Annotated in this window: 117 protein-coding genes, 1 tRNA gene and 1 riboswitch (2 of these 119 only partly in view); of the genes, 39 read left to right on the top strand and 79 right to left on the bottom strand. The window is 61.0% G+C overall.

All coding sequences use genetic code 11. From position 1 onward, the window contains the following. The 4 genes from ACW9UO_RS07920 to plsY form a co-directional block, all read left to right on the top strand. Nucleotides 1–452: the 3' portion of a hypothetical protein gene (locus tag ACW9UO_RS07920; RefSeq protein WP_457088422.1), read on the top strand. It extends 88 nt beyond the left edge of the window; the window shows 452 of its 540 coding nt (coding positions 89–540); its start codon lies off the left edge, out of view; the stop codon is at nt 450–452. Then, on the top strand, nt 449–1000 hold the full coding sequence (locus ACW9UO_RS07925) for an aspartate carbamoyltransferase catalytic subunit (RefSeq protein WP_457088423.1): 552 nt from the start codon (nt 449–451) through the stop codon (nt 998–1000). The genes ACW9UO_RS07920 and ACW9UO_RS07925 overlap by 4 nt, the downstream gene beginning before the upstream one ends. Nucleotides 1001–1137: 137 nt before the next feature. Beyond that, on the top strand, nt 1138–2454 hold the full coding sequence (gene pyrC / locus ACW9UO_RS07930) for a dihydroorotase (protein WP_457088424.1): 1317 nt from the start codon (nt 1138–1140) through the stop codon (nt 2452–2454). Continuing rightward, the gene (gene plsY / locus ACW9UO_RS07935) at nt 2441–3049 is read left to right on the top strand and encodes a glycerol-3-phosphate 1-O-acyltransferase PlsY (RefSeq protein WP_457088425.1); all 609 of its coding nucleotides are present in this window, start codon (nt 2441–2443) and stop codon (nt 3047–3049) included. Before pyrC ends, plsY begins: the two co-directional genes overlap by 14 nt. A 265-nt stretch (nt 3050–3314) precedes the next feature. Here the strand turns inward: plsY and ACW9UO_RS07940 are convergent, their stop codons facing one another. Continuing rightward, nucleotides 3315–3674, bottom strand: coding sequence for a hypothetical protein (locus tag ACW9UO_RS07940; RefSeq protein ID WP_457088426.1), 360 nt, complete (start codon nt 3672–3674; stop codon nt 3315–3317). Between the two features lie 254 nt (nt 3675–3928). Between ACW9UO_RS07940 and ACW9UO_RS07945 the strand changes: the two genes are divergently transcribed. Beyond that, nucleotides 3929–4606: a GntR family transcriptional regulator gene (locus ACW9UO_RS07945; RefSeq protein ID WP_457088427.1), complete on the top strand. Its 678-nt coding sequence runs from the start codon at nt 3929–3931 to the stop codon at nt 4604–4606. Between the two features lie 9 nt (nt 4607–4615). Here ACW9UO_RS07945 and recR read toward each other — a convergent pair whose 3' ends face one another. The 11 genes from recR to ACW9UO_RS08000 form a co-directional block, all read right to left on the bottom strand. Next, nucleotides 4616–5209, bottom strand: a complete 594-nt coding sequence (recR, locus tag ACW9UO_RS07950; protein ID WP_457088428.1) for a recombination mediator RecR — start codon at nt 5207–5209, stop codon at nt 4616–4618. Continuing rightward, nucleotides 5206–6255 carry a TraB/GumN family protein gene (locus ACW9UO_RS07955; protein ID WP_457088429.1) on the bottom strand — a complete coding sequence of 350 codons (1050 nt, stop codon included), beginning with the start codon at nt 6253–6255 and terminating at the stop codon, nt 5206–5208. The genes recR and ACW9UO_RS07955 overlap by 4 nt, the downstream gene beginning before the upstream one ends. A 4-nt stretch (nt 6256–6259) precedes the next feature. Continuing rightward, nucleotides 6260–6604 carry a YbaB/EbfC family nucleoid-associated protein gene (locus ACW9UO_RS07960; protein ID WP_457088430.1) on the bottom strand — a complete coding sequence of 115 codons (345 nt, stop codon included), beginning with the start codon at nt 6602–6604 and terminating at the stop codon, nt 6260–6262. Nucleotides 6605–6686: 82 nt separating this feature from the next. Further along, a complete protein-coding gene (locus tag ACW9UO_RS07965) occupies nt 6687–8468 on the bottom strand; it encodes a DNA polymerase III subunit gamma/tau (RefSeq protein ID WP_457088431.1) in 1782 nt (593 codons plus the stop codon). A 184-nt stretch (nt 8469–8652) separates the two neighbouring features. Then, the gene (locus ACW9UO_RS07970; protein WP_457088432.1) at nt 8653–9300 is read right to left on the bottom strand and encodes a pseudouridine synthase; all 648 of its coding nucleotides are present in this window, start codon (nt 9298–9300) and stop codon (nt 8653–8655) included. A 38-nt stretch (nt 9301–9338) separates the two neighbouring features. Next, nucleotides 9339–10256: an EamA family transporter RarD gene (gene rarD, locus ACW9UO_RS07975; RefSeq protein ID WP_457088433.1), complete on the bottom strand. Its 918-nt coding sequence runs from the start codon at nt 10254–10256 to the stop codon at nt 9339–9341. Between the two features lie 337 nt (nt 10257–10593). Then, a complete protein-coding gene (gene kdsA, locus ACW9UO_RS07980; RefSeq protein ID WP_457088434.1) occupies nt 10594–11427 on the bottom strand; it encodes a 3-deoxy-8-phosphooctulonate synthase in 834 nt (277 codons plus the stop codon). Further along, entirely contained in the window at nt 11424–12215 is a 792-nt protein-coding gene (locus tag ACW9UO_RS07985) for a 3-deoxy-manno-octulosonate cytidylyltransferase (protein WP_457088435.1), read from the bottom strand. Before ACW9UO_RS07985 ends, kdsA begins: the two co-directional genes overlap by 4 nt. Continuing rightward, nucleotides 12212–13183: a KpsF/GutQ family sugar-phosphate isomerase gene (locus ACW9UO_RS07990; RefSeq protein WP_457088436.1), complete on the bottom strand. Its 972-nt coding sequence runs from the start codon at nt 13181–13183 to the stop codon at nt 12212–12214. Before ACW9UO_RS07990 ends, ACW9UO_RS07985 begins: the two co-directional genes overlap by 4 nt. A 91-nt stretch (nt 13184–13274) precedes the next feature. Beyond that, complete coding sequence (locus tag ACW9UO_RS07995; protein WP_457088437.1) at nt 13275–14429, bottom strand: alpha-D-ribose 1-methylphosphonate 5-triphosphate diphosphatase; 1155 nt, start codon at nt 14427–14429, stop codon at nt 13275–13277. Between the two features lie 177 nt (nt 14430–14606). Next, nucleotides 14607–15059 (bottom strand): c-type cytochrome, encoded by a 453-nt coding sequence (locus ACW9UO_RS08000; protein ID WP_457088438.1) that lies wholly within the window; start codon nt 15057–15059, stop codon nt 14607–14609. Nucleotides 15060–15265: 206 nt separating this feature from the next. Between ACW9UO_RS08000 and idi the strand changes: the two genes are divergently transcribed. Then, nucleotides 15266–15796, top strand: coding sequence for an isopentenyl-diphosphate delta-isomerase (gene idi, locus ACW9UO_RS08005; protein WP_457088439.1), 531 nt, complete (start codon nt 15266–15268; stop codon nt 15794–15796). Nucleotides 15797–15873: 77 nt separating this feature from the next. Here the strand turns inward: idi and ACW9UO_RS08010 are convergent, their stop codons facing one another. The 19 genes from ACW9UO_RS08010 to ACW9UO_RS08100 all read right to left on the bottom strand — a co-directional run bounded on the left by ACW9UO_RS08010 (nt 15874) and on the right by ACW9UO_RS08100 (nt 38876). Beyond that, the gene (locus ACW9UO_RS08010; RefSeq protein WP_457088440.1) at nt 15874–17373 is read right to left on the bottom strand and encodes a calcium-binding protein; all 1500 of its coding nucleotides are present in this window, start codon (nt 17371–17373) and stop codon (nt 15874–15876) included. Nucleotides 17374–17519: 146 nt separating this feature from the next. Continuing rightward, nucleotides 17520–18890 carry an aspartate aminotransferase family protein gene (locus tag ACW9UO_RS08015; protein WP_457088441.1) on the bottom strand — a complete coding sequence of 457 codons (1371 nt, stop codon included), beginning with the start codon at nt 18888–18890 and terminating at the stop codon, nt 17520–17522. A gap of 81 nt (nt 18891–18971) precedes the next feature. After that, complete coding sequence (locus ACW9UO_RS08020) at nt 18972–20447, bottom strand: NAD-dependent succinate-semialdehyde dehydrogenase (protein WP_457088442.1); 1476 nt, start codon at nt 20445–20447, stop codon at nt 18972–18974. 258 nt (nt 20448–20705) lie between these two features. Beyond that, the gene (locus tag ACW9UO_RS08025; RefSeq protein WP_457088443.1) at nt 20706–21182 is read right to left on the bottom strand and encodes an Lrp/AsnC family transcriptional regulator; all 477 of its coding nucleotides are present in this window, start codon (nt 21180–21182) and stop codon (nt 20706–20708) included. Between the two features lie 3 nt (nt 21183–21185). After that, nucleotides 21186–22163: a cyclodeaminase gene (locus ACW9UO_RS08030; protein WP_457088444.1), complete on the bottom strand. Its 978-nt coding sequence runs from the start codon at nt 22161–22163 to the stop codon at nt 21186–21188. Beyond that, nucleotides 22153–23157, bottom strand: a complete 1005-nt coding sequence (gene eutB, locus ACW9UO_RS08035; RefSeq protein WP_457088445.1) for a hydroxyectoine utilization dehydratase EutB — start codon at nt 23155–23157, stop codon at nt 22153–22155. The genes ACW9UO_RS08030 and eutB overlap by 11 nt, the downstream gene beginning before the upstream one ends. Nucleotides 23158–23204: 47 nt before the next feature. After that, nucleotides 23205–24833, bottom strand: coding sequence for a hypothetical protein (locus ACW9UO_RS08040; protein WP_457088446.1), 1629 nt, complete (start codon nt 24831–24833; stop codon nt 23205–23207). A gap of 311 nt (nt 24834–25144) precedes the next feature. Beyond that, nucleotides 25145–27592, bottom strand: coding sequence for a GcvT family protein (locus ACW9UO_RS08045; RefSeq protein WP_457088447.1), 2448 nt, complete (start codon nt 27590–27592; stop codon nt 25145–25147). Between the two features lie 78 nt (nt 27593–27670). Further along, nucleotides 27671–28567: a homocysteine S-methyltransferase family protein gene (locus ACW9UO_RS08050; RefSeq protein ID WP_457088448.1), complete on the bottom strand. Its 897-nt coding sequence runs from the start codon at nt 28565–28567 to the stop codon at nt 27671–27673. Nucleotides 28568–28657: 90 nt separating this feature from the next. Further along, a complete protein-coding gene (locus ACW9UO_RS08055; protein ID WP_457088449.1) occupies nt 28658–31093 on the bottom strand; it encodes a GcvT family protein in 2436 nt (811 codons plus the stop codon). A 61-nt stretch (nt 31094–31154) separates the two neighbouring features. Further along, a complete protein-coding gene (locus ACW9UO_RS08060) occupies nt 31155–31724 on the bottom strand; it encodes a helix-turn-helix domain-containing protein (RefSeq protein WP_457088450.1) in 570 nt (189 codons plus the stop codon). An 88-nt stretch (nt 31725–31812) separates the two neighbouring features. Further along, nucleotides 31813–32271: a GAF domain-containing protein gene (locus ACW9UO_RS08065; RefSeq protein WP_457088451.1), complete on the bottom strand. Its 459-nt coding sequence runs from the start codon at nt 32269–32271 to the stop codon at nt 31813–31815. 149 nt (nt 32272–32420) lie between these two features. Further along, complete coding sequence (metK, locus tag ACW9UO_RS08070; protein ID WP_457088452.1) at nt 32421–33587, bottom strand: methionine adenosyltransferase; 1167 nt, start codon at nt 33585–33587, stop codon at nt 32421–32423. A 6-nt stretch (nt 33588–33593) separates the two neighbouring features. Beyond that, nucleotides 33594–33640: riboswitch (SAM-SAH riboswitch) on the bottom strand. Nucleotides 33641–33676: 36 nt separating this feature from the next. Next, nucleotides 33677–35197, bottom strand: a complete 1521-nt coding sequence (gene lnt / locus ACW9UO_RS08075; protein ID WP_457088453.1) for an apolipoprotein N-acyltransferase — start codon at nt 35195–35197, stop codon at nt 33677–33679. Nucleotides 35198–35200: 3 nt separating this feature from the next. Next, a complete protein-coding gene (locus ACW9UO_RS08080) occupies nt 35201–36124 on the bottom strand; it encodes a hemolysin family protein (protein WP_457088454.1) in 924 nt (307 codons plus the stop codon). A gap of 29 nt (nt 36125–36153) precedes the next feature. Further along, nucleotides 36154–36660 (bottom strand): rRNA maturation RNase YbeY, encoded by a 507-nt coding sequence (gene ybeY / locus ACW9UO_RS08085; RefSeq protein WP_457088455.1) that lies wholly within the window; start codon nt 36658–36660, stop codon nt 36154–36156. A gap of 122 nt (nt 36661–36782) precedes the next feature. Beyond that, on the bottom strand, nt 36783–37805 hold the full coding sequence (locus ACW9UO_RS08090; protein WP_457088456.1) for a PhoH family protein: 1023 nt from the start codon (nt 37803–37805) through the stop codon (nt 36783–36785). Between the two features lie 148 nt (nt 37806–37953). Beyond that, on the bottom strand, nt 37954–38265 hold the full coding sequence (locus ACW9UO_RS08095) for a hypothetical protein (protein ID WP_457088457.1): 312 nt from the start codon (nt 38263–38265) through the stop codon (nt 37954–37956). Between the two features lie 14 nt (nt 38266–38279). Beyond that, entirely contained in the window at nt 38280–38876 is a 597-nt protein-coding gene (locus tag ACW9UO_RS08100) for an OmpA family protein (RefSeq protein ID WP_457088458.1), read from the bottom strand. A gap of 496 nt (nt 38877–39372) precedes the next feature. On the opposite strand from ACW9UO_RS08100, the gene ACW9UO_RS08105 reads away from it, so the two are divergent. Continuing rightward, nucleotides 39373–39720: a hypothetical protein gene (locus ACW9UO_RS08105; protein WP_457088459.1), complete on the top strand. Its 348-nt coding sequence runs from the start codon at nt 39373–39375 to the stop codon at nt 39718–39720. 111 nt (nt 39721–39831) lie between these two features. Here ACW9UO_RS08105 and miaB read toward each other — a convergent pair whose 3' ends face one another. After that, entirely contained in the window at nt 39832–41157 is a 1326-nt protein-coding gene (gene miaB, locus ACW9UO_RS08110) for a tRNA (N6-isopentenyl adenosine(37)-C2)-methylthiotransferase MiaB (protein ID WP_457088460.1), read from the bottom strand. A gap of 118 nt (nt 41158–41275) precedes the next feature. Between miaB and ACW9UO_RS08115 the strand changes: the two genes are divergently transcribed. After that, nucleotides 41276–42145, top strand: a complete 870-nt coding sequence (locus tag ACW9UO_RS08115) for a hypothetical protein (protein WP_457088461.1) — start codon at nt 41276–41278, stop codon at nt 42143–42145. 178 nt (nt 42146–42323) lie between these two features. On the opposite strand, the gene ACW9UO_RS08120 is transcribed toward ACW9UO_RS08115, so the two are convergent. The 5 genes from ACW9UO_RS08120 to fabA form a co-directional block, all read right to left on the bottom strand. After that, on the bottom strand, nt 42324–42980 hold the full coding sequence (locus ACW9UO_RS08120) for a hypothetical protein (RefSeq protein WP_457088462.1): 657 nt from the start codon (nt 42978–42980) through the stop codon (nt 42324–42326). A gap of 64 nt (nt 42981–43044) precedes the next feature. Further along, complete coding sequence (locus tag ACW9UO_RS08125) at nt 43045–43836, bottom strand: enoyl-ACP reductase FabI (protein WP_457088463.1); 792 nt, start codon at nt 43834–43836, stop codon at nt 43045–43047. Nucleotides 43837–43842: 6 nt separating this feature from the next. Further along, nucleotides 43843–45072: a beta-ketoacyl-ACP synthase I gene (fabB, locus tag ACW9UO_RS08130; protein WP_457088464.1), complete on the bottom strand. Its 1230-nt coding sequence runs from the start codon at nt 45070–45072 to the stop codon at nt 43843–43845. 142 nt (nt 45073–45214) lie between these two features. Continuing rightward, on the bottom strand, nt 45215–47101 hold the full coding sequence (locus ACW9UO_RS08135; RefSeq protein WP_457088465.1) for a PhoX family protein: 1887 nt from the start codon (nt 47099–47101) through the stop codon (nt 45215–45217). 268 nt (nt 47102–47369) lie between these two features. Continuing rightward, the gene (gene fabA / locus ACW9UO_RS08140; protein ID WP_457088466.1) at nt 47370–47879 is read right to left on the bottom strand and encodes a bifunctional 3-hydroxydecanoyl-ACP dehydratase/trans-2-decenoyl-ACP isomerase; all 510 of its coding nucleotides are present in this window, start codon (nt 47877–47879) and stop codon (nt 47370–47372) included. Between the two features lie 188 nt (nt 47880–48067). Here fabA and irrA point away from each other — a divergent pair, with 188 nt between their 5' ends. The 9 genes from irrA to ACW9UO_RS08185 all read left to right on the top strand — a co-directional run bounded on the left by irrA (nt 48068) and on the right by ACW9UO_RS08185 (nt 57583). Then, entirely contained in the window at nt 48068–48490 is a 423-nt protein-coding gene (gene irrA / locus ACW9UO_RS08145) for an iron response transcriptional regulator IrrA (protein ID WP_457088467.1), read from the top strand. 162 nt (nt 48491–48652) lie between these two features. Beyond that, nucleotides 48653–48910 carry a hypothetical protein gene (locus ACW9UO_RS08150; protein ID WP_457088468.1) on the top strand — a complete coding sequence of 86 codons (258 nt, stop codon included), beginning with the start codon at nt 48653–48655 and terminating at the stop codon, nt 48908–48910. 232 nt (nt 48911–49142) lie between these two features. Continuing rightward, nucleotides 49143–49562 carry a hypothetical protein gene (locus tag ACW9UO_RS08155; RefSeq protein WP_457088469.1) on the top strand — a complete coding sequence of 140 codons (420 nt, stop codon included), beginning with the start codon at nt 49143–49145 and terminating at the stop codon, nt 49560–49562. A 374-nt stretch (nt 49563–49936) separates the two neighbouring features. Then, complete coding sequence (locus ACW9UO_RS08160) at nt 49937–51244, top strand: tyrosine-type recombinase/integrase (RefSeq protein WP_457088470.1); 1308 nt, start codon at nt 49937–49939, stop codon at nt 51242–51244. Then, complete coding sequence (locus tag ACW9UO_RS08165; protein WP_457088471.1) at nt 51241–51810, top strand: hypothetical protein; 570 nt, start codon at nt 51241–51243, stop codon at nt 51808–51810. Before ACW9UO_RS08160 ends, ACW9UO_RS08165 begins: the two co-directional genes overlap by 4 nt. A gap of 57 nt (nt 51811–51867) precedes the next feature. Then, nucleotides 51868–52637 (top strand): IS5 family transposase gene (locus tag ACW9UO_RS08170; RefSeq protein WP_457088577.1). Its coding sequence is split into 2 segments (ribosomal slippage): nt 51868–52204 and nt 52204–52637, totalling 771 coding nucleotides; the frame shifts between segments, so codons are not numbered across the junction. A gap of 590 nt (nt 52638–53227) precedes the next feature. Beyond that, nucleotides 53228–56704: a class I SAM-dependent DNA methyltransferase gene (locus ACW9UO_RS08175; RefSeq protein ID WP_457088472.1), complete on the top strand. Its 3477-nt coding sequence runs from the start codon at nt 53228–53230 to the stop codon at nt 56702–56704. 68 nt (nt 56705–56772) lie between these two features. Next, a complete protein-coding gene (locus tag ACW9UO_RS08180) occupies nt 56773–57318 on the top strand; it encodes a hypothetical protein (protein WP_457088473.1) in 546 nt (181 codons plus the stop codon). Continuing rightward, nucleotides 57305–57583, top strand: a complete 279-nt coding sequence (locus tag ACW9UO_RS08185) for a hypothetical protein (protein ID WP_457088474.1) — start codon at nt 57305–57307, stop codon at nt 57581–57583. Before ACW9UO_RS08180 ends, ACW9UO_RS08185 begins: the two co-directional genes overlap by 14 nt. A gap of 101 nt (nt 57584–57684) precedes the next feature. Here the strand turns inward: ACW9UO_RS08185 and ACW9UO_RS08190 are convergent. The 4 genes from ACW9UO_RS08190 to ACW9UO_RS08205 all read right to left on the bottom strand — a co-directional run bounded on the left by ACW9UO_RS08190 (nt 57685) and on the right by ACW9UO_RS08205 (nt 61372). Beyond that, a tRNA-Arg gene (locus ACW9UO_RS08190) sits at nt 57685–57761 on the bottom strand. Nucleotides 57762–57819: 58 nt separating this feature from the next. Continuing rightward, entirely contained in the window at nt 57820–59199 is a 1380-nt protein-coding gene (locus tag ACW9UO_RS08195) for a sensor histidine kinase (RefSeq protein ID WP_457088475.1), read from the bottom strand. A 14-nt stretch (nt 59200–59213) separates the two neighbouring features. After that, nucleotides 59214–60632, bottom strand: coding sequence for a dihydrolipoyl dehydrogenase family protein (locus ACW9UO_RS08200; RefSeq protein WP_457088476.1), 1419 nt, complete (start codon nt 60630–60632; stop codon nt 59214–59216). A 2-nt stretch (nt 60633–60634) separates the two neighbouring features. Next, nucleotides 60635–61372 carry a TVP38/TMEM64 family protein gene (locus ACW9UO_RS08205; RefSeq protein ID WP_457088624.1) on the bottom strand — a complete coding sequence of 246 codons (738 nt, stop codon included), beginning with the start codon at nt 61370–61372 and terminating at the stop codon, nt 60635–60637. 339 nt (nt 61373–61711) lie between these two features. Between ACW9UO_RS08205 and rpmH the strand changes: the two genes are divergently transcribed. The 12 genes from rpmH (at nt 61712) to ACW9UO_RS08265 (ending at nt 71404) form a co-directional block, all read left to right on the top strand. Continuing rightward, a complete protein-coding gene (gene rpmH / locus ACW9UO_RS08210; RefSeq protein WP_244685751.1) occupies nt 61712–61846 on the top strand; it encodes a 50S ribosomal protein L34 in 135 nt (44 codons plus the stop codon). A gap of 20 nt (nt 61847–61866) precedes the next feature. Then, nucleotides 61867–62301, top strand: a complete 435-nt coding sequence (rnpA, locus tag ACW9UO_RS08215) for a ribonuclease P protein component (RefSeq protein ID WP_457088477.1) — start codon at nt 61867–61869, stop codon at nt 62299–62301. After that, nucleotides 62301–62522 (top strand): membrane protein insertion efficiency factor YidD, encoded by a 222-nt coding sequence (yidD, locus tag ACW9UO_RS08220; protein ID WP_457088478.1) that lies wholly within the window; start codon nt 62301–62303, stop codon nt 62520–62522. The genes rnpA and yidD overlap by 1 nt, the downstream gene beginning before the upstream one ends. A gap of 114 nt (nt 62523–62636) precedes the next feature. Further along, nucleotides 62637–63515: a tRNA 2-thiocytidine(32) synthetase TtcA gene (gene ttcA, locus ACW9UO_RS08225; protein WP_457088479.1), complete on the top strand. Its 879-nt coding sequence runs from the start codon at nt 62637–62639 to the stop codon at nt 63513–63515. A 66-nt stretch (nt 63516–63581) separates the two neighbouring features. Further along, a complete protein-coding gene (locus ACW9UO_RS08230; protein ID WP_457088480.1) occupies nt 63582–65129 on the top strand; it encodes a putative bifunctional diguanylate cyclase/phosphodiesterase in 1548 nt (515 codons plus the stop codon). A 177-nt stretch (nt 65130–65306) separates the two neighbouring features. After that, the gene (yidC, locus tag ACW9UO_RS08235) at nt 65307–67118 is read left to right on the top strand and encodes a membrane protein insertase YidC (protein WP_457088481.1); all 1812 of its coding nucleotides are present in this window, start codon (nt 65307–65309) and stop codon (nt 67116–67118) included. Continuing rightward, nucleotides 67115–67858 carry an MOSC domain-containing protein gene (locus tag ACW9UO_RS08240; protein ID WP_457088482.1) on the top strand — a complete coding sequence of 248 codons (744 nt, stop codon included), beginning with the start codon at nt 67115–67117 and terminating at the stop codon, nt 67856–67858. The genes yidC and ACW9UO_RS08240 overlap by 4 nt, the downstream gene beginning before the upstream one ends. Continuing rightward, the gene (gene yihA, locus ACW9UO_RS08245) at nt 67858–68508 is read left to right on the top strand and encodes a ribosome biogenesis GTP-binding protein YihA/YsxC (protein WP_457088625.1); all 651 of its coding nucleotides are present in this window, start codon (nt 67858–67860) and stop codon (nt 68506–68508) included. Before ACW9UO_RS08240 ends, yihA begins: the two co-directional genes overlap by 1 nt. 72 nt (nt 68509–68580) lie before the next feature. Then, nucleotides 68581–69453 (top strand): acetylglutamate kinase, encoded by an 873-nt coding sequence (gene argB / locus ACW9UO_RS08250; protein WP_457088483.1) that lies wholly within the window; start codon nt 68581–68583, stop codon nt 69451–69453. Nucleotides 69454–69489: 36 nt separating this feature from the next. Further along, nucleotides 69490–70284 (top strand): sterol desaturase family protein, encoded by a 795-nt coding sequence (locus ACW9UO_RS08255; RefSeq protein ID WP_457088484.1) that lies wholly within the window; start codon nt 69490–69492, stop codon nt 70282–70284. Further along, entirely contained in the window at nt 70221–70931 is a 711-nt protein-coding gene (locus tag ACW9UO_RS08260) for a ferredoxin (protein ID WP_457088485.1), read from the top strand. Before ACW9UO_RS08255 ends, ACW9UO_RS08260 begins: the two co-directional genes overlap by 64 nt. After that, the gene (locus ACW9UO_RS08265; protein ID WP_457088486.1) at nt 70916–71404 is read left to right on the top strand and encodes a SixA phosphatase family protein; all 489 of its coding nucleotides are present in this window, start codon (nt 70916–70918) and stop codon (nt 71402–71404) included. The genes ACW9UO_RS08260 and ACW9UO_RS08265 overlap by 16 nt, the downstream gene beginning before the upstream one ends. 239 nt (nt 71405–71643) lie before the next feature. Here ACW9UO_RS08265 and ACW9UO_RS08270 read toward each other — a convergent pair whose 3' ends face one another. The 10 genes from ACW9UO_RS08270 to ACW9UO_RS08315 form a co-directional block, all read right to left on the bottom strand. Next, on the bottom strand, nt 71644–72393 hold the full coding sequence (locus ACW9UO_RS08270) for an amino acid ABC transporter ATP-binding protein (RefSeq protein ID WP_457088487.1): 750 nt from the start codon (nt 72391–72393) through the stop codon (nt 71644–71646). A 38-nt stretch (nt 72394–72431) separates the two neighbouring features. Then, a complete protein-coding gene (locus ACW9UO_RS08275) occupies nt 72432–73727 on the bottom strand; it encodes an amino acid ABC transporter permease (RefSeq protein WP_457088488.1) in 1296 nt (431 codons plus the stop codon). 29 nt (nt 73728–73756) lie between these two features. Further along, nucleotides 73757–74971 (bottom strand): amino acid ABC transporter permease, encoded by a 1215-nt coding sequence (locus tag ACW9UO_RS08280; RefSeq protein ID WP_457088489.1) that lies wholly within the window; start codon nt 74969–74971, stop codon nt 73757–73759. Between the two features lie 133 nt (nt 74972–75104). Then, a complete protein-coding gene (locus ACW9UO_RS08285) occupies nt 75105–76121 on the bottom strand; it encodes an amino acid ABC transporter substrate-binding protein (protein WP_457088490.1) in 1017 nt (338 codons plus the stop codon). A gap of 191 nt (nt 76122–76312) precedes the next feature. Continuing rightward, nucleotides 76313–77026: an ATP12 family chaperone protein gene (locus ACW9UO_RS08290; protein ID WP_457088491.1), complete on the bottom strand. Its 714-nt coding sequence runs from the start codon at nt 77024–77026 to the stop codon at nt 76313–76315. Further along, a complete protein-coding gene (locus ACW9UO_RS08295) occupies nt 77023–77697 on the bottom strand; it encodes an HAD-IA family hydrolase (RefSeq protein ID WP_457088492.1) in 675 nt (224 codons plus the stop codon). The genes ACW9UO_RS08290 and ACW9UO_RS08295 overlap by 4 nt, the downstream gene beginning before the upstream one ends. Continuing rightward, nucleotides 77694–78740 carry an RluA family pseudouridine synthase gene (locus tag ACW9UO_RS08300; protein WP_457088493.1) on the bottom strand — a complete coding sequence of 349 codons (1047 nt, stop codon included), beginning with the start codon at nt 78738–78740 and terminating at the stop codon, nt 77694–77696. The genes ACW9UO_RS08295 and ACW9UO_RS08300 overlap by 4 nt, the downstream gene beginning before the upstream one ends. Beyond that, the gene (crcB, locus tag ACW9UO_RS08305; RefSeq protein WP_457088494.1) at nt 78737–79114 is read right to left on the bottom strand and encodes a fluoride efflux transporter CrcB; all 378 of its coding nucleotides are present in this window, start codon (nt 79112–79114) and stop codon (nt 78737–78739) included. The genes ACW9UO_RS08300 and crcB overlap by 4 nt, the downstream gene beginning before the upstream one ends. 339 nt (nt 79115–79453) lie before the next feature. Continuing rightward, nucleotides 79454–80764: a replication-associated recombination protein A gene (locus ACW9UO_RS08310; RefSeq protein ID WP_457088495.1), complete on the bottom strand. Its 1311-nt coding sequence runs from the start codon at nt 80762–80764 to the stop codon at nt 79454–79456. 4 nt (nt 80765–80768) lie between these two features. Continuing rightward, nucleotides 80769–82172, bottom strand: a complete 1404-nt coding sequence (locus ACW9UO_RS08315; protein WP_457088496.1) for a trypsin-like peptidase domain-containing protein — start codon at nt 82170–82172, stop codon at nt 80769–80771. A 128-nt stretch (nt 82173–82300) separates the two neighbouring features. Here ACW9UO_RS08315 and ACW9UO_RS08320 point away from each other — a divergent pair, with 128 nt between their 5' ends. Both ACW9UO_RS08320 and ACW9UO_RS08325 read left to right on the top strand, forming a co-directional pair. Beyond that, entirely contained in the window at nt 82301–82513 is a 213-nt protein-coding gene (locus ACW9UO_RS08320) for a hypothetical protein (RefSeq protein WP_457088497.1), read from the top strand. A gap of 3 nt (nt 82514–82516) precedes the next feature. After that, entirely contained in the window at nt 82517–82972 is a 456-nt protein-coding gene (locus ACW9UO_RS08325) for a host attachment family protein (RefSeq protein ID WP_457088498.1), read from the top strand. Between the two features lie 84 nt (nt 82973–83056). Here ACW9UO_RS08325 and rplQ read toward each other — a convergent pair whose 3' ends face one another. The 22 genes from rplQ to ACW9UO_RS08435 form a co-directional block, all read right to left on the bottom strand. Beyond that, the gene (gene rplQ / locus ACW9UO_RS08330) at nt 83057–83476 is read right to left on the bottom strand and encodes a 50S ribosomal protein L17 (protein ID WP_457088499.1); all 420 of its coding nucleotides are present in this window, start codon (nt 83474–83476) and stop codon (nt 83057–83059) included. A 133-nt stretch (nt 83477–83609) separates the two neighbouring features. Continuing rightward, complete coding sequence (locus tag ACW9UO_RS08335; protein WP_457088500.1) at nt 83610–84626, bottom strand: DNA-directed RNA polymerase subunit alpha; 1017 nt, start codon at nt 84624–84626, stop codon at nt 83610–83612. 111 nt (nt 84627–84737) lie between these two features. After that, the gene (gene rpsK / locus ACW9UO_RS08340; protein WP_457088501.1) at nt 84738–85130 is read right to left on the bottom strand and encodes a 30S ribosomal protein S11; all 393 of its coding nucleotides are present in this window, start codon (nt 85128–85130) and stop codon (nt 84738–84740) included. A 15-nt stretch (nt 85131–85145) separates the two neighbouring features. Further along, nucleotides 85146–85514, bottom strand: a complete 369-nt coding sequence (gene rpsM, locus ACW9UO_RS08345; RefSeq protein WP_457088502.1) for a 30S ribosomal protein S13 — start codon at nt 85512–85514, stop codon at nt 85146–85148. 316 nt (nt 85515–85830) lie between these two features. Next, the gene (locus ACW9UO_RS08350; protein WP_457088503.1) at nt 85831–86472 is read right to left on the bottom strand and encodes an adenylate kinase; all 642 of its coding nucleotides are present in this window, start codon (nt 86470–86472) and stop codon (nt 85831–85833) included. A 6-nt stretch (nt 86473–86478) separates the two neighbouring features. Continuing rightward, a complete protein-coding gene (gene secY, locus ACW9UO_RS08355) occupies nt 86479–87846 on the bottom strand; it encodes a preprotein translocase subunit SecY (RefSeq protein ID WP_457088504.1) in 1368 nt (455 codons plus the stop codon). Nucleotides 87847–87955: 109 nt separating this feature from the next. Continuing rightward, entirely contained in the window at nt 87956–88426 is a 471-nt protein-coding gene (rplO, locus tag ACW9UO_RS08360) for a 50S ribosomal protein L15 (RefSeq protein ID WP_457088505.1), read from the bottom strand. A 479-nt stretch (nt 88427–88905) separates the two neighbouring features. Continuing rightward, entirely contained in the window at nt 88906–89124 is a 219-nt protein-coding gene (locus ACW9UO_RS08365; protein ID WP_457088506.1) for a DUF1127 domain-containing protein, read from the bottom strand. Nucleotides 89125–89255: 131 nt separating this feature from the next. Next, nucleotides 89256–89474: a DUF1127 domain-containing protein gene (locus ACW9UO_RS08370; RefSeq protein WP_457088507.1), complete on the bottom strand. Its 219-nt coding sequence runs from the start codon at nt 89472–89474 to the stop codon at nt 89256–89258. Between the two features lie 361 nt (nt 89475–89835). Continuing rightward, complete coding sequence (gene rpmD / locus ACW9UO_RS08375; protein ID WP_457088508.1) at nt 89836–90024, bottom strand: 50S ribosomal protein L30; 189 nt, start codon at nt 90022–90024, stop codon at nt 89836–89838. Nucleotides 90025–90029: 5 nt separating this feature from the next. Next, the gene (gene rpsE, locus ACW9UO_RS08380) at nt 90030–90608 is read right to left on the bottom strand and encodes a 30S ribosomal protein S5 (RefSeq protein ID WP_457088509.1); all 579 of its coding nucleotides are present in this window, start codon (nt 90606–90608) and stop codon (nt 90030–90032) included. Nucleotides 90609–90718: 110 nt separating this feature from the next. Next, nucleotides 90719–91078: a 50S ribosomal protein L18 gene (gene rplR, locus ACW9UO_RS08385; protein WP_457088510.1), complete on the bottom strand. Its 360-nt coding sequence runs from the start codon at nt 91076–91078 to the stop codon at nt 90719–90721. Between the two features lie 11 nt (nt 91079–91089). Further along, nucleotides 91090–91623 carry a 50S ribosomal protein L6 gene (gene rplF / locus ACW9UO_RS08390; RefSeq protein WP_457088511.1) on the bottom strand — a complete coding sequence of 178 codons (534 nt, stop codon included), beginning with the start codon at nt 91621–91623 and terminating at the stop codon, nt 91090–91092. Nucleotides 91624–91636: 13 nt separating this feature from the next. After that, nucleotides 91637–92029 carry a 30S ribosomal protein S8 gene (rpsH, locus tag ACW9UO_RS08395; RefSeq protein WP_457088512.1) on the bottom strand — a complete coding sequence of 131 codons (393 nt, stop codon included), beginning with the start codon at nt 92027–92029 and terminating at the stop codon, nt 91637–91639. Between the two features lie 14 nt (nt 92030–92043). Next, nucleotides 92044–92349: a 30S ribosomal protein S14 gene (gene rpsN / locus ACW9UO_RS08400; protein WP_457088513.1), complete on the bottom strand. Its 306-nt coding sequence runs from the start codon at nt 92347–92349 to the stop codon at nt 92044–92046. Between the two features lie 21 nt (nt 92350–92370). Further along, nucleotides 92371–92934, bottom strand: a complete 564-nt coding sequence (gene rplE / locus ACW9UO_RS08405; protein ID WP_457088514.1) for a 50S ribosomal protein L5 — start codon at nt 92932–92934, stop codon at nt 92371–92373. Then, a complete protein-coding gene (gene rplX, locus ACW9UO_RS08410; protein WP_457088515.1) occupies nt 92927–93238 on the bottom strand; it encodes a 50S ribosomal protein L24 in 312 nt (103 codons plus the stop codon). The genes rplE and rplX overlap by 8 nt, the downstream gene beginning before the upstream one ends. Beyond that, a complete protein-coding gene (gene rplN / locus ACW9UO_RS08415; RefSeq protein WP_035248467.1) occupies nt 93238–93606 on the bottom strand; it encodes a 50S ribosomal protein L14 in 369 nt (122 codons plus the stop codon). The genes rplX and rplN overlap by 1 nt, the downstream gene beginning before the upstream one ends. Before the next feature lie 75 nt (nt 93607–93681). Then, entirely contained in the window at nt 93682–93912 is a 231-nt protein-coding gene (rpsQ, locus tag ACW9UO_RS08420) for a 30S ribosomal protein S17 (RefSeq protein WP_457088516.1), read from the bottom strand. Between the two features lie 12 nt (nt 93913–93924). Continuing rightward, nucleotides 93925–94125, bottom strand: a complete 201-nt coding sequence (rpmC, locus tag ACW9UO_RS08425; protein ID WP_457088517.1) for a 50S ribosomal protein L29 — start codon at nt 94123–94125, stop codon at nt 93925–93927. Between the two features lie 154 nt (nt 94126–94279). Next, a complete protein-coding gene (locus tag ACW9UO_RS08430) occupies nt 94280–94621 on the bottom strand; it encodes a type II toxin-antitoxin system death-on-curing family toxin (RefSeq protein ID WP_457088518.1) in 342 nt (113 codons plus the stop codon). Nucleotides 94622–94652: 31 nt separating this feature from the next. Beyond that, a complete protein-coding gene (locus ACW9UO_RS08435) occupies nt 94653–94838 on the bottom strand; it encodes a hypothetical protein (protein ID WP_457088519.1) in 186 nt (61 codons plus the stop codon). A gap of 142 nt (nt 94839–94980) precedes the next feature. Between ACW9UO_RS08435 and ACW9UO_RS08440 the strand changes: the two genes are divergently transcribed. From ACW9UO_RS08440 to ACW9UO_RS08460, 5 genes are all read left to right on the top strand, one after another. Next, entirely contained in the window at nt 94981–95601 is a 621-nt protein-coding gene (locus ACW9UO_RS08440; protein WP_457088520.1) for a 2OG-Fe(II) oxygenase family protein, read from the top strand. Between the two features lie 76 nt (nt 95602–95677). Next, entirely contained in the window at nt 95678–95860 is a 183-nt protein-coding gene (locus ACW9UO_RS08445) for a hypothetical protein (protein ID WP_457088521.1), read from the top strand. An 81-nt stretch (nt 95861–95941) separates the two neighbouring features. After that, nucleotides 95942–96868, top strand: coding sequence for a bifunctional riboflavin kinase/FAD synthetase (locus tag ACW9UO_RS08450; protein ID WP_457088522.1), 927 nt, complete (start codon nt 95942–95944; stop codon nt 96866–96868). Beyond that, nucleotides 96865–97335: a YcgN family cysteine cluster protein gene (locus tag ACW9UO_RS08455; RefSeq protein ID WP_457088523.1), complete on the top strand. Its 471-nt coding sequence runs from the start codon at nt 96865–96867 to the stop codon at nt 97333–97335. The genes ACW9UO_RS08450 and ACW9UO_RS08455 overlap by 4 nt, the downstream gene beginning before the upstream one ends. Next, entirely contained in the window at nt 97335–98375 is a 1041-nt protein-coding gene (locus ACW9UO_RS08460; RefSeq protein ID WP_457088524.1) for a threonine aldolase family protein, read from the top strand. The genes ACW9UO_RS08455 and ACW9UO_RS08460 overlap by 1 nt, the downstream gene beginning before the upstream one ends. Nucleotides 98376–98502: 127 nt before the next feature. On the opposite strand, the gene ACW9UO_RS08465 is transcribed toward ACW9UO_RS08460, so the two are convergent. From ACW9UO_RS08465 to ACW9UO_RS08475, 3 genes are read right to left on the bottom strand one after another with little or no spacing between them, the layout of a single operon-like run. Further along, complete coding sequence (locus ACW9UO_RS08465; protein ID WP_457088525.1) at nt 98503–99873, bottom strand: glutamate--cysteine ligase; 1371 nt, start codon at nt 99871–99873, stop codon at nt 98503–98505. A 60-nt stretch (nt 99874–99933) separates the two neighbouring features. After that, nucleotides 99934–100455 carry a hypothetical protein gene (locus ACW9UO_RS08470; protein WP_457088526.1) on the bottom strand — a complete coding sequence of 174 codons (522 nt, stop codon included), beginning with the start codon at nt 100453–100455 and terminating at the stop codon, nt 99934–99936. Then, nucleotides 100452–101198, bottom strand: a complete 747-nt coding sequence (locus ACW9UO_RS08475) for a 16S rRNA (uracil(1498)-N(3))-methyltransferase (protein WP_457088527.1) — start codon at nt 101196–101198, stop codon at nt 100452–100454. The genes ACW9UO_RS08470 and ACW9UO_RS08475 overlap by 4 nt, the downstream gene beginning before the upstream one ends. 12 nt (nt 101199–101210) lie before the next feature. Between ACW9UO_RS08475 and ubiA the strand changes: the two genes are divergently transcribed. The 3 genes from ubiA to ACW9UO_RS08490 all read left to right on the top strand — a co-directional run bounded on the left by ubiA (nt 101211) and on the right by ACW9UO_RS08490 (nt 104465). Beyond that, nucleotides 101211–102176, top strand: a complete 966-nt coding sequence (ubiA, locus tag ACW9UO_RS08480; protein ID WP_457088528.1) for a 4-hydroxybenzoate octaprenyltransferase — start codon at nt 101211–101213, stop codon at nt 102174–102176. A gap of 61 nt (nt 102177–102237) precedes the next feature. Then, complete coding sequence (locus ACW9UO_RS08485; RefSeq protein ID WP_457088529.1) at nt 102238–104136, top strand: OmpA family protein; 1899 nt, start codon at nt 102238–102240, stop codon at nt 104134–104136. Continuing rightward, nucleotides 104133–104465: a hypothetical protein gene (locus ACW9UO_RS08490; protein WP_457088530.1), complete on the top strand. Its 333-nt coding sequence runs from the start codon at nt 104133–104135 to the stop codon at nt 104463–104465. Before ACW9UO_RS08485 ends, ACW9UO_RS08490 begins: the two co-directional genes overlap by 4 nt. A gap of 271 nt (nt 104466–104736) precedes the next feature. On the opposite strand, the gene ACW9UO_RS08495 is transcribed toward ACW9UO_RS08490, so the two are convergent. From ACW9UO_RS08495 to rpoB, 3 genes are all read right to left on the bottom strand, one after another. Next, nucleotides 104737–104898: a hypothetical protein gene (locus tag ACW9UO_RS08495; protein ID WP_457088531.1), complete on the bottom strand. Its 162-nt coding sequence runs from the start codon at nt 104896–104898 to the stop codon at nt 104737–104739. Between the two features lie 128 nt (nt 104899–105026). After that, complete coding sequence (rpoC, locus tag ACW9UO_RS08500) at nt 105027–109265, bottom strand: DNA-directed RNA polymerase subunit beta' (RefSeq protein WP_457088532.1); 4239 nt, start codon at nt 109263–109265, stop codon at nt 105027–105029. A 97-nt stretch (nt 109266–109362) separates the two neighbouring features. After that, nucleotides 109363–112802 carry the 3' portion of a DNA-directed RNA polymerase subunit beta gene (rpoB, locus tag ACW9UO_RS08505; protein ID WP_457088533.1) on the bottom strand. 697 nt of this gene lie beyond the right edge of the window, so 3440 of the gene's 4137 nt are visible here — the last part of the coding sequence; its start codon lies beyond the right edge, outside the window; it ends in the stop codon at nt 109363–109365.

Genomic DNA, 112802 nt, shown 5'->3' on the forward strand with positions numbered 1-112802 from the left:
TTCTCGAAGACGAAGCCCGCGCAATGACCAAGATGACCGGGGCCACCTCGCTTGACCCCGATCACATTGATCTGTTTGATATGAATGACCTTTCCGGGATGCCGCTGACGGATTACCTCGCCGAGGGCCACGGCATCGCCGAAGATGAACTGGCCCCGCTGCGCGCCCAGCTTGACCGGGTCAAAGGCCGGGTTATCGTGATGCGTTCTGCCGCGTTCGAGGGGCTTGGGCAAAAGATGCGCGTCACCAAACCCCTGCGTTGGATCGCCACGTTTGGCGAGGCCCGAGACCCGGTGCCGCTGGAAAAACTCCATTCCGATTCCGCCACCGGCCCGATCCCCGATACGCCCACTCCGGCCCCCGAGCCCAGCCGCCAGCCCAAGCCGGGCGTGATCATCGCCGGCATAGTCGCGGTGGCCCTGCTCGGCTTGCTGATGTGGGCCTTATCATGACCCAAAGCGCCTCGTCGGACCCGACTTCCGGCTGGGACGGCCTGCTCAACCCCGGCGAAACCATCACGTGGCAGGGCCGCCCCGACCCGGCTTTCGCGCTCACTGGCGGGATGATTGTTCAGGGCGTGTTCGGGCTGTTTTTCGCCGGATTTGCCGTGGTCTGGATGGTGCTCGCGGCGGGTGGCCCCAGCGGTTTCTGGATGTTCGGGCTGCTGCATTTCTCGGTTGGTCTTGGCATCGGAGCACATGGGCTTGTGTGGCCCACCTATCGGCGCCGCCACACCTGGTACACGCTCACCACCGAGCGCGCCTTTATCGCCACCGACCTGCCGATCAAGGGGCGCACGTTGAAAAGCCATCCAATCACCGCCGACACCGTGCTGCGGCTAGAGGATGGCACGCCCGGCTCGATCTGGTTTGCCAAGGAACACCGCCGCACCAAAAACGGCAGTCGCAGCGTCGATATCGGTTTTGAACGGATCGACAACCCGCGCAGCGTATTGCGCCAGATGACAGAGATACAAAGGGGCCACGATGCAAGAGCCTAAAGATCCCAGAATGTCCGGCAAAGTCGCCACTGTGGCGCTGCTGGTGATGTTCGCCCTGGTCGCGGTCATGGTCTGGATCGCCGGATGAAGTTTGCCACGCCCATCACTGCCCGAATGGAAGATCAAGGACCCCGCCAATGACCGCACTCTTCCTGCAAAACGCCCGTCTGATCGACCCAGAGGCGGGCACCGACGGCCCCGGCCACGTCTTGATCGAAGACGGAAAGATTACCAAAATATTAACGCAAGACGTTGATTATGCTGAATTGTTTCGCGCGCGAAACATTTCTCCTCAAATCATCGACTGCCACGGAAAATGCCTCGCGCCCGGCATCGTCGACATTGGCGTCAAGGTCTGCGAACCCGGTGAGCGTCATAAGGAAAGCTATGCTAGCGCCGGTCGCGCGGCGGCGGCGGGCGGCGTCACCACGATGGTCACCCGCCCCGACACGACCCCCGCGACCGACAGCCCCGAATCGCTCGAGTTCGTCGCCCGCCGCGCGCAATCCGACGCAGCGGTGAATGTCCGCCACATGGCCGCCCTGACCAAAGGTCGCGCGGGCCGGGAAATGTCTGAAATCGGCTTTCTGCTCGACGCGGGTGCCGTGGCGTTTTCCGATTGCGACGCAGTCATCCCCAACACCAAGGTTCTGTCGCGCGCCCTCACCTATGCCCGCTCGCTTGGCGCGCTGGTGATGCTGCACCCGCAAGAACCGGTGCTGTCCGACGGCGCAGTCGCCACCTCGGGCAAATTCGCCTCTCTGCGCGGGCTTCCGGCGGTGTCATCGATGGCCGAACGCATGGGCCTGGATCGCGATATCGCGCTGATCGAAATGACAGGCGCGCGGGTGCATTTTGACCAGATCACCACCGCCCGCGCCCTGCCCGCGCTGATCCGTGCGAAACAAAACGGGCTGGACGTGACGGCGGGGATCTCGATCCACCACCTGACGCTGAACGAAATGGACGTGGCCGACTATCGCACCTTCTTCAAGGTCAAGCCGCCGCTGCGCGCCGAAGAGGACCGGGTCGCGATGGTCGAGGCCCTGCGCGACGGGGTGATTGACGTGATCAGCTCGATGCACACGCCGCAGGATGAAGAGAGCAAACGCCTGCCGTTTGAAGAGGCCGCATCGGGCGCGGTGGCGCTGGAAACACTGCTTCCGGCGGCGCTTCGGCTCTATCATTCCGAGCAACTGACCCTGCCGCAATTGTTTCGCGCGCTGAGCCTTAATCCCGCCCGCCGCTTGGGCCTTGAAGCCGGGCGTTTGGCCCCCGGAGCACCGGCGGATCTGGTGCTGTTTGACCCGGACGTGCCGTTCCGGCTGGACCGGTCGAAACTGCATTCGAAATCGAAGAACACCCCCTTTGACGGCGCGTTGATGCAAGGCCGTGTGCTGACCACCTTTGTCGCCGGAACCCCAGTTTTCGGAGGCCCCGATGCCCGCCATTGAAACCGCCCTAAGCGGCCTGATCATCTGGAGCCTGTTCGGCTATCTTTTGGGGTCGATCCCCTTTGGCATCGTGATTGCACGCATGCTGGGATTGGGCGATTTGCGCAAGATCGGATCGGGCAATATCGGCGCGACCAACGTGTTGAGAACAGGGAACAAACCGGCGGCATTGGCGACGCTTATCCTTGATTCGTTCAAGGGGGCGGCGGCGGTGTTAATCGCCCGCGCGGTGGCGGCAGAAGACGCGGCGCAACTGGCGGGACTGTTTGCCTTTCTCGGCCATTGTTTCCCGGTTTGGCTGGGGTTCAAGGGCGGCAAGGGCGTTGCCACCTTCCTCGGGCTTTTGCTTGGGTTGGCGTTTCCACTCGGGCTGGCGGCCTGCGCCACATGGGGTGTGGGCGCGGTACTGACGCGGATTTCTTCGGCCTCGGCCCTGCTCGCGGCGGCACTGTCGCCGGTCATGGCCTGGCTGCTGGGCTATCCGTCGATGGTGGTGTTGTGCGCGGTGCTGGCAGTGATCGTCTGGGGGCGCCACCATGCGAATATCTCGCGGATCCTGTCAGGTGAAGAGCCGCGGATCGGCAAAAAGGGGTGATAAAAGGCAAGACACCGTCTTGAACGGTTTGCCTGCTCACGACCGAATTGCCCGACGGCCACTTTGATTTGAAAACTCTCGATAGATCCAATTCGGCGCTGAAGCGGCGGTTTTTGGCGGGAGATTAGCTGTATTTTAAGATTGGCTTAGCAGTCACGCGCAATTAGCTGCGCAAACTTTCGTCAACAATCGAGCAGACAGGCTATGATAGACATAGAAAATGCGCCCCAAAAGGAGCGCACATCATTTGGCAATTCTGGCAAGGTTAACTTGCTTTGGAACGCACCTCTATTTCAGTGCGCGGCATCAATACAGCGAGCTTGACCGCCAGACGCGTCAGACGCTTGCGAAGGTCACCGGGGCCGGCATTCGGGACAGTGTCCACTCCGACAAGCAATGTTTGAACGATGGGCGCGAGAGCGCCGTCGTGCTGCATGACAACCGTGACCTGGGCTTCGACTCTCCCGAAATCGCGATCCCGCTGGACGCGCTCAATAGAGCTCCACAAAACCTTGGTCCCGCCACGCACGGCTCTTGGAAACACTGCAACTTTGGGGCTGCGCACAAATGACTGGGGCGAGAGCGTGATTTTATCGGCGAATGTGTGGGCGATTTCGGATGTCATAGTCTTAGTTTCCTTCTTCGTTTTTGTGCGCTGGCGCCTGCTCAACTCTCACTTGTAGTTTCAATCTGAACCACCTGTATACCGGGATATCGGTAGGGAATGTGTCTTGAATGCGGCTGAATTGTGGCAGAAATAAGGTTATTCACAGTTTTTGATTAATGATGTAACGTCAAAACAATGACTTAGCCTCGGCACCCCTACTTGACGTGACGTACGCACCTGTGTACAGGTGTCCTAGAAACAGAGGTTTTTTGATGTTTGGTACCGATTTTCGGGCTTATGAAGAGGCGCTTGACCTTATTCTTGCCAAAATCTTTCTCGCGAAACCGGGGACAAAAACAGTTCTTCACGAAACCACGCTGGCGCGGGAAATGGGCCTGTCGCGCACCCCGATCCGGCAGATGCTTCAGGAACTGGCTCTGGCAGGATTGGTTGAAACCCGATCCGGCGTGGGAACCGTTCCGGTGGAACTGCTGCCGTCAGAGCGGACTATGGCTTTTAAGGTGTTTCAAGAAATCGCGACTGCGGCCGCGAATTGCTCGGAATCTCGGCCAATCAAAGATGCGGCCAAGATTGAAATGGCCGGACAAACAGCGCTTATTCAAAGTACGCGCGTACATGATGAAAATCTATATGTCCGGTATACAATTAAAGTCTCTCATGCGATGGCGGATATTGTCGACGACCACATATTGTCACAGGCCATGATGGCCGCGCATTGGCGCATAATCAGATGGCGTCTGTCCGATTATATTGCGTCCCCCGAAGAGTCTTGGATCGCGTTGCAAAACCATACGCAAATGGTGACCGTTGCAATGATGGAAAACAATGCGGCTGATGTTTTGCGCGTCGCAGCGGGAATAAGCAAAAAGCTTCAAACGACGATTGAGAGCGACGCAGATCGCACAGCCGCGGACAGAAAAGCCGGGTAAGACCGCAATCTACAGCGTTTTGCGCGCATTCAGCGCTGCTGTGATCGTTCCATCATCGAGGTAGTCCAACTCGCCGCCGATCGGCACGCCTTGGGCCAAGGTTGTCATCACCACCCGGCCCTCAAGCTGATCCGCGATGTAATGCGCGGTGGTCAGCCCGTCGATGGTGGCGTTGAGGGCGAGGATGACTTCGGTCACGTCTTCGGCTGCGATGCGGTCGATCAGGCGCGGGATCGAGAGGTCATTCGGGCCGACGCCATCCAGCGCCGAGAGCGTGCCGCCGAGCACATGGTAGCGACCTTTGAAGACGCCCGACCGCTCCATCGCCCAAAGATCGGCCACGTCTTCGACCACGCAGATCAAGCCATTGGCGCGGCCATTGTTTTCGCAGATGTCGCAGATGTCGGAGGTGCCGATATTGCCACAGTTCAGGCATTCGCGGGCCGAGGCGGCGACCTCGGTCATCAGGTCGGCGAGCGGGGCCATCAAGAGGGCGCGCTTGCGGATCAGTTGCAGCACGGCGCGCCGGGCCGAACGGGGGCCGAGGCCGGGCAGCTTGGCCATCATTTCGATCAATGCGTCGATGTCGCGGGTGGCGCTCATGGGCGGGCCTCGCCTTGGATGGGGATGCGGGTGACGGTGTGGCCTTGGGCACGCAAAAGCGCGATCAGGCCGGATTGGCCCGGCAGGTGAAAGGCCCCAACGGCGAGCAAGACGCCGCCCTGCGCCATTTCCGAGCGGATATTGGAGGTAAAGGCGTGGTTGCGGGCGTCAAGCAGGTAGGCGTTGACGCGGTCGATGATGGCACCGTCGTCGGCGAGGGTGTCGCTGACATAGGCGCGGTCCCAGGCCATCATCACGCCGAGTTCGCCGCGCAGGTAAAGCGCCATTTGGGTGGCGCGGTCCTGCCATGTGGTTTCGGGGTCGAGGTAGCTGCCGTAGACCGAGAGGAAATCCACCGCGAAACCCGCGTTGCCGGGGTGATCAAGGTGGCGGCGGATGCGGTCGGGGCGTTCGAAGGCATGGATTTTGGCCCCGGCGATCAGGGCGAGCATCTGGATGCGCCCGTCTTGCACCGGCAGCACACCGGCGGTGAAATCGCTGCACGGGTCGGACAGCAGGAGTTCGGCCAAGCCGCCGGGGGTGAGCCGTTCGGGGGCGTCGTGGCCCCAGCCAATGGCTTGGGTGCGCAGGCGAATCCACGCCAGCACATGCGGCGGCAGGGCGGTGTCGGTCAGGGCGCTGTCCTGGCGGCCATTGCGCAGCCAGTCGCTGGTGTCGAACTGGGCGTCAAAGGCAGCGCGGTCGGGGAAGGTCGGGTCAATCTCAATCGCGACAACGCGGGCGTCGGCAATGCGTTGCTGCACCATGTCGGGCAGGTCGAGGATGCGGGGATCGGCGGAATGCATCGTGCCCCAGACATGCGACACCGCGCCACTGGGGGCGGTGACGCGCCAGAACCGGCCTTTGGCGTTGGGGATTTTGGCCGCCGCCTGTTCAAGCGCGGCCAAGGTGGTGGGGGCAAAGACAGCGTCATGCACCCCAACCTCGGGCACGTCACAAACCGCGCGGCTGGCCCAGCTTTGGGCGCTGGCACCCCCACCAAGGAGCGCCAGTGCTGCGGTCAGAAAGACGGCCCGGACCCGCATGGCCCTAGAACGGCATCTTCATGTCTTTAGGCAGACCCATTTCTTCGGTCAGCTTCGACATCTCTTCCTCGGCCTTTTGCGAGGCGCGCTGTTGCGCGTCTTTGATCGCGGCCAGGATCAGGTCTTCGACCACTTCCTTGTCATCGCCGTTGAAAATCGAGGGGTCGATATCAAGCCCCTTGAGCTCGCCCTTGGCCGACGCGGTGGCCTTGACGAGGCCCGCGCCGCTTTCGCCGGTGACGGTCAGGTTGTGCAGACTTTCCTGCAGCTCCGTCATCTTGGATTGCATCTGCTGGGCTTTTTTCATCATCCCGGCCATATCGCCAAGATTGCCTAGTCCTTTGAACATCGAAGTCTCCTCGTGTGTCGCTTGCTGTGTAGATACGAGCGGCAGGCCATCGCGACAAGGGCGGTGTGGCAGATCGCGCGGGTTAACCGTCTTCGAACGGGTCCCATTCGTCTTCGACCTCTTGCAGCGCATCCACCTGAGCCGCGGCCTGCGCCTCTTCGGGGGTGTGGATCGCGGTGATCCGCGCCTTTGGGAAGGTCGCCAGCGCCGATTTCACCAGCGGGTGTTCGGCGGCCTTGGCCTCGAGCGCGAGCCGGTCGGCATCGCGGTTTTCGACGATGGTGGGGGTGGTGCAATCGTTGACGAGGATCACCGCCCAGCGGTTGCCGGTCCAACGTTGCAGCGCGGTGCCGAGCCGTTGGGCAAGGTCGGGGGCGGCATCCTCGGAGGGGGTGAATTCGATCCGGCCGGGTTGATAGGCGGCAAGGCGCACGCCGCCTTCGATTTCGACCAGCAGCTTGACGTCGCGGTTGGCGCGGATCAGCTCGATCACATGGTCAAAGCTGGGGAAGCGCGCCAGTGTTTGATCGGTGGCGAGGGCCACAACGGTGTTGCCGCCGCCCGAGGCGCTGGGGCCGGAGGGCGCATTGTGGGTGGGGCGCGGTGTGCCTTGGGCGTTGGTGCTGCCACCCCCGCCGCCCTGCCCGCCGCTGGCATATCCACCGCCGCCGCCGCCCGAGGGGGGCGTGGGCACCGGCGCGTCACCAAGCTTGCGCACCAGCTCTTCGGGGCTGGGCAGTTCGGCCACATGGGTCAGGCGGATGATCGCCATTTCGGCGGCCATCATCGCGTTGGGGGCAAGGGCGACCTCGTCAATCGCCTTGAGCAGCATTTGCCACATCCGGCTGAGGGCGCGCATCGGCAGATCAGCGGCCATTTGCAGACCCCGCGCGCGTTCATCCGGGGCGATGGTCGGGTCTTCGGCGGCGTCGGGGGTGATTTTCACGACCGAGATCCAGTGGGTGACTTCGGCAAGATCGCGCAGCACCGCCATCGGATCGGCCCCATCGGCATATTGCGCCGAAAGCTCGGTGAGCGCGGCGGCCGCGTCGCCCTTCATCACCAGATGGAACAGGTCCATCACCCGGCCCCGGTCGGCCAGTCCAAGCATGGCGCGGACTTGTTCAGCGGTGGTTTCGCCGGCGCCGTGGCTGATGGCTTGATCAAGCAGCGAGGTGGCATCGCGGGCCGAGCCTTCGGCGGCGCGGGTGATCAGCGCGAGCGCGTCTTCGGCAATCTCGGCGGATTCCGAGGTGGCGATTTTGCGCAACAGGGCAATCATGTCCTCGGGTTCGATCCGCCGCAGATCGAAGCGCTGGCAGCGCGACAGGACGGTGACAGGCACTTTGCGGATTTCGGTGGTGGCGAAGATGAATTTGACGTGCGCGGGCGGTTCTTCGAGCGTTTTCAGCAGCGCGTTGAAGGCCGATTTCGACAGCATGTGCACTTCGTCGATGATGTAGACTTTGTAGCGCGCGGCGGAGGGCGCATAGGCGACAGAGTCGATCACCGTGGTGCGGATGTCATCGACGCCAGTGTTGGAGGCGGCGTCCATTTCCAACACATCGACGTGGCGGCCCTCGGAAATCGCAACGCAATGCTCGCACTGGCCGCAGGGTTCGGTGGTGGGTTTGCCCTGCCCGTCGGGGCCGATGCAGTTCATGCCCTTGGCGATGATCCGGGCGGTGGTGGTTTTGCCGGTGCCGCGAATGCCGGTCATCATGAAGGCCTGCGCGATGCGGCCGGTTTCAAAGGCGTTGCGCAATGTGCGGACCATCGCCCCCTGCCCGACAAGATCGGCAAAGGTTTCGGGCCGGTATTTCCGGGCCAGAACCTGATAGGCGGGCTGTTGGGGATCGCTCATGTGTCGGCCTTTCGATGTCGAGGCGCAGCGTATGGGTTTGGGGGGGTAAGGTCCAGCGTTTGGCTCTCGTGGCTTGGGGCGTTGTTTGGGGGCTCTGCCCCGTCGCCATTGTCTCTCGGACCAATGGCGCAACACTGGCGACCCCCCGGGATATTTTCGAGCCAGAGAAGCACTGGACTGGGTTTTAGAACGGGGCCTTGGCGCGGAATTTCATGCCTTCGCCGCCGTCGGGATGGCGCAGGCGGAGCTCCTCGGAGTGTAGCATCAGGCGGGGAAAGTCGCGCGCCGGGCCAGTGGCATAAAGCGGATCGCCGAGAATCACATGGCCGAGCGAGAGGGCATGCACGCGGAGTTGATGGCTGCGGCCGGTCTTGGGCATGAAGCGCACGCGGGTTTCGTTGGCTGTGTAGGATTGCACCCGCCAGTCGGTTTGCGCCGCTTTGCCGGTGTCGTGGCAGACCTTTTGCAGCGGGCGGTTGGGCCAGTCGACGATCAGCGGCAGATCGACAGTGCCGGTTTTCGGCTCGAGCCGGCCCCAGAGGCGGGCGAGGTAGGTTTTCTTGACGCCACGCTTTTCGAATTGCAGGCCGAGGTGGCGTTGGGCGTGTGGGGTGAGGCCAAAGACCATCACGCCAGAGGTGTCGCGATCAAGCCGGTGGACGAGGAGCGCCATCGGGAAGGCATCCTGGATGCGGGCGATCAGGCAATCGGTGAGGTCGGGGCCTTTGCCGGGGACAGAGAGCAGGCCTGCGGGTTTGTTGACCACGAGCAGTTCGTGGTCTTCGTGGATCACATCGAGGGGCGTGTCGGGCGGCTGATAGCTGTCTGTCATCGGGTCCGTTTGGCGTATGCTTTGGCAGTCTGCAAGGGTTAGGGCGCGGTTTTGCGGCGGGCGCGCAGCATCGAGATCGAATAGATCACCAGCGCCGCCCAGATCATCGGGAAGGCAATCATGCGGGCGCGGCCGAAGGGTTCGCCAAAGACGAGGACCGCGCAGAGGAAGATCATCGTGGGGGCGATGTATTGTAGGATGCCGATGGTGGACAGGCGCAGGCGTTTGGCGCCGTTGGCGTAGAACAGCAGCGGCACAGCGGTGACGACGCCGCAGCCCAGCAGCAGCCATGTGTCGGAGGGAATGGCGGCGGCGAAGTGGCTTTGGCCGGTTGCCGTGAGCCAGATCAGGTAGATGAGGGCTGGCGGGGTGAGGATGAGGACTTCGAGCAGGAAGCCCTGGTTGGGGCCGATGGGGAGCTGTTTCTTGGCCAGCGCGTAGAAGCCCCAGGACAGCATCAGCCCGATGGCGGGCCACGGCAGGCCGCCGGCGTCGAGGGCGAGAACAAGGACGGCGCCGGCAGCAAGGGCGATGGCCACGAGTTGCGCGCGGTTGAGGCGTTCGCCGAGGAGGACCGCGCCGAGGAAGATCGAGAACAGCGGGTTGATGTAGTAACCCAAGGCGGCGTCAAGCGCGCGGTCGGTGGCGATGGCCCAGACGTAGATGCCCCAGTTGATCGAGACCAGCGCTGCGGTGACGCAACCCATCGCCAACATGCGCGGCTGGCGAAAGGCGTCGCGCAGGGTGCGGGTGCGGCCGAGGGCGATGAGGACGATGGCGGCGATGGGCACGGACCAGATCACCCGGTGCGCGACGATTTCCACCGGCGGAATATGCGACAGCAGCTTCATGTAGAGTGGCAGGAAGCCCCAGAGCACATAGGCGGTGATGGCAAAGGCGAGGCCCTGCGGGGTGTCTTCGTTGGCTTTCGGAGCGAGCGCTTCTGCGGGGCGCATGGGGGTATCCTTTCGAGGCGCTGGCGAGGTGGGCGGATCAGAGACGATCCGGGGTCTGGGGGCAAGGCCGATCCATTGATGGATCGGTGACAATCTGTTGACAGATTGCGGGGGCGGCGGGGGCGGACAGCAGCGCGACCCGATCCATTGATGGATCGGTCGCAATCTGTTGACAGATTGCGGCAGGCCGCAGCGCAACCCGATCCATTGATGGATCGGTGGCAATCTGTTGACAGATTGCGGGGGCGGCAGGGGCGGACCGCAGCGCAGCCCGATCCATTGATGGATCGGTCGCAATCTGTTGACAGATTGCCCGGCGGGTGCCGGGGCTTGGGTGTCAGTCGAGGTTTTTGGACAGGCGGTCGAAGGCCGCGAGGCGGCCGATCAGCGCCTGCATTTGCTCGATCGGGATCATGTTGGGGCCGTCCGAGGGCGCATTGTCGGGGTCTTCGTGGGTTTCGATGAACAGCCCGGCGACGCCGACCGCCACCGCTGCCCGCGCCAGTACCGGGGCGAATTCGCGCTGGCCGCCGGAGGTGGTGCCCTGCCCGCCCGGCTGCTGAACCGAGTGGGTGGCGTCAAAAACCACCGGATAGCCGGTGCGCGCCATTGTCGGCAAGCCACGGAAATCGCTGACCAAAGTGTTGTAGCCGAAAGAGGTGCCCCGGTCGCAGAGCATGATGCGCGCATTGCCGGTCGAGGCGATTTTCTCGGCCACGTTGCCCATGTCCCACGGCGCGAGGAACTGGCCTTTTTTGACGTTGATCGCAGCGCCGGTTTCGCCCGCGGCCAGCAGCAGATCGGTCTGGCGGCAGAGGAAGGCGGGGATTTGCAGCACGTCCACGGCCTCGGCTGCCGGGGCACAATGGGCCTCGGAATGCACGTCGGTCAGCACCGGACAGCCAAATTCTTCGCGGATTTTCGACAGGATTGTCAGGCCTTCGTCCATGCCCAAGCCGCGCTGGGTCGAGATCGAAGAGCGGTTGGCCTTGTCATAGCTGGCCTTGAAAATGAACCGCGTGCCGGTGGGGGCGCAGGCCTCGGCGATCTTTTCCGCCATCATCCGGGCGTGATCGTGGCTTTCCAACTGGCAGGGGCCAGTGATCAGGGCAAACGGGTCATTGGCGCTGATGGCGATGTCGCCGATGGTGACGGTTTTGGCTTCGGTCATTGCTCTTTCAACACCTTTTCGATCCGCGCCACATCGGCGGGGTTGTTCAGTTCCCAAAACAGGCGGCCACGCGCCTCGACTTCGACGCAGCGCACCGGGGTGCCGTGCACCAGAAAGCGCAGCTGTTCCAGCCCTTCGAGCGTCTCCAACCGGCTGACGCCCCACGCCGTATAGGCCTTGAGCGCCGCAGGGCGATAGGCATAGACGCCGACGTGGTGATAGACCGGAATGTCGGTATCGGGCACTTTTCCGGGGTCAATATAGGGCACGATTTCCTTGGAGAAATAGAGCGCGCGGTTGTCAGCGCCAAAGACCGCGGTGGTGCCGCCGACGCGGCCATTCTGCCGGTCTTCGACAAACATCGCATAGGTTTGCGCGTCGCATTGCAGCACCGGGGTGGCCATTTGCGCGTCCGGATCGGCCTTCATCGCGGCGATCAGGTCTTCGACAAACCACGGCGGGGTGAGCGGCGCATCACCTTGGAAATTGATCACCAGATCGGCCTCGACCGCGCCACTCGCCAGCGCTTCTGCGCAGCGGGCAGTGCCGTTTTCGGCCTCAGGCGTGGTCATGATGACGGACGCGCCAAAGGCCTCAGACGCCGCGCGGATGCGGTCATCGTCGGTCACGACATGCACTTCGTCGACGCCCGCGATCTGGCGCGCGGCGTCCCATGACATCTGGATCAGGGTCTTGGTGCTGCCGTCTTTCTGGGTGAGTTCCGCCAGCGGCTTGCCGGGATAGCGCGACGAGGCATAGCGAGCGGGAATAAGTATGACTGTTTTCATGCAACACCTGCGCGAAGGACATCGTGGATATGTAGGATACCCACAGGTTTCATTGCGTCGTCAACCACCATCAACGCGCCAATCTTGCGTTCGTTCAAAAGCGCGAGGGCCTCAACGGCGAGCACATCCTTGGTGACGGTCACCGGGTTGGGCGAGGCCAATTCGCCTGCGGTCATCTCCATCAGGCGGGTGATATTGCGGCGCAAATCGCCGTCGGAAATCACCCCGACCAGCTTGCCCTGATCGACCACGGCGGCGATGCCAAAGCTTTTCGAGGTCATGGTGATCAACACCTCGTTCATCGCGGTGTCGGCGGGCACCTGCGGCACCATTTCGGGGCCGTGCATCAGGTCGGCCACGCGGCTGAGTTGCGCGCCCAGCTTGCCGCCGGGATGGAACACCTGAAAATCCTCCGAGCCAAAACCGCGCAGCTCCATCACCGCAACAGCCACCGCATCGCCCAACGCCAATGTCAGCGTGGTCGAGGTGGTGGGGGCAAGGCCCATCGGGCAGGCCTCGGGCAGTTTCGGCAGGGTCAGCTTGTAATCGGCAGCCTTCATCAGGGTGCTGTCGGGGTTCGACGAAATGCCAATCAGCGGGATCGAGAAGCGGCGGGTGTGCAGCAGAATATCGCGCAGCTCCTGCGTCTCGCCGGAGTTGGAAATCAGCAGACAGACATCGTGTTTGGTGATCATGCCAAGGTCGCCGTGGCTCGCCTCGGCCCCGTGCACAAAATACGACGGTGTGCCGGTCGAGGCCATGGTGGCGGAAATCTTGCGGCCAATGTGGCCGGATTTGCCGATACCCGAGACAATCACCCGGCCCTCAAGCCCGGCAAGCAGCCGCGCGACGGCCTCAAAATCCGCTGGCAGCGCCTCGGACAGGGTTAACAGCGCCTGCGCCTCGGTCTGCAACACGCGGCGGCCGGTTTGCGCCACTGCTTTGAGATCCGTCGCTTGATTGGTCATGGTGCTGCCCTGCTTCGCCGTTTCGTCTTCGGATACACCTTTGTCGGTGGGGGCGCCAGAGCGGGAGGCCCGACGCCCGGACCAGCGCGCCTTAGCCGACCCGGCGACCGTGGCTCCAGACACCGCGCACCACCGGCACATCGCCCATCCGGTGCACCCGCACCACATCGCCCATCAGCCCCGGCGCAAGGCGGCCGCGATCGTGCAACCCGGCGGCGGCGGCGGGAGCAGAAGTGACGGTGGCGATGGCGCGCGGCAGATCCCCCCAGATCTCGGCCAGCGCGAAGCCGGCGGTCAGCAAGGACGACGGGACGTAATCCGACGACAGGATGTCGAGCAGGTCGGCGCGCGCCAAATCTCCCGCCGCCACGTTGCCAGAATGCGAGGCCCCCCGGATCAGATTGGGCGCGCCCATCATCACCGCGATGCCCGCCGCGCGGCAAGCCTCGGCCGCCTCTTGCGTGGTGGGGAATTCGGCCAAGCGGATGCCATGTGCGTGGCTGACGGCAACCTGCGCCGCGGTGGTGTCGTCATGGCTGGCCAGCACCGCGCCAAGGCGTCCGGCAGTCTCGACCGCGGCGGCCTCATGCCGGTCGCCCAGCCGGGCGCGCGTGGCCGTGAGGTTGGCCGCATGTTCGGCGAACTGCGCCGCATCAAGGCCGTGCTTGGAGCGCACATAATGTTCAAACTTGTCGAGATCGCGGAACTGGCGCTGGCCCGGCGTGTGATCCATGATCGACAGGATGCCGACGCGATCTTCGGTGCCGAACTCGGCCAGTTCCTCGATCAGCGTTTCCGAACAAACCTCGGCGCGCAGGTGCAGGAAATGGCTGATCCGCAGCATGCCGCTGGCGCGGATCGCAAGCAGTTCATCCGCCAAGGCGCGGGCATATTTACGGTAACGGTTCTTGGCCGTGCTGATCACCGACCCCACCCGCATCGCGTCAAACACCGTGGTGATCCCGGTCGAGGCCAGCTCGCCATCATGCGCCAGGATCGCCGCGGCATGGGGCCACAGCACGCCGGGACGCGGCTGGATATGACGTTCGAGGTTGTCGGTGTGCAGCTCAATCAGGCCGGGGATCAGCAGATCATTGTCACAGTCCACCGCCCCCGCCACCCGGCTGGGGCCGCTGTCAATCGAGGCAATGCGCCCACCGCTTAGGTGCAGGCTGCCGTGGATCACCTCGTCGGCAAGCACGATGCGGGCGTTGGAAAGGATGAGGTCTGGGGCGGTTGATGTCATCTGCGCAGCCTCGCGTCCCTGTCGTTAATTGTCGAGAGCCTGTTGGCGGCGATCACGCAGCTTCGGGCGGAGGGCTTTGCTTGTTTGCAAAGGCTTTGAAACAAATCGTAACCAAATACACAGACGCCGCCCACAGAGGGGCGGCGCTTTGACGTGCAATATAGAATCGGCGGCCGATTACATGTCCGGGCCAAGGCTCTTGAAAAACGCATAGAGGTCTTTCGCCTCGTCTTCCTTGCGCACCCGGTAGCTCATCTTCGAGCGGGCCGAGCCATCGCCGGTGGCCTCTTGCACAGCGCCTTTGGGGTCCATCACGTAGGCCACGAACTGGGCCTCATCAAAGACCATGCCAGCCGCGCCCGCCGCAACCATATCAGGACCGTAATTAAAGCCTTCGACGGTGCCCGCAGTGCGGCCCACAACGCCGTACAGGTTGGGGCCGGTTTTGGCCTTTTTGCCCGCAAGCACCTCGCCGCCGTCGTCCATCACGACATGGCAAGCCTGGCATTTGCGGAATGCTTTTTCGCCCGACGCGGCATCGCCGGACGCCGTCAGATCGGCGTGGTTTTCAGCCATCAGCGGCGCGGCAAAGGCCAGCGACAACGCGGATGTCAGGACTAGGGTCTTCATGGGTCAGGTCTCCTCAGGTTAAGACGTTAAGACATATGGTTGTGGCGCAATCGTCAAGTAACCCCTGCGCGACAGATTGCCCGAAACAGGGCAGTCTCGTGGCCAGAGCCTTGATTTTATTGACCGTAAGGGGTTAGGCGGTGCGACCAAAGTCGTTTGGTCCAATGGTCGCAATCCGCGCGTCCTGGTGCCAATATGAGGGTTGAATGGCAGATACGACAGATATGGTGCCCGCGTGGATCGACGGGAGCCTCACCCCGGTGGGCAAGCTTGAGGCGCATGAACGCGGGCTGCGGCACATGGCCGTTTCGGTGTTCGTTTTGGCTGGCGATGCGGTGTTGATCCAGCAGCGGGCGGCGGGCAAATATCACACGCCGGGGCTTTGGGCCAACACCTGTTGCACGCACCCGCTGTGGAACGAACCGGCGCTGGATTGCGCGGTGCGGCGGCTGGAGCAGGAGCTGGGGATCACCGGCGTTGCGCCGGTGTGGCGCCAGCAGGTGGAATACCGCGCCGATGTGGGCGGCGGGCTGATCGAACACGAGGTTGTCGAGATTTTCACCGTGCAGGCGACGCAGGATCTGGCGGTGGCCCTCAACCCCGACGAGGTGCAGGCCGTGGCCTGGATAGACCGCGCCGCACTTGAGGCCGCGATTGCCGCAAACCCCGGCGATTTCACGCCGTGGATGCGGATTTATATGGCCGATCACGCCGGGGCGATTTTCGGCGACGCCTAGGCTTTTCTGTCTCGACTTTTACACAGATTGCAGGGGCAACGGTGTGCTGTCCCCCCTTCTTAGGCAAGTGTCCGGTGTTACACCCCGGCGATCACCTCAGTGCGAAACTCTTCAATGCGGATGTCAGCGACGGTCAGCCCCTGCCCGCCCGTCACCTCGGCAATCACCGCGCCATCAATCAACACATCAGCCCCCAATCCATCATCCCAAGGATCAACCGTCACCTCGGCATCGCCGCCATAAAGGTTGTGATAGGTGTTGGGATTGATAATTATCGCAAGCTCATCTTCGGCCGCATTAAAATCGGTGATGGTGCTCGGCGCGAACACAAGGTCGTTCGCCACCGCGGGAATATCATGTTCGATTGCAAAGACATCCGCGCCCGCGCCACCGGTCATTTCGTTGCCATTCACCGAGACCAAGAGATCGTCGCCATCGCCACCGTTCAAGGTATCCGGCTCGATCACGACGTCGACGCTTTCGTTGTACTGATCGTCATAGGAGTAAACGATTTCGGCCCCCTCGCCGACCAGTGTGTCATCACCGCCCTCACCCAACACCAGATTTTCGCCGCCTTGCGAGCCGGTATCGCCGTCATATCTTGGGCCAGTGTAAATCGTGTCGTCGCCGTCACCGCCGGCGATGGTGTTGTCAAAGGTATTCCCGAATGTGGTGTTCGATGCGCTGCCGTCCTCGAACGAGGTGATTGAGCCATCCTCGGGCAAGCTCTGAACAATATTGATGTCGTCGGTGCTGATATCCTGTCCGCCGGTGATCCGCGCCAAAAGCACGCCATCGTAGAACAGATCGGCCCCGCCGCCGGTGGCCCAATCCACCAAGGTCAGATCGCCGCCGTCCTCTTGTATCACGTTCAGCGTGATCTCGAGCGTGTCCTCTGCCGGGTTGAAATCCAACAGCTCGACCGGCGCGTCGCCAACGGTGGTTTCCATCCACAGCTCATCGGCCCCGGCGCCGCCGGTGATCGTGCTGCCAGCGGTGAAGAACAGCGAATCATCGCCGGCACCGCCGTCCATCACGCTTGGCGCTTCGGTCCCGGCAAAGGGGTCGCCAACATCATAGAGCAGATCGTCGCCATCGCCGCCCAGCAGCGTATCTTCACCCGCGCCGTCATAAAGATAGTCCGTGCCGCCGCCGCCAGACAGCAGATCGTCGCCATTGCCGCCGTCGAGCACATCCTCGCCAAAGCCACCGTCGAGCGTATCGTTGCCGTCGCCCCCGGTCAGGTAATCCCAGCCCAACCCGCCGCTGAGGAAATCATCGCCGTCGCCGCCATAGACGGCATCATCCTCGAGATCGCCATACAGCGAATCGTTGCCGGCAGCGCCAAAGATTTCATCAAAGCCGGAGAGGCCGCGAATGGAATCGTCACCCGGCGTGCCATCGATCAGGTCGCTGAACTGGCTGCCAAAGATGGTGTCTGACGATGTGTTGCCCTCGCCGGGATCTGTTTCATCACCGGGGTCCGTTTCGGGGGTTTCGTCCGAGTCATCGTCATCAAAACCACCGAACAAAAACGGCAGGCCCAGAAACAAGGCACCCAACAGAAATACTTCCATGACCAAAATCCTTGATAAAACAAATATCAGGTTAAAGGCGAGTGGATTAAAGTCAAGCTTTTGAGAGTCTTGGCGTCAGCGCGTTAATTCCGTTGCCGGGCGGCGCATAATCCACCCGGCAACGGCTTATTGTTTCCAAATCGAGATCAACCCAGGACTGATGAGACCGCCACACGAGTCTTTTCCGCGATCTCGTCGGCTTCGCTTGGGGTGAGGCAGAACGGCGGCGCAAAGCCAAGGATATCGCCCTGCGGCATCGCGCGGCCAATCACCCCCTGCTCTAGCAGTGCGGCGGCAACGCGCGGCCCAACCTTTTCCGAGGCGTCAAAGAAGCTGCGGCTGTCGCGGTCTTTCACGAACTCCACGGCACACATCATGCCCTCGCCGCGAATCTCGCCAACATGGGCATGATCGCCCAGCGCCTCGGCCATCACCTTGTTAAGGTAGGCCCCGGTTTCGCCCGCGTTCATCACCAACCCGAGTTGGTCAAGCAGCTTGAGATTGGCGACCCCGGCAGCAGCCCCGATGGGGTGGGCGGAATAGGTCCAGCCGTGGCCAATGGGGCCGTTTTCATCGGTCCCCTGCTCCAAAACCTTCCACATCTTATCGCTGACAATCGACCCGGACAGCGGCGCATACGCGCTGGTCAGACCCTTGGCGATGGTGATCAGGTCAGGCTTTAGCCCGTAGTGATCCGACCCCATCATCGTGCCAAGACGGCCAAACCCGGTCACAACCTCATCCGCCACAAGCAGGATGTCGTGCTTTTGCAGCACCTCCTGAATGGCGGCCCAATAGCCTTCGGGCGGCGGCACAATGCCCCCGGTGCCCAAGACCGGCTCACCGATGAAGGCGGCGATGGTGTCGGGCCCTTCGCGTTCAATCATCGCTTCCAGTTCGGCCACGCAATGCGCAACAAAATCAGCTTCGCTCTGGTCCAGATCATCGCGGCGGAAGTAGTACGGCGCTTCGGTGTGCAGCACCTGCGACAGCGGCAGATCGAACTTCTTGTGGAACAGCTCCAACCCGGTGAGCGAGCCGGTGACAAGCCCCGACCCGTGATAGCCACGCCAGCGCGAGATGATCTTCTTCTTCTCGGGGCGGCCAAGGATGTTATTGTAATACCAGATCAATTTGACATTGGTTTCATTGGCGTCGGACCCGGACTGGCCAAAATAAACCTTCGACATGTGGTCGGGCGCGCGATCAAGGATCATCTTGGCCAAGGTGATCGAGGCTTCGGTGCCATGCCCGACATATGAATGATAATAGGCCAGCTCATGCGCCTGCGCGGCAATGGCTTCGGCGATCTCGGTGCGGCCGTAGCCGACGTTGACGCAGTACAGCCCGGCAAAGGCATCTAGCAGGCGATTGCCGTCACGGTCTTCGATATGGCACCCGTCGCCGGTCGTGATGACCCGATGCGCCACGTTGCCCCGCGCAAATTCTGCCAAATGGGTGGAGGGGTGAAAAAAGTTCTCACGGTCCCATTGTTCCAGCATGTCGTTCTTTAGCATCTTGGTCCTTTCCTTCGTAATCTCACGGGCCAAATTTCTTTAGAAGAAATTTGCAAAAATCTTTTAAAGATTTTTGGTGCGTTACGCCCAGTCTCGGCAAACGTATTTGATCTCGGTGAAAGCCTCCATCCCCTGACGCGCCCCTTCGCGGCCAAGGCCCGATTGCTTCATCCCGCCAAAGGGGATCGGCGCGCCGGTCACTTTGGTTCGGTTGACCGCGACCATGCCGAACTGCAGCGCCCGGCTGACGCGGTAAATGCGGCGCGGGTCAAGCGAATGGACATAGGCCACCAGCCCGAATTCGGTGTCATTGGCGCGTGCGATCACCTCGGCTTCGCTGTCAAAGGCCACAATTGGCGCGACCGGTCCAAAGGTCTCGCGGTGCAGGATTTCCGCATCCGCAGGCACATCCACCAGCACCGTCGGCTGGTAAAACAATTGACCCAAAGGATGACGCGCCCCCCCGGTCAACAGCCGCGCGCCTTTGGCCAAAGCATCCGCCACCTGTGCCTCTTGCTTGGCCACGGCGGCTTCGTTCATCAACGGGCCGATGTCAGGATCGTCCATGCCGCGCCCCACCGTCAGAGCCTGCGTCGCGGCGGTGAATTTCGCGCAGAACGCATCATACACGCCCCGTTCCACGAAGATCCGGTTCGCCCCAAGACAATCCTGCCCCGAGGTGGCAAACTTGGCCTTGATCGTCTCCGCCACCGCCTGATCCAGGTCGCAATCATCAAACACGATCACCGGCGCGTGCCCGCCAAGCTCCAGCACCAGTTTCTTCACCGTCGCCGCCGATTGCCGATACAGCAGCCGCCCCACCTCGGTTGATCCGGTAAACGACAGCACCCGCACGCGCGGATCCTCGCACCACTCCGCCACAATCTCCGGCGCATCCCCCGTCACCACGTTGAACACGCCCGGTGGAAACCCGGCCCGCTCGGCCAGCTCCGCCAACGCCAGCGCGGAAAACGGCGTCTCGGCCGAGGGATGCGCGACGACGGTACAGCCAGCGGCCAAAGCCGCGGCCGCCTTGCGGGTCAGCATGGCACAGGGAAAGTTCCACGGCGTGATCAGCGCCGCCACCCCCACCGGCTCGCGCCACAGCTCAACCTCCGCATCGGGCAAATGGCTGGTGACGCCTTCGATATTCGGACGCCGGGTTTCCTCGGCATAAAACTCGACAAATGACGCGGCATAATCGATCTCGCCGCGCGCCTCGGACAGCGGTTTGCCCTGCTCTAGCACCATCAACCGCGCCAGATCCTCGCGGTGCTCCAAGATCAAGTCATGCCACCGCCGCAACAGCCGGGCCTTGTCTTGCGGCAGAGTCAGTGACCACGCGGCAAACGCAGTCTGCGCCGCGTCCACCGCAGCGCGCGATTGCGTGGCCGAAAGGCTGGCCACCTCGCCCAAAACCTCGCCACTGGCCGGATCGCTCACGGCAATCACGGTGCCAGAGTCACTGCCGGTCCATTTGCCATCAACATAGGCGAAACTGCGGATCAGCCGGGCGTCGTTGAGATCAGCGGTGATACGAGCAGGATGATGGGTCATGGCGGCACTCCCTGTTGGCGGTTGCCCTCAGGATCACCTCATTCACAAGGCAGATGTGCCTGAATCATTTGACCGTAGAAGAGGATCCCTCTGCCACACACCCCCAAACAGAGGATTCCTCTCCACCACGCACCCCTGCTTCTTCTGTTCAAAAATACCTTGGGGGGCCGTCTATTGAGCGCCATTGGTTCAAGCCCAATGGACGGCGGGCAAAGCCCCCAGCTCGTCGACACGCGCAGGCGTGGCGAAACTCACGCCCTACCGCCGCAACAAAACGTCCAGCGGCGGCGGCCCGTCGCCCTTCACCGCCTTGGTCACAATATAGGAATAGTACCGCGCAAGCCCGATCTCACGCTCCAACAGATCGTCCATCAACCGCTGAAACCCGTCGACATCGGCGCAGGTGATCTGCAACAGGTAATCATACCCCCCGCCCAGCGCCCAACAGCCGGTGATTTCGTCGACCCCGCGCACCGCAGCCTCAAACCGGTGAAAGCTGGCGGCGGTGTGGTCCTTCAACTCGGCCACAACGAACACATTGGTGTGGGGGGCCACCTTTCGCAGGTCGAGCCGGGCGGTGTAGCCCTCGATCACGCCGCTGTCTTCCAACTTGCGCAGCCGGTTCCAGCAGGGCGTCGGCGACAGGCTCACCTGCTCGGCCAGCGCCGTCTTGGAAATCCGCCCCTCGCGCAACAGCACCTTGAGGATATCGATATCACGGTCGTCCATGGCCATCCTTCACGCCTTGATCCGGGTGCCTGCCTCACCCAGCCGGGCAAAGACATGGGCCGCAATCGCAGTGTCCTGCGCGCCGGTGCCGGTGAGATCGCAGATCGTCACCTGCGGCCGCGCGGCCCCCCCCTGCGCAATGATCTCACCCAGTTCGGGCGGCACCAAATCATGCAAAACCCCCACCGCGCGCGCGCCGCGCAATTCGCCCAAGGCCGCGCATTGGCTCACCCGGTCGCAAACATAAAGATCGGCCGCCGCCAATGCCTGCGGCGCGATCTCGCATTTTCCAGCCTGATCCGATCCCATCGCCGTGATGTGCAGCCCGTCGTGCAGCCATGCGGCCTCGATCAACGGCGCGCGGGCGGGCGTGCTGGTGACAACCAACTGGCTTTCGCGCACCAAAGCCTCGCAGGAGGGGGCCACCAAAGCCTCCACCCCCAGAGACGTGCGCAGATCAGCGGCGCAGGCGGCGGCCTTCTCGGCAGTGCGGCCCCAAACCAGTACGCGAGTGAAAGGCCGCACCAAATGCGCCGCCTGCATTTGCAGCCGGGCCTGCACCCCGGTGCCGATGACACCCGCTGTTTCAACCTGCGTCGGAGCCAGATGGCGCGCGGCCACAGCCCCGGCGGCGGCGGTGCGAATGTCGGTCAGATAGCCATTGTCGAGGAACACCGCCTCGACCAGCCCGGTCTTTGCCGACAGCAGGATCATCAACCCGTTGAGCGACGGCAGGCCAAGCTTGGGATTGTCAAAGAAACCGGGGCTGACCTTAATCGCGAAACCGTCAAAGCCGGGGATATAGGCGGTCTTCACATCGACCTCGCCGTGCACCTCTTCCAGCGCCATCGACAGCACCGGCGGCATCACCACATCGCCCCGCGCCAAGGCCACAAAGGCGCGCTCGATCACATCAACGGTTTCGATGTCCAGCGCCACCACAGAGCGCAATTCGGCCTCGGTCACGATACGGATGTCACGGCTCATAGCGCCTTCCTTTCACGGTGATATCGCCCAGGGTCACGTCCTGCCCCGAAATGACAGCGGTGAATTGCGCCATGTCGACATTGCGCCCAGTGATCACCGTCGCACAGGGGCCGTTCAGCGCCACTTTGCCCGCCAGACAGGCCGCCAATCCGACGACCGAGGCCCCCTCGGCCACCAGCCGGTCTTCGAAGTAAAGCACTTGCATGGCGTGATAAATCTCGTCTTCGCTGACCAACACCAACTCGTCCAGCAGGTCGCGACACAGGGCAAAGGACAGCCGGTTCTGCAACCCGATGCCGCCCCCCAGACTGTCGGCGAGACTGGCAACTTCGGTGACATCCACCGGCCTGCCTGCGTCAATCGAGGCTTTCATCGCGGCGCCCCTGTCCATCGTCACCCCAATCAGGCGGATGCCGGGGCGCAGAGCGCGGGCCGCGACAGCGATGCCTGCGGCCAGCCCGCCACCCGACAAGGGGATCAAAAGCGTGGTCAGATCCGGGCGCGCCGCGAGCATTTCCAGCCCGGTGGTGCCCTGCCCCGCGATCACCGCCGCATCGTCAAACGGCGAAATCTCGACCAAGCCCTCTTCGGCTGCCAAGGCCCGGCTTTCTGCCTGCGCCGCATCCTGCGAGCGGCCTTTGATGCGCACCTCACCGCCCAAGGCGCGGATGCCGTCAATCTTGGTCTGCGGCACCAGCTCCGACATGCAGATCACCGCCCGCATCCCCGCCCGTGCCGCCGCCCAGGCCACGCCGCGGCCGTGGTTGCCTGTCGAGCAGCAAGTGACCCCACGCGCCCCGGCAGGCAGCAGTGCCACAGCGTTCACCGCGCCACGCAGCTTGAACGCTCCGATCGGCTGGGCCAGTTCGAGCTTGAGCAGAAACGCCTGCCCGGTGGCCCGCGCCATAAACGGCGAGGGCACCAGCGGGGTCGCGTCCGCAAGGCCACGAATATTGGCCTGCGCCGCCAGAATATCGGCATGGGTCACAGTCATGGCGCGACGGTTTCACGCGGACCGGGCGAATGCAAGTTGGCCCGGCCTCAGACCTCAAGCACGCCCTGCAACAACGGGTCAATCAGCCCGGCGCTGCGCAGGTTCTGGGCGGGATAGTCGCGGCCATTGCGATACCGGTCAAAATTGAAGCCCGGTTCCAACTGTTTGAGCTCAGCCAGATACCGGCGGGCCCCTTCGATATCGCCGGCACGGGTACACAGCGCCACGAGCTGACGCCGGGGGGTGGCGAAATTCGGCGCGAACGCCCCGCCGCGCGCGGCGGTTTCACGCGCCTCCTCAAATCGTCCGGCCGAGATACAAATCAGGGTATGATAGAGATCCCACAGGTGGCGAAACCCGTCGTCGGGCAGCGCCCGCTGGCACGAGGATGACAGCGCATAAGCGGTCTCGGTTTCGCCCAGCGCGCTTTGCGCCAGCGCCGATGTCTGGCGGACCAACAGGCTGGTGCCGTTCCAGCGCAGCGCCTCTTGCGCCAGATCCGCCGCCGCTTTGGGCGTGTCGTCCAGCATGATCCGGGTCAGGGCGACCAGTGCGATGGCCAACCCGTTGTCGCGCGCACCATCAAGGGCCATCGCCGACAGCGTGCCCATTTCGGCCAGCCACGCCTGTTGATCTCCGGGGGCATTTTCAAGCAGTTGCGCCATGCGCACAAAGGCACGCAGCGCAAGGTACACGCCGTTGCCGTCCGCCTCATGTGCTTGGCGAAACAAGTCCTGCGCGTCCTCGAACGCCTGCGGATTGAAATGCACCAGCTTGCGCAGACCAAGGCTGGAAAACCCGGATGCGGCGGCTTCGGGCCGGCCCAAATCGATCATCGCAGGCAAACGGTGTACGATGCGCAAGGCGGCAGAATACACCAGCCCGGCAATGGTATCGGAGGCAAGGATATCCGCCGCCGACCCGACCACGATGCGATGATCAGAGAACAGCACCTGGCCATCGCCGCCACGCTCGGCCCGCAGCAGCGCCAGAACACCGGTGCCGTCGTCGACCAGATCACAGCGTATCTCGATATCCGGCCCGTCGTCCTGAAAGCCCTTGCCGCCAGCGGAAAACCGCAGGATCGACAGCCCGTCTTCAAGGTTGCGAGCCACTTGATCCGCGATGATCTGGCCGGTCAGCCGCTCGGCGGATGTGCCGATCTCGGACATCGCCGCACGCACCGTCATGGGGCGGTGCTTTGGGCCGGTGTGGCCCGGAGCATGGGCCATTATCGTGGGCCTTGTGCGCAACCGAAGCTCGCGCCGCCACGCGTCAAATGCCGGATCTTTGAGGTTCAGCCCCTCCAGCAGATCGCGGCTTGCATCCCGCAGGTCTGAGTTGGGATCAAGATCGGTTGTGACCGTGCCGGGCTCCATCCAGACATGCAGCCGGTCCGCAAGGAGTATCCCGGGGGCAAAGCACGCCCGCACCTCGGTCAGGGTCTGGCGCAGGCTGCCCCCGGCCTGGGTCTGGGAACGGGCGCTCCACAGCTTTTGTTGCAGCCACCGCCGCCCGCGCCGCATGTCACTGGCTTCGCAGACAAGCGCCAAAAGCCCCTGCGCCTTGGTGCCGCGTGGTGTCACGTCTTGGCCGTCCGGGGCCTGCACGCTGAATGTGCCGTAATAGCGCACTTGGTACGGTTTGCGCTGCATGGTGCGGAGGTCCTCGGTCAATTTTTTACCGTCGTTAACCATCGCATGTTTCGGGTGACAACTTAACGTCACGTGATCGTGAATTTATCGTCAAAGTATGGGCGCGCGCGGCCCGGCTTTAATAATCGTGAAACTTTCGTAAAACGTGGAGTTGAACGCGCCATTCACTTAAGGTTGAGTTGACTGCGGCTGGAACCTTCCCGATGGTGCGCATGTAACGTACGAGTTCTGCCCGAAGCACCTGGCCATTGGCGGTGCCGCCCTCAAAAGCGGTGCCATCCGCGGGCATCGGTGTTTCGGGCAGTTGTTTGCGCAGTTGTTGCCCCTGACGCTTAGCTGCGCATTCTCTCGCTTTTCGGGTCATACATCGGGCGCAAGGACGCCTCGGCCTGCACCCGCGTGCCCGCCACGTCGATCTCATAGCGAGAGGCCAGAACCTCAGCCGCAGATTCGCCTGCGCAGGGCACATAGCCAAGGCCAATGGCCGCGCCCAAGTGGTGGCCATACGCCCCCGACGACAGGAAGCCGACAATCTCGCCATCCCGCAGCACCGGTTCGTTGTGATAGAGCAGCGGCTCGGGGTCGGTGAGGCGGAATTGCAGCAGGCGCTTTTGCAGGCCGTCGTCCTTTTTGCGCAGCACCGCGTCGCGGCCGATAAACGCGGGTTTGTCGGTCTTGACCGCAAAGCCAAGGCCCGCCTCAAGCACATGATCTTCGCAGGTGATGTCATGGCCGAAGTGGCGGAACCCCTTTTCGATCCGGGCGCAATCCATCATGTGCATGCCGCAGAGTTTCAGCCCGTGATCGGCGCCCGCTGCGTCGAGCACATCGAACACATGCGCGGCCATGTCGGAGCTTATGTAGACCTCCCACCCCAGTTCACCGACGTAAGACACCCGGTGCGCGCGGGCGAGGGCCATGCCGATCTCGATGTTCTGCGTGGTGCCGAAGGGGTTGACCTCGTTAGAAAAATCATTGGGTGAGACCGATTGCATCAGCGCGCGCGCATTGGGCCCCATCACCGCCAGAACCGCTTCGCCAGCGGTGACATCGGTGATCACCACCTGATGCGCGCCTGCGTGACGGCGCAGCCATGTCTCATCCGCCAGCCGCGTGGCGGCGGGGGTGACGACCAGATAGGCGGTGTCGGTCAGGCGGGTGACGGTGACATCCGCCTCGATCCCGCCGCGCGCGTTCAGGAACTGGGTATAGACAATGCGGCCCGGTTGCACCGCCATCTGCGCGCCGCAGACGTGGTTGAGGAAGGCTTCGACATCGGGGCCTTCGACGCGGATCTTGCCGAAAGAGGTCATGTCGTACATGCCAACGGCGGTGCGCACGGCGCGGTGCTCCTCGGCGACGTTGTCAAAGAAAGTCTGGCGTTTCCATGAATATTGATAGGTCGGTTCCTGACCGTCGTGGGCGAACCAATTGGCGCGTTCCCAGCCTGCCAATTCGCCGAAAACCGCGCCACGCTCGGCCAGTTGATTGTAGAACGGCGAGCGGCGGATGCCGCGTGCGGTGGCTTTTTGCCGGTAAGGGAAGTGGTCGGCGTAAAGCAGGCCAAGCGTTTCCTTGGAGCGTTCAAACAGGTAGTGTCGGTTGCCCTGAAACGGAGCCATGCGGGCGATATCGACATCGCCAAGATCAAACGGCTTTTCGCCGCTGTCCATCCATTGCGCCAGCGCCATGCCCGCGCCACCGGCCGACTGGATGCCGATGGAGTTGAACCCGGCGGCGACCCAGACGTTGTCCATCCCCGGACAAAGCCCGAGGTGATAGGCATCATCGGGGGTAAAGCTTTCGGGGCCGTTAAAGAAGGTCTGAATGCCCGCTTCGGCCAGCATCGGCATCCGGGTGACGGCGTTTTCGAGGATCGGCTCGAAGTGGTCGAAATCTTCGGGGAGCTGGTCGAACTCAAAGCTGTCGGGAATGCCTTTCATGCCCCACGGTTTGGACTGAGGCTCGAAGGCACCGAGCAGGATTTTGCCCGCGTCTTCCTTGTAATAGGCGCATTCGTCCGGCACCCGCAGCACCGGCATCTGCGTTAGCCCCTTGATCGGTTCAGAAACGATATAGAAGTGTTCGCAGGCGTGCAGCGGCACATTGGTGCCCAGCATCGCGCCAACCTCGCGGCCCCACATTCCGGCGCAGTTGATGACGTGGTCACAGGCGATATGGCCGGCGCTGCCATCCTCGCCCTGCCAATCAACGCCGGTGATGCGGGTGCCGGCGCGGGTGACGCCGGTGGCCTTGGTGCGCTCGGCCACGGTGGCGCCGCGCTGGCGTGCGCCCTTGGCCAAGGCCAGCGCGATATTGCCGGGATCGCCCTGCCCGTCTTTGGGCAGGTAAACGCCGCCGGTCACGCCATCGAGGTTCAGGTGTTCATAGCGTTGGCCGATTTCGGCGGGCGAGATTTCTTCGATCTCGACACCAAAAGCGCGGGCCATTGCGGCGGAGCGTTTGAGCTCTTCCATCCGCTCTTCGGTGAGCGCGACGGTGATCGACCCCACCCGTTTGAAGCCAGTGGCGAGGCCGGTTTCCTGCTCAAGCGCGCCGTAGAGTTCCTGAGAATATTTCGCCAGCTTGGTCATATTGGCGGTGGCGCGCAGTTGCGCGATCAGGCCGGCGGCGTGCCATGTGGTGCCACAGGTGAGCTGTTTACGCTCGAGCAGCACCACGTCGGTCCAGCCGAGTTTCGTCAGGTGATAGGCGACCGAGCAGCCGATGACGCCGCCCCCGATGATGACCGCGCGAGACTGGGTGGGGAGATTGGGCATGGCAGTGCTTCCGTTTCTGAGCGGAGTAGCGGGGGCCAGCCCCCGGACCCCCGGGATATTTATAAAGCCAGAGAAGGATCAGGTGATGGTGTGGCCTGCGGCGCACAGGCGTGTGGCGATTTCCTTGATGTGGGCGGGGCCGACTTCGCAGCAGCCGCCGACGAGTGTGGCCCCTTGGGCGACCCAAGCCATCACGTTGTCGGCGTAGCTGTCTGGCCCCATGTCGCGGCGGGCAGAGAGGGCATCGACAGTGGGGTTGTCCTTGAGGAAGTCCTTGGTGATCTGGGTGAAACCGTTGGCGTAGGCGCCGTATGGCAGGCCGGATTTGGCAAGGGCGTCAAGCGCTTTGGGCATGGCTTCGGGGGCGGAGCAATTGGCCAGCACGGCGGCGGCGCCCATGTCAGCGGCGATGGGGGCGACCTCGGAAACCGGCTCGCCCGAGCGCAGGCGGCTGCCATCTTCGTCATCGACGGTGCAGGCAAGCCAGACCGGTTTGCCGGTGGGCACGGTGGCGGCAAGGATGGCGCGGGCGTGGGTGAGCGAGGCCACGGTTTCGCAGATGATCAGATCGACGCGGGAGGCGTGGAGGCCCGCGATTTCGGCATAGATCGGCACGGCGTCGTCAAAGCTCGGGTGTCTGTCGGGGCGATAGGAGGAGTGGATCGGGCCGATGGCGCTGGCGATCCGGCCAGACCCGTGGGCTTTGCGCGCGGTTTCCGCCTCGGTCAGGGCGAGGTCATGCAGAGTGGCGAATTGCTCTTCGATCCCGGCGTTCACCAGCCTGTCGCGCAGGATAGCATAGGTGTTGGCGGTGGCCACGGTGGCCCCGGCGGCGAAATAATCGGCATGCACCTGCGCCACAAGGCCGGGATGATCGCGCATCACCTGCGTTGACCAAAGCGCCGTTGGGGTGTCGTTCGAGCGTCTGACCAATTCCTGGCCCATGCCGCCGTCAAGAAGGGTGATCTCGGTCATCTGCGTCTCGCTTTCGTTAATGGGGGCGCTGCCCCCCGGCCTTTGGCCGCCCCCCGAGGTATTTTGGAACAGAAGAAGCGCGGGGCTGTGTTATGCCCGGATCCGCGCGTTTTTGGCGTCCCAGAGCGGGGCGTCGGGTTGCACAGTGGCCCGGCAGCGTTTGCCGTAGATGTCGACCTCGACCTCGGTGCCCGCCGCGCCCAGATCACTGCGCAGCATGGCCAGCGCGATGGAGCCGCCGACGCGGTGGCCATAGGTGCCCGACGTGACCTCGCCCACCACCGCGCCATCGTGCCAGATGGTGGCCATATACGGCGCGTCGCACGCGTCGGCCTCGATTTTCAGAGTGGCAAAGCGTTTGGCGCTGCCTTGCTGCTTTTCCGCCTCAAGCGCCGGTTTGCCGGGGAAATCCTTGGACCAGTCGATGAAGCGGTCGAGCCCGCCCTCGAGCAGGGTGTAATCGGTTGAGAGATCGCCTTTCCACGCGCGATAGCCCTTTTCGGCGCGCAAGGAGTTCAGCGCGAACATGCCGAAGGGTTTGGCCCCTGCCCCGGTGATGGCGTCCCAAATCACGGGGGCATCGGCGGTGGCGCAATGCACCTCCCAGCCCAACTCGCCGGCAAAGGACACCCGCAGGAGGGCGCAGTCCTTGCCCGCCACCTGCCCCTCGTAACTGGCCGAGAGCCAAGGTTTGCTCAGGTCATGATCGGTGAGCGGGCCAAGGATCTCGCGCGCCTCGGGGCCGGTGACCAGCAGGCATTCGGCCTCTGCCGTGTGGTCGGTGACGGTGATGCCCTCGGGGGCCTGGCGCCAGAGCAGCTCGGCGTCATGCCACTGCGCGGTGGCGGCGGTGATCAGGCCAACTTCATCGGGGCCATGCACCAGCGCCGTCATCTCGGTCACGATCCGCCCGCGCGCATCGGGGAAATAGCAGAGCCCGACGCGGCCCTTCTTGTGCAAGCGCGAGGCGGTGAGGCTGTCGATATAGTCGCGCGCACCGGGGCCTGTGACCTTGAGCCGCGTGAAGCCACTGATCGCGAGAATGCCGCACGTATCGCGCACAGCTTCGCATTCTTCGCGAATGCGCGGTTCCCACGGGCCGGAGCGCGCCCAAGTGTGCGTCGCCTCCTGTGAGGTGTCATCGCCGGGTTTGGCGAACCAATTGGCGCGCTCCCAGCCGTTGTAATCTCCGAAAACCGCCCCCGCCTCTTGCAGGCGGGAATGCAGCGGCGAGAGTTTGCGGTCGGGGGCGGCGGGCCAGCGGTGATACGGGAAGTGCATGGCGTATTCGTGGCCATAGACCTCCATCGCCTTGGCCTCGCAATACTCCGGGTCGGTGTAATCGGTGTAGCGGCGGGGATCGACGGCCCACATATCCCACTCGGTCGCCCCTTCGGTGACCCACTCGGCCAGCACCTTGCCTGCGCCGCCCGCCTGGGTGATGCCAAAGGTGAAAACGCAAGCCTCATAGGCATTTGGCACGCCGGGCATCGGGCCGATCAGCGGCAACCCGTCCGGGGCATACGGGATCGGGCCGTTGATCACCCGGCCCACGCCAGAGGCCCCAAGGATCGGCACGCGGGCCATCGCATCCTCGATATACCATTCCAGCCGCTCGAGGTCGTCGGGGTAGAGCTGGAACGAGAAATCCTCGGGCATCGGATCGTCGGGCGAGACCCAATGCGCCTTGCAGTTGCGCTCATACGGGCCAAGGTTCAGCCCGGTCTTTTCCTGCCGCAGGTAATACGAACTGTCGACATCGCGCAGGAGCGGCAGCTTGCCATGGTCCTTGGTGTAGGCCTCGATCTCCGGCACCGGCTCGGTGAGGAAATACTGATGGCTCATCACCGTCATCGGCACCGTGCGCCCGCCATAAGGTTTGAACCATTCCCCCACCCGCTGCGCGTAATATCCGGCGGCATTTACCACCTTTTCGCAGGCGATATCGCCCTTGTCGGTGTGCACGATCCATTGATCGCCTTTGCGGGTCACACCGGTGGCAGGGCAAAACCGTTCAATCTGCGCCCCTGCCTGCCGTGCGCCCCGCGCCAAGGCCTGAGTCAATTGCGCCGGGTCGATATCGCCATCGTCGGGATCATAGAGGCCGCCGGCAAGATCATGCGTTTCCATGAACGGATAGCGGTCTTTCATGTCCGACACCTGCATCATCTCAAGGCTGAGGCCCTGATAGTTGCCCATGCTGCACGCGCGTTCAAACTCCATCATCCGTTCGCGCGAATGGCCCAGCCGGATCGAACCGGTGACGTGGTAGTTCATCGGATAATCCACCTCATCCGAGAGGCGGCGATACAGCTCCAGCGAATAGCGCTGCATGTTCATCACCGCCCAAGATGTGGAAAAGTTTGGACAATTCCCCGCGGCGTGCCATGTGCTGCCTGCGGTCAACTCGTTCTTCTCCAACAGGACCACATCCCAGCCCGCCTTGGCGATATGATAGGCGCAAGAGGCACCAACGGCACCGCCGCCGATGATGACCACACGGGTCTGGGTTGGGAAATCGCTCATGTCATGCGTCCTGTGGCTTGCGGTGTCAGTGTCAGTGTCAGTGTCAGTGTCAGTGTCAGTGTCAGTAAATCGGCGGGGCAATCACCCAGATCGCAACTGCTTTGGCGTCATGCGGGTTGATCCAGCGGAAGGGCTCGCCTCGAATGCGGAAACTGTCGCCGGGGCTAAGGGAAAAGAGGCGGCCTGCGATCTCAAGATCAAGCTGGCCCGAGATGAGATAGCCCACCTCCTGCGTCGGGCGGGTGACAGGCTCGGTCAGCGCGCTGTGCGGTTGGAAAGTGGAATGCACCACCTCGAAATCATCGGTGAGGTCAGGCGACAGCAACTCTTCCACCAGCCCGGCCTCGCCAGAGCCAAGCGGGCGGCGCGCATCCATGCGCACAATCAGACCGACCTCATCGGCCGGCGCGGGCGCATGACCAAACAGCATCGACAGCGGCGCATCCAAAGCGGCCCCGATCTGGCGCAGATCGTCGATCGACGGCGCGGACAAATCCCGCTCGACCTGACTCAGCCAGCCAACCGAACGCCCCAGCCGCGCTGCCAAATCCGCCAAGGTCAACCCACGCGCCCGGCGCAAGGCACGCAGATCTACGCCAAGGCTCTGGCTCTGAGGGGTCTGATGTTCCAACGCACCGTCCGTGAAAATAGTCTCTACTTTTTCACGCTGCCCCAGCTCATGAAATTTAGCAAGAAAATTTCACGCCGCATCGCGGCACTCACAGATGGCCGAAAACCTGCGCAAGCAATGCGCTTAAACCCTCAGCATCATCTTGCGTAAAGGCCCCCGGCTGATCACTGTCGATGTCGAGCACGCCAATCAGGCGGCCCTCCCCTGTGACAACCGGAAGAACAATCTCCGACCGGGTTGAACTGGCACAGGCGATATGGCCGGGAAACGCGTCCACATCCTCCACCAGCTGCACCTCACCAGTGCGCGCCGCCGCGCCACAAACACCGCGTGAAAACGGAATACTCAGGCAGCCATGCCCGCCCTGATACGGCCCAATCTTGAGCATCTCAGGCCCGGTCACCCGGTAAAACCCGGTCCAATCAAACCGATCATCCGCATGATGCAACTCACAGGCCATCGTGGCCATAAGAGCGACCTCATCGCTCTCATTCTCGGTCAGCGCGGCCAAAGTCTTGGCGATCTCGGAGTAGTTAATACGTGTCATGACACCACCTTATCACAGTCCCAAACGCAAAAAAGCCGAGGCACATCCCCCGGCTTCTTCTGTTTCTAAATACCTCGGGGGGAGGCCGCAGGCCGGGGGGCAGAGCCCCCCACTGTCGACGTGCGCAGGCACGGCGAAACCCAAAAGGGTCAGACCTCTTTCTTCAGCGTCTCCACCAGATCGGTCTTTTCCCAGCTAAATCCGCCATCCGCTTCCGGTTCGCGGCCAAAGTGGCCATAGGCGGCGGTGCGTTCATAGATCGGCTTGGCCAGGTCCAGATGCTCGCGGATGCCGCGTGGCGTCAGGTCGAACGCCTTGGGAATCACCGCCTCGATGGCCTCGACATCGACTTTTTCGGTGCCATAGGTATCGACGTAAATCGACAGCGGCTTGGCCACGCCAATGGCATAAGACAGCTGCACGTTGCATTTGTCCGCCAGCCCGGCCGCCACAATATTTTTCGCCAGATAGCGCGCCGCGTAGGCGGCCGAACGGTCGACCTTGGTCGGATCTTTGCCCGAGAAGGCCCCGCCGCCGTGGGGGGCCGCGCCGCCGTAGGTGTCGACGATAATCTTGCGCCCGGTCAGGCCCGCGTCGCCATCCGGCCCGCCAATCACGAAGGTGCCGGTGGGGTTCACCCACCATTCGGTGTCTTCGCTGATCCAGCCCGAGGGCAGGACTTCGCGGATATAGGGCTCCACAATTGCACGAATGTCGTCCGAAGTCTGGTCTTCGCTCTCGTGCTGGGTCGACAGCACAATCGAGGTCACGCCCACCGGCTTGCCATCTTCATAGCGCACCGAGATCTGCGATTTCGCGTCAGGGCGCAGGGTCGGCTCGGCCCCGGATTTGCGCGCCTCGGTCAGGCGGCGCAGGATGGCGTGCGCATATTGGATCGGCGCGGGCATCAGCTCGGGCGTTTCGTTGGTGGCGTAGCCAAACATGATGCCTTGGTCGCCAGCTCCGTCGGTGTTCACACCCTGGGCGATATGCGCCGATTGCTCATGCAGGAAGTTCAGCACATGGCAGGTGTTCCAGTGGAACTTTTCCTGTTCATAGCCAATGTCGCGGATGCAATCGCGCGCGATCTGGCCGATGCGGCCCATGTAGTTTTTCAGCAGTTCCTGATCGGTCAGCCCGACCTCGCCGCCAATGACCACAAGGCCCGAGGTGGCAAAGGTTTCACAGGCGACGCGGGCCATCGGATCTTCGGACATCAGCGCATCAAGCACGGCGTCAGAGATCCGGTCACAGACCTTGTCGGGGTGGCCTTCGGACACGGATTCGGAAGTGAAGATATAATTCTTACGAGACATGGGGATCGCTCCATTGGATGACGCGTCACGCCAGGAAGCCGTTGTGACGCCCGATTAAAACGCTGCGCTACGCGGCGGGCCCTGGGCCGTCAATCAATATTGCGCCAACGCGGCAATATTGCGCCCATGGCGAGCAGAACCAGCAACACCAAAAGCGGCAAATCACCGGTTCTGGCATAGACCGTCGGCGGCAGCGCGGCGGGCAGCCTTACATCAAGATAGCCAGCCTCGCCAAGTGGCAGCGCGTTCAGCACCCGGCCCTTGGCGTCGATCACCGCCGAGACGCCAGTGTTGGCCACCCGCACCATCGGCAAGCCGCTTTCAATCGCCCGCATCCGGGCCTGCGACAGGTGCTGATACGGCCCGGTCAAGGCACCGAACCAGGCGTCATTGGTCAGTTGGATCATCACATCGGGCCGTGGCGTGTGGCGGGCGTATTGCGGAAACACCGCCTCGTAACAGATCAGCGGCAGCGCCGTGGCAAACCCAAGATCGAGCAGTTGCGGCCCCGGCCCCGCGCTGTACCCGGTGTCGACCCGCGCAGCGAGGCCCGCGATGCCGAGCCGCTCCCAAAAGGCGGGAAACGGCATGTATTCGCCAAACGGCACGAGGTGAAATTTGTCATAGACCTGCCCGGCGGTGCCAGTCTCATCAACCACCACTGCCGAATTGTAGTAATTGCGCCCCTCCGAGCGCTGGATGCCGAGCAAAAGCGGCACGCCGCCCGACTCTTCCGAAATATAGGCCAGCGTGTCAGCCGCCTCTTCAAGCAGCACCGGCACCGCGCTTTCGGGCCAGAGGATCAGGTCGGGGCGCGGGCCTTGGGCCGAGAATTCCACCATGCGGTTGAAAAACACCGGGATCATGTCGCGATCCCACTTCTGATCCTGCGGCGCGTTGGGCTGGATCAGACGCAACACCGGCGCGTCTGCGGCTGTGTCTGGCGCAACACGCGCGTCGATGGTGACGGCCCCGTACCAGAGCAGACCGCCGAGGCCGACGGTCAGGCCAAAGACCTTGCCGGCCTTGGGCCAAGCGCGGTGGGCTTCGAACCGCTGCCAGAGAAACACCGGCAAGGCGGCCATAGCGAAGGTTAGCGCGGTCAGGCCATATGGCCCCACCACAGCAGCCAGATGGGCGAAGTCCGTGTCGGTCCAAATATAGCCGACCAGCGCCCATGGAAAGCCGGTCAACACATAGCCACGTGCCAGTTCGACCAGCGTCAGGGCCAGTGCCAGCCGCAACGCGCCGCCGCCAAACCGCCGGGCGAGCCAAAAGGCCAGCGCCCAGAACAGCGCCAACCCGCCCGCCAATCCGATGAGGCCGAAGGGGGCGAGCCAGCCGTAAATCTCGGGTTCAACAAAGAACGGCTCGACGATCCAGTTCAGACCCGCGCCGAAATATCCGGTGCCCGCCAACCAACCAAGGAACGCAGCCTGTCGGGGGGTGGTGTTAAGCTGGGACAGAGCGAAGATCGCGATCAGCGCCGGGAACGCCAGACCGACCCAGCCCAAGGGGGCCAAGCCGCTGGCAAGCGCGATGCCCGAAAGCACCGCGCAAAGCATCCGCCGCCAGGGTCTCTGGCCAATCCAGTGGGCGGCGCGCTGCATTCTTTATCCGGCGTTGACCGCTGGGGTGTCGGCGGGAACCGCAGGCGCAGGCGGGCTTGCATGCAGACGCACGCGAAGCCGTTTGATGCGGCGCGGATCGGCGTCGACCACCTCGAACTCTGGCCCCTCGGGGTGCGGCACCATTTCGCCGCGCGCAGGCACATGCCCCGCGAGCACAAACACCAGCCCGCCGAGCGTGTCGATCTCTTCTGCGTCGACCTCATCGGTGGCGGTCAGGTCCATGCCAATCGCGGCCTGAAACTCATCAAGCGGCGTTTTGGCCAGCGCCAGGTAGGTGCCCGCCTTTTCCAGCGTCCAGAACTTGTCTTCGTCGAGATCGTGTTCATCCTCGATCTCGCCGATCACCTGTTCGATCAGATCCTCGATGGTGGCCAGGCCGTCGACCCCACCGTATTCATCGATCACGAGGGCCATGTGGCGCCGCTCGGCCTGCATCTTGGTGAGCAGGATGCCGATGGGCATCGAGGGCGGCACGTAAAGCAGCGGGCGCAGCAGCGCCTTGAGCGAGAACCGCCCGCCCTTGCCGTTGAAGCCATGCTTGAGCGCGAAATCCTTGAGGTGGATCATGCCGACGGGGGTGTCGAGCGTGCCGTTGAAAACCGGCAGTCGCGACAGCCCGCTGTCACGGAACACATCCACAAGGTCATCGCGGGTGATTGTCGCGGGAACGGCGGTGATGTCGGCCTTGGGCACGGCCACGTCTTCGACCGTCAGGCGACGGAGGTTGATCATGCCATGAGTCATCGGGGCCGGTGCCGGAAGGCTTGCGCCATTGCTGCCGTCATCCGGTGTGTCCGACGGGCTTAGCGCCGAAATGATACGGCCGAAGAAACCGGATTTTGGGGTCGTTTGCGGGTCGGGTTGCGCGCTATGCGCTGCATTAGAGCTTGGGTCTATGTCTTCCATCAATCTGTCCGTCGGGGGCGTACCGTGCCCTATTCAATACTGTATGGGTCAGGAAGACCCAGTTTTTCTAGTATGCCACGTTCATGGGTCTCCATCAAAGTGGCATCGTTGTCGCGGATATGGTCATAGCCAAGCAGATGTAACACCCCGTGAACGATTAAATGTGTGACATGGGCATCAAATCGCTTGTTTTGTTCACTTGCTTCGCGTGCGCAGGTCTCAAATGCGATGGCAATGTCGCCCAAAGGATGGCGATCTTCCGCCGATCCGATGTCTGGCGACTCGGGGGTATCGCCGTCGGCGTCGGGGGCAAGGTCGTCTTCGGGCCAGCTCAGCACGTTTGTGGGCTGCGGTTTGCCGCGAAAATCAGCGTTGAGCCCGGCAATGCGGGTATCGTCACAGCCAAGCACGGCGATTTCGAAGTGATCAGGATCAAGCGAGAGGTGGCGCAGGGTGGCCGCGGCGGCGGTTGCGGCCAAGGTTTCGAGGCCGGCCTCTTGCCAGCGGGGGTCTTCGAGTATCGTGTCTGTGAGCATGTGGCAAATCGCCGGGGCTCTGCCCCGGACCCCGAGGTATTTTTAAACAGAAGAAGGTGGGACCGCGCGTTGCGGCGCGGATGGTGGGAGGCATTGCCGCGTTTGGGCGGCTTGGCCGGCGGTCATGGCGCTTCGGAGTCTTTGTCGTAGGCTTCGATGATCGCGGCGACAAGCGGGTGGCGGACCACGTCCTTGGAGGTGAAGTAGTTGAAGTCGATCTTGGGGATCGCATTGAGCAGCCGTTCGGCATCGGCCAGCCCGGATTTCACCCCGCGCGGCAAATCGATCTGGGTGCGGTCGCCGGTGATCACCATGCGCGAGCCTTCGCCAAGGCGAGTCAGGAACATCTTCATCTGCATCGAGGTGGCGTTTTGCGCCTCGTCGAGCACCACAAAGGCATTGGCCAGCGTGCGACCGCGCATGAAAGCCAGCGGCGCGATCTCGATCTTCTTGTCTTCGAGCAGTTTGGCCAGCTGCTTGGCCGGCAGGAAATCGTTCAGCGCGTCATACAGCGGCTGCATGTAGGGATCGACCTTGTCCTTCATATCACCGGGCAGATAGCCAAGCTTTTCGCCCGCTTCGACGGCGGGGCGGGACAGGATGATCTTGTCGACATGGCCGTTGATGAACATGTTCACGCCCACGGCGACGGCGAGATAGGTTTTGCCGGTGCCCGCCGGGCCGATGCCAAAGGCGAGCTCCTTGGCGAACAGGCTGCGCACATAGGCCTTTTGCGCGTCGGTGCGCGGCTCGACCAGCCGTTTGCGGGTTTTGATTTCGACATTGCCGCCAGGGAACATATCAAGCTGGTCGCCGCGGCGTGAGCCTGCGCCCGCAGCGGCGTCGGAATTGCCCATCCGCAGTTCGCGGTCGATGTCGCCGGTTTCCACCGGGCGGCCCGCCTCGAGCCGTTCGTACAGCGAGGTCAGCACGGCCGCCGCCTGGGCGCGGCCCTCGGCCTCGCCGATCACCACCAGATGATTGCCACGGCGCAGGATCTGCACCGAGAGGCGCTGTTCAATGGCCGCGAGGTTGGCATCGAATTCACCACAAAGGTCGATCAGCAATCGGTTGTCGGGAAAATCGAGCACTGTCTCCTGAAGGGTGTCAGGCGCAGTCGGGTCATCAAGATGCGGTGTGCTCAATTGGGTCTCCGTCGGTATCTTGTGTCTAGCGTGGCCGAGAGCGCGACGCTTGGCAAGAGGCAGGTTGGAAATGTCATCGCAGCTTTACGAAAAACAGCCGCGGATCGGGCTCCGCGGCTGTTTTGCTGATCAGATTGTGATCGGTGGATCAGTTCGGATCGGGAATCGGCGAGCCGCCTTTGAAATCACCGGCGGTGTAGGTCGGCGGGGCAACGCCCGAGCAGACCGGCTTGCCGTATTTATCAAGGCGGTTGACCTGATAGCCTTCGACGCCGTCATCAGAGATCCAGTGGTCACAGCCGTCCGGATCAACAAAGACGCCCCATTTCAGGGTTTTCAGCGAATGGTCGTTGATGCCGCGGTCGATGGATTTGTCCGCAGGATAGCCGCGAATGCCTTCATCACAGCCCGCAACCAAAAGGCCAACGGACAGGGCGGCGCAGAGTTTGACGATTTTCATAGCTCTTCGTCCCCTTACTGGAAGCACAGGATTTCGACGCGGCGATTGCGGGCCATGCCCTCGCGCGTGCCGTTGGTTGCGACCGGAGCGCTTTCGCCCATGCCACGCACATCCGCGACCTTGGCCCCGACGGATTCGGCGACCTTGGCCACCGAGGCCGCGCGGTTATAGCTGAGCCGCATGTTGTAGGAATCGCTGGCGCGGCTGTCGGTGTGGCCCACGATGGCATAAGCAAAGGCCGTCGAGCCCTGGAAGAACGCGCGCAGACGTTCCTTGCCCTGACGGTGGATGCGATAGCTGTCGGTGGCAAAGAACTGGTCGGAATTGATCAGGCCACATGGGTTCACATCGTGGCAGATCGGCGTGCCCTTGCGGGTCAGACGGTTCGAGGCATAGCCCTCTGCGCCATCATCCGAGGCCCAGACTTCGCAGCCGTCCGGGGTGAGCACGATATTGGGAATGTATTGTCCCTTGTCGCGCCCGCGTTGCGATGGTGTATCGCGGCCGAACGCCTGCGCGTCGGCCATTGTTGCGGAAAATAGAGCAACCATGGCAGTGGCGGCGCATCCTATGGTGGCGGCGCGAATGGCTTTGGTGATTAAGGTCCCCACAGCGTCTGTCCCTTTAAAAAAGTGTTTCCCCCGAAAAAGCCCCGGCGCGAAAGAATCGTTCTGCCGCAACTCTAACTCATATTGCAATCAACAGTTTAGCAAACATCTCCAAGGTGTGAAGGAGAAAATCCAGATATTGTGGGTACTTGGAAGGTGTTCCGCAATATCGACACCCCGCGCGGTGATCCGCGGTTGAAAGAGTGGTATTGATGTCAGACGGTTACGCGACACACTTCAAACTGCTCAAAATCCGTTCTGCTTTATATGAGCCGTTGAATTAACCGCATATGGTGGACAATGCGCCCGCTATAGCCGGACTGACGCCGCGGCGGCGACAAAGATAAAAATGTCTTTGGAAAGTCTTAACGGAGCTTTATTCTCTGCAACAGACTCGTCGGCATGTGCCGTCTTGCCCGCCCCTACGGCGCGGGTAAGCGCATGGGCTTGCGGAGGCTGGGTCGAAGAAATCGGCCACCAACCTGGGTTAGGGTATACTATGAAAAAGACATTGGTACTGGCCGCTGTTTGCGCGGCTCTTGCAGCACCGGCCATGGCCGGCGGTAAATATGGCCACAAGAAAGGCCACCACGGCGAAGCGGGTCCGACCGACAACACCATCGTTGTAAGCTGCTTTCGTGGACCGTGGAACGAGGTGATCTGGGACCGGCCCAACGCCGTGTTCATCGACAGCCTCGTGGCCGTGGGCTACGACTTCACCACCGCGCATGCGATCGGCGAACGCGTCTGCCGTGACAAGGCGCTTGTCGGCAATCCCGACGCGCTGAAGGCCACCATGGTGAAAATCTATCGCGATCGGTCATCGCACCGGAAGCACAACTACTGAGTGTCTCTGTCCATCTGAAGGGACGCTGCCAGTCTAAACTAAAAAACGCAGGCGCATCGGATGTGCCTGCGTTTTGCTTTGAGGGGCCTGCCCGGTCGGGGCGGATGCCCGTTAGATCAGCACGCCTGCCAGCGAGTTGGTGACGCTTTCGACGATACGCACGCGGGCCACTTCACCGCGTGCCACCTTGGTGTCCGCGTCGGTGACGTGGACCGCGTGCAGATATTCGGATTTTCCGACCATCTGACCGGGCAAACGCCCAGGTTTCTCAAACAAAACCGAGACGTCGCGGCCAACCATGGCGTCCTGCGTCGCGCGCTGCTGTTGGGTGATCAGGGCCTGAAGCCGCTGGAGCCGGTCGCTTTTGACATCCTCGTCCACCTGATCGCGTTCGGCGGCGGGGGTGCCGGGGCGGGTGGAATATTTGAACGAATAAGCGGTGCCGTATTGCGCCGCGCGGATGATCTCCATCGTGGCTTGGAAATCTTCTTCGGTCTCTTCCGGGAAGCCGACGATGAAATCGCCCGACAGGTGCAGATCGGGGCGCACGGCGCGCAGCCGTTCGATCAGTTTGAGATAGCTTTCGGCGGTGTGAGCGCGGTTCATCCGCTTGAGGATCTTGTCCGATCCCGCCTGCACTGGCAGATGCAGATAGGGCATCAGCTTGTCACAATCGCCATGCGCTTCGATCAGATCGTCGCTCATGTCGTTAGGGTGGCTGGTGGTGTAGCGGATGCGGGCGAGGCCATCGATGTCGGACAGGGCTCGGATCAGCTGGGCCAAAGACCAGTCGCCGCCCAGCCCGGCGCCGTGATAGGCATTCACGTTCTGCCCCAGCAGGGTGATCTCACGCACGCCACGCTCGACCAGATTGCGCGCCTCGTCGAGCACCTGCGTTGCGGGGCGCGATACTTCGGCACCGCGGGTATAGGGCACCACGCAGAAGGCACAGAACTTGTCGCAGCCCTCTTGCACGGTGAGAAAGGCGGTGGGGCCGCGCGCTGCCTTGGGGCGGGATTTCAGATGCTCGAACTTGTCTTCCTCGGGGAAATCGGTGTCGAGCGCCTTGGCCCCGTCGCGGATTTTCGCCTCCATCTCGGGCAGGCGGTGATAGCTTTGCGGACCGACCACCAGATCGACCATCGGCTGTCGGCGCATGATTTCCTGACCCTCGGCCTGGGCCACGCAACCGGCAACGCCGATCTTCAGATCAGGCTTGGCGGCCTTGAGCCCCTTATACCGGCCAAGCTCGGAATAGACCTTTTCCGCCGCCTTTTCCCGGATATGGCAGGTGTTGAGCAGGATCATGTCGGCGTCGTCGGGGGTTTGGGTTTCGACATACCCCTGCCCGCCCAGCGCCTCGGCCATGCGTTCACTGTCGTAGACATTCATCTGACAGCCATAGGTCTTGATAAAGAGCTTTTTCGGGTCGGACATCTGGGCATTCCTTGGGCGCGTCTGAGGGCCGTGCCTACAGCAAAACGACCCACTCTTGCAATGCACACAAAATTCACCGATTCTGTGGCAAAATCTCTGTGCCAAAACTGGGGCCAAGATGCAGTACGCTTCTCTTTCCGATTTCCTCGAACGGGGGGATGCCGCGCTGGCCAAGGGGCCGGTGGCGCTTATCCTGTGCGAAGACGAGGTCGAGATTGCATCGACCCTGCGCCACCACCAGCACCTTGGGTTCAAGGCGGTGGTGGGGTTCATGCCCGAGCGCGTGTCGCTGCCGCCGGATCTGGTGAAGTTCGTCCACAGGGTCGATCATTCGGCGGTGCGCGACGGCGGCTTGGATGTGATCGTCAATGCGGTGATGCCGACGGCGGGCGATATCTGGCTCTATGGCTGCTATAATGCGGAGTACCTGTTCTATCCGTTCTGCGAAACGCGGACGATTGGCGCGATGCTTGCCTTCCACGCCGAGGAACGGCGCGACGCGATGCTAAGCTTTGTCGTTGATCTGTATGCGCGCGATCTGCACCGGTTTTCCGATGCGGTGTCCTTGGACGATGCCCATCTTGATCGGACGGGGTATTACGCGCTGGCCCGGACGGACGCCGCCAAAGGCGGGCACCCCAAGGAACGGCAGCTGGATTTCCACGGCGGACTGCGCTGGCGGTTTGAGGAACATGTGCCGCCAACACGGCGCAAGATCGACCGGGTATCAATTTTCCGGGCCCGGCCGAAGTTGAAAATGCGGGCCGATCACACTTTCGATGATGAGGAATACAACACCTATTCCTGCGCGTGGCATCACAATCTGACCGCCGCAGTGGCCTCGTTCCGCACGGCAAAGGCGCTTAAGCGTAATCCGGGATCGACGTTCGATATCGACACATTCACCTGGCACAACTCGGTGCCGTTTGAATGGCATTCCCGGCAACTGCTGGATCTGGGTTTGATGGAATCCGGGCAGTGGTTCTGAAAGGTCTCCTCTAAGCGCGGCGATTTTTCAAAAAATCGCTCCCGATCCGTCAACGGATCGGTGCCCCGCGCGCCAAGACCTCAACCAACCGTCCTGACAATCCAACTGCACCGGTCCGGCTTGGAGCACGTTCGATTTGTTGACAAATCGATACCGATCCGTTGACGGATCGGCCCCCTCAGCCCGCCTCGCACAGTTGATCGACTTGCATCGCCAGTGCCAGATCGCGTCCGCCTTGCAGTCGGCAACGGGCGCGCACCGCATGTTCGCCCGCCGCCCCGGTCACCGAGCAGCGCAGGTCTTGCGTGCCGGTGATGTCGCGCAGGCCAAACACCGCCTTGCGCCCACTGTCGCTTTCCGGCGCGGCGCAGACCAGCCCGTCGAGCACCACCGGCACCCCCGCCATCACGAATGCATTTCCGGCGAGCACGGTCTCGATCGGTCCGGACATCGTGCGCTCTTCGACGTTGGGCGCGCCGCGATGCACCTTGACCTTATCCGCGAACAGTCCAGCCGATGCAGATGCCGCCGTGTTTTCCACCTGCTCAACGGTTTCCGCCTGATCCACCGAGGCTGCAGCCGCCAAAGCATCATAGGCCGCGCGCTCTTGCGCGACGAAGGTCACCACCGCCGTCACCGCGTCGGTCAGCATCAGCTTCACCTCCGGTTCGCGCATAAGCCCGCGCGACACCATCAGCATCAGGGCAAGCGTCAACAGCCGCACCGTCCAGCGAAAGGCCCGCGATTGTTTGGCAGGTTTTGCGCCTCGGGGCTTGCGCCCGGCGTGTGTCGCCTCGCCCACAAGGGCGGTTTTGAGTTTTTGATCAGGTGTCATGGTCAAAAAAATAGCCCCGCTCCATGACTGGAACGGGGCACAAACCGGCCAGCATTGTGGCGGATCAGAGGTTTTCGGCCTGCGGCATGCCCAATACGTGAAAGCCGCCGTCGACGCGGATGATTTCGCCAGTCGTGCAGGCCCCCGCATCCGACGCCAGATAGACCGCCGTGCCGCCGACCGCCTCGAGCGTGGCATTGGCGCGCAGCGGCGCGTTCTGGTCGGTGTGCTTGTAGGTCTTGCGCGCGCCGCCAATCGCAGCCCCGGCAAGTGTCTTCATCGGACCGGGTGAAATGGCGTTGACGCGAATGCCTTCGGGGCCCAGATCGTTGGCGAGATAACGCACCGACGCCTCAAGCGCCGCTTTGGCGATGCCCATCACGTTGTAATTCGGCGTCACGCGGTTTGATCCCATATAGGTCAGGGTCAGCATGGTGCCGCCGTTTTCCACCATCAGCGGATGCGCCCGGCGGGCGATCTCGATGAAGGAATAAGCCGAGATATCCATCGAATTTTTGAAATTGTCGCGCGAGGTATTGAGCACCCGGCCCGTCAATTCATTCTTGTCGGAAAACGCGATGGCGTGGACGACGAAATCAATCGTCGGCCAGCGTTCGCCGAGCTTTTCGAACGCGTTGTCGAGCGAGGCGTCGTCGGTCACGTCCACATCGACAAGGAAATCGCTGCCCACGCTCGCCGCCAGCGGCTCGACCCGTTTGCCAAAGGCTTCGCCCTGATAGGTAAAGGCCAGCTCCGCCCCCGCCTCGGCCATCGCCTTGGCGATTCCCCATGCAATCGAGCGTTCGTTGGCCACGCCCATGACGAGGCCCCGCTTACCCTTCAAAGACTGAGACATAATTTTTTATCCGTTATATTTGCTCAGAAGCATCGAGCCATTGGTGCCGCCAAAGCCAAACGAGTTGGTCATCACCGTATCGAGACCGGCGTTTTCCTTGAGTTCGGTGGCAATCTCTTCGGGCTTCAGCGCCGGGTCGAGGGTTTCGACGTTGATCGACGGTGCGATGAAATCATGCTCGAGCATCAGCAGGCAATAGATCGCCTCTTGCGCGCCGGTGGCACCCTGGCTGTGGCCGGTCATTGATTTGGTCGAGCTGACCGGCGGGGTCGCGCCTTCGCCAAACACCCGGCGGACCGCTTCGATTTCGCCGACATCGCCCACCGGCGTCGAGGTGCCATGCGCGTTGATATAGCCGACTTTGCGGTCTTCGGGCAGGGTCGAGAGCGCGACGCGCATCGCCCGTTCGCCGCCCTCGCCCGAGGGGGCCACCATGTCAGCGCCGTCGCTGGTGGCACCATAGCCGGTGACTTCGGCATAGATCTTGGTGCCGCGTGCCAGCGCGTGATCGAGGTCTTCGAGCACCACAATCCCGCCGCCGCCGCTGATGACAAAACCATCGCGCTCGGCGTCAAAGGCACGGCTGGCCTTTTCCGGGGTGTCGTTGAATTTCGATGACATCGCGCCCATCGCATCGAACAGGCACGACAGCGTCCAGTCGAGCTCTTCGCCGCCGCCGGCAAACATCACGTCCTGTTTGCCCATCATGATCTGTTCCGCCGCATTGCCGATGCAGTGCAGCGAGGTCGAGCAGGCCGAAGTGATCGAATAGTTGATGCCCTTGATTTTGTAGGCGGTCGAGAGGTTGGCCGAGACCGTCGAACACATGGTCTTGGGCACCGCAAACGGCCCGATCCGCTTGGTCGCGCCGGATTTCAGCACGGTCTGATGTGCCGCCAGCATGGCGCTGGTCGACGGACCGCCGGAACCTGCCACCAAACCGGTGCGCGGGTTGACCACATCGCTTTCGTCCAGACCGGCGTCGGCAATCGCCTGCCCCATCGCGATATGCGCATAGGCCGCCCCCGGTCCCATGAACCGCAGCGTGCGCTTGTCGACATGATCGGCGACGTTCAGCTTGATATTGCCCGCGATCTGACTGCGGAATCCATGCTCTTTCATCTCTTCATTCGCGGTGATGCCGGATTTCCCGGCTTTCAGCGAGGCGAGTACTTCTTCGACATTGTTGCCGATGGACGAGACGATGCCCAACCCTGTGATGACGACGCGGCGCATGTGGCCTCCCTTCGTTTTGTTGCACCGTGTTTAGGGCATTGCGCCCCCCCGGAGCAAGCAGATTGGGCAGATCGGCGTGAGGGCAAAACGCAAAACGGCGCCGAAAGAACCTCGGCGCCGCAATACGTTGTGGTTGACAGGGTCAGCCGAAGGTCGCGCCATCCTCGCGCCAGACCGCGACAACGGAGGAGCGCGGAGCGCCTTCGCCATCGGGCCATGCGCCGCCGGGATGCTGTACGCCAACGAACGCCACTGTCTTGTCGAGCGACCAGCACAGGCCGGTGACTTCGGCGCCATTCGGCACGGTCATAAAGCGGGCAATCTCGCCGGTTTCGGGGTTGCCGACCAGCATCTGGTTGTTGCCCATGCCCGCGAAGTCACCTTCGTTGTCATCATCGCCGTCGGTCTGGATCCAAAGCATCCCGTCGGAGGAAAACACCATGCCGTCGGGCGAGTTGAACATATTGCCCGGCGTGACATTGTCGGACCCGCCATAGACGTTGTCATACACGTCTGGATTGCCCGCCATCACATAAAGATCCCATGTGAAGGCCTCGGTGGCATGGTTGCCCTCGGCTGCGGCCCAGCGCACGATCTGACCATAGTTGTTGGTCTCGCGCGGGTTGACGGCGTTGGTGTCCATCGCGTCGCCGCCCGGATTTGTCGCGCCTGCCGCCCGCTTGGAGTTGTTGGTCAGCGCGCAATAGGCTTCGGCTTTCAACGGGTTACAGGCCACCCACTCGGGGCGGTCCATCGTTGTCGCGCCAACAGCCGAGGCCGCCATGCGGGTGAACGCCAGAATTTCGGCCAGCTCCATCCCGGTCGCTTCAGGCGTCAGCGCCAGCCATTCGCCGGACTGGTCATCGTTGAACTTGGCAGCATAAAGCGTGCCGTCGTTGAGCAGATCGCCACCGTCCTCGCCCTCGGTCCAGGTGCCGTTGGAGACGTATTTATAGAGGAATTCACCGCGCTCATCGTCGCCCATATAGACAACCACACGGCCATCTGTGGCCTGCACCATCGCGGCGTTTTCGTGTTTGAAACGGCCCAAGGCGGTGCGTTTCACCGGGGTCGAGGCCGGGTCAGCCGGGTTGATTTCGGTGACAAAACCATGGCGGTGCGGCTCGTTGGGTTCCTGACTCAGATCATAGCGCGGATCATACACCTCATAGGCATAGCGGCCCGTGCCACCGATGCCATACCGGTTGTAGCTTTCGCCTTCGGGCATCTCGCCGGTGGCGCCGAAGTAGCCGTTAAAGTTCTCTTCGCAGGTCAGATAGGTGTTCCAGAGCGTGCGGCCCGATCCACAGTTGTTCATCGTGCCTTTGGCCACGGTGCCCGAAGGATCAGCGTTGGTTTTCACCAGATCATGCCCGGCGAGCGGGCCGGCCAGCGTCATTTCGGTCTCATGGGTGATGCGGCGGTTGAACGGGCTGTCCTTGACCACCTCATAACCATCTGCACCCGAGGTCACTTCCATGACGGTCACACCCTGAAGGTTCTTCAGCAAGGTGACTTCATCGGCGTTCTGCGGCACGCCGCCCGAGGCGGCCGGCAGGTTGATCTTGGGGTTCACATATTCGGAATTGACGGCAATGACTTCGCGGCCCTCAACGTCGAACAGCTCCATCCCGTCAGTGTTTTCGCCAAACACTTTGTCAGACATCGCCACCGGAAGCCCGGTCTCGGCGGAATAGGCCCCCTCGGCCTCGGACCAAAGCGCATCGCCCCAGCGCACCAGAACCTTATGGGTGTAGCCTTTGGGCACGTGGATCTCATGGTCGGTGGCAATGTCGATCGGCTCAAACGCAAAACCGCCATGACCGGCGGCGCGCGATACCGTCGTCGAGGACAACAGGCCAGTGCCGAAAACAGCAGCACCCGAGCCGAAGGCCAATGCGCCGCCCAGAAAACCACGGCGCGAAATGGCGCGGTCGACGACTTGGTCGAACTGGTTTCCCTCGGGGCGCGGATCGCGATGTTCGTCGAAGTCATCCCATGAAAGATCGATGAGCGTTTTATCCACCATGTCAGTATTCCCTTGCTGGACAGATTGGCGTGAGACACGCGCCGCCCGGAACGCACGGCGCAGTATGGCACAGCGCCTAACGGTCCTGCGTAACGCTTTTGCGACCACCTTATGACATTGCGATAACGTTGATAGGCGGGGCTGAAACGACAAACGCCGGAGCCCCTGCCCCGGCGTTCATCCCGTCCCTTTGCCCCTCGCGGGGGCGAAAATCTGTCGACAGATTTTTAAAATTCCATCAATGGAATTTCCACCGCAAGCGGAGAGCTTAGCTCTCGCTCAGCGCGACCTTCATGTCTTTGACCTGATAGATCACCTCGCCATCGGCTTCGACAATGCCGTCCGCCACACCCATGGTCAGCCGCCGGGTCTGGATCGCCTTGGTGAAATCGATCTTATAGGTCAGCATCTTGCGGTCGGGCCGCACCATACCGGTCAGCTTGACCTCGCCCACGCCCAGCGCATAGCCGCGCCCCAGCCAGCCGCGCCAGCCAAGGTTAAAGCCGGTCAGCTGCCACAGGCCATCAAGCCCCAGACAGCCAGGCATGATCGGGTTGCCCGGGAAGTGGCAATCAAAGAACCACAGGTCCGGCGTGATATCGAATTCCGCCAGCACATGGCCTTTGCCATGCGCGCCGCCATCGGCCGAGATTTCGGTGATCCGGTCCATCATCAGCATCGGCGGTTCCGGCAACTGCGCGTTTCCGGGGCCGAAAAGTTCGCCACGGGCGCATTTCAGGAGATCGTCTTTGTCGAAACTGGTGGGGTATTCGGCCATTCAGGCACCTTCCTCGGATGGTATGTCACTCTCACCTTCGGTTTAGCACCCCGGTGCCCGAGCGTGCAAGAGCGCGACATTTTCCAAAGACTTTGCCCCGCGCACAGGCCGCGTTTGCGCCGAGGACATTGAAACTCATTCGCGATCCCCCCTATATTGACCCAAGGCTTGATGAGCGAGGCAGGAACATGACGTCCCCAGCGAACAACCGTGGTGCATCTTGGCTGTCCGGCGCGGGGCTGCGCCCGACGCGGCAGCGGCTGACATTGGCGTCACTTCTGGTGGGCGACGGTCAAAACCGACATGTCACCGCCGAAAGCCTGTTCACCAAGGTACAAGACAGCGGCGAAAGCGTGTCGCTTGCCACCGTCTACAATACCCTGCGGGCGTTTTGTGACGCCGGGCTGATGCAAGAGGTCACGGTGGACGGCCAGAAAAGCTATTTCGACACTAACACCCACGATCACCCGCATTTCTATTGGGAGGACGAGGGTCGCCTGACCGACGCCCCCGCCGAGCAACTCAAGATCGTCTCCCTGCCCGATGCCCCCGAGGGGGCCGAGATTGCCAGCGTCGATGTGGTGATCAGGTTGCGGCGCAAGCAACGCTGAGGCCCAACCTCTGCGTGAAGCCCCACACCGCTAGTCCTGATCACGCCGCACCCGTCGCGGGCCCGCGCCTTGGGCATCGGCCCAGCCTTTCCCCATCTTGGCCCCAGTTCTGCCCCATTTCGCCGCCAATCTGTCTTTGGGGCCGGAATGCAGGAGATCGCCATGACAACGAAACTCATCAAAACCATCGGATCATGGATGTTATTGACCGCCATGTTGGCGATGTTTGCCGCGGCCACTTGGTACCTCGGAACGGGTGTCGCGCAAGTGCAAGTCGAAAGCCTGATGGTCGGCGGCTGCCTTATGTTCGGCGCGGTGGCGTTGGCCTGGGTGCGGCTCTGGTTGACCGATGCATTCGTTCAGATGTCCCGCCCCGCGCCTTTGGCCTGGGCCAGCACCATGACGCCAGACGTGGCATAAACCGCTAAATTCAAATTTTTCGTTGAAAAGACAGGCAAATGCGCCTGTCTTTTGCGTTTTGACCCCCGAACATGTGCCGCCCGCCGATCTGGCCGGCAGCCAAAGCTCCCACCTCATGATGCGATGAGAGCGCAACCTTAAGGCGGTCTTTACCTCTTGGGCGCATCATAGACCTGAGCGCCTTATGGGGAGGACGCGGCGTTTACTTGCACTTACGCAAAGGAGCGCTGCTATGTTTAAGACACTTGCCACCACCTGTTTTCTCGCCTTGATGCCCCTCGCGGCACAAACCGAAATCCGTTCGCCTGTTTCGCCGAGCGGCCCGCTTGCGGCGCGTGCGCCCAATCCACACCAGCTTCCAAACCCCGACACGCGCATGTTGCGCGTTTACGTCATGTGCATGGAGTTTGCCCGCGTCCAGATCATGGACCAGAGGCACGTCACACTCTGCGCCGCGTCCTATCAGGCGATCAAACTGGGCTTTGTCCCGGACATGTCCGTTGATCGTTTCCAAAGGCTCGACGTAAAGTCGCGCGCTGCCGTCAACCAGCGGGGCTACCTGGCATGGCTGGCCTGGAGTGCGGCTCATTCCGATCAGATTGCCGCGCTGCGCCGTGTTGCCCGCGCCCGCATTCTCGCGGCTCCAGCCTAACCGTGGATTGCGAGGGCCACAAGCGGGCCCGTCCGCCCCTCTCTGGCAGGTGTCCGTACGTTTGACCTTGCCGAGACGGCAATCCAGAAATTTAATCTATCTGGACACACTTCGAAGATCCCCGCATCCTGGCACCGCCAAACGCAATTGCGTCTTGCTGCCAGATGTCATTCCGACGACGTAAAGAGATAGAGATTTGAAGGGAGGGGGTAAATGGCGGACCGAGGAACCGCCACGGCGCATTCCGGAACATTCCCGAAAGATCCTCTTAGTTCTTTATTTTAAAACGAAATCTCCCCTTTCCCTGTCCCATTAATTCCGGCATATTCTTACGTATTCCGCCGCAAGGTGGGGGATATACTGGGGGATACGCTTTGACCGACGTTGGAATTCGGAAGCCTCAAAAAGCGCTGACTGCGCGCTTTGTCGATACTGTGACTGATCCCGGCAAATACTTTGATGGGCATGGCTTGTTTTTGCGCGTGCGCGCCAATGGTGCGAAGCAATGGGTGCAACGCATCACCATTCGCGGCAAACGAAGCGAAATCGGGTTGGGAAGCCCCCCGGCCATACCGCTGGCAACCGCGCGCAAACTGGCGCTCGAACATCGCGGCAAGGCTATGAGCGGTGGCGACCCCTTGGAGGAACGTCGCAAGGCGGCGGCAGTGCTGACCTTTGAACAGGCTGTAGAGCGCTATCTTGCCAACAAGCTGGAAGAATTCAGGAACGACAAGCACCGCAAACAATGGCGCTCGACACTCGACACCTATGCAAACCCGATTCTTGGGGCGAAACGTGTTGGCGACATTGTTGTGCAAGACGTGCTGCGCGTGCTGGAACCGATCTGGCAAACCAAGACAGTCACCGCCAAGCGGTTGCGCGGGCGCATCGAAAGCGTGCTGTCTTGGGCGACTGTGGCCGGATACCGAACCGGCGACAATCCGGCGCGATGGAAAGGCAATCTTGCCGAGATCCTGCCCAAGCCGTCCAAGGTCGCGAAAAGCGGCAACCACCCCGCTTTGGCGCTGAGCGATGCATCGGAATGGTGGCGCAACCTTGCACAGCGCGAAGGCATGGCGGCGCAGGCTCTGCAATTCCTGACCCTGACCGCAGCCAGATCTGGCGAAGTGCGTGGCATGACATGGGATGAACTGCACCTTGGCCGCGATGTTAACCCTGCCAGCCACCCGCTTGCGACACCCGCGACAATAGCGACATGGACGATACCTGCGGAACGGATGAAGGCAGAGCGCGAACATCGCGTTCCATTGACACCCGAAGCGGTGGCGCTTTTGCGTGCCCTGCCCCGGATGGATGGCAGCCCCTATGTGTTTTTCGCCCAGCGCGGCGGAATGTTGTCGGATATGTCAATTTCTGCAGTTATGCGCCGGATGCAGGAAAGTGAAGTCAAAGCGGGGCATTTGGGCTTTGTAGACCCGCAGAACAAACGCCCCGCCGTGCCGCATGGGCTTCGCTCGACCTTTCGCCAGTGGGCCGCCGAGCAAGGCTATCCTCGCGATATGGCGGAAATCGCGCTGGCCCACTTCATCGGGTCTGATGTGGAACGGGCATATCAGCGCAGCGACATGCTGGAACGGCGGCGGGCGATGATGTGCGCTTGGGTAGAATTTCTTGGCGATAACACACGCAATAATCTAGTGATGATGGGTGATTTCTTATGAGTGAATGGGGACTTCCTGACTGGAAACTTGACGAACCTTATACCAAAACTGGCAAGTGGTCACTAGCTCGGTGGCGCTGGGAATTTTGGCGTCGCCGCGACGATTACCGAAGCGAAGCAATGCACTTTATTGCTACGCAAAAATTTCTTGACGGCGAAATTAAAAAACGGAACGTGAACCCTTGCGCTGATGCGATATGTTCGTGCGAAACACTTTCCAATGAACTTGAATTGATCCATAGGCGGTTTTTTAAGAAATGGGGATTCGCCGGTGCACTCGACCCCAGAATCTCCGAGCAACCCCATGATCACTTGTTAACCTGGGACCACGGTGGTGTGAGTTACATGGAAGGGAGTCCAATCGAACGCACCGAACACCGTGCATCCATGAACTTAGCACCCAATCAACTTGCTATATCGATCAACTTAGATCGCCCACTTGCAGAGCAGCTAAAGTTGGCGAAAAGTGCTGCGGAGGAAGTCCAGTTTAAACGTCACGGCGTACTAATAAAGAAGCCTCGGCATAGAAAAAAATGGCCCGACTACCTTAGGCTCAGGACCCATTGATCTGCTTGAGGCTACGTCGGCAGCGTGATTCAAGCTCCCAAACTGACGGGGGTGATGATGAGCAACCTTTTCTGGCTAACGGACGCGCAGATGGACCGGCTTCGGCCGTTTTTTCCCAAGAGCCATGGCAAGCCGCGGGTGGATGACCGGCGTGTTCTGAGTGGGATAATATTCATCAATCGCAATGGCTTGCGCTGGTGCGACGCGCCCGCGGAATACGGCCCGGCCAAAACGCTCTATAACCGCTGGAAACGATGGAGCGACAAGGGCATTTTCGCGAGGATGATGCACGGCCTTGCGTCGGAGGCAGCGGTTCCAAAGACGGTGATGATCGACGCGACCTATCTGAAGGCGCACCGCACGGCGAGCAGTCTGCGGTCGAAAAAGGGGGGCCCGACGACCAGCGGGGGCGCGCGATCGGCCGAACCAAAGGCGGCATGAACACCAAGCTGCATGCCGTCACCGATGCCGAGGGACGACCGATCCGGTTTTTCATGACCGCGGGCCAGGTCAGCGACTACACCGGCGCTGCGGCCCTTCTTGGCAGCCTGCCATCGGCACAATGGCTTCTGGCCGACCGGGGCTATGACGCCGACTGGTTCAGGGAAGCGTTGAAAGACAAGGAGATAAAGCCCTGCATCCCTGGCCGGAAGTCCCGCGCCAAGCCCGTCAAATACGACAAGCGCCGCTACAAACGCCGCAACAGGATCGAGATCATGTTCGGGCGCCTGAAGGACTGGCGCAGGATTGCCACACGCTACGACCGATGCCCGAAAGTCTTCCTCTCCGCCATCGCCCTCGCCGCAACCGTCATGTTCTGGCTATGAAACGAGAACGAGTCCTGACCCTAACCCTTTGCGCGAAAGCCCAAAAGCACTGGCCGCAATCGTCGCTTTGGAGCGCCACGGTTGGCTTGCACCACTCGACCCCGGAACCATCGTGCGCGGGGCGGCAAGGAAAGAGGCTTGGCGAATCGTCAAAGGGGATGGCGATGTGGTTTGATGTAAATTCTGCCCTTGCTGAAATTTAATGCGGTCAGAGGGCCGCATTTAATGCCTTGCCCGATAGGACATGCACAAATCCTTCTGCGCCTGTCGCAAGTGTCGCGGATGTCGCAACCACCTCGGCACAGAAGCCGCCAAACATTGAGGCCCTTGGCAGAATAGCCGCGACAACAGAGCCTTTCCCGCACAGGGTTTCTGTCGCAGGCCGCCCCCTTACTTGGACTGGCGAGGTTGTCTCACTCGAAACTTGGCGAAATATGTCCGCATGGGATCGATACGGCCCAAATGGCAGGCATTGGTGCGGCACCTCAAAAGAGTGGCGTTTTTAAACCTAGACGACCTAATATTTATCAAGTTCAATTATTACGCGAGCCAAATTATTTTATTGGCCGTTCCTATTTCGGTGACGCGTTTTGATTGTAGAAGACTTCATTGCCAAATGGTCGCTATCTGGCGGCAGTGAACGGGCGAACTTCCAATCCTTCGCAAACGAACTCTGTGACGTGCTAGGCGTGCCCACGCCCGACCCGGCAACCCAACACGCGCGCTCCGATGCCTATTGCTTTGAACGCCCCGTGACCTTCATTCACACAGGCAGCCAATCGCGCGGCTTTATTGACCTCTACAATGCTGGTCATTTCGTGATGGAGGCCAAGCAAGGCACCGATGCCAAACCCGTCACGGACGACACCCAGCCCGACCTCTTGCCCGACTTGCCCAAAGCCACCCGCGCGGGCCACGGCAAACGCGGCACCCGGCGGTGGGATGACACCATGCTGCGCGCCCGCAATCAGGCGGATGGCTATGCCCGCGCCGTGTCGCGCAATGATGGCTGGCCGCCGTTCCTGCTGGTGGTGGACGTGGGCCATGTGATCGAGGTTTACGCGGATTTCTCCGGCCAAGGTCAGGGATACACCCAATACCCCGATGGCCGCCGCTATCGCATCACGATGGACGATCTACGCGACGAAAAGATCCGCGAACGCTTGGCCCTGATCTGGACCGATCCCCACGCGCTTGATCCCTCAAAGGTGGCGGCGCGGGTCACGCGCGAGGTGGCCGATAGGCTGGCCGCACTGGGCCGCTCGTTTGAAGGCCAAGGCCACGAACCCGAAACCGTGGCGCGCTTTCTGATGCGCTGTCTGTTCACCATGTTTGCCGAGGATGTGGACCTGATCCCGCACGGCTGTTTCTCTGATCTGCTGCAAAAGCTGCGCGGCCACCCGGAACATGCCGCCCCGTCGCTCAAATCCCTGTGGGACACCATGAACACCGGCGGCTTTTCCGCCGTGCTTACAACCGATCTGATGCGGTTCAACGGTGGGCTGTTCAAAGATGCCGACGCCCTGCCCCTGTCGAATATCCAGCTTTCCCTGCTGATCGACGCCGCCCAATGCGACTGGCGCGAAGTGGAACCGGCGATTTTCGGCACCCTGCTCGAACGCGCGCTGGACAAGAAACAGCGGCACAAACTGGGCGCGCACTATACCCCGCGCGCCTATGTCGAGCGGTTGGTGGTGCCGACCATCATGGAACCGCTGCGCGCCGATTGGCGCAATGTGCAGGCGGCGGCGCTGACCCTTGCCAATCAAGGCCGCGAAAAGGAAGCCCGCGACACCGTGAGCGCCTTTCACCAGCAACTATGCGAAACCCGCGTGCTGGATCCGGCATGTGGCAGCGGCAATTTCCTGTACGTCGCGCTCGAACTGATGAAACGGCTAGAGGGCGAAGTCACCGTGCTTTTGTCCGAACTGGGCGAGGAACAGACCGCGCTGGCGCTGGCCGGGTACACAGTCGACCCGCATCAATTCCTTGGGCTAGAGCTAAACCCCTGGGCGGCGGCGGTGGCGGAACTGGTGCTGTGGATCGGCTATCTGCAATGGCACTTCCGCACCTATGGCAAGGCCAGCCCGTCCGAGCCGGTGCTGCGCGACTTCCACAATATCGAGAATCGCGATGCGGTGCTGACCTATTCCGGCACCTCGCCCCGGCTGGATGACGCAGGCGCGCCCGTAACCCGCTGGGACGGCACCACCACGATCACGCATTCTGTGACGGGGGAACAGGTGCCCGACCCATCGGCCCGCGTGCCGGTGCTGGACTATCACGACCCCAAGCCCGCGACTTGGCCCGAAGCGGAATTCATCGTCGGCAACCCGCCGTTTATCGGAGCCAGCCGGATGCGCGAAGCGCTGGGCGATGGCTATGCCGAGGCGTTGTGGAAAGCCTATCCAAAGATGCCGCAAAGCGCGGATTTCGTGATGTTCTGGTGGGAAAAGGCGGCGTTGGCGACGCGCGGTTGGAAACCGGCAGCGGCGAAAACCCGTGCCAAAGGCACACGGCGCTTTGGCCTGATCACCACCAATTCGCTGCGCCAGACGTTCAATCGCAAGGTGCTGGCCCCGCATTTGGGCGATCCGAAAAAGCCGCTGTCGCTGATGTTTGCGATTCCCGACCACCCTTGGGTGGATGCGGGCGACGGCGCGGCGGTGCGGATTGCCATGACGGTGGGCATGGCGGGAAACCACATGGGGCGGCTTGTGACCGTGACCCGCGAAGACAAAGGCCTAACGGAAGCCGAGGGCCGCCCGGTGGACCTATCGATTGAGAAGGGCAAGATTTTTTCCAATCTGCGGATTGGGGCGGATGTGGCGGGCGCTGTTGCTTTGAAGGCGAATGCGGGTTTGGCGCACATGGGCGTAAAGCTGCATGGCTTAGGCTTCTTAATATCTCCGCCCGAAGCGTGCGAATTGGGTTTGGGGTCGGTTCAAGATTTGGAAAAGCATATTCGCCCGTACCTTAGCGGACGCGACCTTGTACAAACACCACGACAAATTTTCGCAATCGACTTGTTTGGTCTAACCGAGGCCGAAGCGAGAGCGCGCTTCCCGGCAGTCTATCAACATGTTCACGATCGAGTAAAGCCCGAGCGCGACCAGAACAATCGTGACACTTATAAAAGGAATTGGTGGATATTTGGTGAGCCAAGACGCGAACTGCGTCCTGTTCTAACTGGGATCAATCGGTATCTAGCCACAACTCGCACTGCGAAACATAGGCTGTTTACTTTTGTCGAAACGAAGGCAATTTCCGAAAGCAAGCTTGTAGTGATCGGTTCGGAGGATGCCGCGTCTATGGCTATTCTTAGCTCAAAGACACACGAAAAATGGGCGCTGGCCAATGGGTCGTTTCTAGAAGATCGACCAAATTACAATCACACCGAGTGCTTCAATAAATTCTCTTTCCCCGACCTCACCGACCAACAGAGAACCCATCTCCGCGCCCTTGGCGAAGAGCTTGACGCCCATCGCAAGGCGCAACAGGCCGCGCATCCCAAGCTGACCCTGACCCAGATGTACAACGTGCTCGAAAAGCTGCGCGCCAGTGACAAGACCGGCGACCGGATCGAAGGCAAGGACCGCGAGATTTACGACCAAGGCCTGATCGGCCTCTTGCGCGACATTCACGACCGCATCGATACGGCGGTGGCCGAGGCCTATGGCTGGCCCGCTGACCTGTCCGACGATGATATCCTGCACCGGCTGGTGGACCTTAACCGCGCCCGCGCCGCAGAGGAAGCCCAAGGCATCGTCCGCTGGCTGCGCCCCGAATACCAGAACCCCGAGGGCCACGCGGCACAGGCCAAAGGCGCACAGGACGCGATGGATCTTGGCCCCAAGGACAGCGCCGCCAAACCGCCCTTTCCCAAGACCCTGCCCGACCAAATCGCCGCCGTGCGCGAAACGCTGGCCGATCTGGGCGAAGCCACCCCGGAACAGGTTGCCCGCAGCTTTAAACGTGGCCGCGCGCAAACCGTCGGGCCATTGCTGGAAAGCCTGACCCTGCTGGGCCACGCCCGCGCCGTCGAAAACGGGCGCTTTGCCATGTGATTGGCGCGGCGCTATAGTCTGACTGAAAGCATCAGGAAATAAGTCACGAGACTTATGCGAGGCAAGACATGACAGGCGACCTGACCCATTCCGACCGGACACCGGAAAAAACCAAAGAGCGCAGGCCACCCCGCATCGCGCTCGACTGGGCTGACAACGGCGCGTTGACCATGGCACTCAGCGGCTCTTGGGGGCGCATCGTGAACGCGGTTGAGAACACCTCAGTTTTCAATGGTCTGACGACGCAGACCGCAATGCTTGGATCACATGGGCATCGAATCGACGCAGAGGCCACGGATTTCGCGCTGGGATTCGTGGATGCAATGAAACCGCGCGACGCAGCCGAGGCCTTGCTGTTGGCTCAAATGGCCGCGACGCATCAAGCCACCATGATGATGGCGCGCCGGTTGAACCATGTTGAGACGATCCCGCAACAGGACGCCGCCGAAAAGGCTTTGAACAAGCTGGGCCGCACTTATGCGTCACAGATGGACACGCTGAAACGCTATCGCAGCAAAGGCCAGACCGTGCGCGTTGAACGCGTGACAGTGGAAAGCGGCGGGCAAGCCGTGGTGGGCCATGTGACCCGAGGGGGGGCGCATGATGAAACATGACGCTTACCCCATGCACTGCGCTGCCCGCTGTACCGCAAAATCGAAACGCTCCGGCCTGCCCTGCAAAAGCCCGGCGGTGCGTGGCTGGAGCGTATGCCGGATGCACGGTGCGCGCGGCGGTGCCGCTCCGGGCCGTGACCATCCCAACTATCGCCACGGTGCCCGCAGTCAGGACGCCACAGCACTGCGCAAGGAAATCACCGCGATTCTGAAAGGTGCAAAATCACAGGAACGGCTGATTCTGGACAGTCTCAAAGCACCGTGACATTCCGCCGAATTCCGGGGAAAGCCAATTCAAGGTGGGGGATATCGTGGGGGATAGGGTTTTGACTAGGCCAATAGAAACAATGACTTAAAGGGGGTAAATGGCGGACCGAGGAGGATTCGAACCCCCGACCCCCTGATTCGTAGTCAGGTACTCTATCCAGCTGAGCTATCGGTCCGTTGAGCCGGGGTTTAAGTCAGGCACTTCAGATGTGCAAGTGCGAATTTTCAAGAAATTTACATCTCTCCGCGCGGCAGGCAAATCTCGAAGACAGAGCCGCGTTCGCCGGTCTCGAGCAGCGCCAGCGTGCCGCCGTGGCCGCGGATCAATTCAGCCGAAATCGCCAGGCCCAGCCCACTGCCGCCCTTGCGCGCGCCACCTTGGAATGCCTTGAACAGATGCTCTTTGGCCTTGGGGGGAAGCCCCGGCCCGGTGTCCGACATGCAGATCCGCCAATGATCATCCGTTTCTTCGGCAAATATATTGATCTCACCGGGTTTTCCCGTCGCCATGATCGCCTGACGCGCATTGCGCACCATATTCGACATCACCCGGTGCAGCTGTTCGGCATCGGCGCGCAGATGCAATGTGGCGGGCACGTCTTCGGAATAGCTCAGGTCATAGTCGCCCGTGGCCAGCCGTTCGCTTTCCACCACATCCGACACCAGCTCGGCCAGATGAACCCGCGTCAGCGTCGGCGCAGGCTCTTCGGCGCGACCAAATGCCAGCGTGCTTTCGCACAGATGCACCGCACGGGTGATCGAATTCACCAGCTTGGGCGCAAGCCGTTTGACGCCGGGATCTTCCGACATCTCGATCCGGTCGGTAAATAGCTGCGCCGAGGTGAGGATGTTGCGCAAATCATGGCTCACACGCGCCACTGCTCCGCCCAATTGGGCCAGCCGCTCTTTTTGCTTAAGCGCATGGGTCAGCTCGGTTTCCAGCATCTTGAGCGCTTCTTCGGCCTCGCGCAGTTCGCTCACGCCAGCCGAGGGCTGGATGATGCGCCGGCCATCTTCGGGCGCCGCGGCATAGGCCTTCATCTGGCCCACCACCCGCTTGATCGGCTTCACGAGGAACACCCGCACCGCGAGAAACAAAAGAAAGGCGGTGGCGACCGAAATCACCGCCGACAGGAACAGGATACGCAGGCCATAATCGATCATCGCCGTGCGCAGGGGGGCGGTTTCCATCGACACCTCGATCAACAGCCCAGCGTCGCGCAACGGGTTGCCGATCACGCGGATGATCCGGGGTTCGGTGTCAATCAGCCGCTGCATCGCATGCATGATCAACGTCGCCGGCGGTGCATCGCGCAGATCATAGGTCGCAAATATCGGTCCGGGCATGGGCGACGACAGGATAAGCTGCCGTGCCTCATCCCGCCGCAGAACCACGTTATAGACGCCCGCATTGCGCAACAGCTCTTCTTCGAGGTCGGCATCGATCATGTCATTGGCCAACAGCGACAACGACGCGATCTGCGCGCGTTCCAGGTGCCCAAGCAGATAATCCTCGCGGAATCGCGCCACAGACGGAACAAACACCATGATCTCTGCCAACATCACAAAGACGGTGGTCAGGATCAGGAAACGCCCGGACAGCGAATTGAGCATATGCAGCCTATCCCTTACGGCACCCAGCGCTGAACCAAGCCGACGATGCGCTTGACCGTTGGATTATCAAACAATCTGGGTGAGAAATAGGCCCCGGCTGCGCGTTTGTTAACCTCCCCCACCGTGGGGTAAGGCGACACCATCGCGGAAATCTGGCTCATCTTGAGCTTGTTGGCGATGGCAAGCGACCACAGATTGATCAATTCGCCCGCTTGATGGCCCGCGATGGACACCCCAACAGGGCGACCCTTGACCACCATCACCTTGATCAGCCCGGCGGTCTTGCGCTCGGCAATCAGCCGGTCGTTGTGTTCGAACGCAAAACGCACCACTTCCAGTTTGTCGCCATGTTCGTCGCGCGCCTGCGCCTCGGTCAGACCCACTTGCGACAGTTCCGGCGCGGTGTAAGTGGCCCAAGGAATATGCGCTGTCGAGGTCTTGGCCGGCAGGCCAAACAGCGCCGAGCGGATCACGATACCGGCGTGATAGCCCGCGACATGGGTGAATTGCAGGCCGCCCGCCACATCGCCAATCGCATAGACCTTGCGGTTGCTGGTTTTCAGACTGTCATCCACCTTGATCCCAGCCTTGGTGGTCTCGATCCCGGCCTTGTCGAGGTCGAGCTTGTCGATGTTGGATTTGCGCCCCACCGCCATCAGCAGGTGTGAGCCCTTGAAGATGCGGCCATCTTTGGCCTCGACTTCAATCGCCCCGGCCTGGCCGCGAATCTCGGCCGCGAGCGCGTCTTCGGCAATCTCGATGCCCTCGACGCGCATCTGGTCCAGCACGATGGCGGCGGTTTCGGGGTCATCCTTGCCCAGCGCCTTCATGCCTTCGATCACGGTAACCTTGCAGCCGAGCCGCCGGTGCGCCTGCGCCATCTCCATGCCGATGGGGCCGCCGCCGATGATCAGCAGGTGATCGGGTCGGTCGCGCAGGTTGAACAGGGTTTCATTGGTCTCATAGGGCACGTTCTCCAGCCCCGGAATCGGCGGCACCAGTGGCGAAGACCCGGTGGCAATCACAATTCGGCGGGCTGTGATCAGGTGGTCGCCCGCCTGCACCTCGGTGTCCGAGACAAAGCGGCCAAATTCGCTGATGACCCGCACGCCCAATCCTTCGAAACGTTCCACCGAATCGACCGGGGCGATCTGGGCAATGACGCCGTGCACATGATCCTTGGCCGCGCCGTAATCGACCGATGGCGTCACATCCGCCACACCGTAGGGGCTGGCGTGAGATTGGGCATACGCCGCTTTTCCGCTGGCAATCAACGCCTTGGAGGGCACACAGCCGTAGTTGAGGCAATCGCCACCCATCTTGTGGCCTTCAAGAAGGACAACCTGCGCGCCCATTTGCACCGCGCCCGCCGCCACAGAAAGCCCGCCAGAGCCGCCGCCGATCACGAGGATATCTGTTTTGATCTTTTCCATGCTCAAATCTCTTTCTTGCCGCGAATGGCGCGGATCACGATGGGCAGTGCGGCAAGCACGGAAAGTCCGAGCAGTGGGCCGAGGATATGCGGCTCCCACAACAGGCTGAGATCGGGGCTTTCGCCACGGTCGAACACCGCGCCGAGGCCCACACCGATTGAGGTAAAGACGATGGCACCGGGGATGATTCCCACCGCTGTCGTCCAAACGAAATTCCGGAATTTCACCCCAACAAGCGCTGGCAATAGGTTGGCCACAAAGAACGGCACTGCGGGCACAAGGCGCAGCAGCAAAAGCACGCTGATCTCGTTGTCGCGCAGGCCTTCCTTGATCTTGCGGACCGTACCTTCAGAGGATTCCAGCTTGGCCGTCAGTGACGCGCCCAGCCCCCAACGTGCGGCGAGAAAGATCGCCGTTGCGCCGATGGTCGCGGCCGTCACGTTGAACGCAGAGCCCGCCGCCAGCCCAAAAAGGAACCCGCCCGTGACCGAGGCCACCGCCGCGCCGGGCAGTGAAAAGGCGACGATGGTGATGTAGATGGCGACAAACGCCAGCGCCATCAGCACGTAGTTGCTGTCCCGCCAGCCGAGCAGCAGGTCGCGGTTTTCCCTTAATGTCTCGAAGCTGAGATAATCGCGAAGGGTAAAGAATCCGATAATCGCTGCCGCCACGATGGCAATCAGCGGCAGGTGGCGGATCAGGCCGGGGCGGGTCTCTGATGAGGACGAAGGAGATGTCATATCGGTCATTCTATCTGGGTTTCCTGTGGCTGGCGTCTTGTTTGTGATTAAAACATGTGGCCGCGACCAGCCCATGCCGAGCGCGATCACGCCCGGTTGATGCAAGGTGAGAGGAATGGCAGGGTTTCCGCGCCCAAAGCGCGGAAATGAAACATTTCGCACCCCCTGCGACAAAAAATGTTGCAGACCCGGCTCAAAGCCCCTTGTCGGGGTTTGACTTGCCCGCGCCCGGCCCCTATAGACCGGGCTTCAGTTTGCCGCCGCACGCGAATCCGCGTGACCCGAGATGGTGTGCGGCCCAGAAAGGCCAGTTTTGGCCCCGAAATCGGAGACGGAGCGATGAAACGCACCTATCAACCCTCGAACCTCGTGCGCAAACGGCGCCATGGATTCCGGTCGCGTATGGCCACCAAAGCTGGTCGCAAGATCATCAATGCGCGCCGTGCACGCGGTCGTAAGTCGCTGAGCGCATAAGCTCTTACCGACTTGACAGAATGACACCGCCGGAGGCCCCCGATATTGGCAGCGATGCCACAAGGGGAACCCATGCCCCGGCGGTTTCGTCATGTCCAGAGCTCAAATCGGGCCGTGAGCTCAGAGTTCTTGCCAAGCGAAAGGCGTTCCTTGCTGCTGCGCGTGCCCGCAGACAGGGCACCGGCGGGTTTTTGTTGCAGGCCCACGACCGACGCGATGACGACGCGGCGATTGGCGTGGGCTACACCTGCTCCAAAAAGGTCGGCAATGCCGTTGCCCGCAACCGCGCCAAGCGCCGTTTGCGCGAAATTGCCCGGCTGATTCTCTCTGAAAGCGGCCAACCCGGCTGGGATTATGTCTTGATTGGCAAATCCGGCGACACAGCCGCGCGCGATTTTCAAGATTTACAGAACGATCTGCGCTATGCGCTGCGCAAGGTGCATGGGGGCCGGTGATGCGCCCTCTGGCCTATGTTGTGTCCCTCCCCGTCCGCGCCTATCGCCTGATCTTTTCGCCTTGGGTCGGGCACAACTGTCGCTATCACCCCACCTGTTCGGCCTATGCGATGGAAGCGCTTGAAAAGCATGGCGCTTTTCGCGGTTCATGGCTGGCACTGCGCCGGATTCTGCGCTGTCATCCCTGGGGTAAGGGTGGCATCGACAATGTGCCCGATTGAGGCACGCGCCTGATCTGGCACCAGATCAGCACCGATCCATCGATGGATCAGCTCCCGCTCCGAACAATGATTCAGACGCTTGCCACATACCCAACACAGGCCTAAACCCGCGCCATGTATGACACCACAGACGATATTCACCCGCTTTTCGCCAATGCGCCTTCGACGACCGAGTTCAAGAAGCTGCGCAAGCGAATCGTGCGTCAGACCCGTGAAGCCATCGAGCAATACGGTATGGTCGAACGTGGCGAAACGCGCCCTAAATGGCTGGTCTGCCTGTCCGGCGGCAAAGACAGCTATACCCTGCTGGCGGTGCTCTATGAATTGAAGTGGCGCGGGCTGTTGCCGGTCGATCTTCTGGCGTGCAACCTCGACCAAGGGCAACCGAATTTCCCGGCGACTGTGCTGCCGGAATTCCTGAAAAAGATGGGTGTCCCGCATCGGATCGAATATCAGGATACTTACTCAATTGTTAAAGAAAAGGTGCCCGCCGGGCGCACCTATTGCGCGCTTTGTTCCCGTTTGAGACGCGGTAATCTGTATCGCATCGCCCGCGAAGAGGGCTGCTCTGCCGTGGTGCTGGGTCACCACCGCGATGACATTCTTGAAACCTTTTTCATGAACCTCTTTCACGGCGGTCGATTGGCGACAATGCCGGCGAAACTGGTCAACGAAGAGGGTGATCTCTTTCTCTATCGCCCGCTGTCTTTTGTTGCTGAGGCCGATTGTGAGAAATTCTCCAAGTCCTTGAACTATCCTATTATTCCCTGCGATCTTTGCGGTTCGCAGGACGGGCTTCAACGCCAGCAGGTCAAGCAAATCCTTGATGGCTGGGAGAAGAACAGCCCCGGTCGTCGGCAGGTGATGTTCCGCTCTTTGATGAACGCTCGCCCCTCGCATTTGCTCGATCCGGAGCTTTTCGATTTTGCCGGGTTGGAAAGAAAATCCGAAAAATTCGAAATAAGTTCTTGCAGTACTCCTGACCTGCGTTAACGCCTGAGTTATTGTTGACCCCCTAAGTTGACCGCCAAGTGAATTACTAGCTTGGACGGAATATACATGCCGGTCACGACCCTGCAATTGCCCCGCGCGCCACGTCGCTTTGTGCAAGATTTGACGATCAGCGCGCTGCTGCCCGTCCTGTTTCCAGCCCTTGCGCTGGGGGGATATTGGCTGGGCGGCGAACCGATGCTCGCGGCTTTCGCTATCGGCGTTCCGCTGATTTGGCTGTCGGTGATGATTGGGGCCGCCGGGGCCAGCCCGGCCACCACGGATCCGATCACCGGACTGGAATTGCGCGAGGGGTTTACCGACCGCACAGCCGCCATTCTGAATGACTGTCGCGCAAGCGGCCGAACGTCGGCCTGCTTTATGATCGAAGTCGACGATACCGCTACACTAACCGAACGATTCGGTGTGGGGGCCTGTGATCGCGTGCTCGATACGCTGGCGACGCGGCTGCGTGCATCGATGCGGGGCAATGATATGTTCGTCCGCCTGGGGGATTGGCGGATTGCCGTGGTTTTGGATCCGATCCGACGCATCGACCTCGAATCGGCAGTACAGATGGCCGCCCGACTGCAAGCTGAGATGGACGACCCGGTGCGCATTGATCGGGCACCGGTGTATGTCTCAGCCTCAATCGGGTTCTGCTTGGCCGCCCGCGTGCCACAGACTGATGCCGCGGCATGGATCGACGCCACGGCTGCCGCGCTCGATGAAGCTCGAAAACATGGCCCAGGCGCGATCCGTGCCTTTTCGCCCGACCTTTTGCGCAATCGGTCCCGCAAGGTTGCCCTTCTAGACGAAGCGGCGCGCGCTTTGGAAGACGGCCAGATACAGCCTTGGTATCAGCCCCAAATTTCTACGGAAACCGGCCAAATCACCGGGTTGGAGGCCTTGGCGCGATGGCAGCACCCGGTGCGCGGCCTGATTTCTCCCGCCGAATTTTTGCCCGCCCTTGAGGCAGCCGGTTTGACTGGCCGACTTGGCGAGGTGGTGCTGTTTCATGCCCTCACCACTCTCCGAGATTTTGAGCGTGACGGAGTATATATCCCCCAGATCGGGGTGAATTTCACCGAGGCTGAGCTGCGCAATCCCCGCTTGGCGCAACGCATCGCTTGGGAGGTTGATCGTTTCAACCTCTCGCCAGACCGTCTTACGATTGAGATTTTGGAACATGTGGTTGCGGGCACCCCCGATGACGTCGTGACACGCAACATCACCGCCCTTGCCGGATTGGGCTGCACGATTGATCTTGATGATTTTGGCACGGGCCACGCCTCGATCACCAGCCTGCGCCGATTCGCGGTCGACCGGCTCAAGATTGATCGGTCATTTGTCGTCAAATGCGATACCGATCCAGATCAACAGCGCATGGTCACCACGATCCTGACTATGGCCGAAAAGCTGGGGTTGGAAACCTTGGCTGAGGGGGTTGAAACGGTGGGTGAGAACACCCTGCTGTCACAACTCGGCTGCGGCCACGTTCAAGGGTTCGGGATCGCGGTGCCGATGCCGACGGATAACCTTCGCGCGTGGATTTCCGAACATAACGCGCGGATCGTCAAGCCGCCGCAGATCACCCCTTTGCCCGGTTCGGCATAATAACGATGCAGCCAAGGTCCTTTAGGCGCGCCCCATTTGCCGCAGAGAAGCCTTCGGAAGGAAACGAATGGTCACGATTAGCCGCAGTTCAAGGGAATATGCCACTCTGCCCTTGACCTTTGGGCCGCGCAAGGGTTGAACCCGGCCTGATACTCAAAGGACAGGTGGCGGTCCCTCATGGACAATCAGAACAAGAACCTCATCCTCGCAACTGCGCTCAGCTTCGTCGTGATCCTGATCTGGTTCGTACTCTTCCCGCCCCCGGAACCGGAGGTGATTAACCCTGCGCCCGCGCAGACCGAAGCCGTGACGGGTGGCGGCCCGGTGGCTGACACTCCCCTCGCGGCACCGGGAACGACCCCGGCGACGGAGGCCACGGTAGATACCGCGGCGGATTCCCCACGAATCACAATCGAAACTGCGCGCCTTTCCGGCAGCATTTCGGCTCTTGGCGGGCGGATCGACACGCTGGCGCTTAAGGATTATCGTGAAACATTGGATGACGGCGCGCCGATTGTGAGCCTGCTCAAGCCGGTCGGCCAGTCCGGTGCCTATTACGCTCTGTATGGCTGGGCCCCCGGTCAGGGCCTTGGTGCCGAAGATGTGCCCGGCCCCAACACCGAATGGCAAATCGCGCCCGGCGCAACACTCACCGAGACAAGCCCCGTCACCCTCAGCTGGGACAACGGCAAGGGCCTGACCTTCCTCCGCGAGGTTTCGGTGGACGCCGACTATATGTTCACCATCACGCAGAAGGTGAAGAACGCCGCTGCGGGAACAGTCTCTATGGCCCCCTACGGCATTCTGGCGCGTCACGGCGAACCCGAAGACCTGAAAAACTTCTTCGTCTTGCACGAAGGCGTTGTGGCCATGACCGACGGTGAGCTGAGCGAAATCGACTACAGCGACATGACCGATTTCGACGTCGACCCGCGTGAAGGCGCGCAGGCCGAAGTCACCCAAGTCACCAGCAACGGCTGGATCGGCTTCACCGACCACTACTGGATGTCCGCTCTGGTGCCCTCACCCGGCGACGCATTCAAATCGGTCGCCAAATACGACGCCCGCCGCGGCATCTATCAAACCGAGGTCGTGCTTTCGACGCAAAGCATCGCGCCGGGTGACGAAATCACAGTGACCACACAGCTTTTTGCCGGTGCCAAAGAATGGGAAACCATTCGTGAATACCAAGACGCAGGCGTCGAAGGCTTTGTCGATTCGATCGACTGGGGCTGGTTCTTCTTCCTGACCAAGCCGATCTTTTCGGTGCTGCACTGGCTCAACCAGCTGATCGGCAACATGGGCTGGGCGATCATCGGCCTGACCTTCCTGATCAAGGCGCTGCTGTTCCCGCTGGCCTATAAATCCTATGCGTCGATGGCCAAAATGCGCGAGCTTCAGCCAGAGATGGAAAAGCTCAAGGAACGCGCTGGCGACGACCGTCAGAAGATGCAGCAAGAGATGATGGCGCTCTACAAGAAGGAAAAGGTTAATCCGGCCTCTGGCTGTCTGCCGATCCTTCTGCAAATCCCGATCTTCTTCTCGCTCTACAAGGTGATTTTCGTCACGCTCGAACTGCGCCATGCGCCTTGGATCGGCTGGATCAATGACCTGTCCGCGCCCGACCCCTCGTCGCTTTATAACCTCTGGGGCCTTCTGCCCTGGGGCACGCCCGAGCCCGGATCGATCCTTGCGCTGGTCTTCATCGGCATCCTGCCGCTGCTTCTGGGCATCTCGATGTACCTCCAGCAAAAGCTGAACCCGGCCCCCACCGATCCGACGCAACAGATGATTTTTGCCTGGATGCCTTGGGTGTTCATGTTCATGCTCGGCAGCTTTGCCAGCGGGCTGGTGGTGTACTGGATTGCGAACAACACGATCACGTTCAGCCAACAGTACCTGATTATGCGCAGCCACGGATACAAACCGGACCTGTTCGGAAATATCCTCGGTAAAAACAAGAAGAAGGCTGCGGACGCCAAAAAATGACAGGACGGATCACCGACATTCTACGGTACCCGATCAAGAGCCATGGCCGAGAGGCCGTGGCTCGCGTCGCTTTGACGGCTGGGCAAACCCTGCCATGGGACCGGCTTTGGGCCGTGGCACATGACGCATCCGACGCGGATGGGTCGGAATGGGCCCACTGCCGCAACTTTACCCGCGGGGCCAAGGTGCCCCAACTGCAAGCGATGGCCGCAACGCTGGATGAGGCCACCGAAACGGTGACCCTCACCCACCCCAAGCTTGGCGAATTGCGGTTTCGCCCCGATACCGAAGGCGACAAGCTGATCGAGTGGACCCGCCCCCTGATGCCGGAAAACCGTGCCGTCTCGGCGCGGGTGGTGCGGGCGGCGACGCGCGGCATGACGGACAGCGATTTTCCCTCGGTGACGCTGTGCAACATGGCCTCACACCGGGCGGTGTCACAGCGAAACGGGCGCGACTTGTCGATCCATCGCTGGCGCGGCAATATCTGGTTTGACGGCCTCGTCCCTTGGGAAGAGTTTGACTGGATCGACCGCGAAGTACGGATTGGCACAGCAATCGTCATCCCGCGCGAACGGACAGGCCGGTGCCTCGCCACACACGCCAACCCGGAAACCGGGGCGCGCGACGCGGATATTCTGGCTGCGCTCGACAGCTGGGATCACCGCGATTTCAGCGTGATGGCAGAAATAATAGACAGCGGCGAGATCGCCGTTGGTGACAAGATCGGACGTGCATGATGCAATTGCCATTCCCTATCGTCGAAGAGCCCGACGACTTCTCCCGCGAAAAGGGCCGCTTGCTCTTTGCGGGCGAAAAAGACTTTCTCAAAGGCGTGGTTGCCATGTCCGGTCTGCCGCCAGATGAGCGGATCGAAGTCTGCTTTGCGGGCCGCTCAAACGTCGGAAAATCTACGCTGATCAATGCGTTGACCGGCCGCAAGGGCATCGCCCGCGCGTCGAACACGCCGGGGCGGACGCAAGAGATTAACTTTTTCACCCTCGCCGAAAGCCATTACCTCGTCGACCTGCCCGGCTATGGTTATGCCAATGCCCCGCTGGCCGTGGTGGAAAAATGGCAACGCCTGCTCAAGCAATACCTGTCGGGCCGTCAGGGCCTGCGCCGGGCGTTTGTGTTGATCGACGCGCGCCATGGGATCAAATCGGTCGACGATGAAATCCTGAGCTTGCTCGACAAAAGCGCCGTGACCTTTCAAGCCGTGCTGACCAAGGCCGACAAGGTCAAAGCGGAAGAGCGCGAAAAGGTGCTCGAACAGGTGCGCAAACGGCTTTCCGCCCACCCGGCAGCCTATCCCGAGATCGTGGTGACCTCGTCCGAAAAGGGCGACGGGATCGAAACGCTCCGGGCGATCATTGCCAACCTGATCTGATACAGAGACCTTGCTAACCGCTTGCACCGTGTCGGTCCGCTTGGGATAACAGCGGTTCAAGAGGGATGAGAAATGAGAACTCAGGATATGAATCGCGATTGGATCGCCACTGCCCGCACGTTGTCACAAGCCCTGCCCTACTTGCAGCGCTACACCGATGCCATCGTTGTCATCAAGCTTGGCGGTCACGCCATGGGCAGCGATGAGGCGATGGAGGAATTCGCCCGCGACGTCGTGCTGATGCAGCAAGTCGGGGTGAACCCGGTCGTGGTGCACGGCGGCGGCCCGATGATCAATGCGATGCTCGACAAACTCGGCATCGAATCGAGCTTTGTGAATGGCAAGCGTGTGACCGATAAGGCCACAGTTGAAGTCGTCGAAATGGTGCTCTCGGGCCTTGTGAACAAGCGGATTGTTCAGGCGATCAACGCGCAGGGCGGCAAGGCCGTGGGCCTGTCGGGCAAAGACGCCAACCTGATTGTCTGCGAGCAGACCAACGCCGAGCTTGGCTTTGTCGGCACCCCTGATCAGATCAACACCGCCGTTCTGCACGATATGTTCCGCTCCAACACCATCCCGGTGATCGCGCCCTTGGGGGCCGGTCGCAACGGTGAGACCTTCAATATCAACGGCGATACCGCGGCGGGTGCCATCGCTGGCGCGCTTACGGCCGACCGGTTGCTGCTGTTGACCGATGTCGCGGGCGTCAAGAACGCCGAGGGCGAGGTGGTGACCGAACTGACCGCCGCCCAAATCCGCGACATGACAATCGACGGCGTGATTGCCGGTGGCATGATTCCCAAGACCGAAACCGCGCTCGACGCCATCAATCGTGGCGTGCGGGCTGTGGTGATCCTCGACGGACGGGCGCCGAATGCCTGCCTACTCGAGCTGTACACCGAACATGGTGCCGGGTCGCTGATCCGCGATGTGCCCAAGACGTGAGTTGTTACATTCCGCGCATGGCATATATTGCCCCGCATGGAGAATGAAGCGCTCATAAGGCTCGGGGTTTTCGCCGGGCTGTTCACCGTTTTGGCCGTGGCCGAGGCCATTGCCCCCCGTCGCGCCCGCAAACATGGGCGCGGCCAGCGGTGGTTTACCAATTGGGGCATCACCATCGCAAACACGCTGGCGCTGCGGGCTTTGGCCTTTGGGCTGCCGCTGCTGGCCGTCGGGGCCGCGCTGGACGCCGAGGCGCAAGGCTGGGGGCTGTTCAATCTGGTGGGTTGGCCCGGCTGGATTGAATTCCTGCTGGCGATCCTGATCCTCGATTTTGCTATCTGGCTGCAACATTTGATCACCCACAAGGTGCCGTTGCTGTGGCGGCTGCACCGGGTGCACCATGCCGACGTCGAGTTTGACGTGACCACCGCGATCCGTTTTCACCCGGTTGAGATCGCGCTGTCGATGCTGCTTAAGATCGGGCTGGTTTATCTCTTGGGTCCGGCGGCGATGGCCGTGCTGATCTTTGAGGTGCTGCTGAACGGCACCGCGATGTTCAACCACGCCAACCTGCGCCTGCCGCTTGGGTTTGACGCGGTGCTGCGCCGGGTTCTGGTGACGCCCGACATGCACCGGGTGCATCATTCGATCCACCGTCATGAACATGACAGCAACTACGGCTTTTCGCTGTCAATCTGGGACCATCTGTTTGGCACTTATATTGCCCAGCCCGAGGCCGGGCATGATGATATGACCATCGGGCTCGAATGGCAGGACGACCGCCCCAAACGCTTGGGGTGGAGCCTGTGGCTGCCGTTTACCAAACGCTAGAGGCCGAGGCGCAGGCGCGGCATCTGCGCATTCTGGGTGGCTTTCATCCAACGGCAAACGACGCCGCGCCCGACGGCTGCGGTACGCTGTTGATGATCGGCCCGGCGGAACCGGCGTTTTGGCCTGCGTTTCAGGCCAGCCCCGAGTTTTCCGACGGTTTATCCGATCCTTTGGACCGCTGGTCAAAGCGGGTTCTCGGCGGCTGGGCGGCCGACTTGGGGGCACGCGCGGTCTTCCCATCCGACGGCCCGCCGTATGCGCCGTTCATCGCTTGGGCCAAGGCCACCGGCCGGGTGTGGAATTCGCCCGCCGGCATCTTGGTGCATGACCGGGCCGGGCTGATGGTGTCGTTTCGTGGCGCGCTGGCGCTGGCCGGACGCGTTGACCTGCCGCCTCCGCCCCCCTGCCCTTGCGACGGATGCGACAAGCCCTGCCTGACTGCCTGTCCGGTGGGCGCGCTTGGGGCGGGTCGGGCCTATGATGTGCCCATGTGCAAGGATTACCTCGACACGCGCCAAGGCCGGGATTGCATGACGCGGGGCTGCGCGGTACGCCGGGTCTGTCCTGTGTCGCAATCTTATGGCCGCGCCGAGGCGCAATCGGCCTTCCACATGAGGAGCTTTCACCCGTCATGGCCCTCCGACTGATCCTGATGCGCCACGCCAAATCCGACTGGGATTCGCCGTGGCAAGACGACCATGCCCGAGGGCTGAATGCCCGTGGCCAGCGGTCGGCCGAGGTGCTGGGCGATTGGCTGCGCCGCGAAGGCCATGTGCCGGATGCGGCGATCAGTTCCGATGCAACGCGCACGCGCGAGACCTTTGCCGGGTTGGCGCTGGACTGTCCGGTGCGCTTCACGCCTGCGCTGTATCTGGCGGATGCTGGAACGATGCTGGACGAGTTGCGACAGGCGCGCGGTGCCACGGTGCTGATGATCGGCCACAACCCCGGTATCGCAGAGTTCGCCCGGCAGTTGGTGAGCGCCGCGCCGGATCATCCGAGATTCGCGGATTGCCCAACCGGCGCGACGCTGGTGGCGGAGTTCCCGGCGGCTTGGAACGAAATCACCTTCGGCACCGGCACGGCAGTCGACTTCACCGTCCCCCGCGACCTCATGTAATCCACCCCGCGCGTTACCAGCGGGCAGCGCCCGCCGCGCATCGTCGGGCCGCCCCTTGGCACGGCGATTTGGCTGCCGCCGGCGTGCCGGTCCGCGGTCACGAGACAGATGCCAGTATAAACGGCCCAACACCGCCGTCGGATCGCCGCACCACGGCCCGACGTTGCGCGGCTTCGCAAGCGGTGAAATAGAAAACGCCCCCGCAGTTTCCCGCAGGGGCGCCTCCGAAGTCCTAAAGATCAGTGCCCGAGGATCTGGCTCAGGAACAGCTTCGTCCGCTCGTTCTGCGGATTGTTAAAGAACTCTTCCGGCTCGTTCTGTTCGACGATCTGCCCGGCGTCCATAAAGATCACCCGGTTCGCGACCTGCCGCGCAAAGCCCATTTCGTGGGTCACGCAGAGCATGGTCATGCCCTCTTCGGCCAGCGACACCATGGTATCGAGCACTTCCTTGATCATCTCGGGGTCAAGCGCCGATGTCGGTTCGTCAAACAGCATGATCCGCGGCTTCATGCAAAGCGACCGCGCAATCGCCACCCGCTGCTGCTGACCGCCCGAAAGCTGGCCGGGATACTTGTTGGCCTGCTCGGGAATCTTCACCTTGCGCAGGAAATGCATCGCGATTTCCTCGGCTTCCTTCTTGGGCGTTTTACGCACCCAGATCGGCGCGAGCGTACAGTTTTCAAGGATCGTCAGATGCGGAAACAGGTTGAAGTGCTGGAACACCATGCCGACTTCTGAGCGGATCTTATCGATGTTCTTAAGGTCCGACGACAAGATGGTGCCATCAACGGTGATCGAACCTTTCTGGTGTTCCTCCAGCGCGTTGATACAGCGGATCAGCGTGGATTTACCCGAACCAGACGGCCCGGCAATCACGATCCGCTCGCCCCGATTGACGGTCAGGTCGATGTCGCGCAGCACATGGAAGGTGCCGTACCACTTGTTCATATTCTCGATCTGAATCGCGACTTCGTTCGAGATTTGCATCTAAGTCTGTGCAGGTTGAGCCATGTCCAAACCCTTTCTTAACGGTGATCGGTCTGAAGCTCACGCTCCAACCATTGTGAGTATTGCGAGATCGAGTAGCAAACGATGAAGAACAGCAGGACCGCAAAGCTCCACAGCTCCCAGTACACGCCGTTCCATTCGGTCGACGCCAGGATCGGGCCGCGGATCATGCCGACAAGATCGAACATCGAAATCACCGAGACCAGTGTGGTGTCTTTGAACAGGCCTACCGCCACGTTGACGATGCCGGGGATCGAGATCTTGAGCGCTTGCGGCATGATGATCAGCCGGGTCGCCTGGGCATAGTCGAGGCCCAGCGAATCTGCCGCCTCGTATTGGCCGCGCGGCAGGGCCGCCAGCCCGCCCCGGATCACCTCGGCGATATAGGCCGAGGAGAAGGCGGTGATCATGATGATGACGCGAATGATCAGGTCAAAGTTGGTGCCCGGCGGCAGGAAGTAGGCCAGAACCACGTTCGCCACGAACAGCAAGGTGATCAGCGGCACGCCCCGGATGAACTCGATGAAGACCACGCAGATCCACTTGATGATCGGCATGTCCGATTGCCGGCCCAGCGCCAAAACGATGCCGATCGGCAGGGACAGCGAGACGCAGACCACGCCGAGGATCATGTTCAGCATGAAGCCGCCCATATCGCGCGAGGCCACAAACTCGAGCGCGACAAACGTGGGTGCCGAAGCGGTGGCAAAACCGCCAAGGAACCACGTCACCGCAGCGGCGAAGACAAAGGCCAGCGCGCCCATGGCAAAGCTCTGATGCTCAACTTTTTTGAAGGCGATATAGCCGAAAACGAAGCCCAACAGCGCCACCAAGGGTGCAATGATCGTGCCGCCCCAGATCAGCCAGAAGGCGACGAAAGGAAACAGCCCGGTTACGATCATCATCTTGCGCGGCAGATTGTTGAACAGCACCGGAGCCGCCGCGACGATCAGCAGAACAAAGGCCAGAACGATGCGCCAGTATTGATCCTGCGGGTATTTAAAGCCGAACAGCAGTTGGTTCCAGCGCTCGGTCAGGACCGAAAAACAGCCCCCCGTCGTGCCTTGCAGAATCTCGCGGCACTCGGCCAGCGAATTGGTTGTCCAGATCCCGCCAAGAAACCATGGCAGCGCCCCGGCGAGGATTTTGTAGATCACGAAGATCGCCAGCAGCGTCAGAATGGTGTTGAACCACCCTTTAAACAGGTTCTCCCGCATCCAGTGGACGACGCCAACCTCAGAGCCCGGAGGCTCTTGCTCGGGCAGCATGGTTTCGCGAACATAAGCGACGGAATGTGCGTGCATGTCACTCATTGGTTGCACTCCTTTGGACCGACCATTGCTCAGCGCTCCTTCAACTTAACGGCGTTGTTGTAGATGTTCATGATCGTCGAGATCCCGAGCGAGATCGTGAGATAGAACAGCATCAGCAACAACACGCATTCAATGGCGCGCCCGGTCTGGTTCAGCGTGATGCCGCCCAGCGTTCCGGTCAGATCCATATAGCCGACGGCGATGGCCAGCGACGAATTCTTGGTCAGGTTCAGATATTGCGAGATCAGCGGCGGGATGATCACCCGCAACGCCTGCGGCAGAACCACGAGGTTCATGATCCGGTTGGGGCGCAGTCCCAATGAGGCCGCAGCCTCGGTCTGGCCTTTGCTGACCGCAAGGATGCCGGCGCGCACGTTCTCCGCAATGAAAGCCGCCGTATAGATCGACAGGGCAAACCACAGCGAAATCAGTGAGTTGCGCATAAAGATGCCGCCCTGGAAGTTGAACCCCTTCAGTGCGGGATACTCCAGCGACATCGGCATGCCGGTGAGAAAGAACACCAGAATTGTCGGCACAAAGAACAAGGCGATGGTCGGCCAGAGGGTTGGCAGCAACACGCCTTCGTCAAACAGTTTCTTGGTGGCATAGCGGCGGTAAAAGAAGATGCCGACCAGCGAGGCAAAGAACACCAGAACGATGGGCCAAGAGCCCTGCTCAAAGATCGGCAGCGGCGAATAGAACCCGCGTCCGGTAAAGGCGAAGGCATCCCAAACCATGGAAGCCTCCGGCGTCTCGCCCCGGAAATCGCGCGGTTGCGGCAGCACCGCAACAAACACCGCCATGATGATCAGGATCCAGATCAGCACCGGAACGTTGCGGAAAATTTCGACGTAAACCGACATCAGCTTGCGCACCAGCCAGTTCGGCGACAGGCGCAGGACGCCCACAAACACGCCAATGATCGTGGCCGTGATACAGCCCAGAACGGCCACCAGCAGCGTGTTCAGCACACCCACAACCGCGGCGCGCCAATGGCTTGACTGGCTGTCATACTCGATCAGGGTCTGGTTGATATCATATCCCGCAGGATCGCCCAGAAACCCATAAGACAGGTTGAGGCCAGCGGCGGCAAGGTTCTGAACCAGGTTCAGACCCAAGTAGGCCATTGCCACGATCAACAGGATCAGCGCGATGAACTGGAAGGTGACGGATCGATAGCGGGTGTCGTTGATCAGCTGCGATAGCCGGAACGACTCCGCCGGAGGGTCGGAGAAGGTCGACATATTATTTGATCCCTGAGGTTTCCGCATCATAGTTCGGCTGGCGGTTGGCCCGCTCTGCTGCCGTAAGACGGAAAATTTTAGTGTTCAGAAACACCAAGGGCGCGGATTATACCGCGCCCTTGGCTGGAATGGTTTAGCGGAACGGGGGCGAGTAAAGCAGGCCGCCATCGGTCCATTGTGCGTTCAGACCACGCGACAGACCAATCGGGGTTTTCTCACCGATGTTCTTTTCAAACAATTCGCCGTAGTTGCCACCGACTTTGATCGCGTTTGCGGCCCAGCCAGCGTCAAGACCCAGCATTTCGCCAAGGCTGCCTTCGGTGCCGAGCAAACGGTTCACTTCGGGGTTGTCGGTGCCAGCCATCAGTTCTTCGATGTTGGCCGATGTCACACCCAGTTCTTCGGCTGCGATCAGTGCGTTCAAAGTCCAGCGAACCACGTCACCCCAGTCGCTGTCGCCGTGGCGAACAAGCGGGCCGAGCGGCTCTTTGGAGATGATTTCCGGCAGAACAACGTGATCGCCGGGGTTTTCAAACGCGGCACGAGTCGCGGCCAGACCCGATGCATCGGTGGTATAGACGTCACATGCGCCTTCCAGATACAGCGGCTGCGCTTCGGCGTTGGTTTCGATCGGAACCGGCTCATAGCTGATGCCGTTCTTGCGGAAGAAGTCTGCGAGGTTCAGCTCGGTCGTGGTGCCGGTCTGAATGCAGACGGTCGCGCCGTCGAGTTCCTTGGCCGAGGAGACGCCCAGCTCTTTGGGAACCATAAAGCCTTGGCCATCATAGTAGTTGATGCCGATGAATTCGAACTTCAGGTTCACGTCGCGCTCGAACGTCCAGGTGGTGTTACGCGCCAGAACGTCGATTTCGCCGGAGGACAGCGCGGTAAAGCGCGTCTTGCCGGTTGTCGGCACGAATTCAACAGCGGTGGGATCGCCGAGAACAGCAGCAGCAACAGCGCGGCAAACGCCAACGTCGAAGCCTTCCCAGTTGCCATTGGCGTCGGGTGCGGCAAAGCCCACCAGACCGGTGGTCACACCGCAGTTAAGCTTGCCGCGGGCCTTTACGTCGTCCAGCGTGCCCGCTGCGGCAGCGCCAGCAGCAAGACCGGCGACAGTAAGCGCGCCAAGAAATACGGATTTATTCATGATTACCTCTTCCTGTTTTTTTTGAGCCGCTCTATCGAAACGGTCTCTCCGGCGTGAGGACCGGTTTCGCATCTGCGGGAATACTACGTCCCCCAACAGGCGTAAGTGTGGGCGGAATTCGGAAGAAACGTCAAGCCTCGGCTCGGCAATTTACCTTGAATGCTTGGTAAAAACCGGTCGATGACGCAGGGTCACGATATGCGCGACAGCTGCCACACCCGCGCCGCGTGCAAAAAAGAACTGCGCTTCAAAGCGCTGTGATTCTGTGCCTCTTCGTCCTCACCCCACTGCTCTTCCTGCCAGAGCTCATCAATGCGCGAGGTCTGCCACAGCGCCTCGGGCGTGTCCCGGTCTTGCGCTGCCGCCAATCCGATCACCAAAGACCCGGAAAGCGCCACCAAATCATGCAGCGCGGCCAATTCGAAGTCAGAGCACTGATGAACCGCTTGGCGCAGCGGGGTCAAAGCCGCCGGATCCTGCGCCAAAGGCATCACGCCTTCGGTGACCGCGAGCCGCGCGCCATAGGTGTCTGCCACCCAATCAAGCAGCGGATCCCAAGCGGCATTCTGACGGTCACGCAGCTCAGCAGGTGAGTCCGCGCGATAGCACAACAAGTCGGTTCCGCCGTAATCTGCAATCATATCAGCCACTTCGGCCTTCTGGATCGCGACTTTGTCGATGGCGGCATTGGCGGTGCGGGTAAAGGGCATCACCCGAGGGTCGATCTTTTCTTCGATCGCCTCCCATTCGTCGCGCACTTTTTCGGCGAATGCCTCTGTAGGCAGCAAAAGCGCTGCCTTTGCCGGTGTTTTCACCGGTTTGCCATCCAGCGCCACGCCAAATCCGCCGTCGCCGGGCTGAATTTCGGTCTGCTTCCAGAATCGTTTGGCTTTCCACTCGGTCATGCGTGTGCACCCCATCTTGCGCTCAGCAGCGCTGGCAATTCCGCCATATCGTCAAGAACCACGCCCGCCGAAGTCAGCGCCGCGCGCGGGTGATAGCCCCAGCTCACGCCGATGCCATAGATCCCGGCGGCCCGGGCCATATCCATGTCATAACTGGTGTCGCCCACCATCACCGCGTCGCGCGCCGCAACGCCCGCTTCGGCCAAAGCGGCCTCAAGCATCGCAGGATGCGGCTTGGACGGATGGAAATCCGACACCTGTTCAGTCACGAAAACCCGCTCCAATCCATGCGCCTGCAACAGCGCGGTCAACCCGCGGCGGGATTTTCCGGTGGCGATGCCAAGCAGCACGTTATCGCGCGCGCCCAGCTCGGCCAGCACCGCCTGCACGCCGGGATACAGCGGCGAACTGTGGCCCATGGTGTCGCGGTGGCTGGCATAGGCATCCTTGTAACCCTGCACCAGCACAGCGCGTTTCTCAGACGCAAGATCAGGCGCCAGCCGCGCCATCGCCTCGTCCAGCGACAGCCCGACAATCGACAGGATATCGGCGCGCGCAGGCGCTGTCAGCCCCAGCGCGGAAAACGCCGCGTCCATCGCCCGCACGATGTCGGCCTGGCTGTCGACCAGCGTGCCGTCGACGTCAAAGATCACCAGTCGCAAGTCGCTCATTGCAGCGCCTCAAAGGGATCCTCATCGGCCAGGTCTTCGGTCCAGCCGAAGGTATCGAAGGTATGCGCAATGTGCTCTGGCAGCGGTGCCGTGATTTTCAGCAGCTTGCGGGTCTTGGGGTGCTCAAAGCTCATGGTGCGGGCATGCAGGTGCAGCTTGTTCGAGATGATCCCGCCCAGCTTTGCGCCCCAGCCATCGCCCATGTTTTCCTGACCCGAGCCGCCATATTTGCCATCGCCGACAATCGGGTGGCCAATCTCGGCCATATGCGCCCGAAGCTGGTGCGTGCGGCCGGTGATCGGCTCCATCGCCACCCAAGCGGCCCGACTGGCGACCCGGTACAGCGTGGCATATTGCGTGATCGCACGCTTGGCACCGGGCGTGCTCTCAACCTCGCGCGGGTGGATCGCGCGCATCTTTTCACCCTCACCGTGCGAGCCATGCCCGCCGGCCTTGACCAGGCCAAACTTGATTTCACCGAGATAAGGCACAGGCACGCCAGCGACGACGGCCCAGTAAATCTTGCGGGTTTCGCGGTGGCGCATCGCGGCGGTCAGAAACCGTGCCATCTCTTGTGTGCGCGCCAGCAAAAGCACGCCCGAAGTATCTTTGTCGAGCCGGTGCACCAGCCGCGGCTTGTCCTCATTGTCAAAGCGCAAGGCTTCGGCCATGCCATCCACGTGGCGCGTCTGTTTGCTGCCGCCTTGGGTGGGCAGGCCGGCGGGCTTATTGATCGCGATAAGAAAGTCATCCTTGTAGATGACACAGCTGCGGATCATCTCGGCGTCGGCGCGCGACACCATATCGGGTTTGGGCGCGGGCCGGGCAATCTCGTCCTCGGGAATCGGCGGAATGCGCACCTCTTGCCCCGCCTCGATCCGGGTCGAGGATTTCACCCGCCCGCCATCCAGCCGCAGCTCGCCTTTGCGGCACATCTTTTCGATCCGCCCCTGACTCAGGTTCGGATAAATCCGACGCAACCAACGGTCGATCCGTTGATCGCCATCCCCCTCGGCCACGATCTGTTTTTGTACACCACTCATGCGAAATATCCCCGCGCTGCCATCATCCCGGCAAAAAGCGCCGCAATCGCCAAACCAACCGACCCCATCACATACAGTGCCGAGGTCATCACCTGCCCACGTTCAAACAGCGCCACCGCATCGAGCGAAAACGCCGAAAACGTCGTGAAGCCGCCAAGCATACCGGTCATCAGCAGCGGTGCATAGCGGGTGGCGTGAAAATGCGCCAGTGCCACGACAAGGGTGCCCATAAGGAAAGACCCTGCGATATTCACGATCATTGTGCCCCAGGGAAAGCCGTGCCCCATGACACGTACCGCCGCCACACCGGTAAGATACCGGGCGCTCGCGCCGATTGCGCCGCCAAAGGCGACTTGAAGTAGGGTTTCTCTCATCGGGCGTCTGTCGCGCGGGGCTGCGGTGTTGTCAAGCGGGCGGATGTCGCGGCAGCGCGGATCACGCAACGTTGCAGCTGTTGAGACGGAAACCGATCTGTCAACAGATCGGAGCTGATCCATTGATGGATCAGGCCGCGCCCGGACATAAGCCACCTCACCAGCCCGCAAATCAGCCAAACAATCCAGCTATTCCCTTCGGTGTCGATCGAAGGCGCACTCGGCAACGCTTCGCTTCCCGACACGCTTCGCTTCCCGACACGCTCCCCCTCTCGCACCGCAAACCGATCTGTCAACAGATCGGAACTGATCCATTGATGGATCAGGCCGCGCCCTTCGTTACGCGCCGCGCTTGGCCCGCAACTTGGCAAAATAATCCACACGCTTCTTCAATTCCCGCTCAAATCCGCGCTCGACCGGCTGGTACATCACCGGACGCGTCATGGTATCGGGAAAGTAATTCTGCCCTGAAAAGCCATCCTCGGCATCGTGGTCATAGGCATAGCCATCGCCATACCCCTGCTCTTTCATCATCTTGGTGGGTGCATTCAGGATATGCTTGGGCGGCGGCTCTGATCCGGTGCTTTTGGCCGCCTTGCGCGCCGCCTTATACGCCACATAACCAGCGTTCGATTTCGGAGCCAAAGCGATATAGATCAACGCCTGCGAAATCGCCAATTCGCCCTCGGGGCTGCCCAGCCGCTCATAAGTTTCCCATGCCTGCAGGCACACCGCCTGCGCCTGTGGATCGGCCAACCCGATATCTTCGACCGCCATGCGGGTGATCCGCCGCGCCAGATACCGCGGGTCTTCGCCGCCCTCGAGCATTCGCGCATACCAATACAGCGCCGCATCAGGATCGGACCCGCGCACCGATTTATGCAGCGCGGAAATCAAGTTGTAATGCGCATCGCCGGATTTGCCGTACTGCGCCGCCCGCCGCATCAGCCGCCCCGCCAGCGCCTTGGGCGCAAGCTTGCCCTCCACCTTCCAGGCCATCACCTGCTCAATCAGGTTCAACAGCGCGCGCCCGTCGCCGTCCGCCATCTCCAGCAACGCCTCGCGCGCGGCACCATCCAGCGGCAAGGGTCGGTCGATGTCTGTTTCGGCCCGTTGCGCCAACCGCTCCAGATCCTCCGGATCCAGCCGGGTCAGCACAAGCACCTGCGCCCGGCTCAGCAAAGCGGCGTTCAGCTCAAACGAGGGGTTCTCGGTCGTGGCCCCCACCAACAAGATCGTGCCGTCCTCCATATGCGGCAGAAACCCGTCCTGCTGCGCCTTGTTGAACCGGTGGATCTCGTCGACGAACAGAAGCGTGCCCTGCCCATTGGCGCGGCGGTGCTTGGCGGCCTCGAACACCTTGCGCAACTCCTGAACGCCGGTGAAAATCGCGCTGATCTGCACGAAATGCAGCTCGGTTTCATCGGCCAACAGCCGCGCGATGGTGGTTTTGCCCACCCCCGGCGGCCCCCAGAACACCAAAGACGACAGCGTGCCAGACTTCAGCATCACGCCAAGCGGGGCCTCGGGGCCAAGCACCTGCGCCTGCCCGATCACCTCGCCAAGCACCTTAGGCCGCAACCGGTCGGCCAAGGGGCGCGGGGCGTTGCTTTCGGCTGCGGAAGCCGAACTGTCAAACAGATCCGCCACCCGCTTAGACCCGAAACCGAAGCGCGACGCGGCGATTGCCGCGCAGCACCTGGATCGACACCCGGCCCGTCACCCGCGGCAAGATTTCGGCCACGTCGCTGGGGTTTTCGATCCCGGCACGGCCAATCGCCTCGATGATATCGCCCGCGCGCAGGCCCAGCCGCGCGCCCGTCGCCCCCGGATCGAGCACAATCACGCCCTCTTGGTCGGCGCTCAACGCCAGTTCATCGCGCACCGCCGGGTTGATCCGTGCCAACGTCAGCCCCACAAGCAAGGCCGCCTCGTCGAGCACAGTCACCTCGCGCGGCGGCAGGTCTGGCGGCGCGATCAGCGGCACATCGGCCTCCTCTGTGCGCCCCCGGTGGACATAACCCACCGCAACGCTTTCACCGATGCCGCGCACCGACATGCGGAAAATCATCTCGGGCGGGGTGTTCACCGGCTGGCCATCAACCGTCAGGATAACGTCCCCCACCGCAAGACCCGCCGCAGCAAAGGGGCTCGCAGGATGCAGGTCCGCGATCACCACACCACCGGGCAGCGCCAGCCCGAGACTGTCGGACAGGTCCGCATCCACCGCTTGTCCGTCGATCCCGGCCCATGGGCGCAGAAACCGGGTGTGACCCGCACGCGCCTGCGCCACAAACTGCGCCACAAGCGAGGCGGGAATGGCAAATCCGATGCCATTGGAGCCACCCGAGCGGGTCAGGATCGAGGTGTTGATGCCGATCACCCGCCCCGCGACATCAATCAGAGCCCCGCCAGAGTTTCCGGGGTTGATCGGCGCGTCGGTCTGGATGAAATAGCCGCGCATATTTCCCGTCGCCATGCCGGACCGCGCCAAGCCGGACACGATTCCCGAAGACACCGTTTGGCCGACGCCAAAGGGATTGCCGATGGCGAGGGCCAATTCGCCAACCTCAACCGTATCACTGTCGCGCAGCGGCAGATGGGGCATATCACGCGCACCGTCGAGCCGCAGAATCGCCAAGTCGCTCTGCTCATCGGCCAACAGCACCGATGCGCTGAATTCGCGACGATCGTTGAGCACGACACGAATGTCCGTCGCCTGCCCGATCACATGATAGTTTGACACCACAATGCCATCGTCCGACAGGATCACCCCCGACCCAAGCGAATTTTCAACCCGCGGTCGGACCTGCCCAAAGCCGCGAAAGAACTCGCTGAAAAACGGATCGTCGGCAAAAGGGCTGCGGCGCTCGGCCACGACCTGCTGGGCATAGATGTTAACGACGGCGGGCGCGGCCTGCTTGACCAGCGGCGCAAACCCCAGCGAAATCTCGGCCTGGCTCTGCGGCACACGGGTTTCGGCCGGGATTTCGGCCAGTTCCTCCGCCTGCGCGGCGGCGGACAGCAAAGCGATGGCTACGGCGAGTATCAGACGCATCGTTGATCCTTTTTCGGCTCTGGCTTTGGCTTGATATGCCCGTCCGCCCCGCCTCTTTCAACCCAGACCGGAACCCCGCCCCCACCCGGCGCGTTGAGCCGTGTAAATGTAAATATCAGGAGGTTACCATGGCAGACCGCAAGAGATCCCAAGACGGCGTGCGCGAAACCGAAGAGTACATCGACGACGCCCCCACCCCAAGCCAACAAGGCCGGGCCGACGGCAACCTGGAACGTCAGGTGGGCACCCGCGATATGCTCAAACGCGCCGAGCAGGACCGCCCCGGCGTGACCCGCGTGCGCAAGTCCGAAGAAAAACACGACGACAGCAAGGGAGGTTAAGCGATGGCACGGATCAAGAATGGAACGTGGATTGTGGTGGCCGACAGCGAAAAAGCCCTGTTTCTGCAAAACCTGACCGATCACGACGACCCGCATCTGGAAGTGACCGACAAGGACGAACAGGACAACCCGTCAGACCGCGCGCAATCCGCCAATCGCCCCGGCCGGATGCATGACAATGGGCCGGGACATCTTTCAGCGATGGATGACACCGACTGGCATGAACTGGCTAAGGAACGCTTTGCCGCCGATCTGGCCGATAAACTGTATGGCGAGGCGCACAAAGGCAATTTCGACCGGCTCATCCTTGTGGCCTCGCCGCAGGTGCTGGGCAGCCTGCGGGCCGAATTGCATCAGGAAGTGACCGACAAGATCATCGCCGAGATCCCAAAGACGCTGACCAACCACCCGGTCAACAAGATCGAGGAACTGGTCAAGAAAGAGCTCGACGCGGCCTGACTTGGCCCCGCCCCTCCCCTGAAACGCAAAAGGCCAGCCCCGATGGGCTGGCCTTTTTCTGTCCCTCGAAGACAGTATATTTTATTATTCGTCGGCTGCTTCCAGCTCGGCGGTGCGCGCCTTGTCGGCTGCGCCTTTGGCGTCAACGTCGCGGTCCACCAGCTCGATGATCGCCATCGGCGCCATGTCACCATAACGGAAACCGGCTTTCAGAACGCGGGTGTAACCACCCTGACGGTCGGCATAGCGCGGGCCGAGGACTTCGAACAGTTTCGCAACGTCCTTGTCTTCTTTCAGCATCGACGCGGCCTGACGACGGGCGTGCAGATCGCCGCGTTTGCCAAGAGTGATCAGACGTTCCACGGTGCGCTTAAGCTCTTTGGCTTTCGGCAGGGTGGTTTTGATCTGCTCGTGCTCGATGAGCGAGCCGGACATGTTGGACAAGAGCGCCTTGCGGTGCTCGTGGGTGCGGTTGAGGCGGCGGTAGCCTTTTGCGTGACGCATGATAATTCTCCGATGTGCCCTCTACGGGCGGTTTTGCTTTGTCTGGCCGGTGATGCGTGTCGCCGGCTCTCCTTGGGGCTGGATTGCCCGGGTGGTGTGGGTGCGCAAGGACTGCGCACCCGACGAAGACGTCTTAGAACGCGTCTTCGAATTTCTTCGCCAGATCTTCGATGTTGTCTGGCGGCCAATCCTCGACGTCCATGCCAAGGTGCAGACCCATGCCCGACAGCACTTCCTTGATTTCGTTCAAGGATTTGCGGCCAAAGTTCGGCGTGCGCAGCATTTCGGCTTCGGTCTTCTGGATGAGATCGCCAATATACACGATATTGTCGTTCTTCAGGCAGTTGGCGGAACGCACCGAAAGCTCCAGCTCGTCGACTTTCTTGAGCAGCAGCGGGTTGAATTCCAGACCGTCGTCGTCATCCTGACGGGTCGCCGATTCCGGCTCGTCGAAGTTCACGAAGATCGACAGTTGGTCCTGAAGAATACGCGCAGCATAGGCCACGGCATCCTCGGGTGTCACCGAACCGTCGGTTTCGATTTTCAGCGTCAGCTTGTCATAGTCAAGAACCTGGCCCTCACGGGTGGGTTGCACGTCATACGACACCTTTTTGACCGGCGAATAGATCGCATCAATCGGGATCAGGCCAATCGGCGCATCTTCCGGCTTGTTCTTGTCGGCAGCGACATAGCCTTTGCCGGCGTTGACGGTCAGTTCCATGTAAACATCCGCGCCCTCATCGAGGTGGCAGATCACATGGTCCTTGTTGAGCACTTCGATACCGGCGCTGTCAGCGATGTCACCGGCGGTGACGACACCCGGACCTTTTGCATTGATCGACAGGCGCTTGGGCCCTTCGACTTCCATGCGCAGGGCAACGCCCTTGAGGTTCAGCACGATATCTGTAACGTCTTCACGTACACCGGCCACGGACGAAAACTCGTGCAGCACGTTGTCGATCTGAACCGATGTGATGGCGGCGCCCTGAAGCGACGACATAAGAACGCGGCGCAGCGCGTTGCCGAGGGTAAGACCGAAGCCGCGTTCCAGAGGCTCGGCGACGGCTGTGGCCTGACGCGAGGGGTCATTGCCGGGGCGAACCTCCAGCTGCGTCGGCTTGATCAGCTCGGCCCAATTCTTGTGGATCATGCGTCCCTCCATTCCTGCTTTTACCCGATGTCCAAAGGCAAAAGCGCCCGAGGTTAATAATGACGGAATGGGGCCGTGCAAAAATGCAGGGCCCCAAACCAGTAATGTGGATTAGACGCGGCGGCGCTTCGGCGGGCGGCAGCCGTTGTGCGCCATCGGGGTCACATCACGGATCGAGGTGATGTTGAAGCCGATCGCGGCCAAAGCGCGGAGCGCGGATTCACGACCCGAACCGGGGCCTTGAACTTCGACTTCCAGCGTCTTCATGCCGTGGTCCTGTGCCTTTTTGCCTGCGTCTTCCGCAGCCATCTGAGCGGCATAGGGTGTGGATTTCCGCGAACCTTTGAAGCCCATGGTGCCAGCGGACGACCATGCGATCGCATTGCCCTGCACGTCAGAAATCAGGATCTTGGTGTTGTTGAAAGAAGAGTTCACATGCGCAACGCCAGTTGCGATGTTCTTGGAAACCTTCTTCTTCGTTGCGCGACGAGTATCACGTGCCATTCGATCAGGCCTCCCTTACTTCTTCTTGCCAGCGATAGCTTTCGCCGGGCCTTTGCGCGTGCGCGCATTGGTGTGTGTCCGCTGACCGCGAACAGGAAGGTTGCGGCGGTGACGCAGGCCACGGTAGCAGCCAAGGTCCATCAGACGCTTGATGTTCATCTGTGTCTCACGACGCAGGTCGCCTTCGACGGTGAAGTTGGCGTCGATGTGCTCGCGCACGGCCAGAACTTCGGCGTCGGAGAGCTCGTTCACGCGACGCGATGCGTCGATGTTCACGGCTTCACAGATTTGTTTGGCCGAGGTGTGGCCAATTCCGGTGATGTAAGTCAGGGCAATCGGGACCCGTTTATGGGTCGGGATGTTAACGCCGGCGATACGTGCCAAGTGTCACTTTCCTTTGTGTTGCGGTTCCGTAGCTCCAGAACCTTTTTTCACAACGTAAGCCCGAGGCAGTAAGCACCCGGGCCGCAGCTGATTTCGAGATGTTTGTTCCCTCTCGGGAATCGCTCGCCAACGGCGAGATAGGGCTAACTATGAGCCAGCGCGATTAGGGTCAACCCCCTGTCAAGAGATTTTTGCCAAACCGCTTGCTTTCGCCCTGCCCCAGCCAATTCGCGCCGTTCAATGCGCAAGCCGCCGCCCAGGCCGATGTATCATCCTTAAGGCGCAGGCCGGGCCTAAGCCCGGCTTGCCCCAAATCTCACCCGAGTTGAATATCCAACTCGTGGCGCACTTCGGCAGGTTTGCCCATGCCATCAACCGGGCGCAGTTTGCCCTTGGCATAGTAATACCCGATCAGCGGCGAGGTCTGTTTGTAATAGGCCATCAACCGGGTGCGCAGGCTGTCTTCGTTGTCGTCTGCACGGCGCTTCTGATCGGTGCTGCCGCAATTGGCGCATTTGCCATCTTCCGGCCAGGGCTTGGTCTGGTCGTTATAGACTTCGCCGCAATCACCACAGGTCGAACGCGCGGTGATCCGCGCCACCAGCGCCTCATCATCCACCCGCATTTCAATCACTGCACTCAGCGATTTGCCATGCTTGGCCAGCAGCGCATCCAAAGCATCGGCCTGCGCCAAAGTCCGGGGAAAACCGTCAAAGATGAAACCACGGTTGGCCGAGGTCGACAGCTTTTCTTCGATCAGCCCAATCACGATCTCATCGGTGACCAACTCGCCGCGCGCCATAACGCCCGCAACGCGCTTGCCCATGTCGGTGCCGCTGTCTTTGGCCTCGCGCAGCATGTCGCCGGTCGACAGTTGGATCATCTCGTGATCCTCAACCAACATACGTGCCTGCGTGCCTTTACCTGCCCCCGGGGGCCCGAGAAGAATGATATTCATGTGAGGTTATCTCCGAACGGGGCTGCGTTTCTTACGCGACTTACCTTTACCGCGAAGCTGCGATTTCTGAATCAGACCTTCGTATTGGTGGGCCAGAAGATGGCTCTGGGCCTGCTGGATCGTGTCCATCGTCACCGACACAACAATCAGAACCGAGGTGCCGCCGAAGTAGAACGGAATGGCAAACTGACCGCGCAGGATTTCTGGCAGAAGACACACCGCCGCAAGGTAGGCCGAGCCAAGCACCAGGATCCGGTTCACCACATATTCGAGGTATTCCGCGGTTTTCTTGCCCGGACGGATGCCCGGCACAAAGCCGTTCTGGTTCTTCAGGTTGTCGGCCACATCATCGGGTTTGAACGACACGTTGAAGGTGTAGAAATAGGCAAAGAACACGATCATCAGCGCGAAGAACAGCAGATACAGCGGCTGACCGGGGCCAAAGTAGGCAAGGATCGTCGACATGATCGGGCTGGTCTGATTGCCGCTGAAGGTCGCGATAGTCGTCGGCAAAAGCAGAAGCGACGAGGCAAAGATCGCCGGGATCACGCCCGCCGGGTTCACCTTGACCGGCAGGTGCGACTGCTGGGCTTCGGAAATCTTCATGCCTTGCTGACGGCGGGGATACTGAATGGTGATCTTGCGAAGCGAGCGCTCCATAAAGACCACGAACATGATCACCAGCACCACCATCAGCATCACACCGACAATAACAGCCGGGCTGATCGCGCCCGAGCGGCCCGAGGCAAAGAACTGCGCCAAGGCGGCGGGGACTTCGGCAATGATGCCGACAAAGATGATAAGCGAGATACCGTTGCCGATGCCGCGTGCAGTGATCTGCTCACCCAGCCACATCAGGAACATGGTGCCACCCACCAGCGTGATCACGCAGGAGGCGATAAAGAACGATTGATCAATGTCAGCCGCGACAAAATCGTTGGCATAAAGCCCGACCGACAGGCCATAGGCCTGGAACGTCGCCAGAACGACCGTGCCGTAGCGGGTCCACTGGTTGATTTTCTTGCGGCCCTGCTCGCCTTCTTTCTTCAACTGCTCCAACGCGGGAACCATCGAAGACAGCAGCTGAACGATGATCGAGGCCGAAATATACGGCATGATACCGAGAGCAAAGATGCCCATCCGCCCCAACGCGCCACCGGTGAACATCGACACCATGCCGCCGATCCCCTGCCCGGCTTGCTCCATGAAGTCACGAAGCGCCGCACCGTCGATTCCCGGGACGGGAATGAAAGTGCCAAGGCGGTAGACGATCAGAAGACCGAGGGTGAAGAGAATGCGGTTGCGCAGGTCGGTGGCCTTGCCGAGCGCTGCCCAGCTGGTGTTGGCCGCCATCTGCTCTACTGCTGATACCATGGCTCGTTAATCTCGCTCTATGAAAACGCCGCCCAATGCCGTTTTCCGGCGGGCGGCGTTTGGAAAACTGTAAGCTATGTAAGTGGCAAGCGCGCCACTCACAACCCGCTTATTCGGCGGCTTGCGCTGCCGTGACCGTCAGTGAGCCGCCGGCCTTCTCAACCGCTTCGATTGCCGACTTGGATGCGCCGGTGACCGAGATGGTCGCTTTCGAGGTCAGTTCACCCTTCGCCAGAACGCGCACACCGTCAAGCTTGCGGCGCAGAACGCCCGAAGCCACGAGGGTATCTTCGTTGATGTTGGCTGCGTCGAGCTTACCAGCTTCGATGAATTTCTGGATCAGGCCGAGGTTGATCACAGCGTACTGCTTGCGGTTCGGCTTGTTAAAGCCGCGCTTGGGCAGACGTTGGTAGATCGGCATCTGGCCGCCTTCGTAGCCTTTGATCGCCACACCCGAACGGGATTTCTGACCTTTGATACCACGACCGGCGGTTTTACCCATGCCCGAACCCGGACCACGGCCAACGCGTTTTTTGCGTTTGGTTGCGCCATCGTTATCGCGCAGTTCATGAAGTTTCATATCGCTTCTCCTTGCCGGATGCTGCCCCGAAGCGAGATGGCAGACCACGGCGTTTCTTGATTGTGTGAGTCGCAGCCCACAGGGCCACCGGGGGCGTATAGCGACGCGCGCGCCCTCGCGCAAGTGGTGCCGCGTGTTGGGCGGGGAATTCCCGCCGCGATGCGCCGGGCTTAGGCCTTGCGCGAGGTCTGGCGCAGGTAATCTGTCCAGCACGGCACCGGTTCGGTGCGCAATGTGGTGGCGATACGGGAGACGAGGGATTTTAGGAAGGTCATGGTATTTTCCGAATGATTCAGTGTTGTTGACGGCCTACACCCGGCCCCGCGAAACAACCAACGCCGTTTCAGAATGCCTGCAATGCACAAAATGCATGCAGTTTGTGAAAACACCCGCCCTGCCCTGTCAGGAAATGCAAAAAGGCGCGCCGTGTCTGGCGCGCCTTTCCTTGTCCGGCCAGGGATGGCCAGTTTTGTGTGGGCTTACAGGCCCGCGTGGTCGCGTGCGATGTCTGCGATGTCGCTGCGGCCAACACCGATGTCGGCCAGTTCGCGGTCATCAAGACGTGCGAGTTCATTGTACGTCGCGCTATAGACTTTGCGCTTGGCTGCAAAGGCCTGAACTTCGTTGAAGAAGTTGTAAACTTTTGCCGCGAACGAGAAGTTGTCGTCGTAGCGAGCGTCGGTTTGTGCGTATGCCATTTTCATGTTCCTTGATCGATATTCCGAACCCGTGGTCCGGACGCGCCTATGGCGCCTTGTTTGATGACGTGGAGTATCGGGCTTTGCCGAAGGTCGGGGCGGTTTCTCCGCCACTCACGTTTGAATTCTGATTACAGCGCGCTTGCGGCGTGCTTCTTTGCAATCGAGCGGATTTCGCTGCGATTGACACCGATGTCCGCGAGATCGCGATCGGTGAGGTTTGCCAGCTCGCTGAATGTCTGCGCATAGATCGCCCGACGGGCGCGTGCAGTTTTAAGAGCCGTTACCAGCGACTGGAGGCTGGATGCCGGGTTGAAACCGGTGGAAGTATTCGACAGTGCTTGTGCCATTGTGTTCGTCCTTTTCGAAGGTATCGGGGCTTATTCCCCGAAGTCTGTTTCAGTTCACGTCCTCCGTGACACAGGAGATAGGCCCAATGGTTGGCGCTAACAATTAACACTTTCGCCGAGCCGCTATGCATTTGCTGCAACGCAGCATGGGTTGAAATTGAAACCGCCTGCGCTAACCGGAAGCAGCACCTATCTCACTGATTTCACTACATATCTTATCAAAGCCGATCTCACCCAAAGGGATTTGGGGATCGAACCACGCAATCGTGACCTGACGTAACGGGCGTTTGAGACACAAAAAACGCCCCCCGGATCACTCCGGGAGGCGTTTAATTTGGTTTGGATCGGTCGGAAAAGGGGCTTAGCCGCGCTCTTCGACGATTTCCACCAGATGCGAGATCTTGTTGATCATGCCGCGCACCGAGGGGGTATCCTCAAGCTCGCGGGTTTTGTGCATCTTGTTCAGACCGAGACCGATCAGCGTCTGGCGCTGGACTTCGGGGCGGCGGATCGGCGAACCGATTTGTTTCACAACGATGGTCTTTGCCATGTGCTTCAGGCCTCCTCAGCGACTTGTGTCGATTCCTGCGCCGCGTCATCACGCTTGGGCAGGATGTCTGCAACTTTCTTGCCGCGACGCTGGGCCACCATACGGGGGCTGGATTCGCGGGTCAGACCGTTCAGAGTGGCACGGATCATGTTGTAAGGGTTCTGCGAACCGGTCGATTTGGCGACCACGTCCTGGATACCCAGCATTTCAAACACAGCACGCATCGGACCACCGGCGATGATACCAGTACCTTGCGGAGCTGTGCGCATGACCACCTTACCGGCGCCGTGACGGCCTTCGATGTCGTGGTGCAGTGTGCGGCCTTCGCGCAGCGGCACGCGGATCATCTGGCGCTTGGCCTGCTCGGTGGCTTTACGAATGGCCTCAGGGACCTCTTTCGCTTTACCTTTGCCGAAACCAACGCGGCCTTTTTGATCGCCAACAACCACAAGTGCGGCGAAGCCAAAGCGCTTACCACCTTTTACGGTCTTGGAAACCCGGTTGATCGCGACCAGACGGTCTGCGAATTCCGGTGTCTCATCGCGGTCGCGACGGCCCCGGCCTCTGTTTTCACGTTCTGCCATATGGCAATTCCTTATGTCTGGCGCATTTCGCGCCGGGTCTTTTCAACCGAAGTGGCCCCGGATTTCTCCGAGGCCCCCGATTATCGAGGGGCACCACAGTGCCCCTGCACTTAGAACTTCAGGCCACCTTCACGCGCAGCATCGGCCAGGGCCTTGATACCACCATGAAAGAGGAACCCACCGCGGTCGAAGTAGCATTCTTCGACACCGGCAGCCTTGGCGCGTTCTGCAATAGCAGTCCCCACTTTGGTTGCGGCTTCCACGTTGTTCTTGCCCACGATACCCAGATCCTTTTCGAGGCTGGACGCCGCCGCGAGGGTTTTGCCCTGCACGTCGTCGATCAGCTGGACCGAGATGTTCTTGTTCGAGCGATGCACCGAAAGGCGCACGCGCCCGCGGTTCATCTTGCGAAGTTTGTTCCGGACGCGCAGGCGGCGTTTGAGGAACAGTTGTCTTTTGCTGTTTGCCATTATCCGCGTCCTTACTTCTTCTTGCCTTCCTTCTGGAAGATATACTCACCCTTGTAGCGGATGCCTTTGCCTTTATAGGGCTCGGGCTTGCGCCAATCACGGATGTTGGCCGCAACCTGGCCGACCTGTTGAATGTCATTGCCTTCGACAATGATTTCGGTCGGTTTGGGAACGGTCAGAGTAATACCTTCCGGAATCTGGAAATCGACGTCGTGCGACAGGCCGAGGTTCAGTTTCAGGACATTGCCCTGAAGCTGCGCCCGGTAACCGACGCCCTGGATTTCCAGCTCTTTCTTGAAGCTGCCGCTGACGCCGGTGACCAAGTTGGCCACGACGGTGCGGCTCATGCCCCACTGCTGACGCGCGCGTTTGGATTTACCACGCGGAGCGACCGAAACGCTGCCATCTTCGATGGTCAGTGTGACGTCGTCCGTTGCAGTAAAGCTCTGCGTGCCTTTCGGACCTTTGACCTCGATGGTCTGGCCGGAAAGCGTTGCAGTAACGCCGTCAGGAAGGGTCACAGGCTGTTTGCCGATACGAGACATTACGCAGCCCTCCTTAGAATACGGTGCAAAGCACTTCGCCGCCAACATTGGCAGTGCGTGCATTTGCATCGGACATGACGCCTTTGGACGTGGAAACGATGGATACACCCAGGCCCTGACGGACGGTGGGGATTTCGTTCACGCTCAGATACACACGACGGCCCGGCTTGCTCACCCGCTTCAATTCGCGGATGACGGGGGTACCGTCGTAGTACTTCAGGCTGATTTCGATCGCAGCATGGCCGCGCTCGTCGGTGGTTTTCTCGTAGCCGCGGATATAGCCTTCGTCCGCGAGCACATCGAGCACCCAAACACGCAGTTTCGAGCCCGGTGTCGACACAGTCGACTTGCCGCGCATCTGTGCGTTCCGGATACGGGTGAGCATATCGCCGATAGGATCGTTCATCTATATACCCTCCCTTACCAGCTCGATTTCACGACGCCGGGAAGCAGGCCTTTGGAGCCCAGTTCACGCAGCGCGATACGGCTGATGCGCAACTTGCGGTAGTACGCGTGCGGACGACCGGTCAGTTGGCAGCGGTTGTGCAAACGTGTTGCCGACGAGTTGCGCGGCAGTTTCGCCAGTTTCAGACGCGCTTTGAAGCGCTCTTCCATCGGCTTGGATTCGTCGTTTGCGATTTCTTTGAGTTCCGCGCGACGGTCGGCATACTTAGCCACCAGCCGTTGACGCTTCTTCTCGCGTTCGATCATTGCTTTTTTAGCCATGTCTTAATCCTCTTCCCGCGATTACGACGTGAAAGGCATGTTGAAAGCTTTCAACAGCGCCTGTGCTTCGTCGTCGGTCTTTGCGGTTGTCGCGATCACGATGTCCAAGCCCCAGGGCTCGTCCACCTTGTCGAAGTCGATCTCGGGGAACACGATGTGTTCCTTGATGCCCAGGGCATAGTTGCCACGGCCATCGAACGACTTTGCCGAAATGCCGCGGAAGTCGCGGATACGGGGCATTGCCACAGTGATCAGACGATCAAGGAAATCGTACATGCGGGCGCCGCGCAGGGTGACTTTCGCCCCCATCGGCATGCCTTCACGAACACGGAAACCAGCGATCGAGTTTTTGGCGATGGTTGTCACCGCGTGTTGACCGGCAATCACAGTCAGATCGGCTTGCGCCGACTTGGCTTTCTTGCTGTCACGCACGGCGGCACGGCCACAGCCGATGTTCAGAACGATTTTATCCAGACGCGGGATCTGCATGTCGTTCTTGTAGCTGAACTCTTCTTTAAGAGCGGCACGGATCGTGTCGTCATAAAGCGAACGCAGACGCGGGGTGTAGGTTGCGGAATCAAGCATCGATCACGTCCCCCGTGGTCTTGGCGAAACGAACCTTCTTGTCGCCTTCCATACGGAAGCCAACGCGGGTTGCTTTGCCATTTGCATCAATCAGAGCCAGGTTCGACAGTTGGATCGGCATCGCTTTCGGGACGCGGCCACCTTGGGAAGTCTGGGTCTGACGGGTTGCGCGGATGGAGATGTTCACACCGTCCACGATGGCTTTGCCGGATTTCGGGTCGATCGAGGAAATGGTGCCCTCTTTGCCCTTGTCCTTGCCAGCCAGCAGAACGACTTTGTCACCTTTACGGAGTTTAGCAGCCATTACAGCACCTCCGGCGCAAGCGAGATGATCTTCATGAAGTTCTTGGCGCGCAGCTCACGAACAACCGGTCCGAAGATACGGGTGCCGACGGGTTCGCCAGCGTTGTTCAGGATAACGGCTGCGTTGCGATCAAAACGGATCGCTGTGCCATCTTCACGACGGACTTCTTTGGCGGTGCGCACGACGACGGCCTTACGGACGTCACCTTTCTTAACGCGACCACGCGGGATGGCTTCCTTAACCGAGACAACGATAACGTCGCCTACGGATGCGTATTTACGCTTGGAACCACCCAGAACCTTGATGCACTGCACCCGGCGAGCGCCGGAGTTGTCAGCGACATCCAGATTGGTCTGCATCTGGATCATAGGGTTTCTCCTGACCTTTGGGGGGCGTTATTGCCTGTTCCCCAGGGTTTCGATCTAACTAAAAGGCTTGGGGGCTTACGCCTCCAGAACCTCCCAGCGTTTCGTCTTCGATTTCGGCGCGCATTCGATGATACGGACTGCGTCGCCAACCTTGAAGGCGTTCTTTTCATCGTGAGCCCGGTACTTTTTGGACTTACGGATGGTTTTCTTCAGAACCGGGTGCTTGAAGCGGCGTTCAACCGACACGGTAATGGTTTGTTCGTTGGCGTCGCTGGTCACGGTGCCGGAAAGGATACGTTTGGGCATGTCTCTGGCTCCTTATTCAGCGGCCGAAGCGGCTTTTTCATTCAACACTGTTTTCACACGGGCCACGTCGCGTTTGACGGTGCGCATACGTGCGGTGTTTTCCATCGAGCCGGTCGCGGCCTGGAAACGCAGGTTGAATGCTTCTTTTTTCAGGTTTGCCAGATCTTCACGAAGTTGATCCGGCGTCTTGTCACGCAGTTCCTTGGCGTTCATCGCCTTTTTCCTTTTCTCAACATCAACGGAGGGCCCCCGCGAGGGTCACCCTGATTCCGCTGGAGTGCATGGATGAACGGTGCCTATAGGCGGGATGTGTGAGAATGGCAAGCGGTACTTTCCCCGGACGCTAACCCCAGTCCGGCCCTACGGCTCAGCGTCGCACAAGTCGTTGACCGAACCATTCTCGCAAACCAGCTACGTCGACTTCAGAAGTCGCAACGCTGACCACAAGATCATCAATCGGCTCGTCATCCGCTATAGTCAAACTATACCCGCTTCGTTCAATAAGGACTTCTACTAAAATCCAAGCCGTTCTTTTGTTGCCATCGACAAAGCCGTGGTTGTTGACCAATCCATGGAGTAGAGCCGCACATTTTTCAGGCAGTGAACGATAGTAGCCCGAAAACGGTCGCCCGATAGCAGATTCGATCAGATGCAAGCTGGAGATACCCGGACGCCCGCCATATGTGAGCGCCTCGTCATGCGCCAGCACTGCATCTGCAAGCGTAATTCGGTAATGTCGACTAGCGATCAGCCAACCGTTTCAGCGCGGCCTGGCGCCGAGATGAAACCTCCTTGACCGTCGCATCAGTTTTTGGGCTCTTCTTCGAAGTCCCTTTGACGGTTTCGACCGAAACAAACTGGCCGGTTTTCGCGCTACGACGAACCCATCCACCGTTCGCCTCACTCTTTTCAACTTGTTCAGCCACATCAGAACCTTTGCGGAAAACTATTGGTTAGCAGGTTATATCATGGCGGACAGGGTTGTTTTCAACAAGTCAATGTTGGAAACAACAACGACGAACTTCTCTCGCGCGATCAATTTCGGGTCGCACTTAAACCGGAGTATCAATGCCCAATATCCGCTCCCTCTTCGTGACCCGCCTGTACCGTGCTCCTCTGTCCGAGCACGCCCCTGCCATCGACGCCAAAGAGATGGAGGTGTCTTGCCTGACCATCGCCGAAGATGACGAGGCCGGTCAGGACTGGTGCGAAGAGAACGACTATCCCGGTTACACCTCTTATGCCTCGCTGAGCGACCTGCCCTGGCGCTTTCCGATCTTTGCCGATCTGGTCAAGACGCTCGACAAACATGTCGCCGCCTTTGCCGAGGATCTGGAGTTCGATCTCGACGACCGCCCGCTGAAGCTTGAGGACATCTGGATCAACATCCTGCCCGAAGGCGGCTTTCACTCCTCACACCTGCACCCCCATAGCGTCATCAGCGGCACCACCTATGTCTCGATGCCCGAGGGGGCCTCGGCGCTGAAGCTCGAAGATCCGCGCTCGGCCCGGATGATGGCCGCCCCCACTCGGCGCAAAGGCGCGCGCGAGGATCTGCGCACCTTTATATACGAGTCGCCCAAGGTGGGTGACGTGCTCCTGTGGGAAAGCTGGCTGCGCCACGAGGTCCCGATGAACACCGCCGAGGATCACCGCATCAGCGTCAGCTTTAACTACGGCTGGGGCTGACCACTCGCTTTTTGCGCGCATTGTGCTATGGTCGGCCTCCCAAGTGAGTCCGACCATCAAAGCGAGGAAACACCAGATGGATGCCATCCAAACCAGTGACTATGCCAGCCGGCTTATGGCCGCTCACGGCCCCAAGGCGGTGCTTGAAGCATCGGAAAAGATGCGCGAATGCGAAGCGGTCGGCAAGACCGACGAAGCGGCGGATTGGGCGCGTGTGCGCGACACGATCCACCGGATGCGCGGCCCACGCCAGAAATAGCCGCGCTGACACAGCGACTTGTGCGATGTGAGGGCACGCGCCCTCTTGCCAGCGGGTAAGCGCGGGGATACCCCTCGTGCCATGCGCATTATTCGCGATTATCAGTTCATTGAGCCCCGGGATCGGGGGGCCTCGGTCGCCATCGGCAATTTCGATGGCGTCCACAAAGGCCATCACTCGGTGATCGATCTTGCCCGCCGCGCCGACGCGCCGCTGGGCATTCTTACGTTCGAGCCGCACCCGCGGGAATTCTTTGCCCCCGAGGCACCGCCCTTCCGGCTGATGTCGCCCGAAGCGCGCGCCTTGCGGCTGGAAAAGCTTGGCGTTGACGTGCTGTATGAGCTGAATTTCAACCACGCCCTCGCCGGTCTCTCGCCCGAGGATTTCTGCGCCAAAGTCATTCGCGACGGGCTGGGCCTGTCGCATGTCGTGGTGGGCGCTGATTTCTGTTTCGGCAAAGCCCGCGCCGGAACCGCCGCCGATCTAGAGCACTTTGGCGCCAAGATGGGCTTTGACGTCACCATCGCCCCGCTGTTGCAAAAGGGCACGGCGCAGGTCTCGTCGACTGCCATCCGGCAGGCCCTTACCGACGGCAAACCCGAGTTGGCCGCCGAGATGCTGGGCCATTGGCACCGGATCGCCGGCCCGGTTGTGGGCGGCGAGCAACGCGGCCGCACGCTTGGCTTTCCGACTGCAAACATGAACCTCGCCGGCCTGCACCTGCCCGCCTTCGGCGTCTATGCGGTGCTGGTCGACGTGCAAGGCGGGCCGCATAAAGGCAGCTACCACGGTGCCGCCTCGCTTGGCGTGCGGCCCCAATACGGCGGCGAGGTGCCAAACCTCGAAACCTTCCTGTTCGACTTCTCGGGCGATCTGTACGGCGCGCATCTCTCGGTCGGGCTGGTCGACTACCTGCGCCCCGAAGCCACCTTTGACAGCCTCGAGGCCTTCATCGCGCAGATGGACGCCGATTGCCAAGAGGCCCGCAAAATTCTGGGGGCGCTATGAGCGATCCAATCGACCGCGCCGACCTGGCCCCGCGTTTCTGGGAAAAGAAGCCGCTGAAAAAGCTGTCGCCCAAGGAATGGGAAGCGCTCTGTGACGGCTGCGGCAAGTGCTGCCTCAACAAGCTTGAGGACGAGGACACCGGTCAGGTCGAACTGACCAACGTCGCTTGCCGGTTGTTTGACGACAGCACCTGCCGCTGTGCGCAATATGAAATCCGCCACCAGTTCGTGCCGGAATGCATTGTAATGACACCGGAAAACATCGACGATCACGCCTATTGGATGCCGCGCACCTGCGCCTATCGGCTGCTGTGGCAGGGCAAACCGCTGCCCGAATGGCACCCGCTGCTGACCGGCACCCCCGACAGCGTGCACGCGGCGGGCGTGTCGATGCAGGGCGCAACCGTGCCCGAATTCGAGATCGACGAAGACGATTGGGAAGACCACATCATCGACGAGCCGGTCTGATGTATTTCGCCTCTGACAACACCGGCCCGGTGCATCCGCGCGTCATGGCGGCCTTGGCGCAGGCCAACACCGGCCACGTCGCCTCTTACGGTGCCGATGACCTGACCGCTTTGGCGCAAGACAAGCTGCGCAAAGTGCTCGATGCGCCCGAGGCGGCGGTTTACCTCGTGGCCAATGGCACCGCTGCAAATGCCCTCGCGCTGGCCTGCCTGTCCAACCCCTGGGACACGATTTTCTGCACCCCCGACGCGCATGTGCAAAATGACGAATGCAACGCGCCGGAGTTCTTTGCCGGTGGTGCCAAGCTGACGCTGGTGGGCGAAGCAGACAAGATGACCCCCGAGGCGCTGGAAGCCGCGCTGGCCCAGCACGACACCGGCAGCGTCCACACGGCGCAATGTGGGCCGGTCACACTGACGCAAGTCACCGAAAACGGGCGGCTTTATACGCTGGCCGAGCTGCGGGCGCTCTGCGAAACCGCCCACCGTCACAACAGCCCGGTGCATCTTGATGGCGCGCGATTTGCCAATGCCGTTGCCGCCTTGGGCTGTTCCCCGGCCGAGATGTCATGGCAATTGGGCGTCGATGCGCTCAGCTTTGGCGGCACCAAGAACGGGTTGATGGCCGTCGAAGCGGTGGTGCTGTTCGACCCCGCCAAAGCCCGCGAATTCGAGCTGCGGCGCAAGCGCGGCGCGCATCTGTTCTCCAAACATCGCTACCTTGCGGCGCAGATGCTGGCCTATCTCGAGGGTGGGCTCTGGCTGGAAATGGCATCGCAGGCCAACGCCAATACCGCACGGCTGGCCAAGGGTTTGCAGACCTGTTCGCAGGCGGAATTTGCCTATGAGCCGCAGGCCAACATGATCTTCTGCACCCTGCCCCGCGGGGTGCATCGCAAGCTGCTCGACGCGGGCGCGAAGTACTTCGTAAATGGAAGCCTCGACGGCCCCGACGACGCGCCGGTTTTGGCGCGCATGGTCTGTGACTGGTCGCTGGATGAGGCCCAGATCGACGCCTTCCTAGACCTGCTGCCAAACTAAGGGCCAGCGCCGACCCCCTCAATGATTTCCTAACAGAAGCCAAAGCGCCGCCCCGGGGGCGGGTCGGCGCTGGCCCGGCGGCCTAAGGCCTTGTCTCCGGGCCGTTCACCTCTGAGAAGGTCGGCTTCTAGTACGAATGCGCCGCGAAAATCTTGGTCAGATCACCGCCCCACTCGCCATCGTATTGCTCGAGTAACTCATCCGCAGGCACTTTGCCGCTGTCGACGCTCTCACGCAGCGCGTTGAGGAAATGCGTCTCATCGGGCACCAAACCGCCTGATCCGGGGCGGGCACGCGCCACCAAACCAGCCTCGGAAATCGCCAGCACCTCGCGCGCGAGGTCGTGCATGTTCACGCCCCCGACCTGCGCCTGAAGCCCATCAACCGATGCCGCCACCCGCAAACCTTCACGGGTCTCGGCGTCCCAGCCCTTGACCAGATCCCAAGCCGCATCCAAAGCGCCCTGATCATAGGTCAGCCCAACCCAGAACGCCGGCAACGCACAAAGCCTGCGCCACGGGCCACCATCAGCGCCGCGCATTTCGATGAATTTCTTCACCCGCGCCTCGGGAAACAGCGTCGTCAGATGGTCGGCCCAATCGCTCATCAACGGCGTTTCGCCGGGCAAGGCAGGCAGTTCGCCCTTGAGGAAATCGCGGAACGACTGGCCCAATGCATCAATATACTGCCCGTCGCGATAGACAAAATACATCGGCGTATCGAGCGCATATTGCACCCAACGCTCAAACCCAAAGCCCTCTTCAAACACAAACGGCACCATCCCGGTGCGGGCATTGTCCAGATCGCGCCAGATTCGCGAACGCCATGATTTATGGCCGTTTTTCTTGCCCTCAAAGAACGGCGAATTGGCAAACAGCGCGGTCGCAACCGGCTGCAAGGCAATCGCCACCCGCATCTTTTGCACCATGTCCGCCTCGGACCCGAAATCGAGGTTCACCTGCACGGTACAGGTCCGGCGCATCATCGACCGGCCCATCGTGCCGACCTTGCCCATATAGGCGTCCATCAGCTTGTAGCGGCCCTTTGGCATCAACGGCATCTCGTCGTGATCCCAGATCGGCGCGGCTCCGAGGCCGATAAAGCCCACACCGATCTCGTCGGCGATGTCCTTCACTTCGCGCAGGTGCTGGTTCACCTCGTCACAGGTCTGGTGGATGGTCTCCATCGGCGCGCCCGAAAGCTCCAGCGCGCCACCCGGCTCAAGGCTCACATTCGCGCCGTCTTTTTCCAGCCCGATCAGCTTGCCGCCTTCGCGCACCTCAGCCCATTCGTGCCGGTCGCGCAGCCCCTCAAGCACCGCCTCGATTGAGCGTTCGCCCTCAAAGGGAAGCGGTTTCAGCGAGTCCTTGCAATAGCCGAACTTCTCATGTTCGGTGCCAATGCGCCAATCTTGCTTGGGTTTACAACCAGATGAGAGGTATTCAGCGAGCTGATCGTGATGCTCGATCGGGCTGCCGCCGGATTGGGGAATGGACATGAGGCTGCTCCGATCTGGGTCTATGTTCGGGGAAAGGGATGGGCGGAAACGCCGCGCCTGTCAATGCAAGGCCGGGACGGTTTTGTCGCGCAGCCAGATCACGCTTTCGTTTGAGGTCTCGCGCGCCAGCTCGCGCAGCATGAATTCGGTGCGCAAACCGGGCAGTGTGGCAAAGGCATCAAACAGGATGTCGGCCCCCTTGGCCGTCACTGGGATATGCAGCGGATCGATGCCCGGCTGCACCAAAACCCAATGCGCCGGGTGCAATCGCCGATCAAGGCTAAGCCGGGACAGATCGGCCATATCAACCGCGCCGCCGGTGAGCGGACCGAAATAGGCCACCCGGCCCTCGACCACCTGCACCACCCCCGGCCCGTCACTCCCGGCGCGAAACCGCGCCCGTTGCAGGCCCAGCACCAGAAGCGCCAACGCCATCAGACACAGGCCATAGCCCACGCCGTTGATCATCCAGCCGCGCGCGCCAAAGCCCCACCAGAGACCGACCACCAGCAGCAGCCCCCCGGCCAGAACTTCGCGCCAACGCCAGAGCGCGGCCTGCGCCTCGGGGCGGAAAAAGCTCATTGCCAGTCGCCCAAAGTGGTCTGCCACAGGGTCAGCGCCGCCACCGCCGCCGTTTCGGCGCGCAAGATGCGGGGGCCAAGCGCCACTGGCACGGTGAACTCTGCGTTGTGAAGGCGTGCCCGCTCGGCCTCGGAGAACCCGCCTTCGGGGCCGATCAGAATCGCCCAAGGGCCAACCCCACTGTCGCCATCGCGCCGCGCAAGCAGATCTGCAAGCGCCGACGCGCCCCCGACCTGCGCCTCGTCACAGAACATCAATCGGCGCTCCGCCGGCCAACTGTCCAACAGCCGCGACAGTTTCTGCAACTCCGCCACCTCGGGCACAAATGTCCCGCCGCATTGCTCGGCGGCCTCAATCGCATGCGCGCGCTGTTTATCGGCGCGGATCCGCTCGGAATTGGTGAAATCGCTTTGCACCGGCAGAATGCGCTGCACGCCCATTTCCACCGCCTTTTCGACGATGAAATCGGTGCGCGCCTTCTTGACCGGCGCAAAGACCAGCCACAAATCGGGCGGCATTTCCTGCGGTTTGCTCTGGGTGCGGCACAGCAGAATGCCGCCACGTTTGCCCGCCTGCACCACTTCGGCGTGCCATGCGCCATCGGTGCCGTTGAACACATCCAACACCGTGCCCATGCCCAACCGCATCACCCCAAAGAGGTAATGTGCCTGTTCGCGCGCCAGAGGAATGGTTTGCCCCTCCCCCAACGGGTGATCTACATACAGCCTGACTGTGCCACTCATGAGAAGACAGATATGCCAGAGCAACGCCCGACACCAGAGGCAGACGGACAGGTTTCTGACGCGGTTCGCGGCAATTGGGTCGACCGGCTCGCCCCTGCCCCCACCCGCCCCTACCTGCGGCTAAGCCGAGCGGACCGGCCGATTGGCACCTGGCTGTTGCTGTTGCCGTGCTGGTGGGGATTGTTGCTGGCGATGGTTCGAGATGGACAAGCAGGCTGGCATGACCTGTGGATATTTGTGGGCTGTGGGTTCGGTGCCTTGCTGATGCGCGGCGCGGGATGTACCTGGAACGACATCACCGACCGGCACATCGACGGATCGGTGGCCCGCACCGCCAGCCGCCCGATTCCCTCGGGTCAGGTCAGCGTCAAAGGCGCTGTGGCTTGGATGGCGGCGCAGGCGCTGATTGCCTTCACGATTCTACTCACATTCAATACGGCCGCCATCGCCCTTGGAATCGTGTCACTTTTGCCGGTGGCTGTGTATCCGTTTGCCAAGCGCTTCACCTGGTGGCCGCAAGTCTTCCTTGGCCTCGCCTTCAACTGGGGCGCGCTTTTGGCCTGGACAGCGCACACCGGGCGGCTGGAATGGCCTGCCGTGGCGCTTTACCTCGCCGGGATCGCCTGGACGCTGTTTTATGACACGATCTATGCCCATCAGGACAAAGAGGATGATGCGCTGATCGGGGTGAAATCCACCGCGCGGCTGTTTGGCACCGATACCCCCAAATGGCTGCTGCGCTTCCTTGTGACCTGCGTCGGCCTCATGGGCTTGGCGATTCTCCTCGCGGCCCCCTCGGGCCAGATCCTGACCTTGGTGATTGCGCTTGCGGGGCCTTGGGCGATGGGCTGGCATATGGTCTGGCAGATGCGCATGCTGCAAATGGAGGATATGGACCGGCTTTTGATGCTATTCCGGTCCAATCGCAACGCTGGCCTGCTGCCTGTGCTGTTTTTCGCCATTGCAATGGCAGTATGATTGAAACCGGGCGGCGGGCGGCGTATCCCGGATCTACCTGTTCACAATTCGGACCCGCCTGATGCGTCTGTCGACCTATGTGCTCCCCGCGTCCTCGTTTGCAATCGCTGCGGTCATCGCCACAATTGCAGCGGGATTTTCCGTTTCGCTGGTCGAGGACGCTTCGGAAGAAGCTGTCACCGAACAGCTCCAAACCGCCGGGCTGACCTGGGCCTCGGTCGACGCCACCGGGCTTCAGGTGTTTTTGTTCGGCACCGCGCCGAATGAGGCCGACCGGTTTCGCGCGCTGTCAAACGCGGGCCAGGTTGTGGATGCCGCGCGGGTGATCGACCAGATGGATGTCGAAGACACCCAAGACCTTGCCCCGCCCCACTTTTCGATTGAAATCCTGCGCAACGATGCGGGTGTCTCCTTGATCGGTCTGGTGCCCAAGGGCGCCAAGCACAAGGACATGGTCACCCGCATGGGCAAGCTTGTGGGCGAACACAACGTCGCGGACTTGATGGAAACCGCCGAGCATGCCGTGCCCGAAGGCTGGGACAACGCAACGCGGTTTGCGATGGAGGCGCTGGCCCGGCTGCCGCGCTCCAAGATCTCGGTCGAGGCGTCGCGGGTCGAGGTCACGGCGATGACCGACAGCGCCGACGAGCTGGCCAAGACCGAAGCGGCCCTTCTCAAGGCAAAGCCTGCGAACCTTGACGTCGAGCTGGTTTTGTCCGCGCCGCGCCCGGTGATCACGCCGTTCACCCTGCGCTATGTTTTGGAGAACGGCGAAGGCAGCTTCGACGCCTGCTCGGCCGACACCGAAGAGGCGCGCGGCAAGATTCTCGCCGCCGCGGCGGGCTATGGCCTGACCGAGGGGGCAGAGTGCCGCATCGGGCTGGGCGTGCCGTCCACCCGTTGGCACGAGGCTGCGGTCGAGTCGCTTGAGGCGCTCGCCAAACTCGGCGGCGGTAGCGTGACGATGGCCGACGCCGAGATTTCGCTCGTGGCGCTGGAAGGCACCGATCAGGACCTGTTCGACCTCACCATTGGCGAGTTGGAAAACGGCTTGCCGCCGGCATTTGATTTGACCGCCGTTCTGCCGGAAACCCCCGAGGTTGGCAGCGACGGACCGCCGGAATTTGTCATCACACTCAGCCCCGAAGGCCAGGTGCAACTGCGCGGCCGCGTGTCGAGCGAAGTGGCGCGACTGACGGCAGAAAGCTATGCCAAGGCCGCCTTTGCCAGCGTCGCAGTGCGCAATACGGCCCGGATTGATGAGACCCTGCCCGGCGGTTGGCCGGTGCGCGTGCTGGCGGCCATCGAGGCGCTGTCGAACTTGACCAACGGCGCCGTGACCGTTACGCCCGACGACATGCAGATCACCGGCAGAACCGGCGACCCGGCGGCCAGTGCCACCATCGCGGGGCTGCTGTCGGAAAAGCTGGGCGAAGGGGCCGAATACACCATCGACGTCGCCTATGTCGAAGCGCTTGACCCCAATGCCGCGCTGCCCACACCACAGGAATGCCTCAGCCGCATCCAGACCGTTCTGGGCGACCGCAAGCTGAATTTCGAACCCGGCTCAGATGCGCTTGACGCCACCGGCAAGGACATCATGGACGACATCGCCGAGGTGCTTACCGGGTGCGGGGCGATCAACCTTGAGATCGCGGGCCACACCGACAGCCAGGGCCGCGAGAGCATGAACCTCGATCTCAGCCAGACCCGCGCCGAAGCGATCCTGACCGAATTGCGCAACCGCCGCGTGCCGACATCAACGATTCGGGCCAAGGGCTATGGCGAAGCGCAGCCGATCGAAAGCAACGAAAGCGAAGCCGGGCGCGATGCCAATCGGCGGATCGAATTCCGTTTGATCGCGACAGAGACCAGCGCCGAAGACGAAACAACGCTTGAAAGCAGCACAGAAACCGTGGAAGAAGACGGCGCTTCAACCACGGGAGAAACAGGCGAATGAACCGGACCGAGTTTGTCATCGCGACCGCGATCATTCTGTTTGTCGCCTTTTGCCTTGGCTGGTTTGCCAATTGGCTTTTGAACCGCTTTACCGCTGTGTCGAAATCCGACGTGGGCGAACTTGAGCGGATGAGCCAAGAGCTGCACGAGGCCGAAGAAACCCGCGATCAGGCGATCACCTACCTTCAGCAACGCGAAGCCGAGCTGACCAACCAGTTGGCGCAAACCGAAGCCGAATTGACCGCCGCGATGGAAGGCCTGCGTGATGCGCGCCAAGAGGCCGAAGAACTGCGCGCCTACGCCGAACGCCTCCAGCACAACGCCGGCTAGACTCCGCAAACCCCGATCTGTCAACAGATCGGTACCGATCCATCGATGGATCGGTTTGCCTCTGAGACGCCGGACACAGTTGATATGAGCGGGTGATCCGCACGCTTGCGCCGGAAGCCCAGAAAAACACCATTCGACCGCACGGCCCCCGATCTGTCGACAGATCGGTACCGATCCATTGATGGATCGGGATGGCGCGTAAAAACTCCCAAAATGTCTCATCGCAACGCCGTGTTTTGACGCGGCGTTGCTGGCGTCTGGCCGTAAGCGTCTAGGCCAGCTTGGCGGATTCCATCACGGTCACCGCAACCAGCATATCCCCGAGCGCGAGTTCCAGTTGCTCGACGTCGCGCTCAACCTTTTCCCACCACGTGCCGAAGGCCGGTGTCTGGAGCTTAGCGATCCGACGGCGTTGCGCCAGAGTCGTGCACACGACTGAGCACCTGTGGCCAGAAGCATAAGTTCAATCGCTGGCCTTGGCCGCATATCCCCCTGCCCACCAACGAAATACCCCGCCCGCTTTGCAGCGGACGGGGCATAACACCGTTTCGGGTGTGTATCTTAGTCGCGGCTCTCTTCTTCCACGATTGGCTGGCTGAACGCATCACCACCGATGAAATCGTCGGTCGGTGCCGCCAGTGCTGCCGCAGCTTCCGCTTCTTCCCGGCGCGCTTCGATCACCACGTTGTCACGGTCCTGAGCCACACGGCGCATCTGTTGGGTTGCCCCACCTGTGCCCGCCGGGATCAGACGACCCACAATGACGTTCTCTTTCAGGCCCACCAGCTTGTCTTTCTTGCCCTGCACCGAAGCCTCGGTGAGAACGCGGGTGGTTTCCTGGAACGACGCCGCCGAGATGAACGACCGGGTCTGAAGCGACGCTTTGGTGATCCCAAGAAGGATCGGCTCGCCTGTCGCCTCACGTCCGCCTTTCGACAGCGCTTTTTCGTTCGCCGCGTCAAACTCGGCCTTGTCCACGTGTTCGCCTTTGAGCAGCGTGGTGTCGCCCGAATCCTGGATTTCCCACTTCTGCAGCATCTGGCGCACGATCACTTCGACATGCTTGTCGTTGATCTTCACACCTTGCAGACGATAGACGTCCTGAACTTCGTCGATCATGTAGTTGGCCAGTGCCTCGATCCCCATGATGGCGAGGATGTCATGCGGCGCCGGGTTGCCGTCCATGATGTAGTCGCCCTTCTGGATGAAGTCACCTTCCTGAACAGGAATGTGCTTACCCTTCGGCACCATGTATTCAACCGGTTCCCGGCTCTCGTCCGCCGGAGCAATCGAGATGCGACGCTTGTTTTTGTAGTCTTTGCCAAAGCGCACATAGCCATCGATTTCCGCGATGATCGCGTGATCTTTTGGACGACGTGCTTCGAAGAGTTCGGCCACACGCGGCAGACCACCGGTAATGTCCTTCGTCTTCGCACCTTCGCGCGGAATACGCGCCACAACGTCACCCGCTTTCACGTTATCGCCATCTTCGACCGAAAGAACCGCATCAACCGACATCGGATAGGTGATCGGGTTGCCTGCGTCGTTGCGCAGCGGTTCGCCATCGGCGTCGATCAGGATGATCTCCGGCTTCAGCTCGTTGCCTTTCGGCGCAGCACGCCAGTCGGTCACGATCTTCTGGGTCATACCGGTCGCGTCATCGGTCTCCTCACGCACGGCAACGCCGTTCACAAGGTCGACGTGACGGGCCATACCGTCTTTTTCAGCGATGATCGGCAGTGTGTAGGGATCCCACTCATAGAGTTTGTCACCCCGGCCAATCTTGTCGCCTTCTTTAACGAACAGCTTGGTGCCGTAGCCCAGTTTGAAGCTGGCGCGCTCGACGCCATGCTCATCATTGATGAGCAGCTTCATGTTCCGACCCATGACCAGCGTTTCGCCAACGGCATTTTCCAGCGTACTCACGCCCTCGAATGCGATCACACCTTCGGTGCCCGCTTCTTGGAACGACTGCTGGCCACCCTGAGCAACGCCGCCAATGTGGAACGTCCGCATTGTCAGCTGTGTACCGGGTTCACCAATCGACTGCGCCGCAATAATGCCCACGGCTTCGCCAGAGTTCACCATTGTACCGCGTGCAAGGTCACGACCGTAGCAGTTTGCACAGACGCCTTCATCGGCCTCACATGTCAGCGGGCTACGGATACGCATCTTGGCCACGCCGGAGTCTTCGATCGTGTCCGCCATGCGTTCATCGATCAAAGTGCCCGCCTTGCAGATCACATCTTCGGTGCCCGGCTTAAGCACGTCATCCGCCGAAACCCGGCCAAGGATACGCTCGCCCAGCGAAGACACGATCTCGCCGTCGTTCACAGCCGCTTCGGCGGTGATCGCACGGTCGGTGCCGCAGTCTTTGAGACGCACGATACAATCCTGCGCCACGTCCACCAGACGACGGGTAAGGTAACCCGAGTTCGCCGTTTTCAGAGCGGTATCGGACAGACCTTTCCGCGCGCCGTGAGTCGAGTTGAAGTATTCAAGAACGGTCAGACCTTCCTTGAAGTTCGAGATGATCGGCGTTTCGATGATGTCGCCATTCGGCTTCGCCATCAGGCCGCGCATCCCGCCCAGCTGCTTCATCTGTGTGACCGAGCCACGCGCACCGGAGTGCGCCATCATGTAGACCGAGTTCGGCTCCATGACCGAGCCGTCTTCGGCGCGGTGTTCGGCCGAAATGGTCGCCATCATCGCGTCAGTGACCTTGTCGTTACACTTCGACCAGGCATCGACAACTTTGTTGTACTTTTCACCCTGAGTGATCAGGCCGTCCATGTACTGTTGTTCGAAATCCTTCACCTGATCGCGGGTCTCTTCGACGATCGGCCATTTGGTTTCAGGAATGACCATGTCATCCTTACCAAACGAAATGCCGGCCTTGAACGCCTCTTTGAAGCCCATGCTCATGATCTGATCGCAGAAAATGACAGACTCTTTCTGGCCGCAATACCGGTAAACGGTGTCAATGACCTTCTGCACGTCTTTCTTACGCAGCAGGTTGTTGACGAGGTCAAACGGCGCCTTGGCGTTGAGCGGCAGAAGCGAACCGAGGCGCAGACGGCCCGGTGTCGTTTCATAACGCTTCATCACTTCAAGACCGTTTTCGTCGATCTGCTTGACCCGCGCGGTGATCTTGGTGTGCAGGTGCACGGCACCGGCACCAAGCGCGTGCTCGACTTCTTCGATCGACGAGAAGGCCATGCCTTCGCCTTTCATGCCCTCACGTTCAATGGTGACATAATAGATGCCGAGAATCATATCCTGCGAAGGAACGATGATCGGTGCGCCGTTGGCGGGCGACAGAACGTTGTTCGTCGACATCATCAACACGCGCGCTTCCAGCTGGGCTTCAAGCGACAGCGGGACGTGCACGGCCATTTGGTCGCCGTCAAAGTCAGCGTTGAAGGCGGAACAGACCAGCGGGTGCAGCTGGATTGCCTTGCCTTCGATCAGCGTGGGTTCGAACGCCTGGATGCCCAGACGGTGAAGCGTCGGCGCGCGGTTCAAGAGAACCGGGTGCTCGCGGATCACCTCGTCAAGGATGTCCCAAACTTCGGGGCGCTCTTTTTCCACCAGCTTTTTCGCCTGTTTGACGGTGCTGGAGAGACCCTTGGCCTCGAGCCGCGAATAGATGAACGGCTTGAACAGCTCGAGCGCCATCTTCTTGGGCAGACCACACTGGTGCAGCTTCAGTTCCGGGCCGGTCACAATGACCGAACGGCCGGAGAAGTCGACGCGTTTGCCCAAAAGGTTTTGACGGAAGCGACCTTGCTTGCCTTTCAGCATGTCAGACAGCGATTTCAGCGGGCGCTTGTTGGCACCGGTGATCACGCGGCCACGGCGGCCGTTGTCAAACAGAGCGTCAACCGATTCCTGCAACATCCGCTTTTCGTTACGCACGATGATGTCGGGCGCACGCAGCTCGATCAGCCGCTTGAGACGGTTGTTCCGGTTGATAACGCGGCGATACAGGTCGTTGAGGTCGGAGGTCGCGAAACGGCCCCCATCCAGCGGCACCAGCGGGCGCAGTTCTGGCGGGATCACCGGGATCACCGTCATCACCATCCACTCGGGGCGGTTGCCGGATTCGAGGAAGGATTCCACGACTTTAAGACGTTTGATGATCTTCTTGGGCTTCAGCTCGCCTGTCGCCTCTTTGAGGTCGGCACGCAGAGTTTCCGCTTCGGATTCAAGATCAATCGCCGCCAGCATTTCGCGGATCGCTTCAGCGCCGATGTTGGCGGTGAAAGCGTCCATGCCAAAGGCATCTTGCGCGTCCATGAACTCTTCTTCGGTCATCATCTGACCGTAGGTGAGGTCGGTCAGGCCCGGCTCGATCACAACGTAGTTCTCGAAATAGAGCACCCGTTCCAGATCACGCAGGGTCATGTCCAGCATCAGGCCGATGCGCGAGGGCAGCGACTTGAGGAACCAGATGTGGGCGCAGGGCGCGGCCAGTTCGATGTGGCCCATACGTTCGCGGCGGACCTTTTGCAGCGTGACTTCCACACCGCATTTCTCGCAGACAACGCCGCGATACTTCATCCGCTTGTATTTGCCGCAGAGGCATTCATAATCTTTGATCGGGCCAAAGATACGCGCGCAGAACAGGCCGTCACGCTCGGGCTTGAACGTACGGTAGTTGATGGTTTCCGGCTTCTTGATCTCGCCATAAGACCAAGAGAGGATGCGTTCCGGCGACGCGAGCGAGACTTTGATCTCGTCGAAGGTCTTGACCGGAGCGACGGGGTTGAACGGGTTGTTGGTCAGTTCCTGGTTCATAATCTATCCTTAGAGGCTGGCGGCTGGGGGTGTGAGGGCACCGATTTCTTGGAAAGAAATCGGGCCGGAAACTTTGAAAGTTTCCGGCGCGTTGCGCTTACTCGTCCTCTTCCGCATCCAGGAGTTCCATGTTCAGGCCGAGGCCGCGAACTTCCTTGACGAGAACGTTAAAGCTCTCGGGAACGCCCGCTTCGAAATTGTCCTCGCCCTTGACGATGCTTTCATAGACCTTGGTCCGGCCTGCCACGTCATCCGACTTCACAGTCAGCATTTCCTGCAGGGTATAGGCAGCGCCATAAGCTTCCAGAGCCCAGACCTCCATCTCCCCGAAACGCTGGCCACCGAACTGTGCCTTACCACCCAGCGGCTGCTGCGTGACAAGCGAGTACGGACCGGTCGAACGTGCGTGGATTTTGTCATCCACAAGGTGGTGCAGCTTGAGCAGGTACTTCACACCCACGGTCACAGGACGCGCAAATTGCTCGCCTGTCCGACCGTCAAACAGCACCGACTGACCCGACTGCGAGAAGCCCGCGCGAACAAGTGCGTCGTTCACGTCGCCTTCTTTCGCGCCGTCAAACACCGGCGTTGCAATCGGCACACCGCGGGTCACATTGCCAGCGGCTTCCAGCAGGTCGCCTTCGTCCATGTCGGCAAGGCCCTCTTGATAGACCTCATCGCCATAAGCCACACGCAGCGCATCACGCACCGGCGTCATGTCACCCGAGCGACGGTATTCCCCAAGCGCATCGTCGATTTTGATGCCCAGACCGCGTGCGGCCCAGCCCATGTGGGTTTCGAGGATCTGACCGACGTTCATACGCGACGGAACGCCCAGCGGGTTCAGACAGAAATCGACCGGCGTACCATCCGCGAGGAACGGCATGTCCTCCATCGGCACAACGCGCGAAATCACACCTTTGTTGCCGTGACGACCGGCCATTTTGTCACCGGGCTGCAGCTTGCGCTTCACCGCGATAAACACTTTGACCATCTTCATCACGCCCGGCGGAAGATCATCCCCACGGCGGACTTTTTCGACCTTGTCTTCAAACCGCGCATCAAGCTGACGCTTCTGCGCCTCGTACTGCTCGTTCAGCGCTTCGAGGATCTTGGCGTTCTCTTCGTCTTCGATCGCAAGCTGCCACCACTGGCCACGGCTCAGCGTGTCCAGAAGATCCTGCGTAATCTCGGAGTTCGGCTGCACGCCACGCGGGCCTTTGACAGCTTTCTGACCAAGGATCAGAGTGCTCAGACGCGCATAGATGTTCCGGTCAAGAATGCCGAGTTCGTCGTCGCGGTCCCGCGCCAGACGTTCGATCTCTTCCCGCTCGATCTGCAGCGCACGTTCGTCTTTTTCAACGCCATGGCGGTTGAACACGCGCACTTCGACAACTGTGCCGAAGTCACCCGGTTTCACCCGCAGCGAGGTGTCGCGCACGTCCGAAGCTTTCTCACCAAAGATGGCGCGCAGGAGTTTCTCCTCCGGCGTCATCGGCGATTCACCTTTCGGCGTGATCTTACCCACGAGGATATCGCCCGGCTCCACATCGGCACCGATGTAAACGATGCCCGCTTCGTCGAGGTTGCGCAGGGCTTCCTCGCCGACGTTGGGAATGTCGCGGGTGATCTCTTCCGGCCCAAGCTTTGTGTCACGTGCCGCGACTTCGAATTCCTCGATATGCACCGAGGTAAAGACGTCATCACGCGCAATGCGCTCGGAAATCAGGATCGAGTCTTCGTAGTTGTAGCCGTTCCACGGCATGAAGGCGACGATCACGTTCTTGCCCAGGGCCAGTTCGCCCATATCGGTGGACGGACCATCGGCAATCACTTCGGCCTTCTGAACCGTGTCACCCACCTTCACCAGCGGACGCTGGTTGATACAGGTGTTCTGGTTCGACCGCTGGAACTTGCGCATGCGATAGATGTCAACGCCGGGGTCACCGACTTCAAGATCTGCGGTGGCCCGGATCACGATCCGCTGGGCATCGACCTGGTCGATGATGCCCGCGCGGCGCGCCATGACAGCCGCACCAGAGTCGCGTGCCACGATTTCCTCGATACCCGTCCCCACCAGCGGCGCTTCTGAGCGCAGGGTCGGCACGGCCTGACGTTGCATGTTCGAGCCCATCAGAGCCCTGTTCGCATCGTCGTTTTCAAGGAACGGGATCAGCGAGGCGGCGACCGAAACCAGCTGTTTCGGCGACACGTCGATCAGGTCCACGTTTTCGTTGGGCGACAGGGTGTAATCGCCGGATTTCCGGGTCGACACCAGATCGTTAACGAACTTCATGTTCTCGTCGAGGTTGGCGTTGGCCTGCGCAACAGTGTGGCGCATTTCCTCGGTCGCGGACATGTAGTGCACTTCATCCGTCACCGTACCGTCCTTGACGACGCGATAAGGCGTTTCGATGAAGCCATATTTGTTCACGCGGGCAAAGGTGGCCAGCGAGTTGATCAGACCAATGTTCGGGCCTTCCGGCGTTTCAATCGGGCACATCCGACCATAGTGCGTCGGGTGAACGTCGCGCACCTCAAAGCCCGCACGTTCCCGCGTAAGACCACCCGGCCCAAGCGCCGAAAGACGGCGTTTGTGGGTGACTTCCGACAGCGGGTTGGTTTGGTCCATGAACTGCGACAGCTGCGACGAGCCAAAGAATTCGCGCACAGCAGCAGCCGCCGGTTTGGCGTTGATCAGGTCTTGCGGCATGACGGTGTCGATTTCGACCGACGACATGCGTTCCTTGATCGCGCGCTCCATACGAAGCAGGCCAACACGGTACTGGTTTTCCATCAATTCGCCGACCGAACGCACACGACGGTTGCCGAGGTGGTCAATGTCGTCGATGTCGCCACGCCCGTCACGCAGATCCACCAGCGCCTTGATGCAGGCAACGATGTCTTCGCGGTCCAGCGTGCGCTGGGTGTCAGGCTTATCAAGCGCGAGACGCATGTTCATCTTGACCCGGCCAACCGCCGAAAGGTCATAACGTTCGCCATCAAAGAACAGCGTTTGGAACAGCGCCGAAGCGGCTTCAACGGTGGGCGGCTCGCCCGGACGCATCACGCGATAGATGTCCATGAGCGCGGTGTCGCGGCCCATGTTCTTGTCCATCGCCATGGTGTTGCGCATGTAGGCACCGACGTTGATGTTGTCGATGTCCAGAACCGGGATCTCGTTGACGCCTGCGTCGACCAGCTCTTTGAGCGTGCCGCCGGTGACGTCGCCGTCTTTGTCAACTTCCCAGGTCAGCTCATCACCGGCTTCGGCATAGATCGCGCCGGTTTCTTCGTTGATGATGTCCTTGGCCGCAAACTTGCCAACGATCTGGTCGAACGGCAGCAGCAGTTCCTTGACCTTGTCTTCGTCGATCAGCTTCTTGACCGCGCGAGGCGTGACTTTCTTGCCAGCTTCACCGATGATTTCGCCGCTGTCCGCATCAACCAGATCATAGGTCGGACGGGTGCCGCGCGAACGCTCGGGGAAGAATTTGGTGACCCAGCCTTCGCCTTTGCGCAGGGTGTAGGTCACGG

The sequence above is a fragment of the Marinovum sedimenti genome (assembly GCF_054052205.1).

Bases quoted from the DNA above. Each gene is read 5' to 3' on its own strand.
- ACW9UO_RS07965 (WP_457088431.1), bottom strand. From the start codon at position 8,468: ATGAGCGATCCCCAACAGCCCGCCTATCAGGTTCTGGCCCGGAAATAC.
- ACW9UO_RS08025 (WP_457088443.1), bottom strand. From the start codon at position 21,182: ATGGCCATGGACGACCGTGATATCGATATCCTCAAGGTGCTGTTGCGC.
- ACW9UO_RS08260 (WP_457088485.1), top strand. From the start codon at position 70,221: ATGGCAGGACGACCGCCCCAAACGCTTGGGGTGGAGCCTGTGGCTGCC.
- ACW9UO_RS08240 (WP_457088482.1), top strand. From the start codon at position 67,115: ATGACAGGACGGATCACCGACATTCTACGGTACCCGATCAAGAGCCAT.
- ACW9UO_RS08020 (WP_457088442.1), bottom strand. From the start codon at position 20,447: ATGACCCATCATCCTGCTCGTATCACCGCTGATCTCAACGACGCCCGG.
- ACW9UO_RS08180 (WP_457088473.1), top strand. From the start codon at position 56,773: ATGACAGGCGACCTGACCCATTCCGACCGGACACCGGAAAAAACCAAA.
- crcB (WP_457088494.1), bottom strand. From the start codon at position 79,114: ATGAGAGAAACCCTACTTCAAGTCGCCTTTGGCGGCGCAATCGGCGCG.
- yihA (WP_457088625.1), top strand. From the start codon at position 67,858: ATGCAATTGCCATTCCCTATCGTCGAAGAGCCCGACGACTTCTCCCGC.
- ACW9UO_RS08150 (WP_457088468.1), top strand. From the start codon at position 48,653: ATGACAACGAAACTCATCAAAACCATCGGATCATGGATGTTATTGACC.
- ACW9UO_RS08195 (WP_457088475.1), bottom strand. From the start codon at position 59,199: ATGCTCAATTCGCTGTCCGGGCGTTTCCTGATCCTGACCACCGTCTTT.
- ACW9UO_RS08455 (WP_457088523.1), top strand. From the start codon at position 96,865: ATGAGCGATCCAATCGACCGCGCCGACCTGGCCCCGCGTTTCTGGGAA.
- ACW9UO_RS07990 (WP_457088436.1), bottom strand. From the start codon at position 13,183: ATGACCAATCAAGCGACGGATCTCAAAGCAGTGGCGCAAACCGGCCGC.
- ACW9UO_RS08275 (WP_457088488.1), bottom strand. From the start codon at position 73,727: ATGAGTGACATGCACGCACATTCCGTCGCTTATGTTCGCGAAACCATG.
- ACW9UO_RS07945 (WP_457088427.1), top strand. From the start codon at position 3,929: ATGTTTGGTACCGATTTTCGGGCTTATGAAGAGGCGCTTGACCTTATT.
- ACW9UO_RS08485 (WP_457088529.1), top strand. From the start codon at position 102,238: ATGCGTCTGTCGACCTATGTGCTCCCCGCGTCCTCGTTTGCAATCGCT.
- ACW9UO_RS08440 (WP_457088520.1), top strand. From the start codon at position 94,981: ATGCCCAATATCCGCTCCCTCTTCGTGACCCGCCTGTACCGTGCTCCT.
- ACW9UO_RS08115 (WP_457088461.1), top strand. From the start codon at position 41,276: ATGCAGTACGCTTCTCTTTCCGATTTCCTCGAACGGGGGGATGCCGCG.
- ACW9UO_RS07960 (WP_457088430.1), bottom strand. From the start codon at position 6,604: ATGTTCAAAGGACTAGGCAATCTTGGCGATATGGCCGGGATGATGAAA.
- rpsN (WP_457088513.1), bottom strand. From the start codon at position 92,349: ATGGCTAAAAAAGCAATGATCGAACGCGAGAAGAAGCGTCAACGGCTG.
- miaB (WP_457088460.1), bottom strand. From the start codon at position 41,157: ATGTCCGACCCGAAAAAGCTCTTTATCAAGACCTATGGCTGTCAGATG.
- rpmD (WP_457088508.1), bottom strand. From the start codon at position 90,024: ATGGCAAAGACCATCGTTGTGAAACAAATCGGTTCGCCGATCCGCCGC.
- eutB (WP_457088445.1), bottom strand. From the start codon at position 23,157: ATGACTGTGACCCATGCCGATATTCTGGCGGCGCAGGCCAATATTCGT.
- ACW9UO_RS08295 (WP_457088492.1), bottom strand. From the start codon at position 77,697: ATGAGCGACTTGCGACTGGTGATCTTTGACGTCGACGGCACGCTGGTC.
- ACW9UO_RS08135 (WP_457088465.1), bottom strand. From the start codon at position 47,101: ATGGTGGATAAAACGCTCATCGATCTTTCATGGGATGACTTCGACGAA.
- ACW9UO_RS08450 (WP_457088522.1), top strand. From the start codon at position 95,942: ATGCGCATTATTCGCGATTATCAGTTCATTGAGCCCCGGGATCGGGGG.
- ybeY (WP_457088455.1), bottom strand. From the start codon at position 36,660: ATGCTCACAGACACGATACTCGAAGACCCCCGCTGGCAAGAGGCCGGC.
- ACW9UO_RS08315 (WP_457088496.1), bottom strand. From the start codon at position 82,172: ATGCGTCTGATACTCGCCGTAGCCATCGCTTTGCTGTCCGCCGCCGCG.
- metK (WP_457088452.1), bottom strand. From the start codon at position 33,587: ATGTCTCGTAAGAATTATATCTTCACTTCCGAATCCGTGTCCGAAGGC.
- ACW9UO_RS08365 (WP_457088506.1), bottom strand. From the start codon at position 89,124: ATGGCATACGCACAAACCGACGCTCGCTACGACGACAACTTCTCGTTC.
- rplN (WP_035248467.1), bottom strand. From the start codon at position 93,606: ATGATCCAGATGCAGACCAATCTGGATGTCGCTGACAACTCCGGCGCT.
- yidD (WP_457088478.1), top strand. From the start codon at position 62,301: ATGCGCCCTCTGGCCTATGTTGTGTCCCTCCCCGTCCGCGCCTATCGC.
- irrA (WP_457088467.1), top strand. From the start codon at position 48,068: ATGACGTCCCCAGCGAACAACCGTGGTGCATCTTGGCTGTCCGGCGCG.
- rpsE (WP_457088509.1), bottom strand. From the start codon at position 90,608: ATGGCAGAACGTGAAAACAGAGGCCGGGGCCGTCGCGACCGCGATGAG.
- ttcA (WP_457088479.1), top strand. From the start codon at position 62,637: ATGTATGACACCACAGACGATATTCACCCGCTTTTCGCCAATGCGCCT.
- ACW9UO_RS08010 (WP_457088440.1), bottom strand. From the start codon at position 17,373: ATGGAAGTATTTCTGTTGGGTGCCTTGTTTCTGGGCCTGCCGTTTTTG.
- rpsH (WP_457088512.1), bottom strand. From the start codon at position 92,029: ATGAACGATCCTATCGGCGATATGCTCACCCGTATCCGGAACGCACAG.
- ACW9UO_RS08185 (WP_457088474.1), top strand. From the start codon at position 57,305: ATGATGAAACATGACGCTTACCCCATGCACTGCGCTGCCCGCTGTACC.
- ACW9UO_RS08255 (WP_457088484.1), top strand. From the start codon at position 69,490: ATGGAGAATGAAGCGCTCATAAGGCTCGGGGTTTTCGCCGGGCTGTTC.
- ACW9UO_RS07995 (WP_457088437.1), bottom strand. From the start codon at position 14,429: ATGACATCAACCGCCCCAGACCTCATCCTTTCCAACGCCCGCATCGTG.
- ACW9UO_RS08125 (WP_457088463.1), bottom strand. From the start codon at position 43,836: ATGTCTCAGTCTTTGAAGGGTAAGCGGGGCCTCGTCATGGGCGTGGCC.
- pyrC (WP_457088424.1), top strand. From the start codon at position 1,138: ATGACCGCACTCTTCCTGCAAAACGCCCGTCTGATCGACCCAGAGGCG.
- argB (WP_457088483.1), top strand. From the start codon at position 68,581: ATGAGAACTCAGGATATGAATCGCGATTGGATCGCCACTGCCCGCACG.
- idi (WP_457088439.1), top strand. From the start codon at position 15,266: ATGGCAGATACGACAGATATGGTGCCCGCGTGGATCGACGGGAGCCTC.
- ACW9UO_RS07940 (WP_457088426.1), bottom strand. From the start codon at position 3,674: ATGACATCCGAAATCGCCCACACATTCGCCGATAAAATCACGCTCTCG.
- ACW9UO_RS08445 (WP_457088521.1), top strand. From the start codon at position 95,678: ATGGATGCCATCCAAACCAGTGACTATGCCAGCCGGCTTATGGCCGCT.
- ACW9UO_RS07955 (WP_457088429.1), bottom strand. From the start codon at position 6,255: ATGCGGGTCCGGGCCGTCTTTCTGACCGCAGCACTGGCGCTCCTTGGT.
- ACW9UO_RS08490 (WP_457088530.1), top strand. From the start codon at position 104,133: ATGAACCGGACCGAGTTTGTCATCGCGACCGCGATCATTCTGTTTGTC.
- ACW9UO_RS08120 (WP_457088462.1), bottom strand. From the start codon at position 42,980: ATGACACCTGATCAAAAACTCAAAACCGCCCTTGTGGGCGAGGCGACA.
- ACW9UO_RS08370 (WP_457088507.1), bottom strand. From the start codon at position 89,474: ATGGCACAAGCACTGTCGAATACTTCCACCGGTTTCAACCCGGCATCC.
- ACW9UO_RS08350 (WP_457088503.1), bottom strand. From the start codon at position 86,472: ATGAATATCATTCTTCTCGGGCCCCCGGGGGCAGGTAAAGGCACGCAG.
- rplQ (WP_457088499.1), bottom strand. From the start codon at position 83,476: ATGCGTCACGCAAAAGGCTACCGCCGCCTCAACCGCACCCACGAGCAC.
- ACW9UO_RS08105 (WP_457088459.1), top strand. From the start codon at position 39,373: ATGAAAAAGACATTGGTACTGGCCGCTGTTTGCGCGGCTCTTGCAGCA.
- ACW9UO_RS08080 (WP_457088454.1), bottom strand. From the start codon at position 36,124: ATGGAAGACATAGACCCAAGCTCTAATGCAGCGCATAGCGCGCAACCC.
- ACW9UO_RS07970 (WP_457088432.1), bottom strand. From the start codon at position 9,300: ATGACAGACAGCTATCAGCCGCCCGACACGCCCCTCGATGTGATCCAC.
- ACW9UO_RS08045 (WP_457088447.1), bottom strand. From the start codon at position 27,592: ATGCCCAATCTCCCCACCCAGTCTCGCGCGGTCATCATCGGGGGCGGC.
- ACW9UO_RS08165 (WP_457088471.1), top strand. From the start codon at position 51,241: ATGAGTGAATGGGGACTTCCTGACTGGAAACTTGACGAACCTTATACC.
- ACW9UO_RS08205 (WP_457088624.1), bottom strand. From the start codon at position 61,372: ATGACATCTCCTTCGTCCTCATCAGAGACCCGCCCCGGCCTGATCCGC.
- ACW9UO_RS08050 (WP_457088448.1), bottom strand. From the start codon at position 28,567: ATGACCGAGATCACCCTTCTTGACGGCGGCATGGGCCAGGAATTGGTC.
- ACW9UO_RS08230 (WP_457088480.1), top strand. From the start codon at position 63,582: ATGCCGGTCACGACCCTGCAATTGCCCCGCGCGCCACGTCGCTTTGTG.
- plsY (WP_457088425.1), top strand. From the start codon at position 2,441: ATGCCCGCCATTGAAACCGCCCTAAGCGGCCTGATCATCTGGAGCCTG.
- ACW9UO_RS07985 (WP_457088435.1), bottom strand. From the start codon at position 12,215: ATGAAAACAGTCATACTTATTCCCGCTCGCTATGCCTCGTCGCGCTAT.
- ACW9UO_RS08270 (WP_457088487.1), bottom strand. From the start codon at position 72,393: ATGCAAATCTCGAACGAAGTCGCGATTCAGATCGAGAATATGAACAAG.
- ACW9UO_RS08300 (WP_457088493.1), bottom strand. From the start codon at position 78,740: ATGAGTGGTGTACAAAAACAGATCGTGGCCGAGGGGGATGGCGATCAA.
- recR (WP_457088428.1), bottom strand. From the start codon at position 5,209: ATGAGCGCCACCCGCGACATCGACGCATTGATCGAAATGATGGCCAAG.
- yidC (WP_457088481.1), top strand. From the start codon at position 65,307: ATGGACAATCAGAACAAGAACCTCATCCTCGCAACTGCGCTCAGCTTC.
- ubiA (WP_457088528.1), top strand. From the start codon at position 101,211: ATGCCAGAGCAACGCCCGACACCAGAGGCAGACGGACAGGTTTCTGAC.
- rpoC (WP_457088532.1), bottom strand. From the start codon at position 109,265: ATGAACCAGGAACTGACCAACAACCCGTTCAACCCCGTCGCTCCGGTC.
- ACW9UO_RS08065 (WP_457088451.1), bottom strand. From the start codon at position 32,271: ATGACACGTATTAACTACTCCGAGATCGCCAAGACTTTGGCCGCGCTG.
- ACW9UO_RS08280 (WP_457088489.1), bottom strand. From the start codon at position 74,971: ATGTCGACCTTCTCCGACCCTCCGGCGGAGTCGTTCCGGCTATCGCAG.
- rplE (WP_457088514.1), bottom strand. From the start codon at position 92,934: ATGCTTGATTCCGCAACCTACACCCCGCGTCTGCGTTCGCTTTATGAC.
- ACW9UO_RS07925 (WP_457088423.1), top strand. From the start codon at position 449: ATGACCCAAAGCGCCTCGTCGGACCCGACTTCCGGCTGGGACGGCCTG.
- rpsK (WP_457088501.1), bottom strand. From the start codon at position 85,130: ATGGCACGTGATACTCGTCGCGCAACGAAGAAGAAGGTTTCCAAGAAC.
- ACW9UO_RS08155 (WP_457088469.1), top strand. From the start codon at position 49,143: ATGTTTAAGACACTTGCCACCACCTGTTTTCTCGCCTTGATGCCCCTC.
- ACW9UO_RS08320 (WP_457088497.1), top strand. From the start codon at position 82,301: ATGGCAGACCGCAAGAGATCCCAAGACGGCGTGCGCGAAACCGAAGAG.
- ACW9UO_RS08460 (WP_457088524.1), top strand. From the start codon at position 97,335: ATGTATTTCGCCTCTGACAACACCGGCCCGGTGCATCCGCGCGTCATG.
- rpsQ (WP_457088516.1), bottom strand. From the start codon at position 93,912: ATGCCCAAACGTATCCTTTCCGGCACCGTGACCAGCGACGCCAACGAA.
- ACW9UO_RS08000 (WP_457088438.1), bottom strand. From the start codon at position 15,059: ATGAAGACCCTAGTCCTGACATCCGCGTTGTCGCTGGCCTTTGCCGCG.
- ACW9UO_RS08265 (WP_457088486.1), top strand. From the start codon at position 70,916: ATGGCCCTCCGACTGATCCTGATGCGCCACGCCAAATCCGACTGGGAT.
- ACW9UO_RS08335 (WP_457088500.1), bottom strand. From the start codon at position 84,626: ATGATCCACAAGAATTGGGCCGAGCTGATCAAGCCGACGCAGCTGGAG.
- rplF (WP_457088511.1), bottom strand. From the start codon at position 91,623: ATGTCTCGTATCGGCAAACAGCCTGTGACCCTTCCTGACGGCGTTACT.
- ACW9UO_RS08465 (WP_457088525.1), bottom strand. From the start codon at position 99,873: ATGTCCATTCCCCAATCCGGCGGCAGCCCGATCGAGCATCACGATCAG.
- fabB (WP_457088464.1), bottom strand. From the start codon at position 45,072: ATGCGCCGCGTCGTCATCACAGGGTTGGGCATCGTCTCGTCCATCGGC.
- fabA (WP_457088466.1), bottom strand. From the start codon at position 47,879: ATGGCCGAATACCCCACCAGTTTCGACAAAGACGATCTCCTGAAATGC.
- ACW9UO_RS08095 (WP_457088457.1), bottom strand. From the start codon at position 38,265: ATGAAAATCGTCAAACTCTGCGCCGCCCTGTCCGTTGGCCTTTTGGTT.
- secY (WP_457088504.1), bottom strand. From the start codon at position 87,846: ATGGTATCAGCAGTAGAGCAGATGGCGGCCAACACCAGCTGGGCAGCG.
- rpmH (WP_244685751.1), top strand. From the start codon at position 61,712: ATGAAACGCACCTATCAACCCTCGAACCTCGTGCGCAAACGGCGCCAT.
- rpmC (WP_457088517.1), bottom strand. From the start codon at position 94,125: ATGAACGCCAAGGAACTGCGTGACAAGACGCCGGATCAACTTCGTGAA.
- ACW9UO_RS08200 (WP_457088476.1), bottom strand. From the start codon at position 60,632: ATGGAAAAGATCAAAACAGATATCCTCGTGATCGGCGGCGGCTCTGGC.
- ACW9UO_RS08015 (WP_457088441.1), bottom strand. From the start codon at position 18,890: ATGCTAAAGAACGACATGCTGGAACAATGGGACCGTGAGAACTTTTTT.
- kdsA (WP_457088434.1), bottom strand. From the start codon at position 11,427: ATGACCGAAGCCAAAACCGTCACCATCGGCGACATCGCCATCAGCGCC.
- lnt (WP_457088453.1), bottom strand. From the start codon at position 35,197: ATGCAGCGCGCCGCCCACTGGATTGGCCAGAGACCCTGGCGGCGGATG.
- ACW9UO_RS08285 (WP_457088490.1), bottom strand. From the start codon at position 76,121: ATGAATAAATCCGTATTTCTTGGCGCGCTTACTGTCGCCGGTCTTGCT.
- ACW9UO_RS08470 (WP_457088526.1), bottom strand. From the start codon at position 100,455: ATGAGCTTTTTCCGCCCCGAGGCGCAGGCCGCGCTCTGGCGTTGGCGC.
- rplX (WP_457088515.1), bottom strand. From the start codon at position 93,238: ATGGCTGCTAAACTCCGTAAAGGTGACAAAGTCGTTCTGCTGGCTGGC.
- ACW9UO_RS08290 (WP_457088491.1), bottom strand. From the start codon at position 77,026: ATGACCGAGTGGAAAGCCAAACGATTCTGGAAGCAGACCGAAATTCAG.
- ACW9UO_RS08475 (WP_457088527.1), bottom strand. From the start codon at position 101,198: ATGAGTGGCACAGTCAGGCTGTATGTAGATCACCCGTTGGGGGAGGGG.
- ACW9UO_RS08030 (WP_457088444.1), bottom strand. From the start codon at position 22,163: ATGAGCCGTGACATCCGTATCGTGACCGAGGCCGAATTGCGCTCTGTG.
- rarD (WP_457088433.1), bottom strand. From the start codon at position 10,256: ATGCGCCCCGCAGAAGCGCTCGCTCCGAAAGCCAACGAAGACACCCCG.
- ACW9UO_RS08325 (WP_457088498.1), top strand. From the start codon at position 82,517: ATGGCACGGATCAAGAATGGAACGTGGATTGTGGTGGCCGACAGCGAA.
- rplO (WP_457088505.1), bottom strand. From the start codon at position 88,426: ATGAAACTTCATGAACTGCGCGATAACGATGGCGCAACCAAACGCAAA.
- ACW9UO_RS08055 (WP_457088449.1), bottom strand. From the start codon at position 31,093: ATGAGCGATTTCCCAACCCAGACCCGTGTGGTCATCATCGGCGGCGGT.
- rplR (WP_457088510.1), bottom strand. From the start codon at position 91,078: ATGGCAAACAGCAAAAGACAACTGTTCCTCAAACGCCGCCTGCGCGTC.
- rnpA (WP_457088477.1), top strand. From the start codon at position 61,867: ATGACACCGCCGGAGGCCCCCGATATTGGCAGCGATGCCACAAGGGGA.